Origin of the sequence: Streptomyces sp. Ac-502, assembly GCF_045222935.1 — a bacterium.
GTDB lineage: Bacteria > Actinomycetota > Actinomycetes > Streptomycetales > Streptomycetaceae > Streptomyces > Streptomyces monomycini.
In genome coordinates this window covers 3617440-3730551 of the sequence record NZ_JBHFFO010000001.1, presented here as the reverse complement: position 1 = coordinate 3730551, position 113112 = coordinate 3617440, and the positions used below count along the sequence as shown (strand labels likewise).

General features: G+C 71.7%; 93 protein-coding genes, 1 tRNA gene, 21 pseudogenes and 1 riboswitch (2 of these 116 cut by a window edge). Of the genes and pseudogenes, 48 read left to right on the top strand and 67 right to left on the bottom strand.

Going from position 1 to position 113112, the window contains the following annotated elements; genetic code table 11:
- The 9 genes and pseudogenes from ACEXOX_RS16880 to ACEXOX_RS16840 all read right to left on the bottom strand — a co-directional run.
- Window positions 1-539 carry the 5' portion of a hypothetical protein gene (locus tag ACEXOX_RS16880; RefSeq protein ID WP_406521567.1) on the bottom strand. Its footprint begins 79 nt before the window's first position, so the window shows 539 of its 618 coding nt (coding positions 1-539); it begins with the start codon at window positions 537-539; its stop codon lies off the left edge, out of view.
- Window positions 523-813 (bottom strand): Trm112 family protein, encoded by a 291-nt coding sequence (locus ACEXOX_RS16875; protein ID WP_406521565.1) that lies wholly within the window; start codon window positions 811-813, stop codon window positions 523-525. Before ACEXOX_RS16875 ends, ACEXOX_RS16880 begins: the two co-directional genes overlap by 17 nt.
- Window positions 810-1796 (bottom strand): hypothetical protein, encoded by a 987-nt coding sequence (locus ACEXOX_RS16870; protein WP_406521563.1) that lies wholly within the window; start codon window positions 1794-1796, stop codon window positions 810-812. The genes ACEXOX_RS16875 and ACEXOX_RS16870 overlap by 4 nt, the downstream gene beginning before the upstream one ends.
- Before the next feature lie 4 nt (window positions 1797-1800).
- Window positions 1801-2444: pseudogene (locus ACEXOX_RS16865) on the bottom strand (class I SAM-dependent methyltransferase).
- 146 nt (window positions 2445-2590) lie between these two features.
- Window positions 2591-4159, bottom strand: coding sequence for a condensation protein (locus ACEXOX_RS16860; protein WP_406521562.1), 1569 nt, complete (start codon window positions 4157-4159; stop codon window positions 2591-2593).
- A pseudogene (locus ACEXOX_RS16855) lies at window positions 4156-8665 on the bottom strand (alpha-(1->3)-arabinofuranosyltransferase family protein). The gene ACEXOX_RS16860 and the pseudogene ACEXOX_RS16855 overlap by 4 nt, the downstream one beginning before the upstream one ends.
- Window positions 8662-9386 (bottom strand): annotated as a pseudogene (locus tag ACEXOX_RS16850) (class I SAM-dependent methyltransferase). The pseudogenes ACEXOX_RS16855 and ACEXOX_RS16850 overlap by 4 nt, the downstream one beginning before the upstream one ends.
- A gap of 7 nt (window positions 9387-9393) precedes the next feature.
- A complete protein-coding gene (locus ACEXOX_RS16845) occupies window positions 9394-10692 on the bottom strand; it encodes a glycosyltransferase family 4 protein (RefSeq protein WP_406521560.1) in 1299 nt (432 codons plus the stop codon).
- A 260-nt stretch (window positions 10693-10952) separates the two neighbouring features.
- Window positions 10953-11900 carry a DUF3068 domain-containing protein gene (locus ACEXOX_RS16840; RefSeq protein ID WP_406521559.1) on the bottom strand — a complete coding sequence of 316 codons (948 nt, stop codon included), beginning with the start codon at window positions 11898-11900 and terminating at the stop codon, window positions 10953-10955.
- A gap of 99 nt (window positions 11901-11999) precedes the next feature.
- Here ACEXOX_RS16840 and ACEXOX_RS16835 point away from each other — a divergent pair, with 99 nt between their 5' ends.
- Both ACEXOX_RS16835 and ACEXOX_RS16830 read left to right on the top strand, forming a co-directional pair.
- Window positions 12000-12323 (top strand): hypothetical protein, encoded by a 324-nt coding sequence (locus ACEXOX_RS16835; RefSeq protein ID WP_406526690.1) that lies wholly within the window; start codon window positions 12000-12002, stop codon window positions 12321-12323.
- Between the two features lie 14 nt (window positions 12324-12337).
- Window positions 12338-13573, top strand: a complete 1236-nt coding sequence (locus tag ACEXOX_RS16830) for a helix-turn-helix domain-containing protein (protein ID WP_406521557.1) — start codon at window positions 12338-12340, stop codon at window positions 13571-13573.
- Here the strand turns inward: ACEXOX_RS16830 and ACEXOX_RS16825 are convergent.
- Window positions 13539-14461 (bottom strand): annotated as a pseudogene (locus ACEXOX_RS16825) (TetR/AcrR family transcriptional regulator C-terminal domain-containing protein). The gene ACEXOX_RS16830 and the pseudogene ACEXOX_RS16825 sit on opposite strands and share 35 nt — an antisense overlap.
- Between ACEXOX_RS16825 and ACEXOX_RS16820 the strand changes: the two are divergent.
- Together ACEXOX_RS16820 and ACEXOX_RS16815 are read left to right on the top strand one after the other, a co-directional pair.
- The gene (locus ACEXOX_RS16820) at window positions 14385-14585 is read left to right on the top strand and encodes a hypothetical protein (protein WP_406526689.1); all 201 of its coding nucleotides are present in this window, start codon (window positions 14385-14387) and stop codon (window positions 14583-14585) included. The pseudogene ACEXOX_RS16825 and the gene ACEXOX_RS16820 sit on opposite strands and share 77 nt — an antisense overlap.
- Before the next feature lie 140 nt (window positions 14586-14725).
- On the top strand, window positions 14726-16438 hold the full coding sequence (locus ACEXOX_RS16815) for an MFS transporter (RefSeq protein WP_406521555.1): 1713 nt from the start codon (window positions 14726-14728) through the stop codon (window positions 16436-16438).
- Here ACEXOX_RS16815 and ACEXOX_RS16810 read toward each other — a convergent pair.
- The 4 genes and pseudogenes from ACEXOX_RS16810 to ACEXOX_RS16795 form a co-directional block, all read right to left on the bottom strand.
- Window positions 16425-16844: a hypothetical protein gene (locus ACEXOX_RS16810; protein ID WP_406526372.1), complete on the bottom strand. Its 420-nt coding sequence runs from the start codon at window positions 16842-16844 to the stop codon at window positions 16425-16427. The two genes, ACEXOX_RS16815 and ACEXOX_RS16810, sit on opposite strands and share 14 nt — an antisense overlap.
- A 24-nt stretch (window positions 16845-16868) precedes the next feature.
- Window positions 16869-17227, bottom strand: a pseudogene (locus ACEXOX_RS16805) (maleylpyruvate isomerase N-terminal domain-containing protein); the annotation flags it as partial.
- Between the two features lie 40 nt (window positions 17228-17267).
- Window positions 17268-17906 (bottom strand): DsbA family protein, encoded by a 639-nt coding sequence (locus ACEXOX_RS16800; RefSeq protein WP_406521554.1) that lies wholly within the window; start codon window positions 17904-17906, stop codon window positions 17268-17270.
- A 162-nt stretch (window positions 17907-18068) separates the two neighbouring features.
- A complete protein-coding gene (locus ACEXOX_RS16795; RefSeq protein WP_406521552.1) occupies window positions 18069-18500 on the bottom strand; it encodes a MarR family winged helix-turn-helix transcriptional regulator in 432 nt (143 codons plus the stop codon).
- A gap of 89 nt (window positions 18501-18589) precedes the next feature.
- Between ACEXOX_RS16795 and ACEXOX_RS16790 the strand changes: the two genes are divergently transcribed.
- From ACEXOX_RS16790 to rbsK, 7 genes and pseudogenes are all read left to right on the top strand, one after another.
- Window positions 18590-19612, top strand: a complete 1023-nt coding sequence (locus ACEXOX_RS16790) for an NADP-dependent oxidoreductase (protein ID WP_406526371.1) — start codon at window positions 18590-18592, stop codon at window positions 19610-19612.
- Window positions 19613-19706: 94 nt separating this feature from the next.
- Window positions 19707-20135, top strand: a complete 429-nt coding sequence (locus ACEXOX_RS16785) for an organic hydroperoxide resistance protein (RefSeq protein WP_030023096.1) — start codon at window positions 19707-19709, stop codon at window positions 20133-20135.
- 228 nt (window positions 20136-20363) lie between these two features.
- Window positions 20364-20855 (top strand): annotated as a pseudogene (locus tag ACEXOX_RS16780) (hypothetical protein); the annotation flags it as partial.
- Window positions 20856-21306: 451 nt separating this feature from the next.
- Window positions 21307-22341, top strand: a complete 1035-nt coding sequence (locus tag ACEXOX_RS16775; protein ID WP_406521551.1) for a LacI family DNA-binding transcriptional regulator — start codon at window positions 21307-21309, stop codon at window positions 22339-22341.
- Window positions 22338-24080: a sugar ABC transporter ATP-binding protein gene (locus ACEXOX_RS16770; protein WP_406521550.1), complete on the top strand. Its 1743-nt coding sequence runs from the start codon at window positions 22338-22340 to the stop codon at window positions 24078-24080. Before ACEXOX_RS16775 ends, ACEXOX_RS16770 begins: the two co-directional genes overlap by 4 nt.
- Window positions 24070-26288, top strand: a pseudogene (locus tag ACEXOX_RS16765) (substrate-binding domain-containing protein). The gene ACEXOX_RS16770 and the pseudogene ACEXOX_RS16765 overlap by 11 nt, the downstream one beginning before the upstream one ends.
- A 7-nt stretch (window positions 26289-26295) precedes the next feature.
- The gene (rbsK, locus tag ACEXOX_RS16760) at window positions 26296-27195 is read left to right on the top strand and encodes a ribokinase (RefSeq protein ID WP_406526370.1); all 900 of its coding nucleotides are present in this window, start codon (window positions 26296-26298) and stop codon (window positions 27193-27195) included.
- 135 nt (window positions 27196-27330) lie between these two features.
- Here rbsK and ACEXOX_RS16755 read toward each other — a convergent pair whose 3' ends face one another.
- Together ACEXOX_RS16755 and ACEXOX_RS16750 are read right to left on the bottom strand one after the other, a co-directional pair.
- A complete protein-coding gene (locus tag ACEXOX_RS16755; RefSeq protein ID WP_406521549.1) occupies window positions 27331-28110 on the bottom strand; it encodes a carbon-nitrogen hydrolase family protein in 780 nt (259 codons plus the stop codon).
- Window positions 28107-29432: a pyroglutamyl peptidase gene (locus ACEXOX_RS16750; protein ID WP_406521547.1), complete on the bottom strand. Its 1326-nt coding sequence runs from the start codon at window positions 29430-29432 to the stop codon at window positions 28107-28109. The genes ACEXOX_RS16755 and ACEXOX_RS16750 overlap by 4 nt, the downstream gene beginning before the upstream one ends.
- Window positions 29433-29643: 211 nt before the next feature.
- Here ACEXOX_RS16750 and ACEXOX_RS16745 point away from each other — a divergent pair, with 211 nt between their 5' ends.
- Window positions 29644-30003: a hypothetical protein gene (locus tag ACEXOX_RS16745; RefSeq protein ID WP_406521545.1), complete on the top strand. Its 360-nt coding sequence runs from the start codon at window positions 29644-29646 to the stop codon at window positions 30001-30003.
- Here the strand turns inward: ACEXOX_RS16745 and ACEXOX_RS16740 are convergent.
- Entirely contained in the window at window positions 29941-30693 is a 753-nt protein-coding gene (locus tag ACEXOX_RS16740; protein WP_406521544.1) for a DUF4097 family beta strand repeat-containing protein, read from the bottom strand. The genes ACEXOX_RS16745 and ACEXOX_RS16740 overlap by 63 nt on opposite strands.
- Before the next feature lie 180 nt (window positions 30694-30873).
- Window positions 30874-31770, bottom strand: coding sequence for an SGNH/GDSL hydrolase family protein (locus ACEXOX_RS16735; RefSeq protein ID WP_406521543.1), 897 nt, complete (start codon window positions 31768-31770; stop codon window positions 30874-30876).
- Between the two features lie 326 nt (window positions 31771-32096).
- Here ACEXOX_RS16735 and ACEXOX_RS16730 point away from each other — a divergent pair, with 326 nt between their 5' ends.
- Together ACEXOX_RS16730 and ACEXOX_RS16725 are read left to right on the top strand one after the other, a co-directional pair.
- Entirely contained in the window at window positions 32097-32591 is a 495-nt protein-coding gene (locus ACEXOX_RS16730) for a DUF3145 domain-containing protein (RefSeq protein WP_030597503.1), read from the top strand.
- 52 nt (window positions 32592-32643) lie between these two features.
- On the top strand, window positions 32644-33513 hold the full coding sequence (locus ACEXOX_RS16725) for an NAD(P)-dependent oxidoreductase (protein WP_406521540.1): 870 nt from the start codon (window positions 32644-32646) through the stop codon (window positions 33511-33513).
- Between the two features lie 190 nt (window positions 33514-33703).
- Here ACEXOX_RS16725 and ACEXOX_RS16720 read toward each other — a convergent pair whose 3' ends face one another.
- From ACEXOX_RS16720 to ACEXOX_RS16700, 5 genes are all read right to left on the bottom strand, one after another.
- Window positions 33704-34972 (bottom strand): beta-ketoacyl-[acyl-carrier-protein] synthase family protein, encoded by a 1269-nt coding sequence (locus ACEXOX_RS16720; RefSeq protein WP_406521538.1) that lies wholly within the window; start codon window positions 34970-34972, stop codon window positions 33704-33706.
- 78 nt (window positions 34973-35050) lie between these two features.
- Window positions 35051-35299, bottom strand: a complete 249-nt coding sequence (locus ACEXOX_RS16715) for an acyl carrier protein (RefSeq protein ID WP_406521537.1) — start codon at window positions 35297-35299, stop codon at window positions 35051-35053.
- Between the two features lie 120 nt (window positions 35300-35419).
- Window positions 35420-36466 carry a ketoacyl-ACP synthase III gene (locus tag ACEXOX_RS16710; protein WP_030023115.1) on the bottom strand — a complete coding sequence of 349 codons (1047 nt, stop codon included), beginning with the start codon at window positions 36464-36466 and terminating at the stop codon, window positions 35420-35422.
- Between the two features lie 13 nt (window positions 36467-36479).
- A complete protein-coding gene (locus tag ACEXOX_RS16705; RefSeq protein ID WP_406521536.1) occupies window positions 36480-37421 on the bottom strand; it encodes an ACP S-malonyltransferase in 942 nt (313 codons plus the stop codon).
- 89 nt (window positions 37422-37510) lie between these two features.
- On the bottom strand, window positions 37511-38701 hold the full coding sequence (locus tag ACEXOX_RS16700; RefSeq protein ID WP_406521534.1) for a PucR family transcriptional regulator: 1191 nt from the start codon (window positions 38699-38701) through the stop codon (window positions 37511-37513).
- Window positions 38702-38774: 73 nt separating this feature from the next.
- Here ACEXOX_RS16700 and ACEXOX_RS16695 point away from each other — a divergent pair, with 73 nt between their 5' ends.
- On the top strand, window positions 38775-39449 hold the full coding sequence (locus ACEXOX_RS16695; protein ID WP_406521532.1) for a pirin family protein: 675 nt from the start codon (window positions 38775-38777) through the stop codon (window positions 39447-39449).
- Between the two features lie 79 nt (window positions 39450-39528).
- On the opposite strand, the gene ACEXOX_RS16690 is transcribed toward ACEXOX_RS16695, so the two are convergent.
- Window positions 39529-40347: a serine hydrolase domain-containing protein gene (locus ACEXOX_RS16690; protein ID WP_406521530.1), complete on the bottom strand. Its 819-nt coding sequence runs from the start codon at window positions 40345-40347 to the stop codon at window positions 39529-39531.
- A gap of 232 nt (window positions 40348-40579) precedes the next feature.
- Between ACEXOX_RS16690 and ACEXOX_RS16685 the strand changes: the two genes are divergently transcribed.
- Together ACEXOX_RS16685 and ACEXOX_RS16680 are read left to right on the top strand one after the other, a co-directional pair.
- Complete coding sequence (locus ACEXOX_RS16685) at window positions 40580-41047, top strand: MerR family transcriptional regulator (protein ID WP_406521528.1); 468 nt, start codon at window positions 40580-40582, stop codon at window positions 41045-41047.
- 7 nt (window positions 41048-41054) lie between these two features.
- On the top strand, window positions 41055-42083 hold the full coding sequence (locus ACEXOX_RS16680; RefSeq protein ID WP_406521527.1) for an aldo/keto reductase: 1029 nt from the start codon (window positions 41055-41057) through the stop codon (window positions 42081-42083).
- 73 nt (window positions 42084-42156) lie between these two features.
- Here ACEXOX_RS16680 and ACEXOX_RS16675 read toward each other — a convergent pair.
- The 7 genes and pseudogenes from ACEXOX_RS16675 to ACEXOX_RS16645 all read right to left on the bottom strand — a co-directional run bounded on the left by ACEXOX_RS16675 (window position 42157) and on the right by ACEXOX_RS16645 (window position 50346).
- Window positions 42157-43382: pseudogene (locus ACEXOX_RS16675) on the bottom strand (acyltransferase).
- Between the two features lie 61 nt (window positions 43383-43443).
- Window positions 43444-44610 (bottom strand): alpha/beta hydrolase, encoded by a 1167-nt coding sequence (locus tag ACEXOX_RS16670; protein ID WP_406521525.1) that lies wholly within the window; start codon window positions 44608-44610, stop codon window positions 43444-43446.
- A 236-nt stretch (window positions 44611-44846) separates the two neighbouring features.
- Window positions 44847-45526 (bottom strand): annotated as a pseudogene (locus ACEXOX_RS16665) (response regulator).
- Window positions 45523-46808, bottom strand: a pseudogene (locus ACEXOX_RS16660) (sensor histidine kinase). Before ACEXOX_RS16660 ends, ACEXOX_RS16665 begins: the two co-directional pseudogenes overlap by 4 nt.
- A 207-nt stretch (window positions 46809-47015) precedes the next feature.
- On the bottom strand, window positions 47016-47912 hold the full coding sequence (locus ACEXOX_RS16655) for a DUF4429 domain-containing protein (RefSeq protein WP_406521524.1): 897 nt from the start codon (window positions 47910-47912) through the stop codon (window positions 47016-47018).
- 192 nt (window positions 47913-48104) lie between these two features.
- Window positions 48105-49328 (bottom strand): alpha/beta hydrolase, encoded by a 1224-nt coding sequence (locus ACEXOX_RS16650; RefSeq protein ID WP_406521522.1) that lies wholly within the window; start codon window positions 49326-49328, stop codon window positions 48105-48107.
- 302 nt (window positions 49329-49630) lie between these two features.
- Window positions 49631-50346 (bottom strand): annotated as a pseudogene (locus ACEXOX_RS16645) (TetR family transcriptional regulator).
- Window positions 50347-50460: 114 nt separating this feature from the next.
- Here ACEXOX_RS16645 and ACEXOX_RS16640 point away from each other — a divergent pair.
- From ACEXOX_RS16640 to ACEXOX_RS16630, 3 genes are all read left to right on the top strand, one after another.
- Window positions 50461-52065 (top strand): MFS transporter, encoded by a 1605-nt coding sequence (locus ACEXOX_RS16640; RefSeq protein WP_406521521.1) that lies wholly within the window; start codon window positions 50461-50463, stop codon window positions 52063-52065.
- A 418-nt stretch (window positions 52066-52483) separates the two neighbouring features.
- Entirely contained in the window at window positions 52484-52888 is a 405-nt protein-coding gene (locus tag ACEXOX_RS16635) for a peptidase inhibitor family I36 protein (RefSeq protein WP_406521520.1), read from the top strand.
- 68 nt (window positions 52889-52956) lie between these two features.
- On the top strand, window positions 52957-53286 hold the full coding sequence (locus ACEXOX_RS16630; RefSeq protein ID WP_406521518.1) for a small hydrophobic protein: 330 nt from the start codon (window positions 52957-52959) through the stop codon (window positions 53284-53286).
- Window positions 53287-53446: 160 nt separating this feature from the next.
- Here the strand turns inward: ACEXOX_RS16630 and aceE are convergent, their stop codons facing one another.
- The gene (gene aceE / locus ACEXOX_RS16625) at window positions 53447-56179 is read right to left on the bottom strand and encodes a pyruvate dehydrogenase (acetyl-transferring), homodimeric type (protein WP_406521516.1); all 2733 of its coding nucleotides are present in this window, start codon (window positions 56177-56179) and stop codon (window positions 53447-53449) included.
- Window positions 56180-56648: 469 nt separating this feature from the next.
- Between aceE and ACEXOX_RS16620 the strand changes: the two genes are divergently transcribed.
- From ACEXOX_RS16620 to ACEXOX_RS16595, 6 genes are all read left to right on the top strand, one after another.
- On the top strand, window positions 56649-57089 hold the full coding sequence (locus ACEXOX_RS16620) for a DUF3052 domain-containing protein (RefSeq protein WP_030023137.1): 441 nt from the start codon (window positions 56649-56651) through the stop codon (window positions 57087-57089).
- Between the two features lie 206 nt (window positions 57090-57295).
- Window positions 57296-57754 (top strand): peroxiredoxin, encoded by a 459-nt coding sequence (locus tag ACEXOX_RS16615; RefSeq protein ID WP_031003511.1) that lies wholly within the window; start codon window positions 57296-57298, stop codon window positions 57752-57754.
- 157 nt (window positions 57755-57911) lie between these two features.
- Window positions 57912-58487 carry a TerD family protein gene (locus tag ACEXOX_RS16610; RefSeq protein ID WP_406521513.1) on the top strand — a complete coding sequence of 192 codons (576 nt, stop codon included), beginning with the start codon at window positions 57912-57914 and terminating at the stop codon, window positions 58485-58487.
- Window positions 58488-58747: 260 nt separating this feature from the next.
- A complete protein-coding gene (locus ACEXOX_RS16605) occupies window positions 58748-59323 on the top strand; it encodes a TerD family protein (RefSeq protein ID WP_030023140.1) in 576 nt (191 codons plus the stop codon).
- A 54-nt stretch (window positions 59324-59377) separates the two neighbouring features.
- Window positions 59378-60580, top strand: a complete 1203-nt coding sequence (locus ACEXOX_RS16600) for a DUF475 domain-containing protein (RefSeq protein ID WP_406521512.1) — start codon at window positions 59378-59380, stop codon at window positions 60578-60580.
- Window positions 60581-60813: 233 nt separating this feature from the next.
- A complete protein-coding gene (locus ACEXOX_RS16595) occupies window positions 60814-61551 on the top strand; it encodes a Tellurium resistance (protein WP_406521511.1) in 738 nt (245 codons plus the stop codon).
- 335 nt (window positions 61552-61886) lie between these two features.
- Here ACEXOX_RS16595 and ACEXOX_RS16590 read toward each other — a convergent pair whose 3' ends face one another.
- Entirely contained in the window at window positions 61887-63401 is a 1515-nt protein-coding gene (locus ACEXOX_RS16590) for a TerD family protein (protein ID WP_406526369.1), read from the bottom strand.
- Between the two features lie 231 nt (window positions 63402-63632).
- On the opposite strand from ACEXOX_RS16590, the gene ACEXOX_RS16585 reads away from it, so the two are divergent.
- The 3 genes and pseudogenes from ACEXOX_RS16585 to ACEXOX_RS16575 all read left to right on the top strand — a co-directional run bounded on the left by ACEXOX_RS16585 (window position 63633) and on the right by ACEXOX_RS16575 (window position 68327).
- Window positions 63633-64805, top strand: coding sequence for an HpcH/HpaI aldolase/citrate lyase family protein (locus tag ACEXOX_RS16585; protein ID WP_406521509.1), 1173 nt, complete (start codon window positions 63633-63635; stop codon window positions 64803-64805).
- Window positions 64806-64874: 69 nt separating this feature from the next.
- Window positions 64875-67508: pseudogene (locus ACEXOX_RS16580) on the top strand (phosphoribosyltransferase).
- Window positions 67505-68327 (top strand): annotated as a pseudogene (locus ACEXOX_RS16575) (HAD family hydrolase). Before ACEXOX_RS16580 ends, ACEXOX_RS16575 begins: the two co-directional pseudogenes overlap by 4 nt.
- On the opposite strand, the gene ACEXOX_RS16570 reads toward ACEXOX_RS16575, so the two are convergent.
- On the bottom strand, window positions 68290-68919 hold the full coding sequence (locus tag ACEXOX_RS16570) for a DedA family protein (RefSeq protein WP_406521507.1): 630 nt from the start codon (window positions 68917-68919) through the stop codon (window positions 68290-68292). The pseudogene ACEXOX_RS16575 and the gene ACEXOX_RS16570 overlap by 38 nt on opposite strands.
- 132 nt (window positions 68920-69051) lie before the next feature.
- On the opposite strand from ACEXOX_RS16570, the gene ACEXOX_RS16565 reads away from it, so the two are divergent.
- Genes ACEXOX_RS16565 through ACEXOX_RS16555 form a run of 3 tightly spaced genes read left to right on the top strand, consistent with a single transcriptional unit; the run spans window position 69052 to window position 71480 of the window.
- The gene (locus ACEXOX_RS16565; RefSeq protein ID WP_406521505.1) at window positions 69052-70164 is read left to right on the top strand and encodes a sensor histidine kinase; all 1113 of its coding nucleotides are present in this window, start codon (window positions 69052-69054) and stop codon (window positions 70162-70164) included.
- Complete coding sequence (locus ACEXOX_RS16560; RefSeq protein ID WP_030023151.1) at window positions 70155-70811, top strand: response regulator transcription factor; 657 nt, start codon at window positions 70155-70157, stop codon at window positions 70809-70811. Before ACEXOX_RS16565 ends, ACEXOX_RS16560 begins: the two co-directional genes overlap by 10 nt.
- 9 nt (window positions 70812-70820) lie before the next feature.
- Window positions 70821-71480 (top strand): O-methyltransferase, encoded by a 660-nt coding sequence (locus ACEXOX_RS16555; RefSeq protein WP_406521503.1) that lies wholly within the window; start codon window positions 70821-70823, stop codon window positions 71478-71480.
- Window positions 71481-71672: 192 nt separating this feature from the next.
- Here ACEXOX_RS16555 and ACEXOX_RS16550 read toward each other — a convergent pair whose 3' ends face one another.
- From ACEXOX_RS16550 to ACEXOX_RS16520, 7 genes and pseudogenes are all read right to left on the bottom strand, one after another.
- Window positions 71673-71879, bottom strand: a complete 207-nt coding sequence (locus ACEXOX_RS16550; RefSeq protein ID WP_406521501.1) for a zinc ribbon domain-containing protein — start codon at window positions 71877-71879, stop codon at window positions 71673-71675.
- 62 nt (window positions 71880-71941) lie between these two features.
- Complete coding sequence (locus tag ACEXOX_RS16545) at window positions 71942-72913, bottom strand: sugar kinase (protein WP_406521500.1); 972 nt, start codon at window positions 72911-72913, stop codon at window positions 71942-71944.
- Window positions 72914-73174, bottom strand: coding sequence for a hypothetical protein (locus ACEXOX_RS16540; protein WP_406521498.1), 261 nt, complete (start codon window positions 73172-73174; stop codon window positions 72914-72916).
- Window positions 73171-73362, bottom strand: a pseudogene (locus ACEXOX_RS16535) (aldolase); the annotation flags it as partial. The gene ACEXOX_RS16540 and the pseudogene ACEXOX_RS16535, both read right to left, overlap by 4 nt.
- Window positions 73363-73396: 34 nt before the next feature.
- Window positions 73397-74542, bottom strand: coding sequence for a galactonate dehydratase (gene dgoD, locus ACEXOX_RS16530; RefSeq protein WP_406521496.1), 1146 nt, complete (start codon window positions 74540-74542; stop codon window positions 73397-73399).
- 243 nt (window positions 74543-74785) lie between these two features.
- The gene (locus ACEXOX_RS16525; protein WP_406521494.1) at window positions 74786-75427 is read right to left on the bottom strand and encodes a DUF4383 domain-containing protein; all 642 of its coding nucleotides are present in this window, start codon (window positions 75425-75427) and stop codon (window positions 74786-74788) included.
- A gap of 130 nt (window positions 75428-75557) precedes the next feature.
- On the bottom strand, window positions 75558-76952 hold the full coding sequence (locus ACEXOX_RS16520; protein WP_406521493.1) for a hypothetical protein: 1395 nt from the start codon (window positions 76950-76952) through the stop codon (window positions 75558-75560).
- A 177-nt stretch (window positions 76953-77129) separates the two neighbouring features.
- On the opposite strand from ACEXOX_RS16520, the gene ACEXOX_RS16515 reads away from it, so the two are divergent.
- Window positions 77130-77204 (top strand) — tRNA-Val (locus tag ACEXOX_RS16515).
- A gap of 82 nt (window positions 77205-77286) precedes the next feature.
- On the opposite strand, the gene xerC is transcribed toward ACEXOX_RS16515, so the two are convergent.
- From xerC to ACEXOX_RS16465, 10 genes and pseudogenes are all read right to left on the bottom strand, one after another.
- Window positions 77287-78441, bottom strand: coding sequence for a tyrosine recombinase XerC (gene xerC / locus ACEXOX_RS16510; protein WP_406521491.1), 1155 nt, complete (start codon window positions 78439-78441; stop codon window positions 77287-77289).
- The gene (locus ACEXOX_RS16505; RefSeq protein ID WP_030023160.1) at window positions 78441-78629 is read right to left on the bottom strand and encodes a helix-turn-helix domain-containing protein; all 189 of its coding nucleotides are present in this window, start codon (window positions 78627-78629) and stop codon (window positions 78441-78443) included. The genes xerC and ACEXOX_RS16505 overlap by 1 nt, the downstream gene beginning before the upstream one ends.
- Complete coding sequence (locus tag ACEXOX_RS16500; protein ID WP_406521489.1) at window positions 78626-79942, bottom strand: replication initiator; 1317 nt, start codon at window positions 79940-79942, stop codon at window positions 78626-78628. Before ACEXOX_RS16500 ends, ACEXOX_RS16505 begins: the two co-directional genes overlap by 4 nt.
- A gap of 167 nt (window positions 79943-80109) precedes the next feature.
- Window positions 80110-80358, bottom strand: a complete 249-nt coding sequence (locus tag ACEXOX_RS16495; protein WP_398744446.1) for a SpdD protein — start codon at window positions 80356-80358, stop codon at window positions 80110-80112.
- A 25-nt stretch (window positions 80359-80383) separates the two neighbouring features.
- A complete protein-coding gene (locus ACEXOX_RS16490) occupies window positions 80384-80578 on the bottom strand; it encodes a hypothetical protein (protein ID WP_398743753.1) in 195 nt (64 codons plus the stop codon).
- A gap of 26 nt (window positions 80579-80604) precedes the next feature.
- The gene (locus tag ACEXOX_RS16485) at window positions 80605-80796 is read right to left on the bottom strand and encodes a mobile element transfer protein (protein ID WP_004986816.1); all 192 of its coding nucleotides are present in this window, start codon (window positions 80794-80796) and stop codon (window positions 80605-80607) included.
- 12 nt (window positions 80797-80808) lie between these two features.
- Window positions 80809-81456, bottom strand: coding sequence for a DUF2637 domain-containing protein (locus ACEXOX_RS16480; protein ID WP_406521486.1), 648 nt, complete (start codon window positions 81454-81456; stop codon window positions 80809-80811).
- An 80-nt stretch (window positions 81457-81536) separates the two neighbouring features.
- Entirely contained in the window at window positions 81537-82913 is a 1377-nt protein-coding gene (locus ACEXOX_RS16475) for an FtsK/SpoIIIE domain-containing protein (RefSeq protein ID WP_406521484.1), read from the bottom strand.
- Window positions 82913-83196, bottom strand: a pseudogene (locus ACEXOX_RS16470) (hypothetical protein). The gene ACEXOX_RS16475 and the pseudogene ACEXOX_RS16470 overlap by 1 nt, the downstream one beginning before the upstream one ends.
- 156 nt (window positions 83197-83352) lie before the next feature.
- Window positions 83353-84137: pseudogene (locus ACEXOX_RS16465) on the bottom strand (GntR family transcriptional regulator).
- A 110-nt stretch (window positions 84138-84247) separates the two neighbouring features.
- Between ACEXOX_RS16465 and ACEXOX_RS16460 the strand changes: the two are divergent.
- The 8 genes from ACEXOX_RS16460 to ACEXOX_RS16425 all read left to right on the top strand — a co-directional run bounded on the left by ACEXOX_RS16460 (window position 84248) and on the right by ACEXOX_RS16425 (window position 90725).
- Window positions 84248-84655: an NUDIX hydrolase gene (locus ACEXOX_RS16460; protein ID WP_033034148.1), complete on the top strand. Its 408-nt coding sequence runs from the start codon at window positions 84248-84250 to the stop codon at window positions 84653-84655.
- A 46-nt stretch (window positions 84656-84701) separates the two neighbouring features.
- Window positions 84702-85130, top strand: coding sequence for an ATP-binding protein (locus tag ACEXOX_RS16455; RefSeq protein ID WP_406521483.1), 429 nt, complete (start codon window positions 84702-84704; stop codon window positions 85128-85130).
- Window positions 85124-85513 (top strand): hypothetical protein, encoded by a 390-nt coding sequence (locus ACEXOX_RS16450; RefSeq protein ID WP_125519952.1) that lies wholly within the window; start codon window positions 85124-85126, stop codon window positions 85511-85513. Before ACEXOX_RS16455 ends, ACEXOX_RS16450 begins: the two co-directional genes overlap by 7 nt.
- A 460-nt stretch (window positions 85514-85973) precedes the next feature.
- The gene (locus tag ACEXOX_RS16445; protein ID WP_406521481.1) at window positions 85974-87323 is read left to right on the top strand and encodes a hypothetical protein; all 1350 of its coding nucleotides are present in this window, start codon (window positions 85974-85976) and stop codon (window positions 87321-87323) included.
- A gap of 130 nt (window positions 87324-87453) precedes the next feature.
- Window positions 87454-88218 carry a DNA adenine methylase gene (locus tag ACEXOX_RS16440; RefSeq protein ID WP_406521479.1) on the top strand — a complete coding sequence of 255 codons (765 nt, stop codon included), beginning with the start codon at window positions 87454-87456 and terminating at the stop codon, window positions 88216-88218.
- Window positions 88219-89082: 864 nt separating this feature from the next.
- Window positions 89083-89316 (top strand): hypothetical protein, encoded by a 234-nt coding sequence (locus ACEXOX_RS16435; RefSeq protein ID WP_406521477.1) that lies wholly within the window; start codon window positions 89083-89085, stop codon window positions 89314-89316.
- Between the two features lie 325 nt (window positions 89317-89641).
- Complete coding sequence (locus ACEXOX_RS16430) at window positions 89642-90151, top strand: DoxX family protein (RefSeq protein ID WP_406526368.1); 510 nt, start codon at window positions 89642-89644, stop codon at window positions 90149-90151.
- Between the two features lie 73 nt (window positions 90152-90224).
- Window positions 90225-90725, top strand: coding sequence for a VOC family protein (locus ACEXOX_RS16425; RefSeq protein ID WP_406521476.1), 501 nt, complete (start codon window positions 90225-90227; stop codon window positions 90723-90725).
- Window positions 90726-90884: 159 nt separating this feature from the next.
- Here the strand turns inward: ACEXOX_RS16425 and ACEXOX_RS16420 are convergent, their stop codons facing one another.
- Window positions 90885-91919: a HoxN/HupN/NixA family nickel/cobalt transporter gene (locus ACEXOX_RS16420; RefSeq protein ID WP_406521474.1), complete on the bottom strand. Its 1035-nt coding sequence runs from the start codon at window positions 91917-91919 to the stop codon at window positions 90885-90887.
- Between the two features lie 179 nt (window positions 91920-92098).
- Window positions 92099-92312, bottom strand: a riboswitch (cobalamin riboswitch).
- A gap of 234 nt (window positions 92313-92546) precedes the next feature.
- Between ACEXOX_RS16420 and ACEXOX_RS16415 the strand changes: the two are divergent.
- Window positions 92547-93338: pseudogene (locus ACEXOX_RS16415) on the top strand (ABC transporter substrate-binding protein); the annotation flags it as partial.
- Complete coding sequence (locus ACEXOX_RS16410; RefSeq protein ID WP_406526367.1) at window positions 93324-94127, top strand: ABC transporter ATP-binding protein; 804 nt, start codon at window positions 93324-93326, stop codon at window positions 94125-94127. The pseudogene ACEXOX_RS16415 and the gene ACEXOX_RS16410, both read left to right, overlap by 15 nt.
- Here ACEXOX_RS16410 and ACEXOX_RS16405 read toward each other — a convergent pair.
- The 6 genes and pseudogenes from ACEXOX_RS16405 to ACEXOX_RS16380 all read right to left on the bottom strand — a co-directional run bounded on the left by ACEXOX_RS16405 (window position 94055) and on the right by ACEXOX_RS16380 (window position 99194).
- Window positions 94055-94579: an L-tyrosine/L-tryptophan isonitrile synthase family protein gene (locus ACEXOX_RS16405; protein ID WP_406526366.1), complete on the bottom strand. Its 525-nt coding sequence runs from the start codon at window positions 94577-94579 to the stop codon at window positions 94055-94057. The genes ACEXOX_RS16410 and ACEXOX_RS16405 overlap by 73 nt on opposite strands.
- 104 nt (window positions 94580-94683) lie before the next feature.
- A pseudogene (locus ACEXOX_RS16400) lies at window positions 94684-95088 on the bottom strand (L-tyrosine/L-tryptophan isonitrile synthase family protein); the annotation flags it as partial.
- A pseudogene (locus ACEXOX_RS16395) lies at window positions 95085-96152 on the bottom strand (cytochrome P450); the annotation flags it as partial. The pseudogenes ACEXOX_RS16400 and ACEXOX_RS16395, both read right to left, overlap by 4 nt.
- 21 nt (window positions 96153-96173) lie before the next feature.
- The gene (locus tag ACEXOX_RS16390) at window positions 96174-97079 is read right to left on the bottom strand and encodes an alpha/beta fold hydrolase (protein WP_406521472.1); all 906 of its coding nucleotides are present in this window, start codon (window positions 97077-97079) and stop codon (window positions 96174-96176) included.
- Window positions 97076-97744, bottom strand: a complete 669-nt coding sequence (locus tag ACEXOX_RS16385; protein WP_406521470.1) for a MarR family winged helix-turn-helix transcriptional regulator — start codon at window positions 97742-97744, stop codon at window positions 97076-97078. The genes ACEXOX_RS16390 and ACEXOX_RS16385 overlap by 4 nt, the downstream gene beginning before the upstream one ends.
- 175 nt (window positions 97745-97919) lie before the next feature.
- A complete protein-coding gene (locus tag ACEXOX_RS16380) occupies window positions 97920-99194 on the bottom strand; it encodes a glycosyltransferase family 87 protein (RefSeq protein WP_406521469.1) in 1275 nt (424 codons plus the stop codon).
- A gap of 157 nt (window positions 99195-99351) precedes the next feature.
- Here ACEXOX_RS16380 and ACEXOX_RS16375 point away from each other — a divergent pair, with 157 nt between their 5' ends.
- Window positions 99352-100947, top strand: a complete 1596-nt coding sequence (locus ACEXOX_RS16375; RefSeq protein ID WP_406521467.1) for a glycosyltransferase family 39 protein — start codon at window positions 99352-99354, stop codon at window positions 100945-100947.
- 31 nt (window positions 100948-100978) lie between these two features.
- Here the strand turns inward: ACEXOX_RS16375 and ACEXOX_RS16370 are convergent.
- Together ACEXOX_RS16370 and ACEXOX_RS16365 are read right to left on the bottom strand one after the other, a co-directional pair.
- Window positions 100979-101641 (bottom strand): annotated as a pseudogene (locus ACEXOX_RS16370) (nucleoside/nucleotide kinase family protein); the annotation flags it as partial.
- Window positions 101638-102909, bottom strand: a complete 1272-nt coding sequence (locus tag ACEXOX_RS16365) for a methyltransferase (protein ID WP_406521466.1) — start codon at window positions 102907-102909, stop codon at window positions 101638-101640. The pseudogene ACEXOX_RS16370 and the gene ACEXOX_RS16365, both read right to left, overlap by 4 nt.
- Window positions 102910-103056: 147 nt before the next feature.
- Between ACEXOX_RS16365 and ACEXOX_RS16360 the strand changes: the two genes are divergently transcribed.
- Window positions 103057-103980, top strand: coding sequence for a universal stress protein (locus ACEXOX_RS16360; RefSeq protein ID WP_406521464.1), 924 nt, complete (start codon window positions 103057-103059; stop codon window positions 103978-103980).
- A gap of 29 nt (window positions 103981-104009) precedes the next feature.
- On the opposite strand, the gene ACEXOX_RS16355 is transcribed toward ACEXOX_RS16360, so the two are convergent.
- Together ACEXOX_RS16355 and ACEXOX_RS16350 are read right to left on the bottom strand one after the other, a co-directional pair.
- On the bottom strand, window positions 104010-104546 hold the full coding sequence (locus ACEXOX_RS16355; protein ID WP_406521462.1) for a GNAT family N-acetyltransferase: 537 nt from the start codon (window positions 104544-104546) through the stop codon (window positions 104010-104012).
- Window positions 104547-104729: 183 nt separating this feature from the next.
- Window positions 104730-105395, bottom strand: a complete 666-nt coding sequence (locus ACEXOX_RS16350) for a VTT domain-containing protein (RefSeq protein WP_361143626.1) — start codon at window positions 105393-105395, stop codon at window positions 104730-104732.
- Window positions 105396-105807: 412 nt separating this feature from the next.
- Here ACEXOX_RS16350 and ACEXOX_RS16345 point away from each other — a divergent pair, with 412 nt between their 5' ends.
- Window positions 105808-106503 carry a superoxide dismutase family protein gene (locus ACEXOX_RS16345; protein ID WP_406526365.1) on the top strand — a complete coding sequence of 232 codons (696 nt, stop codon included), beginning with the start codon at window positions 105808-105810 and terminating at the stop codon, window positions 106501-106503.
- A 120-nt stretch (window positions 106504-106623) separates the two neighbouring features.
- On the opposite strand, the gene ACEXOX_RS16340 is transcribed toward ACEXOX_RS16345, so the two are convergent.
- The 3 genes from ACEXOX_RS16340 to ACEXOX_RS16330 form a co-directional block, all read right to left on the bottom strand.
- Window positions 106624-107097 carry a DoxX family protein gene (locus tag ACEXOX_RS16340; RefSeq protein WP_406521460.1) on the bottom strand — a complete coding sequence of 158 codons (474 nt, stop codon included), beginning with the start codon at window positions 107095-107097 and terminating at the stop codon, window positions 106624-106626.
- Between the two features lie 422 nt (window positions 107098-107519).
- On the bottom strand, window positions 107520-109199 hold the full coding sequence (locus ACEXOX_RS16335; RefSeq protein ID WP_406521458.1) for an alkaline phosphatase D family protein: 1680 nt from the start codon (window positions 109197-109199) through the stop codon (window positions 107520-107522).
- A 235-nt stretch (window positions 109200-109434) separates the two neighbouring features.
- Complete coding sequence (locus ACEXOX_RS16330; RefSeq protein WP_406521457.1) at window positions 109435-110079, bottom strand: HNH endonuclease family protein; 645 nt, start codon at window positions 110077-110079, stop codon at window positions 109435-109437.
- A 252-nt stretch (window positions 110080-110331) separates the two neighbouring features.
- Between ACEXOX_RS16330 and ACEXOX_RS16325 the strand changes: the two are divergent.
- Together ACEXOX_RS16325 and ACEXOX_RS16320 are read left to right on the top strand one after the other, a co-directional pair.
- Window positions 110332-111089 (top strand): annotated as a pseudogene (locus ACEXOX_RS16325) (ABC transporter permease).
- Window positions 111090-111330: 241 nt separating this feature from the next.
- The gene (locus ACEXOX_RS16320; RefSeq protein WP_030024383.1) at window positions 111331-111912 is read left to right on the top strand and encodes a TMEM165/GDT1 family protein; all 582 of its coding nucleotides are present in this window, start codon (window positions 111331-111333) and stop codon (window positions 111910-111912) included.
- Between the two features lie 52 nt (window positions 111913-111964).
- Here the strand turns inward: ACEXOX_RS16320 and ACEXOX_RS16315 are convergent, their stop codons facing one another.
- Together ACEXOX_RS16315 and ACEXOX_RS16310 are read right to left on the bottom strand one after the other, a co-directional pair.
- Window positions 111965-112627: an HAD-IA family hydrolase gene (locus ACEXOX_RS16315; RefSeq protein ID WP_406521455.1), complete on the bottom strand. Its 663-nt coding sequence runs from the start codon at window positions 112625-112627 to the stop codon at window positions 111965-111967.
- A gap of 172 nt (window positions 112628-112799) precedes the next feature.
- Window positions 112800-113112 carry the end of a peptidoglycan-binding protein gene (locus ACEXOX_RS16310; protein ID WP_406521454.1) on the bottom strand. It continues 761 nt past the right edge of the window, so only the last 313 of its 1074 coding nucleotides appear in the window; its start codon lies off the right edge, out of view; the stop codon is at window positions 112800-112802.

Genomic DNA, 113112 nt, shown 5'->3' with positions numbered 1-113112 from the left:
GTGAACGCGAGCCGCCAGCGGGTGGGGGCCGTGCCCTCCATCGGGCGGGCCGGGGCGAACGCGCGGGCCACCTCGTCGACCGTGCAGGACCAGGGGACCAGATCGGCGGTCGTCCGCAGGGCGGGGGCGGCGGCGCCCGGCGCCCGGACGAGCCACGCGTTCCACGCGGTGCCCTGCGGACCGGTCAGCACCTCGAACCGCAGATCGGGCCAGAGCGGTACGGGCCAGGTCAGCGCCTCGCAGGTCAGGTCGCCGATGCGGCGGGCGGTGACGGACTCGGGACGGCCGAGCAGCGAGCGGTAGCGCCGCACCGCGCCGCGCGACCGGGGCGAATGGGCCCACGCCTGCCAGCGGCGGTTGGCCTCCCGCAGCTCGGCACGCGAGGCACCGAGGGTACGCAGCGCGTCCTCGACCAGGCCTGGCTGGTGGTCGGCCATGCGGCGCAGCAGGACGAGCTGGAAGGCGCGGGGGCCGTCGGCGGGCCCGCCGGGGCCGCCGCCGGATCCGTCGCCCGGGCCGTTGTCAGTGGTGGGGTTCATGATGGACATGTTCGCGGACGGCGGGTCCGGGCGGGCCCTGGCGAGGCTCGTCGGGTGGGCGTTCGTCCGGGGGCAGGCGGCGCAGGATGGCTTCGTGTTCGGTCTCGGTGACCTGTTCACCGGAGGAGGGGAGGAGCTGGGGGATGTTGTCGACAATGGGGTAACGGCGGCGCAGCCGCGGGTTGTAGAGGATCTCGTCCGGGAGGAGGAGGGTGAGCGGGCCCTTGTCGATCGGGCAGGCGAGGATCTTCAGCAGGGGGTCGTCGGGGGTCACGGCTCAGCTCCTTGGGAGGGGGTGGAGGGGGAAGGGGAGGACGCATCTGGTGCCGGTGCCGGTGCCGGTGCCGGTGCCGTTTCCGGTTCTGGTTCCGGTGGTGGGGTGTCCTGGCGGGGCAGGGCGAGCAGGACGAGGACGGCGACCGCGGTGCCGCCTAGGCGCAGGCCCAGACGCAGGGGATCGGAGGGCAGTGGCTCGCCGAAGGCGACCGTGCCGCAGGCGACAGTGAAGACGCAGGTCACGGTGGTACAGACGGGGACGATGAGGGAGGCACGGCAGCGCTGGAGCGCGGTCTGCGACAGCACCAGGCCCACCGCGCCGGTGAAGAGCAGCAGATACGGATACGGGGAGGTGAACACGTCACGGAGGGCGCCCGCCGGGTCGTGGGCGCTCAGCAGTCCGGAGACGCCCTTGATGGCGAGCGAGCTGACGCCGTAGAGCAGGCCGACGGCCACACCGTAGGGGACGCCCGAGGTGGGCTGGCGGTGGCGGCGCTTGGCGCGCCGTTCGGCGGACCCGTACAGCCACAGTCCCGCGGCCAGCGAGGGCAGGGCGATGGCGAGCAGGGTGCCGGTGGGCGCGGTGCGGGTGACGGTACCGGCGCCGCTGCCCTGGAGCGACCCGACGACCATGCCGAGCGCGAGCAGGATCGCCAGGATGCTCTGGCGTTCGCGGCCGGTGGTGCGCTCACCGAGGAAGACCGACGACAGGAGGAGCAACAGGACGAGACCGGAGACGAAGATGCCCTGGGCCGCGGCGATGGGGAGGGTGCGGTAGACCGCGAGCTGGGCGGCGAAACCGGCGGCGAGGGCCAGTGAGCCACCGATCCACAGCGGGCTGCTCAGCAGGTGGCGCACGAGCCGGGCGGGCCGGCGGGTGTTCAGCGCGGGCAGCGCGGACAGGGCGCGCTTCTCCAGCACGAACCCGGTGCTGTACAGGACGTTGGCGAGCAGTGCGGCCGCCACGCCCCACCACAGCACTGCCCTACTCCCTTCTCCGGCGGGCATGGACGAGCAGGACGGAGGCCAGCGAAGGCAGACGGCAGGCGGCGCGGTCCAGGGGCCGCAGCGGACGCGGCACGTCGTGGTACGGCGCCCCCGCGATCCGTACGACCTCGAAGCCGCAGGCCGGCAGGAAGCCGCGCAGCGCGCGGGCGGTGTAGAGACGCAGATGGCCGACGACCTGGGTGCCGGGCCGTCCGTGGATGCCTCGCATGCTCACCTCCGAGAAGACGGGCTGGACCCCCGCCAGGAGGAGTCCGCGGTTGTACCAGGCAGCGAGATTGGGGGTGGAGAGCATCAAGTGACCGCCGGGACGCAGCACCCGGCGCAGTTCGTCGAGGGCCGCGTCGGGATCGACGAGGTGCTCGATGACCTCGCTGAAGAGGACGGCGTCGGCGCTGCCGTCCGCGAACGGCAGCCCCCGTCGCCGAGTTCACCCCGTACGGCGTACGGAACCCGGGCCGTGGCGCGGCGCAACGCGTCCTGCGACCAGTCGACGCCGATGATGCGGTGCCCGGCCAGGACCCGGACCGCGACGGCGGCCGCGCTCCCGTCGCCGCACCCGACGTCCAGGACGGTGGCCGGTGGCGCGTCCGGACGTACCGGGCCCAGCGCCCGGGCCAGCATCAGCGCCTGGCGGTGGCTGCGGGCGTCACCGGAGGCGACGGGTACGGCGGGGTTCTCGTAGAAATCCCGGAGGGCGTGCCGGTGTTCGCGGTCCGCCGCGGGCCGTGGGGTGTCGGTGTCCCGCGCGGTGGCGGCCGCCTGCCGGGTCACGGGGCAGTGCCTTCCGGGCGGTTCGTGCCACCCGTGCGACCCGTGCCATCCGTGCGGTCTGTGCGACCCGTGTGGTCCGTGCGACCCGTGTGGTCTTCTCCGGCCCCCGGCGTCCAGGACGTGGCCGCGAGCGACTGGGCGAAGAGGGCGCCCAGGCGGGCGCCCGCCTCGTCGTCCAGGAGCGCGTGCGACCAGCGCAGCGCCAGTTGGACGCGCCCGCCGACGGAGACGGTGGTGACGGTCAGGCCGCGGGGCATACGGGCCGGAGCCGAGAACCACACGGCGGTGGGGCGCCCCGCGTCCCCGAAGTCGAGCGGGTACGGGATGCGGCCGATGTTGGACAGCAGCGTGGTGGACGCCAGGGGCGCGGCGGCCGTGCGCAGCGCCCGCGTGAGGACGCCGCGCGCGCCGACCGGGAGCACCGGCGCGGTCAGCAGCGCGGCGCCGAGTCCGAGTTGGGAGCCCGGCGCGGCCTTCAGGGAACGGGTGCGGGCGGCGGTGCGCCGCAGCAGCCGGGCGACCGCCGCCGGGTCGGGCGGGTCGGCCGTGAGCAGCGCCGCGTCCTGTTCCTCCTCCGGGCCGAAACCGACGGAGACCAGCCGGGTGCCGTTGCCGATGGGCATGTCCGTACCGCGCGGGCGGTCATCCACCGGCATGGTCACCACGACGGGGGCGCTCGGGCGCCCGTGGACGTGGTTCCAGCGGGCCACCATCAGGCAGGTGGCGACGAGAAGCTGATCGTTGACGGTGAAGGCGGCGACGCCGTCGACGCGGGGCGGCCGGGCCGGGACGGGCAGCTCGGTGATGAGCATCCCGTTGCCCCGGGCGCTCGAACCGCCCTGGCTGCCCGCGCTCCGGGGCCCGCGTTCGGCGGCGATCCGTACCGGCCTGGCCAGGCGGTGGCCGCCGAGCGGCGGTGTGTCCTGGGGAGCGCCGCCCGTGGGAACCCCGGGCGCGCGGACGGGCGGTGGCGCGGGGGAGTTGTCGGCGCCTCCGTAGAGCTGGGCGGCGGTGGCCAGCACCCGCAGGCAGGCCGGGCCGTCCAGTGCGGTGTGGTTGATGGTGACGAGCAGTACCGTGCCGCCGTTCCCGTTCCCGTCTGCGGAGGCCCCGTCCTCGCTTCCCTCTCCGACCTGCCCCCGCTCGACCACCTCCAGACGCACCGGCGGCGAGGCGTCCAGCGGCGGGCAGTCGGCCAGGGCCCGCTCCCGGGCCCGTTCGAGGGCGTCCGGGCCCGGTGGTGGGAAGACGACCGGGTCCACGTCCGGTACGCCGGTCAGCTCCCACTCGTACCGGCGCCGCCACCAGCGGTGCGGTGCCTGCCGCATCAGGATGCGGGGGTGTCGGCACAGTGCCTCACGGAACGCAGCCCGCAGCCGGTCGGGGTCCGGCCGTCCGGGCAGGTGCACCTCGATGTGCACGGTCTCCGGTTCGTCGTCCGTGAGGCAGTGCCGGGTGATCTCGTCGACCACCGGGAACGGGATGCGCCGTACGGGCCGGTCCGCCGCGCGGGGCGGCCCGTCCTCGGCCGGTGGTTCCCGCCGTGCCGGTTGCAGTGCGGTCATCGAGTGGGTCCCTCCCCGCTCCGGTCCGGTGAAGTGCCGTGAGGTGGTGGTGCGTCGTTCGGTGATGTGTCGCTCGGTGGCATGTCGTTCAAGAGCGTGTCGCTCGGAGGCGTGTCGTTCGGGGGCGCGGCGCCCGGGGGCGCGGCACCTGGGGATGGCTCGCCGTGCGGAGACTCGCTACCCGTGGGCGGCTCGCCGCCCGAAGGCGCCGCGCTCTCCGACGCCACGCCACGCCGCCGCCGTCGCCTGGGCAGCGGCGGTGCCGGCGGCCCCGACGCCATCGGCCCGGAGACCGGCGGCATGGCTACCGTTTCCGCTTCCTCCGCCAACTCCGCCTCCCCCGAGGCCCCGCCCCACCCCCGCCCGCGCCCCACGCCGCGCCCACGAACCCGGCACCGTCACCACCGCGGCCGCCAGCGCCAGCAGCGCCAGTGCCTGCGCCGTGGCGCTGAAGGCCCCGGCGTCGGCGGCGGCCGGTTCGCCCGCGCCGAGCGCCGCCGTGACGCCGGCGCCCACCATGGCCAGCAGCGAGACCGGCACCAGGAGCCCCGGCCGGAACCGGGCCGCCAGTGCCAGCAGCGGCACGATCACGGCGTACGGCCCGGAGGCGAGGGCCACGACCACGGTGAGGGCGACGACGCCCAGCACCCAGGAGGGCGAGGGGGCGCCTGCGGTTCCGGCGGCGGCGTGCGCGGTGTGCGGCGCACCAGGGCGGAACCGATGAGTACGACGATGCCGAGCGCGCCGCCGAGCAGTCCGAGGTCGTACGTCGTGGCGGGCGCGTACGAGAGTTTCACGAGCCCGCCTCGGCCCGCCGGGATCAGGAACCCCTGCTGCCAGCCGTCGAGCCGGACCGGCGACAGCTCACGCCCGTCGAGCGTCGCGTGCCAGCCGTCGTTGGCGTTCTCGTACATCTGGAGGTACGCGGCGGCACCGGTGCCGACCTGCACCGACCGCTGGTCGCCTGCCCAGTCCTCGGCCGTCACGGTCCGCCGTTCGCTCGCGGGCGCGGGGGCGCTGCCCCGGCTGAGGGTGACGTCCGTCAGCGCCAGCGGGCCCTGGTCGCCGGCCTCCACCCGGTGTTCGCCGGAGGGGAGTTCGAGGTTTCCGTCGCGTGCTTCGCCCGCGCACAGTCCGACGTCGACGGGTCGGCGTTCGGTCAGGTCGCGGACGTACCCGGAGGCCTTGGTGGCGTGCAGGGTGCCGTCCACGGCCAGCGGCGGGCCCTGGCCGCACGCCAGCGAGAACCGGTCGGTGGCCGAGGGGGCGGGGTGCGCAGCGCCTCCAGCTGGGGGATGTAGACCTCGCTGAGGCCGACGGGCAGTTGCAGGGCCTGGTCGGCGACCGGGTTGTGGACGGTGAGTTCCTTGACCTTGCTGATGGTGATGTCGAGGCGGTCGGTGGTGATGGGGTCGAAGCGGGCCTGGCCGTTCTCGTCGACACCGGCGGTCGCGGCGCCGTCGGGGGAGTTGACCAGGATCTGTTCGGGGCGGGTGGAGATGCCGCCGGCCGCGGCCAGCACGATCTGGCTGATGGGCCGCTTGCCCGGCCAGCGCAGGTGCAGGGTGGGCCGGTCGCCCGCGATCCAGGCGGTGGTCAGGTCGCCGTCGACGAGGTTGCGGGGGCTGAGCGAGCGGCCGGAGCCGAAGCTGGTGGAGTCGGCGGTGACGGTGACGCGTTCCTTCTGGCGGGGGGCGCGCGGTCCAGGAGATGGTCGAGTTCCGGCCCCGGTACGGCCACGGCCTTGGCCGACACCTCGTACGACGCGCTCGTGCCCGTACGGAACTGGCGGTGCAGTCCTGCCTCGGCGGAGGCCGGCGAGAGGCCGCCGGGGTCGCTGCCGCGGTGCAGGGAGTACGTGGCGGAGGGCGCCGTGGACTTCTCGGCGTCCGTCGGGAGTCGCAGCAGCCGGGTGACCCGCACGTCCGGTATCTCCACCTCGGAGAAGCCCGCGCCGGACAGCCCGGCGCGCGGCGTCTGCGACCCGGTGATGGTGATCTCCAGCCACTTCGCGACCCCGGCCGGTGCTCTGACCTGCTGCTTCGTGCCGTCGGTGAGCAGTTGGCTCTCGACGCTGCCCCGGTCGGTCCGGACGCGTACGGAAGTCGGCGCCGCCCGCATGCCGTCACCCGGGAGCGGCGTCAGCGCGATCCGGGACGGTACGGACGTGGGCCGGGTGAAGCCGATCCGCAGCCACTGGCCGACCGGTTCGCCCGCGCTGCCCTCGGCCCAGCCGGTGTCCGGGTCGCCGTCGAAGGCGTGCACCGGGTCGTACTGCGGCAGGTGGAACAGCCAGTTGCCGCTGCTGGAGGCGGTGACGGAGGAGGCGCCGCGCAGCACCCCGGTGGTCTGGTGGCCGATGCCCTCGGCCGGCAGGATCTGCCGCGGCGGGCGACCGGGGTCCTGGACGCTGTCCGGGGGATTCCGCTCCCCGGGCGCGTACGTGTACGACGTGTTGGAGTTGACCAGTCCGAACCGGGTGTCGGCACGGCGCAGCCCGTCGCCGGTCAGCTGGAGCGGCGGGGTGCCGACGCCCGGGTGATTGTCGCCGGTCAGCACGGCCGGCCGGTGGCGCAGCGTGGGGTCGGCGGACAGCGGGAGCAGTGCCTCAGGGCCTCCGCTGACCTGCGCGGTGTCCGCCACGGGCCGGGCGGTGACCGGGCCGGGGCGCGGGGTGTCCACCGGTTCGTAGACCTCCACCGAGCGCTGGCGCGGGTACAGGCCCTGGATCTGTACGGGGGTGCCGGGGGCGATCTTCCCGTCCGTGGTCAGCGGCCCGAACGCGGCGACCCGGCGGTAGCCGGACGCCTCCAGGGTGCGCTTGACGGTCTGCGTCGGCACGTACCCGATCTGGTCCGGGTCGAGGTCGTTGCGTACGACGACGTCGTACAGGCCCGCCCGGCCCAGGAAATCGCGCAGCCCCGGGACTTCGGAGCCGGACAGCAGCGCCTGTTCCACGGCGTCCATGGCGCGCCGTACGCCGGGCGTCCCGAAGGGCACGTAGTCGCGCTGCGCCCACCGGGAGCGGGCGAGCACGTCCAGGGGCTGGTCGATCGGGGAGCCCCAGGTGTAGACGCCGTGCGCGGTGGCGGGGACGACGAGGGCGCGGTTGTCGGGGGTGTTCTTCTTCAGCCAGTCGGCGGTCCGCTCCCAGGCGTCCGGCAGCTTCTTGAAGGCGCCGGGCTGGAGGACGGTCCCGTTGAGGAACGGCAGGGCGAGCGCGGGCACGGTCAGCAGCGCGACGACCAGCGGGAGGTGGCGGCGCCCGGGAACGCGCCGGGTGCCGCGCCGCTCACCGGCCACCCCGACGAGGTGCGCCAGGCCGAACGCGAGCGCCAGCGCCAGGCCGGGACCGAACTTGTAGATGTTGCGGAACGGCCGCAGCCAGCCGTCGAGCCAGTCCTGCCACACCCCGTGGAACGGGCCGCCCAGCGCACCGGCGTACCCGGTGAGGCAGATGCCGGCCACCACCAGCACGGTCAGCAGCAGCCAGCGCCGCTCCGGCGCGTCCCGGCGGGCCAGCCCGGCCAGGCCCAGCGCGGCGGCCAGCGCGGAGCCGAGGATCGCGGCGGCGCCCGCCGCCATGGTCCAGCCGGCCGGCAGCCAGGGCTCGCCGAAGTTGAGGTAGCCGGTCCAGTTGCCGGCGCCGCGCAGCAGTTCGGTCGCCGACATGGTGCCGGTCGTGGTGTTGGCCTGCTCGACGTACGGCATGAAGTTCTCGCCGTACACCCCGAGCAGCAGCAGCGGTACGGCCCACCACGCGGTCGCCAGGACGACGCCCGGAATCCACCACGCAAGCAGCGCTCTGCGCCGGGCGCCCGTACGCGACAGCACGTACAGCAGGACGGGTAGCAGCGATGCCAGCGTCGATGCTGCGTTGACGCCGCCCATGAAGGGGATGAGCAGCGCCGAGCGGGTGGCGGCCAAGCGCGCCGACGCGCGGTGGTCGGTCAGCGGCAGCAGCACCCAGGGGAGCAGCGCGCCCGGCAGCGCGGCGGCGGAGGTGGAGCCGATGACCATGGTGAACGTCGGCCACAGCGCGTACGCGGCGGCGGCGAGCAGCCGGGCCGGCGGCGTGCCGACGCACAGCCGTTCCGCCAGCCGCAGCGCGCCCCAGAAGGCGGTGGTGACGATCAGCGACATCCACAGCCGCTCGGCGAGCCACACCGGCAGATGCACGAGGTCCGTCAGCGCGTAGTACGGCAGGGACGGGAACGCGTAACCGACGTACTGGTCCGTGATGCCGCCGAAGCCCGCCCGGTCGTGCCAGAGCTGTCCGAGGTCGCCCAGGAACCGCCAGGGGTCGGTGGTCACCCCCAGCTTCGTCTCGAAGGTCATCTTCCCGGCGGTCGGCGCGAGGAAGAGCACGAAGGTGACGGCCCAGAACGCCAGCAGCCAGCGCCGGGACCGCGGCGGCCCGGGCGGCGGCGCGCCCGGCGCGGACGCCGGGGTGCCTCCGGCGTCCGGCGATCCGGGCTCCGAGCTGGACACGAGCGTCTGGGTCATGGCAACCGCCGCAGGATGAGGAGAAGGTTCCAGGTGGCTACTTCACGTACGCCCGGCAGGCGCGGGATCGTTTCGGCGAGGAACGGCGCGTACCGGGAGCGGGCCGTCACGATCCACACGTCGTCCCGCGCCCTGATCTGCCGCAGCGTCCGGCCGACGTGCAGTACGAACAGGTTCTCGCCCAGGGTGTGCTTGGCGGCCCGGCCGGTACGCCGCCGGTAGCGCTCGCGGGCCCGCCGGGCGCCCAGGTAGTGCCACGGCGCCATCTCGTGCCCGCCCCAGGGGGACAGCCAGTTGGTGAACGACAGATAGATCAGACCGCCGGGCCGGGTGACCCGCACCAGCTCGCTGAGGAAGGTCTGCGGGTCCGCCACGTGCTCCAGGACGTTGGAGGAGAAGCACACGTCGGCGGTGCCGTCGGCCAGCGGGAGGAGGTAGCCGTCGGCGAGCACCGCGCCGCTCGGGGGCGCCCGCGCGCGGCCAGTTCGCGCGGGTCGGGCTCGAAGAGATAGCCGTGCGCGCCGCGGCGCCGGAACTCCTCGGTGAAGTGCCCGCTGCCGCCGCCGATGTCCGCCACGACCCGGCCCTTCAGCGGCTCGTACCGCTCGATCTGGTCGGCGGCGTCCCGGGCGAGCAGGCCGTAGCAGTGCTCGGGGTCGTGCTGCTCGCGCAGGAAGGCGCGGAAAAGGGTGAGAGATCTGCGCAGGGAAGGGTCCCGCACCTCAGCATCACCGCCTGGCGGGAAGGTCGAGGTGAGCCTCGGCGTACGACTCGGCCGCCACGGCGCGGAAGCTGCGGACCGTGCCGCTCCACCGGAAGCGCGCGGCGCGCTGCGCGGCGGCGGCACCCAGGGCCTGCCGGCGCGGGTGGCTGAGCGCCAGCGTGCACCAGTGCGCGGCGAACGAACTCTCGCCGCGCGCCAGCAGCCCGGTCACCCCGTCGTCGACCGAGTCGCGCAGTCCGGGGATGTCGAACCCGACGGCCGGGGTGTGCCGGGCGGCCGCCTCCATGACGACCAGGCCCCAGCCCTCGACGAGCGACGGGTGCAGCAGAAGCCAGGCGCGGCAGAGGAGTTCGTGCTTGTCCTGCTCGCTGATCCGGCCGGTGAAGTGCACGTCGGGACCGGCCATGGCCGTCAGCCGGTCGCGCTCGGGACCGTCACCGACGATCACCAGCCGGCCGCCGGTGACCGGCCGCACCCGCTCCCACAGGCGCAGCAGCAGATCGACACGCTTGTACTCGACCAGCCGGCCCATGGCCAGGAACAGCGGCTCCGGCGCCTCGGGGAGCGGCGGCCCCGGCTCCTCCACCCCGTTGTGCACCAGCCGGATACGCTCCCGCTCCACGCCGAGCCCGCGCAGCGCGGCGGCGGTCGAGCCCGACACGGCGACCATGAGGTTGCCGCGGTGGGTACCGGCCAGCGCCCAGTGCTCCAGCCGGCGGCCGAGCCGGGCGGCGGGCGCGGGGTAGCGCATGCCCCACAGGTCCGTGTGGACGTGGTTGACCAGGCACAGCGTCGGTCCGGTGTGCCACAGGGGAGCCAGGTACGGCATGCCGTTGCAGACCTCGACCAGCAGGTCGCACGCGCCGACCCGGCGGCTGAACTGCCGCCGTACCCGCAGGAAGTGACCGGCGTCGCCGCCCGCGGAGACCACCCGGTAGCCGCGGTCGGCCGCGGGGCCGCCGCACAGCAGGGTGACCTCGTGGCCGTGCGCGGTCAGGCCTTCGGCGATGCGGTCGACGAGCAGTTCGGAGCCGCCGGCGGCGGGGTTGCCGAGGTCGCGGCGGGCGAGGAAGACGATGCGGCGGGGGAGTGGGGGTGCGGGGTGGTCGGGAGTGGGGGATGGGGTGGAGTGGGTGGGAGGTGCGAGGTGTGCGGGAGGTTCGTGGCGGGCGGGCTTTGCTGAACGTGCGGATGATTCCTGGCGTGCGGGCGGTGCGGGCGGTGCGGGCGGTGCGGGGTGTGCGGGCGGTTCGTGGCGTGCGGGTGGTGCGGCGGACAAGGACGGTCGTACGTGCTGGGGCATGTGCGCTCCAACTCGTCTCAGGGTGCGGTACCAGTGGTGTGGGGGGACGTACTGCGTACTGAGTCGTGCGGACCTGCCGGCCTGAGGCTGCGGACGGGGGGACGGGGGACGGGACAGGTACGGGGGACGAGGACCGGTGCGGGGACGGGGACGCGGGTGGGTGAGCTGGATAGTTTTCGCCGCCCTGTTCGATGCGGCTACTCACCGGCGTGACAATTTCCGCCCCGGCTCCGCCTGACGCCTCATCACTTCGCGCAGGATCAGCTGAACCGCCGCCTCCCGCGCACCACCAGCACCACTCCGAAAAGCGTCGCCCCGCCGCCCGCCACCGCCGCCGCGAGCGGCGCCGTCTCGCCGACCGTCTTGAGCCGGGTGCTGTCCGAGTCCGCCAGCTCCACCTGCTTGCGCTGGGTCGCGGGCGTGAACTCCAGCCCCGAGCCGCGCAGCAGCGTCATCGCGTCGGTGCGCGCGCCGGGCGCCCGCAGCGTCTTGTGCGGCGAGATCGTCGCGTTGATGATCCGGCCGGTGCGCGGCTCGACGATCAGCTCGATCCCACTGTTCGCGTACCACTCCTCGGCCTGCACCTGGCCCTGCGCCGGCCGCCCGACCAGCCGCCCCGGCACCTGCCGGCTGCCCGTCCTGGCGGGCGCGACGGTCCCGGTGAAGCGGTAGCCCTGGTACCCCTGTACATGCTTGGTGCCGGCGAAGCGGAGCGGGACCGCGGCGCCGAGCGTGCTGTCCCACCAGCGGTAGGTCCGGCGCTGCACGTCGAAGGGGAATTTCAGGTACGCGTCCCCTTCGAAGCGGGTCGGTGCTTCTTCGCAGCAGTGCACCGGAGCGTTGGTGCGCCGGTCGGTGACCCACCGTTCCCGCGTCCACTGGAACGCCTTGCGCGGATCCTTCAGCTCCAGGGTCTCCGGGGTGTCGACCGTCGTGGACACGTCCCACACGGCCCGCCCGCTGCGCTCGCTCGCTGCCACGTCCCCCAGCACGTGCCGGGTGATGGTGATCTTCTGCCGGTTCTTCGGGCGCAGCGTCTCGGTGTCGAAGTAGCTGCCGGTGCCGGTGAAGACGGTGGTCACGTCGACGTCCACCGGGGTGCGCTGGGCGCGCGGCGCGACGTACCAGGCGAGCATCGGGGCGAGCACCAGAAGGAAGACGCCGAGGCCCAGCAGGACCAGGGAAAAGGGTGAGGCGGTCTTACGCATACGGGCACTCCTGAGGGCGGCGGGGGCAGTGCGCGTGCGGCGTGGCGGTGGTCCGGGTGAACGGGCGGGAACCGTAGGCGCATCCTTGACATGCCGTCAATGCCCCCACACACTCGGCAGGCACCGCGGCCGCCGCGGCCCGGCGTCCCGTCGGCGCGGTACGGCACCGCGGCCGCCGCCGTGCGGCCCCGCGTGCGCCCGAGGCCGTTCGTGGACCGGGCCGGACCGGTGCGCCGCGCAACCCTCGACGTACCCGCCACCGAAGGGGCCCGCCGCGCCATGCACAGACTGCTCGCCGCCGTACTGACCTCGCTGGGCGCCGCCGCCCTGGCCGTGGGCGCCTCCCTCGGCATCGTCGCCGCCCTGGACGCCACGCCGGAACAGCCGAACGTGCCTCTGGTGACCTTCGACCGGACGCCTTAGGGGAGGCCGCAGGCGTGGTGGAGACCGTCCGCTCGGCCTGGCGTGACGTACCTCCGGGGCAGGTGCGGGAGTTCGCCGCGCGCGCTCTGGACGAGGTCCCGGCGCTCGCCCAGCGCATCCTGGCGGAGATCCGCCGCGAATACCCACAACTGCCGTTGGCCTTGGACGAGTACGGCGAGCCGCGCGCGCTGGTCGGCATCCGGCAGTCGCTGGAGCACTTCGTGGAGCACATGTCCGCCGGCTTGGACAGTCCGCACGTCCACCCGCGCATCTTCCAGGAGTTCGGCCGCGGCGCGGGCATCCAGGGCCGGAGTCTGGACGCCCTGCAAGCCATCTACCGGCTGGGCGTACGGCTGGCCTGGCGACGGCTGGCCGAGATCGGACAGCAGGTGGCGATTCCGGCCCCCGCCATGTACGAACTGGCCGAATCGGGTTTCGAGTACCTGGACGGGCTGGTCGCCGAATCGGTAAGGGGCTTCGCCGAGGCCGCGGCCCGCCAGGCGGGGGAACGGCTGCGGCACCAACGACGCCTCATGGAGCAGCTGTTCGCGGCCGGAGCGCGCGCACACACCGCGCCCGCGCTCACCGACCGCGCCGCTCGGATCGGCTGGGCGCTGCCCGCACAGGTCGCCGTGGCCGTACTGCTGCGTCCCGCCCGTGAGTCCGTGGCGCCCGCCGTCGGTACGGACGTCCTCTTGGACATGGAGTGCGAGCGGCCCCGCATGGTGGTGCCGGAGCCGGACGCCGCCGGGCGCAGGGAACTGATCCAGCGCGCCACGGCGGGGTGGTCGGGCGCGCTCGGCCCGGCCGTACCACTGGCGCACGCGGCCAAGTCGCTGCGCTGGGCCAACACCGCGGTCGATCTGATCGAGCGGGGCCTGCTGCCGGCCGGGCAGCTGCTGCACTGCACCGATCACACCGAGGCGCTGGTCCTCCTGCCGCCCGAGGAACTGATCGAGGACCTGACCCGGCGGCGGCTGGAGCCCCTGGCGCACTGCGGCCCCACCCATGGCCGCCGGCTGGCCGAGACCCTCCTCGCCTGGCTGGAGACGCGCGGCGGCGCGCCCGAGGTGGCCGCCCGGCTCGGTGTCCACCCGCAGACCGTGCGCTACCGATTGCGTCAGATACGCGAGTTGTGGGGCGACGAGGTGGACGATCCGGACCGCCGCTTCGAACTGGAACTGGTGCTGCGGGCCCGGCGGCTGCGCGGTGAACTCAGTGTTCCGGGCGGCCCTCCCGGCCGTCGCTGAACACCTCGAAGCCGTCCAGCAGCCGGGCCAGACCGAACTCGAACAGCGCGTCCAGTTGGAGCATCCCCGCGTCGTCCATGTCATCGACCCCCGCGTACATCGGGAATGAACCGGACTCCACGATCCGCTCGTACTCCGGCTCCAGCGAGGCCATCCACTGGTCCTGGTCCATACCGGTCTGCTGCTCGGCCTCCAGGTCCTCCTCCATGGCCACCGCCGTGCCGCGTACGTGGTTGAGCAGCGTCAGAGCCAGCCGCAGCTTGGTCAACGGATCGAACCGGGTCGCCCCCATGGTCCACTCGATGAGGGTCATCGCGTGCGGCAACGGCTGCGGGCGGGTGATCGACAGCCACTGGGCGACCCACGGATGCCGCTGGTAGAGCTGCCACTGGAGGCGGGCTCCGGCCTCCATCCGCGCGCGCCAGTGCCGCGGCGCCGGGGCGGGCAGTTCGATCTCGGCGAAGGTGGCGTCCGCCATCAGCATGACCAGCTCGTCCTTGTTCGCCACGTGACGGTAGAGCGCCATGGAGGAAGCGCCGAACTCGGCGGCCACACGGCGCATCGACAGCGAGCGCAGCCCTTCGGCGTCGGCGATCCGGACGCCGGCCCGCACGATGCGGTCGCGGCTGAGGGCGGGGGCTGGGGCTGGGGGGCGGCGGGGAGAGGGTGACGGCTGCTGCCGCGTGGCCGGGGCGCGGGCCCATGGTGCGTACGCGCCTCCGCCCCGGCCCCCGCCCCCGTCTCCGCCACCACCGTGCCCACCCCCGGCACCGCCCTGACCAGGCCCTCCTGACGCAGTGTCGTCAGGACCTTGGTCGCGGTCGCCATCGCCACACCCCACTCCTGGGTGATCCGCCGGGTCGAGGGCACGCGGTCGCCCGCGGCCAGTTCGCCCGTATCGATACGCCGCCGGATCTCCGCGACGATGCGGCGGTACGGCGGGGTGGCGGAACGGTTCGTGGCGGGGGTGGCTGAACGGTCCATGGTGGCGGCCTCCGGCTCTCCGTACTAGTGCACCAGGGGCCTGTGAGCGTAGCAAGGCGGCGACAGCGCCGGTGGGGGCAGGGCAGGCGCACTAGTGTGATGCACCTCCAATCCTCCTGATGGGCCTAAGGTTTGCGCTGTAAGCGTGCCCTGTCTACCTTCCTGGCTATGACGTTTACTCCGTATACACCTCCGCCGCGTGCCGGGCGCCGCGAGTGGACCGCGCTGGTGGTGCTCCTGCTGCCCTGCCTGCTGGTCTCGATGGACGTCTCGGTGCTCTACTTCGCCGTACCGTTCCTCTCCGCCGAACTCGCGCCCAGCGGCGTCGAACAGCTGTGGATCCTCGACGTCTACGGCTTCGTCCTGGCCGGCCTCCTGATCACCATGGGCGCCCTCGGCGACCGCATCGGCCGCCGCAAGCTGCTGCTCACCGGCGCCGTCCTGTTCGGCGTAGCCTCGGCGCTGGCGGCCTACGCGCAGACCCCCGGCATGCTCATCGCCGCCCGCGCGGTGCTCGGCGTCGGCGGCGCCACCCTCATGCCGTCCACCCTGGCCCTGATCCGCAACCTCTTCCACGACGCCGGGCAGCGCGGCAAGGCCGTCGCGATCTGGTCCGGCGGCATGATGGGCGGCATCGCGCTCGGTCCGGTGCTCAGCGGGGTGCTGCTGGAGCACTTCTGGTGGGGCTCGGTCTTCCTGATCAACGCCCCGGCGATGGTGCTGCTGCTCGTGGCCGGGCCCCTGCTGCTGCCCGAGTTCAAGAACCCGGCGGCGGGCCGCTTCGACCTGCCGGGCGCGCTGCTCTCCCTGGCGGCGATGCTCCCGGTCGTCTACGGCATCAAGGAACTGGCCCGCAACGGCTTCGAGACGCTGCCCGCACTGGCCGTCGCGGCCGGACTGCTGGCCGCCGCCGCGTTCGTACGCCGCCAGCGCACCGCCCGGCACCCGATGCTGGACCTGGAACTCTTCCGCCACCGCGGCTACTCGGGCTCCGTCCTGATGAACCTGCTGGCGATGTTCGCGCTGGTCGGCAGCGCGGTCTTCTTCACCCAGTACCTCCAGTCCGTACGGGGCATGAGCCCACTGGAAGCCGCCCTGTGGAACGTGGTGCCGACCCTCGCGGTCGGCGGCATGGCCCCGGCCGCGACCGCCCTCGCCCGCCGTACGGGCCGGGCGTTCGTCATCGCCGGCGGCTTCCTGGCCGCCGCCGGAGGGTTCCTGTGGGTGTCCCGGGTGGCGGCGGACACACCGCTGTGGATCGTGCTGCTCGGCGCCAGCGTCTACGCGGCGGGGCTGGTCATGGTGATGTCGCTCGGCACCGAACTGGCCCTCGGTGTCGCCCCGCCGCAGCGCGCGGGCTCGGCCTCCGCCGTCCTGGAATCCGGCTCCGAACTGGGCGGCGCCCTGGGTCTGGCCTTCCTGGGCACCCTCGGCAACGCCGTCTACCGCGGCGAGATCGGCAGCGCCGTCCCCGGCGGGCTGCCCGCGGGCGCGGCGGACACCGTACGGGAAACCCTGGCCGGAGCCGCGGCAGTCGCGGGGGAACTGCCGGGGCGGGCCGGAGAGGCGCTGCTCACGGCGGCCCGTACGGCGTTCCTCTGCGGCCTGCACGTGGTGCTGCTCGGTGCGGCAGCCGTGATGGTCCTGGGCGCGCTGCTGGCCGTGGCGCTGCTCAGGGGCGTACGGACGCAGTCCCCGGAGCCGGGGGAGGAGGCGACCGGGTGCGGACCGGACACGGACAGGCACGAGTCCGCCGACCCCGACACCGTCGACACCGCTTCCGCTTCTGCCTCCGCTTCTGCCTCCGCTTCCGCTTCCGCCTCTGCCGACGCCGCGTCCGTCGGCCCCGCTTCCCCCGCCACCTCCATCACCCGAAGCTGACCCGCTCCAGCCAGGAATCCAGCAGTTCCACATCACCACCGATCACGATGCCGGGGCTGCGGGCGGGCAGCCGTCGGTAGAGGACCAGGAGCAGGTCGGTCAGCGGACCGCTGACGGTGACGGCGGCCTCCGCACGCGGCGCGTGGCGCCAGGTGATCGCCGCGCCGGTGAGGTCGACCAGCCACTCGGCGGCCGTCCCCGGTGCCGTACCGGTGGCCCGGAAGCGCAGCGTGCGGCCGGGGCCGAGGAGTTCCCGCAACTCCGGGCGGTGATCGAGGGTCTGTGGCTGCGCGGCCAGCTCCAGCCACTCGCCGAAGCAGTCGGCGGCGGTCTCCTCGCCGAGCGTGAACGGCGCGCCCTCGGCCAGGAAGGCGTCGGCGCGGTGGATCACCGTCTCGTTGGCCATCCGACGGGCGAAGAACGCGGCCGCCGGGCCCAGCCGGGGCACGGGAACCCAGGCTTCCGCACTCGGCCCGGCGGTCCGCAGGGTTTCGGCCAGCAGGGCGGCCCCTCGCCCAGCCAGCCGTCCAGCACGGCCGGGTCCTCGTCGGCGTACGGCGACAGATCGCGGAAGTGCCCGTCGGGCGGGGGCCGTTCCGTCCCGGTGCGTATGACCTCCTCCACCCAGCGGTGGGCGCCGCCCAGATGCCGCAGCAACTGGCCGACGTTCCAGCCGGGGCAGGTGGGCACCGGGGTTCTCAGCTGGACCGCGCCCCGCACGCGCGACCTCAACAGGTCGGCCTGCTCGACGATTTCGGAGCAGTGGCGGTCGTACGTCGAAGCGTTCATGACGCCACGGTAAGTCCCGCCACTGACAACCGGCTTCGGGTCAGCTGAAGTCCAGGTCCCCCGTCCGGGTCCGCTTCAGCTCGAAGAACTTGTCGTAACCGGCGAGCAGCCGGGCGCCGTCGAAGACCCGTACGGCGTCCTCGCCACGCGGGATCGCGGTCAGCACCGGACCGAAGAAGGCCACGCCGTCGATGTGGATGGTGGGCGTGCCGACCTCCTCGCCGACCGGGTCCATGCCCTCGTGGTGGCTCTTGCGCAGCGCGTCGTCGTACTCCGTGCTGTCGGCGGCACCGGCCAGCTCGGCGGGCAGCCCGGCCTCGGCGAGCGCCTCCTCGATGACGGTGCCGTAGTCGTCCCGGCTGTCGTTGTGCAGGCGCGTGCCGAGCGCGGTGTACAGGTCGCGCAGTACGTCCTCGCCGTGCTTCTGGGCGGCGGCGATGCACACCCGCACCGGGCCCCAGGCCTTGGCCAGCAGCTCCCGGTACTGCTCCGGCAGCCCCTCGCGGCCGTCGTTGAGGACGGCCAGGCTCATCACGCGGAAGCGCAGGTCGATGTCGCGGTGGGCCTCCACCTCCAGGATCCAGCGCGAGGTGATCCAGGCGAAGGGGCAGATGGGGTCGAAGTAGAAGTCGACTGTGTGACGAGTGGCGTTCGGGGAAGACGCATTCTGATCAGTCATGACGCCACGATAGTTCGCTTCACAACTTCCGGCCGGGAGTTCGGTCGGCGGTGTCCGGCGGTGCGGCGTCCGGACGGGCGGCTTCCGGGGCGCGCCGGCCGACCGGTGTCCGCCGGCTCGCGTTCGCCCGGTCGGCGGCGCTGCTTCGGCGCTGCTCCGGGGCTATTCCGGTGTGACGCCGAGCATCCGCTGGAGCAGCTCCTTGAGCAGCGCGCGCTCCGCGACGGACAGCTCGCCGAGCGGCTCGCGCGCGAAGTCCAGGGAGTCGCGCAGCTGCGCCGCCGTCGCCCGGCCCGTCTCGGTGGGGGCGGCCAGCTTGACCCGGCGGTCGGCCGGGTCCGGGCGGCGCTCGACCAGGCCGCGGGACTCCAGCCGGTCCACGATCCCGGTCACGTTCGACGGCTCGCACTTCAGGCTCCGGGCTATCCGGCGCATCGGCATCGGCTCACGGGCGAGCAGGCCGAGAACGCGCGCCTGGGCGCCCGTGAGGGAATGCTCGGCCGCCGCGTGCTCGTACTCCTCGTGATAGCGGGCCACGACGGTGCCGATCAGCTCGACGACCTCGGCGGTCAGGTGGTCTGCGCGAGGAGTCATGACACCAGGATACCGAATTGCTTGACAACATGAAATATCGAGGAGCATTGTTGTTTCAGCACCTGAAGTATTTCGAGGAGGAGCAGCCCATGTCCGCACTGCCCACGTCCGGCCGCGAATGGCACCTGGTCGCCCGCCCGCACGGCTGGCCGAAGCCGGAGGACTTCGCGCTCCGCGAGGCCGAGATCTCCGAGCCCGGCGAGGGGCAGCTCCTCGTCCGCAACCTGTACTTCTCCGTCGACCCGTACATGCGCGGCCGGATGAACGACGTGAAGTCCTACACCCCGCCCTTCCAGCTGGACGAGCCGATGGAGGGCGGCGCGGTCGGCGAGGTCATCGCCTCCAACGCCGACGGCTTCGCGGTCGGTGACCACGTCCTGCACTTCAAGGGCTGGCGCGAGTACGCCGTGGTGGACGCCGCCAAGATCGCCAAGGTGGACGGTTCCCTGGCGCCCCTCTCCGCCTACCTGGGCGTGCTCGGCATGCCGGGCCTGACGGCCTACGCGGGCCTGCTGGAGGTCGCCTCCTTCAAGGAGGGCGACGCCGTCTTCGTGTCCGGCGCGGCCGGCGCGGTCGGCAGCGAGGTCGGCCAGATCGCCAAGCTCAAGGGCGCCTCGCGCGTCATCGGCAGCGCGGGCTCCGACGAGAAGGTCAAGCTGCTGACGGAGGAATACGGCTTCGACGCCGCCTTCAACTACAAGTCCGACCGGTCCGTCAAGGACCAGCTCCGGGACGCCGCCCCCGACGGCATCGACGTCTACTTCGACAACGTCGGCGGCGACCACCTGGAAGCCGCCCTCGACTCGCTGAACGTGCACGGCCGGGTCGCCGTCTGCGGCATGATCTCGCAGTACAACGCCACCGAACCGACCCCGGCGCCGCGCAACCTCGCGCAGGTCATCGGCAAGCGGCTGCGCATCCAGGGCCTGCTCGTCGCCGACCACACCCACCTCCAGGAGCAGTTCGTCTCCGAGGTCTCGGCCTGGGTGCGCTCGGGCGAGCTGAAGTTCAGCGAGACCAAGGTCGCCGGCATCGAGAACGGCTTCGAGGCGTTTCTCGGCCTGCTGCGCGGTGACAACACCGGCAAGATGATCGTCGATCTCACGGACTGACCCCTCACGGAGCCGGTCCCGCCGGGCCACTAGGCTCGGCCCCAAGCCGTCGCGATCGTGGGCGCGAGTCGCGGCGAACCACAGGAGGATCCCTATGTCCATCCAGCCCGTAGACGTCGTCTACACCGCCGTCGCCACCGCGGAGAACGGTCGGGACGGCCGCGTCGCCAGCGACGACGGCAAGCTGGACGTCGTCGTCAACCCGCCCAAGGAGCAGGGTGGCAGCGGCGCCGGCACCAACCCCGAGCAGCTCTTCGCGGCCGGCTACAGCGCCTGCTTCCAGGGCGCGCTCAGCGTCGTCGCCCGCCAGGAGAAGGCGGATGTCTCCGGCTCCCGGGTGACCGCCAAGGTCGGCATCGGCAAGACCCCGTCCGGCGGCTTCGGCCTCACGGTCGAGATCAACGCCTCCATTCCGAACGTGGACGAGGCCACCGCCAAGGACCTGGTCGAAAAGGCCCACCAGGTGTGCCCGTACTCGAACGCCACGCGGGGCAACATCGACGTCAAGCTCAGCGTCGGCTGACTGCTGGACGCTGACCGGCAGTCAGGCGCTGACTGACCGGCGGGCGTCGGTCGGCGGCTGGGCGTCGGGTGACGTCTGGACGGTGACTGACGCGAGGCTTCGACTGAGGGCCGCACTCCTGTACGGGGTGTGGCCCTTGGCCGTTCCGGCAGGCGCGGGGGTGCCTACACGCCGCTGGCCAGGGAAAACGGGGGTGCCTCGGGTCGGCGGGCAGGGCAGCATGGCGGGGTGGCCGATCTGTTGTGGGATGACGTGAGTTCCTTCTTCGACCCGGACCTGGTGGGGTCGCTGCCGGACGTGCGGGTCGCGCATGCCTCGGTGGAGGACTGGCAGGCGGTCCTCGATCTCGTCGCGGAGAGGGGCTGGCGGTGCCGGTACTCCGAGGGGGAGACGGTGCTTCCCGTGCCCCGGGCGGAGTCCGTGCTGTCCCGCCCGGCGGACACCGAATACGCCGCGTACCCGGAACTGCGGGTGTGGCCGACCGCCGACGTGTCGGCGATCTTCCGATTCGGTACCGGCGATGAGGTCGACTTCGACGTCGACCTGCGGGAGTTGCAGGGCCAGGACCGACTCGATGTGTTCTGCGGCTTCCTTCGGGAGGTCGGGCGGCGGCTGCGCAAGCCCGTGCTGAAGGACCCGGAGGGCGACTGCGGCCGTCCGGTGCTCGGCTTCGACGTCGAGGCCGATCGAGTCGTTCTGCTCGCAGATCCGCAGATCCGCAGATCCGCAGATCCGCAGATCCGCAGATCCGCAGATCCGCAGATCCGCAGATCCGCAGGTCAAGTGAGTGATGGCGACGGCTGTGGGGCGCTGGAGTCCAGGCGGTAGCCCTCCAGGGCGCTCCGGTGCCCGCCCCCTACGTCGGCGTCAGGTTCGCGCCAATGATGTCGACGCTCTGGGGTGTTGTGCGGGCGGTGGTCAACGTGGTGGCGCCAAACGTCCGAAGGGGTTGAGTGACGGATGAGCCGAGAGATGTACCGCCGCCGACCGCCTCCGCTCGCAGCTTCCCCTGTGATGCAGGCCACTCTCCCGCCGTCTTGACGCCGGTGTCGTGTAATCGATTACGTAAGCCCACACAAAATCGATTACACGCCGTTGTGCGATCGAGACGCCCTGCGCCGTGGTGTCCTCGACCTGCCTGCGCGGACCTGCACGGAAGGGCTGGGGCGGGATGGCGAAGATCAAGGATGTGGCCGAGCGGGCCGGGGTGTCCGTGGCGACCGTCTCCCGAGTGCTCAACGGACGGAGCCCGGTGGCCGAGACGCGCGAACGGGTGCTCGCCGCCGTCGCGGAGCTGGGATACCGGCCCAACAACGTCGCCCGGGCCCTGCGGACCGCCCGTACCGGCACGCTCGGCCTGGTCATCAGCGACCTGACCAACCCGTTCTTCACCGAGCTGGCCGACGCCGTCGAGGACGCCGCCCGCAGCCTCGGCTACAGCCTGATCATCGGCAACGCCGCCGAACGCCCCGGCCAGCAGGACGACTACATCCGTACGCTGCTGGACCGCCGCATCGACGGCCTGCTGGTCAGCTCGGCCGGTACCGGCTCCGCGATGCTGCACGAGGTCGTCGCCTCCGGCACTCCGCTGGTGCTGCTGGACCGGATCGTGCCGGGCATCGACGCGCCGTGCGTACGGGCCGACGGTGCCGCGGCCCTCACCGACCTGGCCGCCCACCTCGCCGCCCTCGGCCGGCGGCGTCCCGCGATCATCGTCGCCCCGGCCGGCACCCCGACCGGCGACGAGCGGCTGGACCTCTTCCGTACGGCGCTGGCCGCGCACGGCATAGCGCTGCCGGACGAGCGGGTCGGCTCCACGCCCGACCTCCAGCCCACCGGCGGCCGCCAGGTGATGCGCCGTCTCCTGGACCTGCCTGAGCCGCCCGACGCCGTACTGGCCACCGACAATCTGATGGCGCTCGGCGCGATGGACGAGATCCGCGCGCGCGGGCTGCGGGTGCCCGACGACATGGCGCTGGTCGTGTACGACGACGTGCCGTGGTTCGCGCACATCGACCCGCCGCTCACCGCCATCGCGCAGCCCACCCGCGAGCTGGGCCGGGCCGCCCTGCACACCCTGCTGGAACGCATCGAGGGGCGCGCGCCCGGCTCCGTACTGCTGCCGGCCCGCCTCGTCACCCGCCGCTCCTGCGGCGAACCGGGCACCACCCGTGAGGACACCCAAGAGGAGGAGGGCAGCGCATGACCGACGTCAACGACGACGTTCGGGACGACGCACCGGCCGGCCGTGAACTGCTGCGCGTGGAGGGGGTGACGAAGTCGTTCCCCGGCGTGCGCGCGCTGGACGGCGTGGATCTGAGCCTGCGCGCGGGCGAGGTGCACGTCCTGCTCGGTGAGAACGGCGCGGGCAAGAGCACCTTGATCAAGATGCTCTCCGGCGCCCATCGCCCCGACGCGGGGCGCATCCTCGTGGCCGACGGCCCCGACGGCCCCGACGGCCCCGACGGCCCTGACGGCCCTGACGGCCCCGACAGCCACAGTGCCCCCGGCCCCCCTCCCGCCACTCTCCACGAGGTGCGCATCCGCACCGCCCAGGACGCCGAACACCTCGGAATCGCCACCATCCACCAGGAGTTCAACCTCGTCCCCCGGCTGACCGTCGCGGAGAACATCTTCCTCGGCCGGCCGCCGCGCACCGCGCTCCGCCTGATCGACAAGAAGACCATGCGGGCACGCGCCGCCGAACTGCTGCGCCGGGTACGCCTGGACGTCTCCCCGGACACCCCGGTCGCCGAACTGGGCATCGCCCGGCTCCAGATGGTGGAGATAGCCAAGGCGCTGAGCCTGCGCGCCCGCGTCCTGATCATGGACGAGCCGACCGCCGTACTGACCTCCGAGGAGGCCGAGACCCTCTTCGGCATCGTGCGCGAACTGCGCGCCGACGGCGTGGGCATCATCTTCATCACCCACCACCTGGAGGAGATCGGCGCCCTCGGCGACCGCGTCACCGTACTGCGCGACGGCCGCTCGGTCGCCGAGGTCCCGGCCGGTACGGACGAGGACGAGCTGATCCGCCTGATGGTGGGCCGGGACATCGCCGAGCAGTACCCGCGGCAGCGCCCGGACGAGCCCGGCACGCCGCTGCTGCGCGTCCGCGGCCTGACCCGGCGCGGCCCGAACGGCACGCCCGTCTTCGAGGACGTCGGCTTCGAGGTGCGGGCCGGTGAGGTCGTCGGCCTCGCGGGCCTGGTCGGCGCGGGCCGTACCGAGGTCGCGCGGGCGGTCTTCGGCGTGGACCGGTACGACGCCGGGACCGTCGAGGTCCACGGGCAGGTCCTGGCCCCCGGCGACGTACGGGCCGCGATGCGCGCCGGGCTCGGCCTGGTACCCGAGGACCGCAAGGGCCAGGGGCTGGTCCTGGACGCCTCCCTCCAGGACAACCTGACGCTGGCCCGGCTGGACCGCGACACCCGCGGCGGCCTGGTCGACCGGCGCGGCCAGCGGCGCGCGGCCGCCGAGGTGGCCGCCCGGCTGAAGGTACGGATGAGCGGCCTGGGGCAGCACGCGCGCACCCTCTCCGGCGGCAACCAGCAGAAGGTCGTCATCGGCAAATGGCTGCTGGCCGACACCCGGCTGCTGATCCTGGACGAGCCGACGCGCGGCATCGACGTGGGCGCGAAGGTCGAGATCTACCGGCTGGTCAACGAGTTGACGGCAGCCGGCCGCGCGGTGCTGATGATCTCCAGCGACCTGCCCGAGGTGCTCGGCATGAGCGACCGGGTGCTCGTCATGGCCCAGGGGCGGCTCGCCGGTGAACTCTCCGGCGACGAGGCGACGCAGGACGCGGTGATGGAACTGGCGGTACGGCCCGCCGGCGGCGCGCCCGGACCAGATGGAACGGCACCCCACGGGACGGCACCCCACGGGACGGCGCCGCACACGACGACGAACGAGAGCGCGAAGGAGGGCTCCGATGTCCGCTGATGTGAAGACGGGAGCGGCCGCCGAGGCGGTCGGCACCGCCCCGCCCGGTGACGGCTTCGGCCCCTGGTTCACCCGGGCCGTCCTGAGGAACGGCCCGCTGGGCGGCCTGATCGCCCTGGTCGTGGTGATGGCGATCCTGTCCGGGGACTTCCTGAACGGGCAGAACCTCCTCAACGTCGGCGTCCAGGCGTCCGTCACCGCCATCCTCGCCTTCGGCGTCACCTTCGTGATCGTCTCGGCCGGCATCGACCTGTCGGTCGGCTCGGTGGCCGCCCTCGGCGCCACCGTGGTCGCCTGGGCCGCGACCGACGCGGGCCTGCCGGTGTGGGCCGCCGTCCTGCTGGGCCTCGCGCTCGGCGCGGCGGCCGGCCTGGTCTCCGGCGCGCTGGTCGCGTACGGGAAGCTGCCCGCCTTCATCGCCACCCTCGCGATGCTCTCCGTCGGCCGCGGCCTCGCCCTGGTGATCACCGGCGGCACGCCGATCCCGTTCCCGGCCTCGGTCAGCAAGCTGGGGGACACGCTGGGCGGCTGGCTGCCCGTACCGGTCCTCGTCATGATCGCGATGGGGCTGGCGGCGGCGCTGGTCCTCAACCGGACGTACGCGGGCCGCGCGATGTTCGCCATCGGCGGCAACGAGGAGGCGGCCCGGCTCTCCGGCATCGACGTCAAGCGCCGCAAGCTGGTGATCTACGCGATGTCCGGACTGTTCGCGGCGGTCGCGGGCATCGTCCTCGCGGCCCGGCTGACCTCGGCCCAGCCGCAGGCCGCCGTCGGCTACGAACTCGACGCGATCGCCGCCGTCGTGATCGGCGGCGCCAGCCTCTCCGGCGGCTCCGGCAAGGCGTCCGGCACGCTCATCGGCGCACTGATCCTCGCCGTGCTGCGCAACGGCCTGAACCTGCTGAGCGTCTCGGCGTTCTGGCAGCAGGTGGCCACCGGCCTGGTCATCGCGCTGGCGGTGCTCCTGGACACGCTGCGGCGCCGGAGCGCGCGATGAGGCGGCGCACGGGGCTGCCCGACGGCGGTACGCCCGATGGAGGTACGGCTGCGTTCCGCGAGGGGCGTACGGGGCTGCTGGGCCGCGGTACGTCCGGTGGGGGTACGGCTGCGTTCCGCGAGGGGCGTACGGGGCTGCTGGGCCGCGGTACGTCCGGTGGGGGTACGGCTGCGTTCCGCGAGGGGCGTACGGGGCTGCTGGGCCGCGGTACGTCCGGTGGGGGTACGGACTCGTTCCGCGAGCGGGGCACCGGGCTGCTCGGCCCGGGTACGTCCGACAAGGGCACCGCCTCCCTTCGCAGGCGTACGAGCCTGCTCGGCGCGGCCGTCCTGGCCGGCGCCCTCGCCCTGTCCGGCTGCGACCGCGGCGGCGACACCGACCTGGGCCTGGCCCTGTCCACCCTGAACAACCCCTTCTTCGTCGCCGTCCGGGAGGGCGCGCAGGCCGAGGCGGACCGGCGCGGCCTGAACATCAACATCACCGACGCGCAGAACGACCCCATGCAGCAGATCAACCAGATGGAGACGTTCACCAGCCAGGACGTCAAGGCGGCGATCATCAACCCGGTGGACTCCGACGCCGCGGTGCCGGCCGTGGGGGTCGCCAACCGGGCGGACGTGCCGGTGATCTCCCTCGACCGCGGCGTCAACGGCGGCCGGGTCGGCTCGGCCATCGCCTCGGACAATGTCGCGGGCGGCCGGCTCGCCGCGAAGACGCTGGCCGAGTCCCTCGGCGGCAAGGGCAAGGTGGCCTTCCTGGAGGGCCAGGCCGGCACCTCGGCCGCCCGCGAGCGGGGGCAGGGCTTCGAGGAGGGCATCAAGGCATACCCGGGCATCGAGGTGGTGGCGCGGCAGCCCGCCGACTTCGACCGGGCCAAGGGGATGGACGTGATGTCCAATATGCTCCAAGTACACCGGGACATCGGCGGCGTCTTCGCGGCCAACGACGAGATGGCGCTCGGCGCCGCCAAGTCGCTGGGCGTCCGGGCGGGCAAGGACGTGCGGATCGTGGCGTTCGACGGGACGCCGGAGGGTGTCGCGGCGGTACGCGGCGGGACGCTGACCGCCACGGTTGCCCAGCAGCCCAAGCTGCTGGGGAGGCAGGCCGTGGAACAGGCGCTCAAGGCGGCGCGCGGCGAGCGGCTGCCGAAGCAGGTGAAGGTGCCGGTGGTCCTGGTGACCGGCAAGAACGCGGCGGAATTCGATGGGTGAGAAGCAGATGTACGACGTACTGGTAGTGGGCTCGGCCAACGCGGACCTGACGGTCCGGGTGGCGCGGCGGCCCGGCGCGGGCGAGACCGTGCACGGCTCCGACCTGGTCGAGTCGGCGGGCGGCAAGGGCGCCAACCAGGCGGCCGCCGCCGCCCGGCTCGGCGCCCGGGTCGGGCTGCTGGCCCGGGTCGGCGACGACGCGTACGGCGAGCTGCTGCTGGACGCGCAGCGCGCCGCGGGCACGGACGTCGCGCACGTGATCGTCGAGTCCGGCGCCCGTACCGGCACCGCGATGATCATCGTGGGGCCGGACGGCGACAACAGCATCGTCGTCTCCCCGGGCGCCAACGCGGCGCTCACCCCCGAGGACGTGGCGGCCGCCCGCGACGTCATCGCCGCGTCCGCCGCCGTCTCCCTCCAGCTGGAGGTGCCCATGGAGACGGTACGGGCCACCGCCGCCACGGCCACGGAGACCGGCACCCGGGTCGTCCTCAACCCGTCCCCGACCCCCGACAGCCTCGACCCGGAGCTGCTCGCCGCCGCCGACCCCCTGGTGGTCAACGAGCACGAGGCGCAGCAGCTCACGGGCCGCGGCGAAGGCACCCCGGAGGACTGGGCCCGGGCGCTGTGCGAGCAGGGCGCCCGCTCGGTCGTGGTCACCCTCGGCGGCGACGGCGCGCTGGTCGTCGACGGCGAGGGCGGCACCGGCCGGGTCCCCGGCGTCAAGGTCGAGGCCGTCGACACCACGGGCGCGGGCGACGCCTTCACCGGCGCCCTCGCGACCCGCCTGGCCCGCGGCGACTCCCTCACGGACGCGGCCCGCTTCGCCGTACGGGTGGGCGCCGCGGCCGTCACCAAGCCGGGCGCCCAGCCGTCCTACCCGACGCTGGACGAACTGCCCTCCTGAGCGGAGGCACACGCGGGGCGTGGCGGGACGGCCGTACGCAGGCCGTCCCGCCCGGGCCCGCTCACCTCTGGTGCACCGTCAGCAATGGGGAACCACCTTCCGCAGGCTGCTACCGGACGTCGTGCAGGTCTCGGATCACCGGTTGCTCACCGGCTCCCGTATGCCTTCCGCAACCCCCGCCGCACGCTCGGCGGCCCGCCCCACCTCGGCCACGGCCGCCCCGTCCCCGTCGGCCAGCCGCGCGAGGCAGGTCCCGTCCGCCGCCCATGTGCCGCTGTACCCGCAGGCCACGCTCTCGCTCCCCGGGCCGACACCGTTGGCGAGCAGCACGTCGAGGCCGTTGTCCCGCGCCGTGGCGGCGTACTGCTCCGTGCGCTCCACCGAGTCGTGGAACGAGCTGGCCAGATACACCTGGCAGCCGTCGGCAGCGGCCTGCTCGGCCACCTCGGGGAAGGCGTTGTCGTAGCAGGTGGCGAGGGCGAACTTCAGGCCGCGGTAGGTGAACCGGCCGCCCGCGGCCGGCCCCGCCGTGAACAGCCCGGTCTCCCGGCCGTACAGATGGTGCTTGTCGTAGCGGGTCAGCAGCGCGCCGTCCGGCCCGTACACGAACGACGCGATCGTCATGCCGTCCGCCGTGCCCGCCGGGCCACGGCCCGGGCCGTTGACCACCGCGGCGACGCCCGCCGCCCGGCACGCGTCCCGGACGGGGGCCAGCCGCGCGTCGTCCGGCGCGAGGGCGTACTGCTCCGGGGCGGCGGCTATCGCGTCGAGTTCGTAGTTGGTCAGGGCCAGCTCGGCGAAGACGGCCAGCTCGGCGCCGCGGCCGGCGGCCTCGGTGAGCAGAGTGGCCATCCGCGCCGCGTTGGCCGCGATGTCCAGTGGCGCGGACGGGAATTGTGCTGCTGCGACGATCATTTCTCCATGATGCCCGGTGCCACTGACAACGCGGCCGTCAGGATGCTCCGCACCTGCCCGGTGATGGCATTCCGGTTCCGTACGAAGTCGGGATCGGTGACCGCGCCGGTCGCCGGATCGGTGTTCCCGGCGCCGAACTGGAGGACCGGCGTGTGCAGATGGCCGCCCGGCACCTTCAGCTTCAGCGCGTCCCGCAGCAGCGTCGCCCGGTAGCCGATCTCGTTGGACAGGTAGTCACCGCCGCCGCCCGCGCGCGCCGTGGAGCCCGGTGTCGGCCCGTCCGGCCGCTCGACGGGCGCCCCGCCGCCCGCCGGGATCTCGGTCACCTCCGTGTTGTCCCGCACCGGGAACGGCCCGGTGGGAGCGGTGGTGAGCTGCGCGTACGGCAGGCTCGTGGTGGTCCACTGCGGCTGCGGCCGTACGGTCGGCACGCCCTTCGGTACGGGCACCGTCTCGGTCCGGGACGCGCGCGCGTTGTCCGGATAGCCGCCCCGCCAGGCGCCGTTCGTCCGCTCCAGGTCGAACCGTCCCGGCCGTCCCTGGCTGATGGTGGTGAACAGGTCCACCTGGTGCGGCCCGCGCCGGAAGTGCGGCAGCAGCGTCCGCTCCACCGTGCCCGCCGCGAAGTCCGCCCACCGTACGGGGAAGACGGCGGTCTCGATACGGGCGAGCCGCCCGGAGGACGTACGGACCGTCGTACCGTCCAGCGCGAGCGCCGCGGCGCCCGACGGGTTGCTGCGGCGGGCGTCCGCGTCCAGCTGGAAGGGGTCGAAGCCGGTCACGACGACGCGCAGGGGCCGCTTCCCTCCGTGCCCGCCGGGCAGGTCGATCGAGTCCTGCCCGCGCGACCCGCGCTCCAGCGCCCCCGTCAGCGCCTCCCGTTGGCCCGCGGTCAGCCGGAACTGCGGCTTCCACTCGCGCAGCGCCTTGGTCATGCCCAGCCGCGCCCAGTACAGCGGCCGGTCGTCGTCCCGGCTCAGGTCGCCGCCCTGCGGGCCGCGCCCCTGGACGCGGTCCACCGCGCGCCGCCACAGGCCGCGTCCGGCGTCCGTGACGTACCGTTTCGCCGCCCCGTACGAGTGCACCCGCGCGAGCCCCTCACCGAACGTCCCGGCCACATCCGCGAACCCGCTGCGCCGCAGGATCTCCTGCGGCGCGCGCTGCGACAGCCGCTGCTCCTCGACGCTCGGCGCGGCCGTCGCCTGCCGGGCGGTGGCGGTGGCGGGGGAGGCCGCCGTGGCGGAAGGGGTGGTGAGGGCGAGCGGGGCCGCGGTCAGCAGCACGGCGCCGAACACGCCCACCGAGGTACGTATGCGTCTCATGGGGCGAGTAAACCGGCGACCCGCCGTGGGCGGAAGAGGTTGATCCATTTCCTTCCCGCGCGGACCGGCCGCCCTCAGCCTTCGCCCGCACCTCGCCGCCCGCCGGCGCGGTCCGGTTCGCCTTCACCGAGCTGCTCACCTGCCGCCGAGGCTGCGCCGAGGCTCAAGAACAAACGACCTGGGCCGCGCCCTGTACGCGGACCTCTTCGGCATGGCGCGTGCGCCGCCACTCGCGCGGACGCAAGACCGTCCCCCGGCCGCCGGAACGATGGACCTCGCGTACGACGACTTCGCACTGCCCGGCGACCCGCACGTCACCATCACCACCTGCGCCGCGGATCCCGGTACGCCCGGCGCCGACGCTCTCACCCTGCCGGCGACCTGGGCCGATACGCAGAAGCAGCCACGGACCGTCAGCGACGACGTACGCCGCATGCGCCCCCGTCACCCTCAGGTGCGCGACCTGCGCGACCTGCCCGGCCGGTCACCCACTGGCGGCCGCGGCACCTCAGCCCCCGGCCAGCACCTCCACGTCGCCCCCGTCGCTGTGCACCTTGACCCGGTGCGGTGAGCCGCTGTCCGCGCGGGCGGTGACCGTGCGGTCCCCGCCGTCCGTGGTGGCGTCCACCGCGTAACGGTCCTGCGGCAGCCGGACGGTGATCCGGCCGCCGCTGGTGTGGCCGTCCACCCGGTCCGGTACGGCGGTGAAGCGCGCCTCGATGTCCCCGCCGTCGGTCTTCACGGCCGCCTGCTTGGCCGCGCAGTCCCTGAGCTCGATGCTGCCGCCACTGGTGCGGGCGTCGACGGCCCCCACGGCTCCCTTGACGTCGATGTCCCCGCCGTCGGTCGCCAGCTTCACGGTGGCCGACCTCGGCATCCGCACCTGGTAGGCGACGCTGCACTTGCTGTCGACGCCACCGCAGTCGTCCGCGGTGAGCTTCAGCGTGCCGTTGTCGAGGGAGTGCCGGGTGCCGGGCTTTCTCTTGCCGTAGATGACGCGTTCCGTCACCTGGACACCGTCACCGACCGTGTCGTCGGCGACCACGTGGATGTTGCCGCCCGGAGTCGTCACGTCCAGCGTCGTCGCCCGGCCCTCGACGGTGTAGCTGCGCTCGGTCTCGGTGACCTTTTCGGTCAGCTCGCAGCCGGTGACCGCGACGGCCACCGTGACGAGGGCGGCCGTGGCGAGGGCGGTACGGGTGGCGCGGTGCCCCGGTCTGGTGGTGCGGTGCTCCGGCCCGGTCGTACGGCGTGCGGTCATGGTGGGTCCCCCCGGGGTGCGGAAAGCGGTGCGCGAGCGCTGAGCGGTGTACGGGCCCCGACCGCACGGCGGTTCGGGCCGGCTGCCATCCTCCCGCGCCGCGCGTTCCGCCCGGATCCCCAGCAGGAACGATCTGCCCGCCCTCCCCCTAGGGGTGCCCGCGCCGTCACGTCAGGGCTGCTACGTCCCCTTACGGGTGATCTCCTGGAACGCCATCCGGGCCAGCTCCCGCTGCCCCTCCCGGCCGGGGTGGAACCAGTCCCAGGCGCTCAACTCCGCGCCGGTGAAGCGGAAGTCGAAGACGGACCGGTCGAAGCGGCACAGCTTGTCGCGCGCGCAGACCGATTCCAGGGCCTTGTTGTAGGCCACCACCCGGTCCCGCACGCTCTGCCGGCGGGTGTCCGCGGCCTTCGACAGGTCGTCGGGGTCGCGCAGCATCGAGCCGCATATCCCGAGCTTCCACACTTCCTTGCCCAGCGGGTTCTGCCGCCCCTGCGACCACAGCCGCATCAGGTCGGGCACGGCCGCGACGTACACCTGCGTCTTGGGCAGGGCGCGCCGCAGCGCGCGCAGCGACGCCTCGAAGTCGGCGCGGAAGGCGGTCGCCGTGGTCATCGCGCCGACGTCGGTGCGGCAGGCGTCGTTGGCGCCCACCAGGACGGTGACCAGCTCGGGGCGCTTCCTCACGGCCTGCTCGACCTGGGCCGGCAGATCGCGTATCAGCGCGCCGGTCTTCGCGAAGTTCCAGCTGTGCGTGGCGGGGTCCTTCACCAGCCGCCGGGCGACGCTGTTCACCGCCGGGTCCGTGCCGGTGGCCCAGGAGACGGCGGGGCAGTCGGACAGCACCGAGCAGGCGTCGAACCCGACGGTGATGGAGTCGCCGAGCGCGGCCACCGAGGCGGGGTCGGCGCGCCAGGCGGGAGAGGGCTTGGGGGAGGGGCCGGGGGCCGCCCGGCCCCCGCCGTCGGGGTCGCCGCCGCAGGCCGTCAGGGAGACGGTGAGCGCGGCCGCCGTGAGGACGGCGGCCGCGGAGGTACGGGCCCGGATTGGCCGAAAGGGCCGATTGACCACGGTCATCCCCTGTCCCCCTCCGGCGTGCGAGTGATATCTGTTCCCGTACCGACGGTACGTCACCCCCCGACGTCTGCCGCGCGGTAGCTTGTGCCGTGACCCGTAGGGTCCTCGCCCGATGGCACCGGCACAGTCGGCACGCGTGTATTACATCACGTCATTTACTGTCCCTTTTGCGGCAAATTGGGGCTCATGGTGTTTACTGTAGGTAACCTCGGATGCTGGTGCCGACGAGATCACTGGGGCAGAATGCTTGCAGCTGTCCCGGCCGCGACCGGAACGGGCACGAGGCCGCTGGGGAAGGCGAACCTCGAACCGTACTGGAGGTCCCGGTGACGACACGTGGAGTTCTGTACGTCCACTCCGCACCGCGCGCGCTGTGCCCGCACGTCGAATGGGCCGTCGCGGGCGTCCTCGGCGTGCGCGTCAATCTCGACTGGATCCGCCAGCCGGCGTCCCCCGGCACCTGGAGAGCGGAGTTCTCCTGGCAGGGCGAGGCCGGCACGGCCTCCAAGCTGGCCTCCGCGCTGCGCGGCTGGCACCTGCTGCGCTTCGAGGTGACCGCCGAACCCTGTGCCACCGCCGAGGGCGAGCGCTACAGCGCCACGCCCGAGCTGGGCATCTTCCACGCCGTCACCGGCATCCACGGCGACATCCTGATCCCCGAGGACCGGCTGCGCGCCGCGCTCGCCCGCTCGGCGGGCGGCGAGACCGAGCTGGCGGCCGAGGTCGCCAAGCTGCTCGGCAAGCCCTGGGACGACGAACTGGAGCCCTTCCGGTACGCCGGCGAGGGCGCCCCGGTCCGCTGGCTGCACCAGGTGGTCTGAGGCGCCGCGTCGCGCTTGCCCTCCAGCGCGCTCCAAGCCGTAGCGTGCGGGCATGCCTGACAAGACCTCAGTGGCGGTGCTCGGCACCGGAATCATGGGCTCGGCGATGGCCCGCAACCTCGCCGGCGCCGGCCTGGACGTCCGCGCCTGGAACCGCACCCGCGCCAAGGCCGAACCCCTGGCCGCCGACGGTGTACGGGTCGTGGACACCCCGGCCGAGGCGGTGGACGGCGCGGACGCCGTCCTGACCGTCCTGCTGGACGGACCGGCCGTCCTGGACGCCGTACGGGCGAGCGCCCCCGCCCTGCGCGCGCGGACCCTCTGGCTCCAGATGAGCACCGTGGGCGCCGACGGAACCGCCCCGCTCGCCGCCCTCGCCCGCGAACACGGCCTGGACCTCGTGGACGCGCCCGTGGTCGGTACGAAGGAACCCGCGGAGAAGGGCCTGCTGACCGTTCTCGCGGCCGGACCGCAGGAGGTACGGGACCGGGCCGCACGGATCCTCGACATCGTCGGACAGCGCACCCTGTGGATCGACGAGGACGCGTCCTCGGGCGCGGCCAGCCGCCTCAAGCTCGTCGTCAACAGCTGGGTGCTCACCGTCATCAACGGCACCGGCGAGGCACTGGCCCTCGCCCAGGGGCTCGGCGCGGACCCCCGCTCCTTCCTCGAAGCGGTCGAGGGCGGACCGCTCGACCTGCCGTACCTCCGGATGAAGTCGGAGCTGATCCTGTCCGGCGCCTATCCGGCGAGCTTCACGGTGTCCGCCGCGCGCAAGGACGCCCGGCTGATCGAGGAGGCCGCCGCGGCGGGCGGGGTGCACATGGACCTGACGGCGGCCGCTGCGGAGCGTTTCCGGCGGGCGGAGGCGCAGGGGCACGGCGACGAGGACGGCGCGGCGGCGTACTACGCCAGCTTCTGAGTCCGAGGCGTACGCGGCCACGGGTGCGCGGACGGGGCGGTACGCACGCCCCCGTACACGCGGGAAAGCCGCGCCGCACGCCCCGTACACGCAGGGAGCCCCCGCCGCACGCCCCCGGGCACGCGGAAGGGGCCGCGCCACACGGCACGGCCCCTTCGCACACCTCACGGACCAGCGGTCCCGGCTCCGGTCACACGGTCCGGAAGGCCAGCACCACGTTGTGACCGCCGAAGCCGAACGAGTCGTTCAGCACCGCGATCGTGCCCTCGGCGGGCAGCGCGCGCTTCTCGTCCCGGACGATGTCCGCGTCCGCCGCCTCGGGGTCGAGGTTCTCGATGTTGATGGTCGGCGGCGCCACCCGGTGGTGGATCGCCAGCACCGAGGCGACGGTCTCCACGCCGCCCGCGCCGCCCAGCAGGTGGCCGGTCATCGACTTGGTGGCGGAGATCGCCATGTGGTCGGCGTCGGTGCCGAAGACCTTGCGCAGCGCCTTGATCTCGGCCAGGTCGCCCAGCGGCGTCGAGGTCGCGTGCGCGTTGACGTGCGCGATCTCGGCGGGCTTGAGGTCGGTGTTGGCGAGCAGGTTCTGCAGGGCGTGCGCGATGCCGTTGCCGGACGGCTCGGGCTGCACGATGTCGTGGCTGTCGGCGGAGATGCCCTGGCCGACGGCCTCGGCGTAGACCTTCGCGCCGCGCTTGGCGGCGTGGTCGGCCGACTCCAGGACGATCACGCCGGAGCCCTCGCCGAGCACGAAGCCGTTGCGGTCCGCGTCGTAGGGGCGGGAGGCGCCCTGCGGGTCGTCGTTGTTCTTGGACATTGCCATCATGTTGCCGAACGCGGCGATCGGCAGCGGGTGGATGGCCGCCTCCGTACCGCCCGCGACGACGACGTCGGCACGGCCCGTACGGATCATCTCGATGCCGTAGCCGATGGCCTCGGCGCCGGAGGCGCAGGCGCTGACCGGGGTGTGCACACCGGCCCGCGCGTTGACCTCCAGGCCGACGTTGGCCGACGGGCTGTTGGGCATCAGCATCGGCACGGTGTGCGGGGAGACGCGGCGGGAGCCCTTCTCCCGCAGGACGTCGTACTGGTTCAGCAGGGTGGTCACGCCGCCGATGCCGGAGGCGATGACGGTGCCGAGCCGGTCCGGGTCCACCGAGGAGTCCTCGCCGGCCCGGGCCTCGAAACCGGCGTCCGCCCACGCCTCACGGGCCGCGATCAGCGCGAGCTGCGCCGAGCGGTCCAGCTTGCGGGCCTGCGCCCGGGGGATGATCTCACCCGGGTCGACGGCCGCCGCGGCGGCGATGCGGACCGGGAGGTCGGCCGCCCAGTCCTGGTCGAGGGCGGACACGCCGGAGCGTCCGGCGAGCATCCCTTCCCAGGTCGAGGCACTGTCGCCACCCAGCGGTGTGGTTGCGCCGATACCGGTGACGACCACGGTGCGATTGGTCGCGTTCACGGAAATTCCTACTCCACAGGTTGAGGGGTTGAGAATCGACGGCGCCACCGCGGGGTGGCGACATGCGCCGGGACTGGATCAGTCCTGGTGCTTGAGGATGTAATCGGTCGCGTCGCCGACCGTCTTGAGGTTCTTGACGTCGTCGTCGGGGATCTTCACGTCGAAGCGCTCCTCGGCGGCGACGACGACCTCGACCATGGACAGCGAGTCGACGTCCAGGTCGTCGGTGAAGGACTTGTCCAGCTGGACGTCCTCGACGGGGATCCCGGCGATCTCGTTCACGATCTCGGCGAGACCCTTGACGATCTCATCCTTGGTGGCGGCCATGATGGCGCTCCTTCGGTAATGGGTCGGGGAACGGTAGAAAGTCTGCAGTTCCGGGGATGTGGACGAGTTCCGCGCAGGCACCGGGACGCGAGGTCACCGGACGCGTTGCGCGAATCTCGCCTAGGGGAGGGTAACGACCGTCGCGGCGTAGACGAGACCCGCCCCGAAGCCGATGACGAGCGCGGTGTCCCCGCTCTTGGCCTGCCCGGTCGCCAGCAGCCGCTCCATGGCGAGCGGAATCGAGGCGGCCGAGGTGTTGCCGGTGGTCTCCACGTCACGGGCGACCGTGACGCTCTCCGGCAGCTTCAGAGTCTTCACCATCGAGTCGATGATCCGCATGTTGGCCTGGTGCGGGATGAAGACATCCAGGTCGTCCGGGCTGACTCCGGCCGCGTCCAGCGCCTGCTGGGCGACCTTCGCCATCTCGAACACCGCCCACCGGAAGACCGCCTGGCCCTCCTGGGTGATGGCGGGGTAGCGGATCTCGTCCAGCGCCGGCTGGGCGTCCGGGCCGTTGCCGCCGGGCACCGGGGTGCGGCGGTAGACGTCCCAGCCGAGGGTCTGCTTGATCGTCTCGGCCTTGTCGCCCTCCGAGCCCCAGACGGTCGGGCCGATCGCGGGCTCCTTGCCGGGGCCGACGACCACGGCGCCGGCGCCGTCACCGAAGAGGAACGCGGTGGCCCGGTCCTCCAGGTCGGTCAGGTCCGAGAGCCGCTCGACGCCGATGACGAGCACGTACTCGGCGCTGCCGTCGGTGATCATGCCCTTGGCGAGCGTCAGACCGTAGCCGAATCCGGCGCAACCCGCGGAGATGTCGAACGCGGCGGGCTTGCCCGCGCCGACCTTGTGGGCGATCTCGGTCGCGATGGCCGGGGTCTGCTTGAAGTGCGAGACGGTCGAGACGACCACCGCGCCGATCTGCTCGGGCGTGATCCCGGCGTCCGCGATGGCCTTGCCGGCCGCCTCCACCGACATGGCGGCCACGGTCTCGTCCGGGCCGGCCCAGTGGCGGGTGGCGATGCCGGAGCGCGAGCGGATCCACTCGTCGGAGGAGTCGATGTGCTTGAGGATCTCCTCGTTCGGCACCACCCGGGTCGGGCGGTAGCCGCCGACACCCATGATGCGCGCGTACGCGGCGCCCTTGGCGGGCTTGATCTTCGAGGTCATGCTCTCGGGGCTCCTATTCGGCCTGGGCAGAGTGCTCGGCGATCAGCGTGCGGGCCGCGTCGAGGTCGTCCGGGGTCTTGAGCGCGAGGGTCTGCACACCGGGCAGCGCGCGCTTGGCGATGCCGACGAGGGTGCCGCCGGGGCTCACCTCGATGATGCCGGTGACGCCCAGCTCCTTGAACGTCTCCATGCACAGGTCCCAGCGCACCGGGTTGGCCACCTGGCCCACCAGGCGGCGCACGACGTCCTGCCCCTCGGTGACGACACGGCCGTCCTTGTTCGAGACGTACCGGGTGTGCGGGTCGGCGGCCGTGACCTGCCCGACCGCTGCTTCCAGGGCCGTCACGGCCGGAGCCATGTGCTCGGTGTGGAAGGCGCCGGCCACCTTCAGCGGTACGACGCGGCGGGTGCCCTCGGGCTTGTCCTCGGCCAGCGCGGCGAGCTGCGCGGCGGTGCCGGCGGCGACGATCTGGCCCGCGCCGTTGACGTTCGCGGGGGTCAGGCCCAGCTTCTCCAGGTGCGGCAGGACGACGTCCTGCTCGCCGCCGAGGAGGGCGGCCATGCCCGTCTCCGTGACGGCGGCGGCCTCGGCCATGGCCAGGCCGCGCTTGCGCACCAGCGTCAGCGCGTCGTCCTCGGAGAGCGCGCCGGTCAGGGCGGCGGCGGCCAGCTCGCCGACGCTGTGCCCGGCGGCGGCGCCGACCTGCCGGGAGAAGTCCTCGGCGGTCGCGAAGAGCTGTCGGGCGGACACCAGGGAGGCCGCCACCAGCAGCGGCTGTGCCACCGCGGTGTCGCGGATCTCGTCCGCGTCCGCGTTCGTGCCGTAGTGGACCAGGTCCAGGTCGATGGCGGCCGACCACGCGCGGAGCCGGTCTTCGACACCGGGGAGGTCGAGCCAGGGGGTCAGGAAGCCGGGCGTCTGAGCGCCTTGGCCGGGAGCGACGAGTACGAGCACCCTCACACTCTCTCTTGTGGGAGGTCCCGCCCGCCCGTGGGGACAGGGACGAAGAACCATCAGGGGAATTGTCGGTGTTCTACAAAAGTCTAGAGTTGGCTGTCGCTGTCGGCCAGACGCCCCAGGATCAGCGCGATGCGCAGCGTGAAGGCGGAGCGTACGTCCGAGGGTGACCATCCGGTGACGTCGGTCACACGTCGCAGCCGGTAGCGCACGGTGTTGGGGTGCACGAAGAGCATCCGCGCCGCGCCCTCCAGGCTGCTGGCTTGTTCCAGATACACGCTCAGCGTCTCCAGGAGCGCCGAGCCTGCTTCCTCCAGTGGTCTGTAGATCTCCTCCACCAGCTGCTCACGCGCCGCCGGGTCGGACGCCATCGCCCGCTCCGGCAGCAGGTCGTCGGACAGTACGGGACGGGGTGCGTCCGGCCAGGCGGCACATGCCTTCAGTCCCGCGGCGGCGGCCTGCGCGGAGCGGGTCGCGGCCAGCAGGTCGGCCACCACCGGTCCGGCCACCACCGGGCCCGCCGCGAACGGTCCGATCAGGGCTTTCGCCGCCTTGAGCGGGTCGTCCGAGCCGCCCGCGATGACGACCAGGCGGCTGCCCAGGACGCCGGTGAGCACCTGGAGCTTGGCGTGCCGGGACGCGCGGCGGATGGCTTCCACCGTCAGTTCGCTGTCCCCGTCGGGGGCCGTACCCAGTACAACGCACACATGTTCGGGAGAATTCCAGCCGAGCGCGGCGGCCCGCGAGATCGCCCCCTCGTCCGCCTCCCCGGACAGCACCGCGTTGACCACCAGCGACTCCAGCCGCGCGTCCCACGCGCCCCGCGCCTCGGCGGCCTGCGCGTACACCTGGGCGGTGGCGAAGGCGATCTCCCGCGCGTAGACGAGCAGCGCCTCGCGCAGCACGCCCTCGTCCCCGGGGGCCGCCACGTCGTCGATCGCCGCCTCCATGACCTCGATGGTCGTACGGACCATCTCGACGGTCTGGCGCAAAGTGATCGCCCGGGTCAGCTCGCGCGGCGCCGTACCGAACACGTCGGTGCTGATGGCCTGCGGCGTCTCCGGATGCCGGAACCACTCGGTGAAGGCCGCGATGCCCGCCTGGGCGACCAACCCGATCCAGGAGCGGTTCTCCGGCGGCATGGCGCGGTACCACGGCAGCTGCGCGTCCATGCGGGCGATGGCGTTGGCAGCCAGCTTTCCCGACGACTTCTCCAGACGGCGGAGGGTCGCGGTGTGCGGATGCGGGTGCGGGTCGCGCGATGCGGGTTCAGACACGGGGACAAGCCTGCCTTATCGGGGCGGTGTGACGGCGCGGTGGGCTCTCGGGGGCGGGGGCTACGGTGGTCGGGTGATCCAGGTACACAGAGGCGACGAACGCTATCCGGGCGGCGACGCGGCAGCCGGCATCGAGACCCGGCACGCCTTCTCCTTCGGCCCGCACTACGACCCGGACAACCTGCGTTTCGGCGCGCTGGTCGCCTGCAACGAGGAACGGCTGGTGTCCGGCGCCGGTTTCGGCGAGCACCCGCACCGCGACACCGAGATCGTCACCTGGGTCGTCGAGGGGGAGCTGACCCACCGCGACTCCACCACCGGCCACGAGACGGTGGTGCGGCCCGGCGACGTGCAGCGGCTCAGCTCGGCGGACGGCGTGCGGCACGAGGAACGCAACGGCGGCGACGGGCCGCTGCGGTTCGTGCAGATGTGGCTCGCGCCCACCGGGTCCGGCGGCGAACCGGAGTACGAGGTGGTGCGCGGCATCGCCGACGGCACGCCGTACGCGCTGCCCGGAGCCGCGTCGATGCTGCACGTTCGACGGCTGGCCGACGGCGAACGGTCCGCCGTGCCGGACGCGCCGCGGATGTACGTGCACGTCGTGCGCGGTGCGATCCGGCTGGCCGGCGAGCGCCTGGCGGCCGGGGACGCGGCGCGCGTCACGGACGCGGCCGACCTGGAGCTGGCCGCCGAGGGCGCCGCCGAGTGCCTGCTCTGGGAGATGCCGGGCGAACCGTCGTACGGCTGAGGAGGAGACGGCCCGTCGTACGGCGGAGGGGGCGGCGGACCGTCGTACGGCCCGGCCCCCGCGGCACCGCTGCGCGTGTTCAGCGCAGCTCGGCGAGGATCGCGTCCGTGAGCGGCGGCCACGCCTCGACCGCCCAGGGGCCGAAGGCCCGGTCGGCCAGCGCGACGCAGGCCGCGCCCGCGTCCGGGTCGACCCACAGGAACGTGCCCGACTGGCCGAAGTGCCCGAAGGTGCGGGGCGAGGACGAGGCGCCCGTCCAGTGCGGCGACTTGCCGTCCCGGATCTCGAAGCCCAGGCCCCAGTCGTTCGGGTTCTGCATCCCGTAGCCGGGCAGCACGCCGCGGACGCCGGGGAAGACCACCGACGTCGCCTCGGCGAGCGTCTGCGGCGCCAGCAGGCGCGGCGCGAGGAGTTCGGCGCCGAAGCTGGCCATGTCGGCGGCGGTCGAGACACCGTCCTTGGCGGGGGAGCCCGGCAGGTCGGTGGCGGTCATGCCGAGCGGTTCGAGGACCGCCTCGCGCAGGTACTGCGGGAAGGGGATGTCGGTGGCCTTGGCGATGTGGTCGCCGAGCGCCTCGAAGCCCGCGTTCGAGTACAGCCGGCGCTCGCCCGGCGCGGCCTGCACCCGGTCCTCGTCGAAGGCCAGCCCGCCGGTGTGCGCGAGCAGGTGGCGCACGGTCGAGCCCGGCGGTCCGGCCGGTTCGTCCAGCTCCACCGCCCCTTCCTCGACGGCGAGCAGCGCGGCGTACGCGGCGAGCGGCTTGGTGACCGAGGCCAGCGGGAAGCGGTGCTCCTGGGGACCGTACGATCCGGCCACCGTCCCGTCGGTCCGTACGACAGCGACGGCCGCGGTCGGCACCGGCCAGTTCTCGATCATCCGAAGGCTCTGCAAGGGCATGGCCACGAGCCTAACGCTCCGGGTGGCGGGGCCGGGACGGGCCGGGGGAGAAGGCGGGTCCGGGCCGGGACGGGCGGGTGAGGGAGGCCGGCCGGCCGCGGGTCTCCTCAAGACCGGGTCAAGACTTCGCTTGCTTGGAGTGCACTCCAAGTCTCTAGCGTTGAAGCCGTCGTGAGAGATCCGGAGAAAACGTTCCGGCGACGGGACATCCGGCGACTACGGGAGGCACGGCATGACGGTGACGGCGACGGACCGGACGGCGCGGGAACCCGCACGGCTGACGGCCTGCAAAGGACCGGTCCTGCACCCGCGGCCCACCGGCCGCGACCAGTACACGATCAGCGAGGTCGCCGAGCACACCGGCCTGAGCGCCCACACCCTGCGCTGGTACGAACGGATCGGGCTGATGCCGCACGTGGACCGTACGCACACGGGCCAGCGCCGCTTCAGCAACCGCGACCTGGACTGGCTGGACCTGGTGACCAAGCTCCGCCTGACCGGCATGCCGGTCGCGGACATGGTCCGCTACGCCGGACTGGTACGCGAGGGCGCGCACACCTTCCCCGAGCGGGAACGGCTGCTGACCGCGCACCGCGAGGACGTACGGCAGCGGATCGCCGAGCTGCAGAGCACCCTCCAGGTCCTCGACTACAAGATCGACATTTACGCCGACGCCCGCCGGGCGTCGGAGAGAGTCTGAGGACGGCATGACCACAGAGCACATCGGCACCGTTGAGCTGGGCGCCTCCGGACCGCTGGTCGGTGTCCAGGGCCTCGGCTGCATGGGCATGAGCTTCGCGTACGGCCCGACGGACGACGAGGGCGAGGCGCGGGCCACGCTGGAGCGGGCGCTCGAACTGGGCGTCACGCTCTTCGACACCGCCGACATGTACGGCATGGGCCACAACGAGGAGTTCATAGCCCCCTTCATCCAGGCGCACCGCGACGAGGTCGTGGTGGCGACGAAGTTCGCGATCGCCGCGGACCCGGCCGACCCGCTGAACCCGGCCAAGCGGGTCATCCGCAACGACCGCCCCTACATCCGCGAGGCCGTCGAGGCGAGCCTGCGCCGCCTGGGCGTCGACGCGATCGACCTGTACTACATGCACCGCCGCGACCCGGCCGTCCCCATCGAGGACTCGGTCGGCGCGATGGCCGAGCTGGTGGCCGAGGGCAAGGTCAAGCACCTGGGCCTGAGCGAGGTCACCGGCAGCGAACTGCGCGCGGCCCAGAGCGTGCACCCGATCACCGCCGTGCAGTCGGAGTGGTCGCTGTTCAGCCGGGACGTGGAGAACGGCGTGGTGCCGGCCGCACGCGAACTGGGCGTCGGCTTCGTGCCGTACTCGCCGCTCGGCCGCGGCTTCCTGACCGGCTCGTTCGTCAGCGCCGAGAAGGAGCTGGGCGAGGACGACTTCCGCCGTCAGCAGCCCCGCTTCACCGGCGACAACGCGCGGGCCAACGCGGCGCTGCTGGAACCGGTCCGTGAGGTCGCCGCGGCCCACGGGGCCTCGCTCGGGCAGGTCGCGCTGGCCTGGGTGCAGCAGCAGGCGCAGGTGCACGGCCTGGCCGTGGTGCCGATCCCGGGGACCCGCAAGCGCAGCCGGATCGAGGAGAACGCCGCCGCCACGCGGATCGTGCTCAGCGAGGAGGAGCTGGCGCTGCTGGCGCCGGTCGCGGGCAAGGTCGCGGGTGACCGGTACGCGGACATGACGTCCACCTCGGCGGGCCGGGAGTAACACCCGGATGTGCGGCGGGCGGAGCCGTCCCCCGATCGGCTCCGCCCGCCGCGTTCCCGCGTCCGCGCCGGGCTCAGGCGAGCCCCAGCGCGAACACCGCGAAGGCCGCCGCCAGGGTTCCCGCGACGGCCCGCCGGGCCGCCGTGACGCCGGTCCACGGCGCCTCGAAACGGCGGGCCAGACGGCCGATCAGCAGTAGTGCCACGGCGAAGACGGGCAGCCAGGCGATGCGCACGAGGACCCAGCCGACGGTGTCCGGCGCGGTGGTGAGACCGGGCACCGCACCGAGGAAGGACGCGGGGACGGCCGCCGAGAACATCGCCGTCTGGTGCCAGCACAGCACCGTCATCGCACAGAGGTTGACGACGACCACGGGCGCCCAGAGGGCAGGGCGGCGCAGCAGCCGGGCGATACGGTCGCGCAGCAGGACCGCGGCGCCGGACTGGGCCGCGGCCAGCGCGAGGACCAGCAGCGACGGCGGGTGCGAGTTCGTACGGTCCTGGCCCGGGACGCCGACCATGCTCGCCGGGTAGTGGAAGAACAGCAGCAGCGCGGCGAACAGGGCGGTACCGCCCAGCAGCAGCACCCAGGCGGCACGCCGGCCGAGCCGCTTCTCCCCCAGGACACGCCCAGTTGGTACGCGAACATCCAGCCCGGCAGCAGGTTGAGCAGGCTCAGCCACGACGGCATCGCGTCGGCGAACGGCCCGTACCGCAGGAAGTCGACGACGGCGACGGCGCCCAGTAGCGGGGCCGCGGCCCAGGCGCCCAGGCGCCGCGCCGCGCGGACGCAGTACGGCGTGAGCGCGGTGATCCCCGCGTAGACGCCGACGAACCACAGGGGCTGGATGACCAGCGTCGCACCCGTACGCAGCGTGGCCTCGGGCACGCCGAGCGTGGACAGTACGGGGATCAGCACCGCCCAGACAGCGGTCACCCCGAGGACGGGCCGGCCCAGCCTGGCCAGCCGGGCCCGCAGCCAGTGGCCCGTCGACTCCCCGCGCGCGGCGGCCCGGTGGAAGGAGAGCACGGAGGCGTACCCGCCGACCAGGAAGAAGATGCCGAGCATCTGGAGGACCCAGCTCGCGGGCGCCAGGGCGGCGAAGGAGGACAGCGGGCTCGCGTTGTGCAGCGCGCCGCCGGAGTCGAGGGTGAATCCGCCGAGCAGCCAGTGTCCGGTCGGCACGGCGAGCAGCGCCAGCGCGCGCAGACCGTCGACGGCACGGTCACGGTGGGCGGGGGTACGGCCCTCGATGCTGTGGACGGCCTTGCGAACGGGAGCCAGGAGCGGGGCGGCCATGGGGCCTCCTTCGGAGGAGGTGCGGTCGGGGAGGAGGAGTAGCGGGCTGCGGCCGCCGGCGTCAGCGCACCCGGTCGTAGCGGCCGAGCGCGATGTCGGCGAAGTTGCGCAACGAGTCCGTGCCGGGCGCGAGATAGCCGGTGTGCCCCTCGGCCGTCCTGGCGGGCACCCGGCGCGCGCCGAACTCCGGGTCCGTCGGGTCCGTACCGTGCCCCAGGCCCAGGAACTCGACGTTCGGCACGTTGCCGATCCAGTCGGAGGCGTCCCGGGCGGCCCACACCCGGGCGGTGGTGTGCAGCGCCGCCGCACTGTCCGTGCGCATCCCGGGCGAGCCGAAGACGATGAGGTCCGCGATCCGCCCCGGCTCCACCAGCGGTACGGCCCGGGCGCACACGACCGTGCCGTAGCTGTGGCACAGCAGGGCGGGGGCCCGTACGCCGACGGCGGCCAGCCCGTCCAGGAAGCGGGCCAGGCGCGGGGCGCCGGCCTCCGCCAGGCGGCCGGTCGCGGCGTCCGGGCCGAGGCCGACCGGCGTGGTGTAGCCGGTCCAGGCGATCGCGGCCGTAGGGACACCGGGCGCTTCGGCGGCCATCCGGGCCCGCAGCGACTTCGCCATGCCGGACGGCGTGCCGTACGGGTCGCGTGCGCGGTCGGACGAGGACAGGTCGATGTCCGAGCCCGGTACGAACACCGACGTACGCCGCGCCGCCACCAGATCCCCGAACACCTCGGCCACCTGGCCGCGGCCGCGCGGGTCGAAGGCGAGTATCTGGCGGCCGGGGAGCAGGAGTTCGGTGTACCGGCCGGCCAGCCGGCGGGCCTCCTGGTGGTCCTGGAGGGTGCCGGCCGGGTCGGTGGCACGGGCCGTCTGCCGGTCGCGTTCCGCCGTCAGCGCGAGGGCGTTGGCGCGGTAGCGCAGGGCCACCGGCGCGCCGTCCAGATTGCCCACGGTCGACGGGTGACGGGCCGCCAGCTCCTGCCGCTGGGCCTCGCTCAGCGCCGCGAAGAAGCGGGTGACCTGCGCCGGGGTGGCGGTCGCCGGGTCCGGCAGCCGCTTGCCCAGCGAGTGGTCGGCGCGCCAGGCGGCGGCGCCGGGCGCGGGCCCGGTGACGGCCTCCTGGGTGGACCCCGCCGCCCAGCCGCCGGTGCCGCCGACGACCATCGCCGCCAGCGTGAGCGCGACGAGCGTGCGCCTACCGCGTGGGGTGAACCGGCGCAGCAAGGACATGGTGGGGTCTCCCTCTTCCGTTGGTGTGACGGAGGGAAACGTAGAAAGCGGGTGGGTGACCCGGCGTCACACCGCGGGGCCAACTGTCCGCTGATACCGGGGTAGGGGGTGCCTGACCTGCTCGTCCTTCAGCACGACCGGCCACCCCCAGGACCTTGTAGGGAGTTACCCCCACCCTGCCCCCATCGGCCGGTGTTCCGGTGGGGGCGTGGGGGCGTGGTCGCGGGGGTGCCCGCTCAGTTCACGCCCGGTGACACCAGTCCCGACTCGTACGCGAAGATCACGGCCTGCGCGCGGTCGCGCAGCTCCAGCTTGGCCAGCACCCGGCCGATGTGGGTCTTCACCGTCTGTTCGGCGAGCACCAGCGCCTCCGCGATCTCCTGGTTCGACAGGCCGCGGGCGATCAGCTCCAGTACCTCGGTCTCCCGCGGCGTCAGCCCGTTCAGGCGCAGCGCGGTCCGGTCCTTGCGCGGTGCGGGCCGCTGCCGGGCGAAGTCGGCGATCAGCCGCCGCGTCACGGACGGCGCGAGCAGCGCCTCGCCCCCGCGACCACCCGTACCGCCGAGATCAGGTCGGCCGGCGGCGCGTCCTTCAGCAGGAACCCCGACGCCCCCGCCCGCAGCGCCTCGTACACGTAGTCGTCCACGTCGAACGTGGTGAGCATCAGCACCTTCGGCCGGTGCACGACGCCGGGCGGCGGGTCCAGCAGCTGCCGGGCCGCCTCCAGCCCGTCCATCTCCGGCATCCGGACGTCCATCAGCACCACGTCCGGGTGCGTACGGCGGCTCAGTTCGACGCCTTGCACACCGTCCGGCGCGTCACCGACGACGTCGATGTCGCTCTGCGCCGCGAGCAGCGCGGCGAAGCCGGCTCGCACCATGGCCTGGTCGTCGACGATGATCACCCGAGTGGTCATGCGGGGTGGCGGTCCTTTGCTGTTATGGGAAGTTGGGCGGCGACGCGGAAGCCGCCGTCGGGCAGGGGCCCGGTGTCCAGAGTGCCGTCCAGCAGCCGTACGCGCTCGCGCATGCCGACCAGACCGTGGCCCGTACCGGAGGTCTCCAGCGGCGCGGCGACGCGCGGCGGGGCGCTGTTGACGACCAGCACGGTCAGCCGCCCGCCGGCCTCGTCGGCCGTGACCGAGACGCGGGTGTGCGCGCCCGGCGCGTGCCGTACGACGTTGGCCAGCGCCTCCTGCACGATGCGGTACGCCGACAGGCCCACCGCGGGCGCCAGGGCCACCGGCTCCTCAGGCAGCGCCAGCTCGACCGGCACCCCCGCCCGCACCGTCCCCTCGACCAGCTTCGGCAGCTGCGCCAGGCCGGGCTGCGGCGCCTTCTCCGGGCCACCGTGCCGCTCCGTCTCCTCGCTGCGCAGTACGCCCAGCAGCCGCCGCATCTCGGCCAGCGACTCCCGCGCCGTGGCGGCGATCGTGCTGAACTCCTCCTGGGCGGCCTCCGGGATGCCGCTGATGCGGTACGGCGCGCTGTCGGCCTGGACCGTGATCACCGACATGTGGTGGGCCACGACGTCGTGCAGCTCACGGGCGATCCGGGTGCGCTCCTCCAGCAGGGTGCGCATGGCACGCTCCGCCTCGCTGATGTTCTCCTGCTCGATCAGCTTGCGCTGGGCCGCCCCGCGCTCCCGGAGCGCGCCGCCGACCAGCAGGACGAGACCGGACAGGACGAACATCAGCACCCAGGTGCCGTCGCTGCGGTCCGGTCGGACCAGCTCGAACAGGACGCTCAGGGCGCCGGTCGCCCCCAGACGGCGATCAGCGTGCGGCGCCTCTCGCGCAGCGACAACGCCAGCATCAGGACGAGGTAGCCGACGATGACCGTGGCCGGCCAGGGCCAGGCGCGGCCCTCTCCCGCCGGCACGAAGGCCAGCGCGACGCCGCCGAGGACGTCCGCCGCGAAGATCACCCACCACGCCTGGAGCGGTCGGGTCACCGCCAGCAGCAGCGGCACGGTCTGGGCGGTGGCCAGCGCGCCGGCCGGGCCGCCGCTGAGCCCGTAGTCGTGCGTGAGCACATGCACCGTCGAGGGCAGCAGAGAGACCGCGAAGGCGAAGGCGACCACGTACGGCAGCAGGCGCAGCCAGCGGTTCTGCACCTCGCCGAAGAGCGCGGCGCCGGGGTCGGCCGGCCTCCCGAGGTCCTCCGCGAGGGTGTGCAACGCCTGCCGCCCGGCCCGCAGGGCGCGGGCGCGGGGGAACGGCGGTCGCCGGCGGGGCGTGGTGTGGTCTGCATGGCCTGGTCAGCGTAAGGGGCGGCGGGCGGGCGGGGCGTCATACCGGGGGTGGCCTCTGCCGTCATACCCCGGTACGGGGAGGCCGGAGGCACACTCCGGCGGCCCGGGTCGTGCCCCGGCAGGGCGAGCGCCCTGGCACCGGCCCCCGCGCCGCTACAGCTCCGCCAGCAGCTCGGCCTTCTTCGTCGTGAACTCGGCGTCCGTCAGCAGGCCCGCCGTGTGCAGCTCGCCCAGCTGCCGGATGCGGTCGGCGATGTCCGCCGGGTCGCGGCGGTCGTCGGTGCGGGTGCGCACCGGCCGGCCCGGCCCCGCGTCGGCGCCGGGCGTGGCCGCCCGTACCGCCTGGAGCACCGAGGCGGCGAACGGCAGCGACTCGTGCACCGGGCCGTACCCCAGCCCGAAGACCACCGAAGCCGGGTCCTGGTCCGCCTCGCCGGGCCGCCGGTCCTGCGCACCGCGCTCCACCAGCCGCAGATACCCGTTGCCCGACAGCGCCCCGGCGCCGCCTTCCGGCGAGCGCCACTCCACCCCGGTCAGCCCGCCGACCGGGAAGTGCTGGTCACCGCACTTCCACTTGGCCGACGACGCTCCCGTCCAGAACCAGCGGAACGCCACCGAATCGCCGTCGAAGGACGCCTTGCCGTCGTACGCCTTGAAGGTCAGCGGCGGTTCCGGCGCGGCCACCAGGTGCTCGTCGGCGGGGAGCGCGGCGGCGGGCCCGAGCACGGCGCGCAGCTCGTCGCGGTAGTACTCGGCGAGGGTCTCCCGGTCGGCCGGCAGCGCCAGGCGGTACGGGTCGAGATCATCCTTGAGCTGGCCGTCGGCGGCCTCCATCAGCGGGTCGGCGCCCGGCCGGGGCACCGCGCGCAGCACCATCGTGCCGCGTCTGCCCGGCGACAGCTCGACGGACCTCAACGCCTCGTAGGGGACGCGCCGCTCGCCGAGCGCCTGGAACAGCTTCGGCCTGCGTATCCCCCGTTCGAAGCGGATGAGCACGGAGTCCGTGTCGAACTCCCAGACGGCGTGAAAACCGGCCAGCACATCACCCATGCGGCTCATCGTAAGCGGCGGTCGCCCGCCCGTCCCCCTTCCGGACATCATGCGCTACGCGCGTCAAGCCGCTTTTGCCCCATGTCGCCCCCGCGCCCGGCCCGTCCGGTTCGCGCCTTGTGGCACGGGCCCGGGCCCGGGTACGGACACGGGTGCGGCACCGTGCGCCGCCACTCCATCGGGCGCCGCCACTCAGGCGAGGCCGGCCGAGCACTCCCGGTCCTGCGCGGCGCAGTGCACCGAGGAGACCGCGCCCACCCCGATCTTCGCGAAGTTGCGCAGGCTCTCCGTGCCGGGCACGAAGTACCCGGCGTGGCCCTCGGCGCCGGCGGCCGACAGCACCCGGGAACCGAAGGCCGCGGTGACCGGGTCGGCACCGTGGCCGAGCCCGCCGACCTCCATGTACGGCACGTCCTGGATCCAGTCGTCGGGATTGCGCATCGCCCACACCCGGGCACCGGTACCGAGCCCGGCGGCGGTCTCCGCCCGCATCCCGGGGCTGCCCGCCACCGCGATGTCGGTGACGCTGGACGGCAGCCGGTGGGCCGCGACGCCGCACACCACGGAGCCGTAGCTGTGGCACATCAGCGAGACGGCAGCCGCCTCCGGCAGCGCCCGCACCAGCGCGTTCAGCCGTACCGCGCCCGCCTCTGCGAGCTGCCCGGTGGCCGCGCCGACACCGAGCCCGGCGGGCGCGGTGTAGTCGGCCCAGGCGATCACGGCCGTACGGGAGTCGCCGTCGCGTACGGACCGCTCGGCGTCGTAGAGCGACCTGGCCATCCCCGCGGGCGCGCTGGTCGCCCGCGCGGTGCGCTCGAAGGTCGCGAGGTTGGTGTCCACGCCGGGCACCACCACCGAGACGTGCCGGGCCTGCCGCAGATCGCCGAAGACCTCCGCGGCCCGCCCGCCGCCCGCCGGGTCGAACGCGAGGATCTGCCGGCCGGAGCCGCGCATCGACTCGAAGCGGTGCATCAGCCGGCTCGCCTCCTGGCGGCCCACCGGCGTCAGCCGCCGGTCGTGCATCCGCTTTCGCTCCAGCTCGCCGGCCTGCCGCAACGCCTGCTTGTTGGCCTGGTAGCGCAGCTCGACGGGGGCGCCGCCCATGTTGCCGACCACCAGCGGGTAGCGGTCGGCGAGCGTGGCCCGGTCGGCCCGGCTCAGCTTCCGGAAGAAGGCGGCGAGCGCGCCGGGCGCGGAGTCGGTGTCCGGCAGCCGGTGACCGCCGAGGGAGGCGTGCTCCCAGGCGGACCGCGCGGTGGCCAGCGGGTTGGCGTCGTCCTTGCTGCCTCTGACGGCCGTCCAGCCGGTCATCGCGAGCATCACGAACACCACCAGCAGGGCGAGCGCGGCACGCCACGCGGTGGACTGCAGGAAACCGAAGGAGGGGGCACCGAGGCCCGGAAAGGAAGAAGTCACCGCGGGCCACCCTAGGAGAAGTGACGGGGCGCCCGCTGAGGGGGTGAGGGATATCACGTTTCAGGCTGGTCATATGGGACCAGTTCGGACACGGTACGGTAACGGTCGCCGCTCAGACGTGCAGAAACGGACTCACCGCAGCACTCGGCGGCCGAGGGGCGCGCTGCCTCCGGAGGGCGCCGTCACCGGCCCTCCGCCCGCCCGTGCCGTTCCCGGGGGCGCCGTCACCGGCCCTCGGTCCGTGCCGTTCCCGGAGGGCGTCGTCACCGGCTTTCGGTCCGTGCCGTTCCCGGAGGGTGCCGTCACCGACTCTCCGCCCGCCCGCGCCAGTCGCCGCACACGGCCGGGCAGATCTGCGCCAGGTACTCCTCGGTGATCTCGCGGATCGACTCCACGCTGACGTCCTCGCCCTCGCCCCACACCTTCCCGGCGACCCGCATCACCCCGCTGAACGCCGCGACCACCACCCGTGGCCGCGGATCGGCCGTCACGTCCACGCCCTCGCGCCGCGCGACGAGCCGGGCGATCTGCTCTTCCAGCTCCGAGTAGCGGCGCCAGTGGGCGGCCATGAGGGCGGGCGTCGACTCGATCATCTGGTACGTCCGCATGTGCAGTTCGAGCGGAATCACCGACTGGATCACACCGCCGATGTCGTCCCACGAGGTCATCACGGCGCTGCGCAGCGCCTCCAGGGTGCCTCGGCCGCCGGCCGCCGCTCCAGCTCCTCGGCGAAGCGCGCCTCCACCATCTCGTGGACGGCGAAGACGACCTCCTCCTTGCTCGCGAAATAGCGGAAGAACGTGCGCTGCGAGACGTCGACGGCCTCGGCGATCTCGTCGATCGTCGTCTCGTCGTAGCCGTGCGCCGTGAACAGTTCGAGGGCGGAGCGGATCAGCGCGTCACGGGTGCGCTGCTTCTTGCGCTCGCGCAGGCCGCCGGTCCCGGTGCCGCCAGAGGGTTCGCCTCCGCCGGTCCAGGCGGTTTCAGGTCGGGTCACCTGCGGCGTGGAGCTGGTCATCCTGCGCCGCCTTTCTCGTTGTTGCCGCAGCTCACGATACCTGTGAGCTAAATGACAGTTACCGACTGTTGAATTACTTTGTCAACTGTCAGTGGCTGACATTAGCCTCGGGGAATGAGCTCTAAGACCCCGGTTGCCCATGCCGCGCCGGACCTTTCCGTACCGGAGCCTCGCAAGGGGCTCCGGGGTCATCCGTGGCTGACCCTGTTCTCCGTCGCGATCGGCGTGATGATGGTGGCCCTGGACGGCACCATCGTCGCCATCGCCAACCCGGCCATCCAGGCGGACCTCAAGGCGTCCCTCGCCGACGTCCAGTGGATCACCAACGGGTATCTGCTGGCGCTCGCCGTCTCGCTGATCACGGCCGGCAAGCTCGGTGACCGCTTCGGCCACCGGCAGACGTTCCTCATAGGCGTGGTGGGCTTCGCCATCGCCTCCGGAGCCATCGGGCTGTCCAGCGAGGTCTCGCTGGTCATCACCTTCCGCGTGCTGCAGGGCATCTTCGGCGCGCTCCTGATGCCCGCCGCCCTCGGACTGCTGCGCGCGTCCTTCCCGGCCGAGAAGCTCAACATGGCCATCGGCATCTGGGGCATGGTCATCGGCGCCTCCACCGCCGGCGGCCCGATCGTCGGCGGTCTGCTCGTCGAGCACGTGAACTGGCAGTCGGTGTTCTTCATCAACGTGCCGGTCGGCATCCTCGCCCTCGTACTGGGCCTGGTGATCCTCAAGGACCACCGCGCCGTGAACGCCCCGCGCTCCTTCGACATCCCCGGCATCGTGCTGCTCTCCAGTGCCATGTTCTGCCTCATCTGGGCCCTGATCAAGGCCGGTGAGTGGGGCTGGGGCGACGCCAGGACGCTGGGCTTCCTGGCCGCGGCGGTCGTCGTCTTCGCCGCCTTCGCGATCCTGGAGACCAAGGTCCGCGAGCCGCTGATCCCGCTGCGGATGTTCCGTTCCGTCCCGCTGACGGCCGGCACGATCCTGATGGTGCTGATGGCCTTCGCCTTCATGGGCGGCCTCTTCTTCGTCACCTTCTACCTGCAGAACGTGCACGGCCTGAGCCCCGTCGACAGCGGCCTGCACCTGCTGCCGCTGACCGCGATGATGATCGTCGGCTCGCCGGCCGCGGGCGCGCTGATCACCAAGTTCGGCCCCCGGGTCCCGCTCGTCGGCGGCATGGTCTTCACCGCCGTCGCCATGTTCGGCATGACCACCCTGTCCACCGGCACGGGCACCCTGACGATGTCCCTGTGGTTCGCGCTGCTGGGCCTGGGCCTCGCGCCGGTCATGGTCGGCGCCACCGAGGTCATCGTCGGCAACGCGCCGCTGGAACTGTCCGGTGTGGCGGGCGGTCTCCAGCAGGCCGCCATGCAGGTCGGCGGCAGCCTCGGTACGGCGGTGCTCGGCGCCGTGATGTCCAGCAAGGTCAGCTCGGACTTCGCGGGCAACTGGAGCAAGGCGGGACTGCCGGGCGCCCCGGACCCGGCGCTCAAGGCCGCCGCCGAGGTCGGCGCGGTGCCGCCGCAGGTGGCCCAGGCCCCCGGCATGACGCCGCAGATCGTCGACCGTATCGGCACCGCGGTGCACGACACGTTCGTGTCGGGCATGGGCCTGGCCTTCACCGTCGCCTGCGCCGTGGCGGTCGTCGCGGCCGTCGTCGCGCTGTTCACCAAGCGCGGCGCCAACGCGGAGGCGGGCGCGGGCGTCGGGCACATCTGACGCCTGACGCCTGACATCTGAATGCCTGCATGCCGGACGTCTGCCGTCTGATGCCTGATGCCTGAAGTCCGGCCGTCCGCCGGGCGGTCGGGGTGTCTCGACGCGCGGCCGGCCGGAGCTTCCCGCTCCGGCCGGCCGCGCGTTTTCGTTTCTCCACAGGCCCGCCGTCCCCCGTACGGGCCTGAGGCTTTCCGCACCCCGGCGCCCGCCGCCCTTCCGTACACCGGGCGGTGGCGTCAACAGCTCGCCCCCGGCCGCCCGTTGAAGGTCCGGCAGCGGCACATCGCCTATCAGGGTGGGACGTCCGCCGCGGGCTTGGCTCCGGCGTCCGTGCACGGCCAAGCTCGGATCACCGGCCCGCGGCGGGCAAGTGCCCGCCGCGGCAGACCACTTCGTACTCCACGGGGGAGTGATGCACATGCGTCCGATCCACACCGTCGCCCTGCTGACCGGAGCCGCCGCACTGGCCGTCGCCCACCTCGGCGTCCCGTCCGCGCACGGAGCGCCGCAGCAGCGGCCGCGGGCGCACCCGGGGCCGGCCGCGGGCGACTGCGCCACCGGCCAGTTCTGCGTCTGGCCGGGCCGCGGCTTCGGCGGCAAGCGGCAGACCTACGAACTGTCCGGCACCGACATCGAAAGCTGCGTCACGCTGCCCGCCGGAGTCCGCGCCGCCTCGTTCGCCAACCGCACCGGCCGGCCCGTCACCACGTACCAGAGCGCCGAGTGCGAGGAGACCGGGGAGTTCGACACCTACCCGGGCGGTGGCAGTTGGGTGCCCGAATCCCCTTACCAGGTCAGGGCGTTCAAAATCTGGGAGAGCTGACGGGGGAGTGGGTACGGCGACGCGGGGTACTCGGAGCCCGAGCCCGAACCACGCGACCCTCGGGAGGGATGATGGCGGGCCTCGGACAGCACAGCCGCACCCGATGGCGGACCCACCTGCGGAGCAACCCCCGCTCACGAGGCCGGACGGGGTCTCGGACCGGGCCGGACCGCGCGACGCTGGGCGTGATCGGACTGATCTGCGCGGTCGCCGGATTCTTCATCCTGAGCATCGTGCTCGGGCCGGTGTCCGTGCTCCTCGGCTGGCTCGCGATGGACCGCCGGTGGAACAGCGGGAGCCACGCGCTGCCGGCACTGGTGGCCGTCGTCCTCGGTGTGATCGACACGGTGTTCGCGATCATCCGGATCACCACCACGGCCGTCGGGGCACCGTTCTGAGCGGACGCTCTGCACGGACGTCTTGAGCGGACGTGCGGAGCGGATGCCGAACCGGCGTTCCGAGCGGATGCCGGGCTGATGTTCCGAAGCGACACGAGGCGCCCCCGGCCGGAGCGATCCGGCCGGGGGCGCCTCGTGGTGTCGACTGTCCCGCGGACGACTACGCGTCGCCGCCCGCCTCGCCGGCCTCCGCGGCCGCGACGTCCAGCAGCTGGTAACGGTCGATCGCCTGCTTCAGCAGCGAACGGTCGACCTTGCCCTCCTTGGCCAGCTCGGTGAGCACGCCGAGGACGATCGACTGCGCGTCGATGTGGAAGAAGCGACGGGCCGCGCCACGCGTGTCCGCGAAGCCGAAGCCGTCGGCGCCCAGCGACTGGTATGTGCCGGGCACCCAGCGCGCGATCTGGTCGGGAACGGCACGCATCCAGTCGGACACGGCCACCTTCGGACCCTGCGCGTCGGCGAGCTTCCGCGTCACGAACGGAACGCGCTGCTCCTCCTCCGGGTGGAGCAGGTTGTGCTCCTCGATCTCCACCGCGTCGCGGCGCAGCTCGTTCCAGGAGGTCGCCGACCAGACGTCCGCCTTGACGTTCCACTCGTCGGCCAGGATCTGCTGGGCCTCGATCGCCCACGGCACGGCCACACCGGACGCGAGGATCTGGGCCGCGTGCTCGCCCTTGTCGCCCGGCTTGACGCGGTACAGGCCCTTGAGGATGCCCTCGACGTCCACGTCGGCCGGCTCGGCCGGGTGCTGGATCGGCTCGTTGTAGACGGTGAGGTAGTAGAAGATGTCCTCACTGTTCTCGCCGTACATCCGGCGCAGACCGTCCTTGACGATGTGCGCGATCTCGTACCCGTACGCCGGGTCGTAGGCGACACACGCCGGGTTGGTCGAGGCGAGCAGCTGGGAGTGGCCGTCCGCGTGCTGGAGGCCCTCACCGGTCAGGGTCGTACGGCCGGCGGTCGCGCCCAGCACGAAGCCGCGTGCGAGCTGGTCGGCCATCTGCCAGAACTGGTCACCGGTGCGCTGGAACCCGAACATCGAGTAGAAGACGTAGATCGGGATCAGCGGCTCGCCGTGCGTGGCGTAGGCGGAGCCCGCCGCGATCAGCGACGCGGTGCAGCCGGCCTCGGAGATGCCGTCGTGCAGCATCTGGCCGGTCGGCGACTCCTTGTAGGCGAGCAGCAGTTCGCGGTCTACCGACTCGTAGATCTGGCCCAGCGGGTTGTAGATCTTCGCGGACGGGAAGAACGCGTCCATACCGAAGGTGCGGTACTCGTCCGGTGCGATCGGCACGAAACGCTTGCCGATCTCCTTGTCCCGCATGAGGTCCTTCAGGACCCGCACGAACGCCATGGTCGTGGCGATCTTCTGCTGGCCGGAGCCCTTCTTCGCCCCCGCGTACGCCTTGTCGTCCGGCAGCGGCAGCGGCTTGGCACGCACGATACGGGTCGGCACGTAGCCGCCGTTCGCCTTGCGGCGGTCGTGCATGTACTGGATCTCTTCGGAGTCGCGGCCCGGGTGGTAGTACGGCGGGTTGCCGTCCTCCAGCTCCTTGTCCGAGATCGGCAGGTGCAGCCGGTCGCGGAAGCGCTTGAGGTCCTCGGCCGTCAGCTTCTTCATCTGGTGGGTCGCGTTGCGGCCCTCGAAGTTCGGACCGAGGGTCCAGCCCTTGACGGTCTGCGCGAGGATCACCGTCGGCTGGCCCTTGTGGGCCTTGGCCGCCGCGTACGCCGCGTAGATCTTCTTGTGGTCGTGACCGCCGCGGCCCAGGTGCTGGATCTGCTGGTCGGTCATGTTCTCGACCATCGCCCGCAGCCGGTGGTCGTCACCGAAGAAGTGCTCGCGGATGTACGAACCGGTCTCGGTCGCGTACGTCTGGAACTGGCCGTCCGGCGTCGTGTTCAGCTTGTTGACCAGGATGCCGTCGCGGTCCTGGGCCAGCAGCGGGTCCCAGCTGCGGTCCCACACCAGCTTGATCACGTTCCAGCCGGCGCCGCGGAACTGCGACTCCAGCTCCTGCATGATCTTGCCGTTGCCGCGGACCGGGCCGTCCAGGCGCTGCAGGTTGCAGTTGACCACGAAGGTCAGGTTGTCCAGGCCCTCACGCGCCGCGAGGGACAGCTGGCCGAGCGACTCGGGCTCGTCCATCTCGCCGTCGCCGAGGTAGGCCCACACGTGCGAGTCGGAGGTGTCGGCGATGCCGCGCGCCTCCATGTAGCGGTTCATCCGGGCCTGGTAGATCGCGCCGAGCGGGCCGAGGCCCATCGAGACGGTCGGGAACTCCCAGAAGTCCGGCATCAGCCGCGGGTGCGGGTAGCTGGACAGACCGTTCGGGAACTTGGACTTCTCCTGCCGGAAGGCGTCGAGCTGGGTTTCGCTCAGCCGGTCCAGGAGGTAGGCACGGGCGTACACGCCGGGGGAGGCGTGGCCCTGGAAGAAGATCTGGTCGCCGCCCTTGCCGTCGTCCTTGCCCCGGAAGAAGTGGTTGAAGCCCACGTCGTACAGAGAGGCGGAGGACGCGAAGGTGGCGATGTGGCCGCCGACGCCGATACCGGGGCGCTGCGCCCGCGACACCATGACCGCGGCGTTCCACCGGGTCGCGTTCAGGATCTTGCGCTCGATCTCCTCGTTGCCGGGGAAGAACGGCTCGTCCTTGGTCGCGATGGTGTTGACGTAATCCGTGCTGCGCATCTCGGGCACGGCCACGCGCTTCTCGCGGGCCCGCTCGATCAGGCGGAGCATGAGGTAGCGGGCACGTTCCCGGCCTCGCTCATCGACGGCTGCGTCGAGCGAGTCGAGCCATTCCTGGGTCTCTTCGGGATCGAAGTCCGGGACCTGGCTGGGAAGGCCGCCAATGATGATCGGGTTGCGATCGGATCCGGAAGCCACGCTGTTCCTTCGCTGTTCGGTCTTGCTCTGCTTTGGTGTCGCGCCGTCTTCCATCGTGTACCGGCTCACCGGGATACGTCATCTCTACCGGTGGGTAACCACCCCCTAAGAGACGGGCGCTCGCAGGCCGGTTTTTGAGGTCGGCCAAATCGCAACCATACGCCCACGCCGGAACCGGTCGCCGTACGGTCGTGCGAACCCCGCGAAGAGGTCCGGGTGCCGGGCGTCACCCCCAAAGAGCCCAGTCACCGAACAAAACGCAATAAAGGCGTTAAAGAGATGTGGGGTGAATCACTTCCCGCCGTGCGGGTGGGGTCGCAGTTGCGGCGAGACGGCGGTAAACGTCACCGTTTCGACGGTCTCGGCGGCCGGGTACTTGCGCGATCCGCCCGGCCCGTGTGGACTACGCCCAATGCCCCGCGCACGCGTGGGTGCAACCCATTTACCGAAACATGACAGGAGGCAATCCGTGAGCGCGACCGCGGACCACGCGGAGGAGCGGACCAACCCGGCCATCAAGCTGGGGTTCGAGCCCGGACAGGTGGTCCAGGAGATCGGCTACGACGACGACGTCGAGCAGGAGCTCCGCGAAGCCATTGAGGCCGTGATCGGCCAGGAGATCGTTGACGAGGAATACGACGACGTCGCCGACGTCGTCGTGCTGTGGTTCCGCGATGACGACGGCGACCTCACGGACGCGCTGGTGGATGCCATCGGTCTGATCGACGAGGGCGGCGAGATCTGGCTGATGACGCCCAAGACCGGACGCGACGGATACGTCGAGCCGAGCGACATCAACGAAGCCGCGCAGACCGCGGGCCTGTCCCAGACCAGGAGCATCAACGCGGGCAAGGACTGGAGCGGCAGCCGCCTGGTCACCCCCAAGGGCGCCAAGTCGGGCAAGCGCTGAGCTGCGCCCCCACGTTCCGTGCCGAGCCCTCCGCCGGGTGAACCGGTGGGGGCTCGGCGTGCGCGCCCCGGCGCGTAGGGTTGGCCGCAACCTGTTGGAATCCGCCGGAGCGGCCGCTGCCGGCGGTGCCCCGCGCCGCACGCCGGTGACGGCGCCGGGCACGGCAAAGGCGTCCGCGCACGGTGTCTGCGAAGGGAACGGTCCCCATGGCGATCGAGGTCGGCTCGAAGGCTCCGGAGTTCGAGCTGAAGAACCAGCACGGTGAGCTGATCAAGCTCTCCGACTTCCGCGGCGAGAAGGCCGTCGTCCTCCTCTTCTACCCCTTCGCCTTCACCGGCGTGTGCACCGGCGAGCTGTGCGCCCTGCGCGACGAGCTGCCGAAGTTCGTCAACGACGACGTGCAGCTGCTGGCCGTCTCCAACGACTCGCCCTTCGCGCTGCGCGTCTTCGCCGAGCAGGAGGGCCTGGAGTACCCGCTGCTGTCGGACTTCTGGCCGCACGGCGAGGCCTCGCGGGCCTACGGCGTCTTCGACGAGGAGAAGGGCTGCGCGGTGCGCGGGACCTTCATCATCGACAAGGAGGGCGTGGTGCGCTGGACGGTCGTCAACGGCCTGCCCGACGCCCGTGACCTCAACGACTACCTCAAGGCGCTCGGCACCCTCTGATTCCCGCCGTGACCGGCTCCCGCCGCGACATCGGCGCGGTGTCCGCACCGCTACCTGTAATCGGTGGGAACCGGTCACTAGGATCAAAACGTTGATCTGATGCCATGCACGATGGGGGCGCAAAGCATTTCGTACCCCTCGAACCCAGGGAGGACTCGTGGGAGTCAGCCTCAGCAAGGGCGGAAACGTCTCGCTGACGAAGGAAGCCCCCAATCTGACCGCGGTGCTCGTCGGTCTGGGCTGGGACGCCCGTACCACCACCGGTACGGACTTCGACCTGGACGCCAGCGCGCTGCTGACCAACGACCAGGGCAAGGTCGCCAACGACCAGAACTTCGTGTTCTTCAACAACCTGAAGAGCCCGGACGGCTCGGTCGAGCACACCGGCGACAACACCACCGGTGAGGGCGAGGGCGACGACGAGGCCATCAAGGTGAACCTCGCCGACGTGCCCGCCGACGTCGCCAAGATCGTGTTCCCGGTGTCCATCTACGACGCCGAGAACCGCCAGCAGAGCTTCGGCCAGGTCCGCAACGCCTACATCCGCGTCGTGAACCAGGCCGACGGCAACGAGCTCGCGCGCTACGACCTCAGCGAGGACGCCTCGACCGAGACCGCCATGGTCTTCGGCGAGCTGTACCGCAACGGCGCGGAGTGGAAGTTCCGGGCCATCGGCCAGGGGTACGCCTCGGGCCTGCGCGGCATCGCGCAGGACTTCGGCGTCAACGTCTGACCCGAGCCGTCACCCTTCCGTACCCGGCGTCGTACCCCCTGTCCGGGGAGTACGGCGCCGGGCGCGCTTGAAGCCCGTACGCAGGCCGTGCGGGACACGGATCCCGGCGCGGCGGCGGACGCGCACCCCGCGGAGTCCACCTGTGCGCCGTAAAAGTGGCGTATCCGGGACCGTGTCCGTCCCGTACGGGCCATGTACGAACCCGTATGAAAGCCGTGGACAACCGCGGCACCACCGTCACCGGGGAGGATGCGAACACCATGGGCGTCACGCTCGCAAAGGGAGGCAACGTCTCCCTCTCCAAGGCCGCTCCGAATCTCACGCAGGTCATGGTCGGCCTCGGCTGGGACGCGCGCTCGACCACAGGAGCGCCGTTCGACCTGGATGCCAGCGCGCTGCTGTGCAGGTCGGGGCGGGTGCTCGGCGACGAGTACTTCGTCTTCTACAACAATCTCAAGAGCCCGGACGGCTCGGTCGAGCACACGGGTGACAATCTCACCGGTGAGGGTGAAGGGGACGACGAGTCGATTCTCGTGGACCTCAGCACGGTCCCCGAAGAGGTCGACAAGATCGTTTTTCCCGTCTCGATCCACGAGGCGGATGTCCGCGGCCAGAGCTTCGGCCAGGTCAGCAACGCTTTCATCCGCGTGGTCAACCAGGCGGACGGCAGTGAACTGGCGCGCTACGACCTCAGTGAGGACGCCTCCAGCGAAACCGCGATGATCTTCGGTGAGGTCTACCGGTACAGCGGTGAATGGAAGTTCCGCGCGGTGGGCCAGGGGTACGCGTCGGGGTTGCGAGGCATCGCTCTAGACTTCGGGGTCAACGTTTCGTAAAGCGCCGCGCACTGCGCGCGGGGGACCCCATACAGCGAGGGATTGGGTTAGGCAGTGCTCCTGAGAACCTTTGGCTGGTCGTTCGCCGTCACGGCGGCCGGCCTGGCCTTGGCCGGCGTCCTCTGGGGGTGGCAGGGGCTAGCGATCGTTGGCATCCTGTCGATCCTGGAGATTTCGGTCTCGTTCGACAATGCGGTCATCAACGCCGGAATCCTGCGCAAGATGAACGCCTTCTGGCAGAAAATCTTTCTGACCGTCGGCATTCTCATCGCCGTCTTCGGCATGCGCCTGGTCTTCCCGGTCGTCATCGTCGCGGTCACCGCGAAGATCGGACCGATCGAGGCCGTCAATCTGGCGATCAACGACAAGGCGCAGTACGAGCACCTCGTCACGGCGGCCCACCCGGCCATCGCGGCCTTCGGTGGCATGTTCCTGCTCATGATCTTCCTCGACTTCATCTTCGAGGAGCGCGAGCACAAGTGGCTGGGCTGGCTGGAACGGCCGCTGGCCAAAATGGGCAAGCTGGACATGCTGTCCGTCATCGTCGCGCTGGTCGTCCTGCTCGTCGGCGCCATGACGGTGGCCACCGACGTCGCGCACGGTGGTGGTGACAAGAGCGCGACGGTCCTGCTGTCCGGCGTCGCCGGCCTGCTCACGTACCTGGTCGTGGGCGGTGTCTCCGGCTACTTCGAGGACAAGCTGGAGGAGGCCGAAGAGGCCCAGGAGGCCGAGAACGAGGACGCCGGCAACGGCTCCGCCGCGAAGCCGGCGGTGGCGGCCCAGGAAGCCGGTGCCGGTGCCGGTGCGAACGGCGAGACGTCCAAGCGCGGCTCCGTCTCGGGCGTGGGGCTCGCGGGCAAGGCCGCGTTCTTCCTGTTCCTCTACCTGGAGGTCATCGACGCGTCGTTCTCCTTCGACGGCGTCATCGGGGCCTTCGCCATCACCAACGACATCTTCGAGATGGCGCTGGGTCTGGGCATCGGCGCGATGTACATCCGTTCGCTGACGGTCTTCCTGGTCCGCAAGGGGACCCTCGACGACTACGTCTACCTGGAGCACGGCGCGCACTACGCCATCGGCGCGCTGGCCGTCATCCTGCTCGCCACGATCAAGTACGAGATCAACGAGGTCATCACCGGCCTGGTCGGAATCGTGCTGATCGCCGCGTCCTTCTGGTCATCCATGCGCAAGAACCGCAAGGAAGGCAAAGCGAGCGAAGACTCCGGGGCAAAGTCGGAAGTTGCCTCCGGAGTGTGACGAGGGCCTGATTGAGGAACGCTCTCAGCGGGGCGGCCATGGAGTGCTCACTCCATGGCCGCCCCGCGGCCGTACCGGGCCACGGGGCGGCCGGTACAGCCGGGGAGGACCGGAACGGCCGGGGAGAGCCGGCACGGCCGGGACGAACCGGTGCGGCCGGGACGCACGTAGCAGTCGGGTCGCCGAGCCGTCTGGCGGGCGGCCTCCGGGTCGGATCGATGGGGTGGGGCAAGGTGTCGTTCTTGGACAATTGGCGTCGGGGCGGGGCGCCGAAATTCGAAACCGGTGGCGCGTCGCACGTGGTCGAGCTGACCAAGCGCAACCCGGTCGTCTCGCTGACGAAGCAGGGCGCGGCCTCCGGACACCTGCGGGTCAACCTGTCCTGGCAGATGCGCACGCCCGACATCGGGATGCGCAGCTCGCAGCGCGGCGGCAGCCTGCTGCGCAATCCGGGCAAGATGTTCAAACCGGAGGTGGTGCAGGCGCAGGGGCCGGCGGTCGTCAAGATCGACCTGGACCTGGCCTGCCTGTACGAGCTCAAGGACGGCACCAAGGGCGTGGTGCAGCCGCTCGGCAACTTCCTGGGCGACATCAACGCCGCGCCGTACGTGAAACTCAGCGGCGACGACCGCTTCGGCTCGCCCTCCGGCGAGACGCTCTACATCAACCTCGACCACCGCGACGAGATCAAGCGCCTGCTGATCTTCGTCTACATCTACGACGGCACACCGGCCTTCGACCGCACCCACGCCGTCGTGACGCTCTACCCGAGCAGCGGCCCCCGCGTGGAGATCGGCCTCGACGAACGCGCGCCACAGGCCCGCTCCTGCGCCATCTTCATGCTGGAGAACAACAAGGGCGAACTCACCGTCCGCCGCGAGGTGAAGTACGTCTACGGCTTCCAGTCCGAACTGGACCGCCTGTACGGCTGGGGCCTGCAGTGGGGGCGGGGGTACAAGTCGAAGGTGTGAGTCGAGGGCGCAAGCTGGGGGCGTGGGCTGGGCTCGGAGCTTGGGGCTTGCGTCAAGGGCATGAGCTGGGGGCTTGAGCCGAGGGCGTGGGCTGCGGCGTGAGCTGGGGCTGGGTGGAGAGCCCGAGTCGGCGGTGCGGGGGCTTGGGAGTACGGGGACGGGTGGGGCTGGGCTGGAGAAACGTTACGGCTGGTGTGGCGGCCGGGGCGGGAACGCCCGGGCTCGCGACCGTGGTCGTGCCCGGCCGCCCTGAGCTGCTCGGCGCTCACGCTGCTCAGCGGCTGGTCAGTGGCTGCTCAGTCGCTCAACGGGCGGCTGCGCACCTCAACGGCTGCTCAGTGCGCGGTCAGCGGCTCAGCCCCTGGACGCCCGGCCGTGGGCCGTCTGCGAGCAGACGCTTGCTTGCGGGCAGGCGCCCGAGGGAAGCACCCCACTCTCCCGCCAAGCAAGCCCGGCATGGCGCGATGACGGCCGACCCGAACACATGCCGGTCGCTGGCCGCCACAGCCCCTTGAACAGTGCGGGTGAGTGCTGACGGCTGAGCGCTGCCGGGCCGCCACCCGCCCGTCAGCGGTGCTGGAACTGCGGCCCCTGCGGCGGAAGGACGAAGTTCGGGTCCAGCCCGGGACCGGGAACCGGACCGGGAGCCGGGGGCTGCTGCGGATAACCGTAAGCCGGAGGCGCCGGGACAGCGGGAGCCACCGGGCCCGTCGGGTACGCCTGGTGCTGATGCTGGTGTTGCTGCGGAGGCTGCGGATAGCCGTACGAGGGCTGCGGCTGCTGCGGCATCGGGCCGGGGTATCCGTACGCGGGCTGGGCCGGGGGCTGCGTCGGAGGCGGCGGGATGTTCGGACCGTTCTGCGGATAGCCGTAGCCTCCACCGGTGGGCTGCGGCTGAGGCGGGTACGCCGCAGCCGGTGCGGCCGTGTGCGGTGCGGCCGAGGGCGGAGCGGCGGGCGGCGACAGCGGAAAGGAGTCCGGCTCTGACTGGGCTGCGGAACCTGGCGCCGGGGCTGGCGCCTGCGCTGGGGCTGGTGCCGGCGGCGTCGCCGGGGACGACACGGCCGGCGCAGGGCTCGGCGCCTGATTCGGGCCCGATCCCGCGCCCGAATCGGGCAGATGCTGTGTCGCGGCCTCAGGGTCCGCAGCGGAAGCCAACCCCCTGCCTCGCCGGAGCCGGACCCGGAACTGGGCCCAGCATCGCTGCCAGTGCTGCCCGCCGGTGCGGTGGCGTCCGACGACGCGGCCGCTGCCGCACCGGCTGCCGCACCCGCTGTCGTACCGGCTGTGGCACTGGCTTCCTGCGCCGCGGACTCGTCCTCTTCCTCCACCGAGATCCCGAATTCGGCGGCCAGGCCGATCAGCCCGTTCTCGTACCCCTGCCCGAGCGCACGGAACTTCCACCGGTCGCCGCGCCGGTACAACTCGCCGCAGATCAGGGCCGTCTCCTTGCCCGTCTCCGGCACTACGTCGAAGACCGCGACCGGCTCGTCGTCCGACGAGGAGGCGTCGTGCAGCAGGACGCGCAGATCCCGTACGTGCGCGAAGGTCCCGCCGTCCGCCGACGCGGCGAGCACGACACGGTCCACCGACGCCTCAAGTCCGGACAGGTCCGCCTCGATCGTGTCCGCCACCCCGTCGGCCAGCTGCGTCTTCGGCAGGTGCCGCACCAGGCCGCTGGGGTGCCGTGGCTGGTTGTAGAAGACGAAGTCCGCATCGGACCGCACGCGTCCGTCGGCACCGAGGAGCAGGGCCGAGGCATCGACATCGGGCACCCCCGCGCCGGGGGCCCAGCGCAGTACGGCCCGGACCGCCGTGGTGTCGAGGGGTACGTTGGACCCTTTCAGCATCGCGTGCGTCATGTCCGTAATCCTGCCTTCCCGGAGGTCGGAGGGACAACGCGGGGGCCGCTCCGGCGTGGCCCGCCCGGTGCCCGCGTCACCTGGCCGTCGTGTGCGGGTCACGTGCTTTTCACATGGGCGGGAACTTTCTCGTCGCGGCCGCACGTACGATTACCGGCCGGATCCAGACAGCGAGTCGCCGCGGGGTGGCCCCGGCCCCGCCTGCTCACGGGGAGTTCTATGCGTCACTTTGGGCATCTTGCGCCCGATATCCGGAATGCTTTGTTCCACCAGGAGCCGGTCGAGTTCACCGCCGACTCCCCGCCCAGCACGCTCTCGGTAGCCCTCGGCGCAACGCTCTACAGCCCGGCCACCCGTCCACGCCTCGCCGAGGACGTCGTCAAACAGGCCGGCCGTGGAGTGGTCTCCATGGTGCTGTGCCTGGAGGACTCCATCAGCGACGCGGACGTGGTCGCCGGTGAGGAAAATCTGGTACGGCAGTTCGCGGCCCTCGGCCAGGAGGCCGAAAACGGTACGGTCCTCCCGCTGCTGTTCATCCGGGTGCGCGCGGCCGCGCAGATACCCGACCTGGTGCGCCGACTGGGCCGTGACGTTCGTCTGTTGTCCGGATTCGTGCTGCCCAAGTTCACCGAGGAGCGAGGCGTCCCGTTCCTGGAGGCGCTGACCGGCGCGGAGGCGGAATGCGGGCGGCGGCTGTTCGCCATGCCGGTGCTCGAATCGCCCGATCTGCTCCACCTGGAGAGCCGCGGCGAGACACTGCGGGGCATCGCGCGCACGGTGGACAAGTACCGCGACCGCATACTGGCACTGCGTCTCGGGGTCACCGACTTCTGCTCGGCCTACGGCCTGCGCCGGGCCCCCGACATGACGGCGTACGACGTGCAGATCGTCGCGTCGGTGATCGCCGACGTGGTGAACGTCCTCGGCCGGGCGGACGGCACCGGCTTCACGGTCACCGGTCCGGTATGGGAGTACTTCCGGCTGCACGAGCGGATGTTCAAGCCGCAGCTGCGGCAGAGCCCCTTCCTCGGCCGGGCGGAGGAGCTCCGGACGGCCCTGATCGAACACGACATGGACGGCCTCCTGCGCGAGATCGAACTCGACCGCGCGAACGGCCTCCAGGGCAAGACCTGCATCCACCCCTCGCACGTGGCACCGGTACACGCACTCTCGGTCGTCAGCCATGAGGAGTTCAGCGACGCCGTGGACATCCTGCGGCCCGAGCGGGGCGCCGGCGGCGTGCTGCGCTCCGCGTACACGAACAAGATGAACGAGATCAAGCCGCATCGCGCCTGGGCCGAACGGACCCTGCTGCGCGCCGAAGCGTTCGGCGTCGCCCGCGAGGGCGTCGGCTTCGTGGAACTGCTGACGGCCAGCCTTCCGCACACCTGAGACGGCGAACGGTTCAGGCCTGGCGGTCACCGCCCCACCGGGCCGAGGACGTCCAGGAAGCAACGGATGATGACGACGGCGGAAGAGACGAAGGAGACGGGCACAGTGGTGTGGACGGGAGAGTGGGTCGCCCAGCGGCTCGGTGTCTCGCTGAGCGGTGGGGCGGAGCTGCCCAGGCTGCTCGGCCTGGCGCTGCGGCGCAATCCGAAGCGGGCGCACCTGCTCGTGTCGAACGTGCTCGGCAAGCACGTACCGCAGCGGCCGGACACGGTCTACGGCGCGGGCCTCGGGCTCGGACGCCAGGTCCGTGAACTGCTCGGTGACACCGAGGCGGCACGCGCCGTCGTCCTGGGATACGCCGAGACCGCCACGGGCCTTGGGCACAGCGTGGCCGACGGGCTGGCCCTCGCGCCCTATCTGCACTCCACGCGGCGACCGGTCGCGGGAGTCGAGCAGGCCGGCGGCTTCGAGGAGGAGCACAGTCACGCCACCTCGCACCTGCTTCTCCCGGAAGATCCGGCGCTGCTGGCCGGAGACGGCCCCCTGGTCCTCGTCGACGACGAGTTCTCCACCGGCCGCACGGTCCTGAACACCATCAAGGCGCTGCACGCCCGCTTCCCCCGCGAGCGGTACGTCGTCGTCGCGTTGGTCGACATGCGCTCGGACTCGGACCGCGGCCAGCTGCGGAAGTTCGCCGCGGACTTGGGCGCACGGGTCGACCTCATCGCCCTGGCCGCCGGTGGCGTACAACTTCCGGCCGACGTCCTCGAACGTGGCCAAGCCCTCGTAGCCACTCATCAGGACAAGACATCCACGTCTGCGCCGATGTCCGCGAGCCGGGCTCCGGGAACCTCGGCGGCCGACGCCGGGGAGAGCGGTAGCGGCAGTGGCGGCAGCGGGAGCGGCCGTGGGAGCGGGGTCGTAGCCTCGGACGAGCCCATGGCCCCGAGCGGCCAGGTACAATCCGTTCGAGTCGACCTCGGTTGGCCGGAAGGCGTGCCGGACGGCGGGCGCCACGGCTTCACCACCACCCACCGGGCCCGTCTGGAGGCGGCGCTGCCCGGCATGGCGGACCGGATCGCGGATGAGCTCACCGGCGCCCGCCGGGTGCTGGTCCTCGGCAACGAAGAGCTGATGTACGCACCGCTGCGCCTCGCCGGAGCCCTGGACGACCGCACACCGGCCGAGGTGTATTTCTCGACCACCACCCGCTCCCCGGTCCTCGCCGTGGACGACCCGGGCTACGCCATACGCACCCAGCTGGCCTTCCCCGCCCACGACCGGCCGGCTGGCGGACCGGGGGAGCGGTACGCGTACAACGTCGCGGCCGGCGCGGACCCGCAGCGGCGCTTCGACGCGGTCGTCGCCGTCATCGACTCGTACGGCGACACTCCGGAACTCCACGGTGCCGACGGCCTCCTGGGCCGGCTGGCCGCCCACACCGACCGGCTGCTGCTCGCCGTCATTCCTTCCTACACACCGGCGGACCCGCTGCCGCAGACGCCGGAGCCCGCCCCGAAGCCCATGCCCCACGCCACGCGACGACAGGTCTGACCGATGCCCCTCCCCGAGCCGCTGCGCGGCCCCGCCTTTTCCTCCTACGACCCCGACGAGGTCGGCTGGCTGCTCCAGGACCTGTCCTCGATCACCCTCGAAGCGCCGACGGAGGAGCGTGAGGAGGCGATACAGGCTGGTGGTGCCCACTACGCCGAGTCGCTGCCCGTCGAGTACCAGCCGAGTGAGCAGTACCAGGCGCTGTTCCACAGTGCCTTGGAGACCTCTGCCGGCCGCATCGCGCGGGCGGTCGGCACCGTCACCGAAACGGTGCTCGCCGAGCGCTCCGCCCGCCCGGTACTGGTCTCGCTGGCCCGCGCCGGCACCCCGGTGGGCGTTCTGATGCGCCGCTGGGCCCTGCACGTCCACGGGCTCGACCTGCCGCACTACGCGGTCTCGATCGTGCGCGGCCGTGGCATCGACACCACCGCCCTGCGCTGGCTCGCCGCCCACCACGACCCGGCGGACGTCGTCTTCGTCGACGGCTGGACGGGCAAGGGAGCCATCACCCGGGAACTGGCCCAGGCGGTGCGCGGCTTCCACGGCTTCGACCCGCGGATCGCCGTCCTCGCCGACCCCGGAGGCTGTGTGGACACCTACGGCACCCGTGACGACTTCCTCATCCCCTCCGCGTGCCTCAACTCGACCGTCTCCGGCCTGATATCGCGCACCGTACTCCGCGACGATCTCGTCGGGCCCGACGACTTCCACGGCGCCAAGTTCTACCGCGACCTCGCGGAGGCCGACCTGTCGCGCGTGCTCATCGACACCGTCGCGGCGCGGTTCGACGAGGTCGCCGAGCAGGTCGCCCTCGACGTGAAGGAACTGGCCGCGGCCGACCGGACACCCACCTGGGCGGGCTGGGCCGCGGTCGAGCGGATCAGCGAGACGTACGGCATCCACGACGTGAACCTCGTCAAGCCGGGTGTCGGTGAGACCACGCGGGTACTGCTCCGGCGCGTCCCCTGGAAGATCCTTGCCCGGCGCGGCGCCGGAACGGACCTCGATCATGTGCGTCTCCTTGCTGAACAGCGGGGCGTCCCCGTCGAAGAGGTCGACGAACTCCCCTACACCTGTGTCGGACTGATCCACCCCCGCTTCACGCGGGGCGCGACGGGTGCGGACGGCAAGGCGGTGACCGCGCCGTGAGCACGATCGTCGCCAGCGACCTGGACCGCACCCTCATCTATTCGGCCGCCGCACTGGACCTGGCCGTGCCCGACGCCGAGGCGCCCCGCCTGCTCTGCGTCGAGGTCTACGAACACCGACCGCTCTCCTACATGACGGAGACGGCGGCGGAGCTGCTCGCCGGTCTCGCCGACGCCACCACGTTCGTCCCCACGACCACGCGCACCCGCGAGCAGTACGGCCGGATCCACCTCCCGGGCCCCGCACCGCGGTTCGCCATCTGTGCGAACGGCGGGCACCTGCTCGTCGACGGAGAGTCCGACCAGGGCTGGCAGCGCACCGTCGCCGCCCGGCTGAGTGCGGAGTGCGCATCGCTCGACGAGGTCCGTGCGCACCTGCTGCGGACCGCCGACCCGGCATGGCTGCTCAAGGAACGCGTGGCCGAAGACCTCTTCGCCTACCTTGTCGTCGAGCGCCTCGCTGCTGCCGCAGACCTGGGTCAAGGAACTCGCCGAGTGGGCGGCTGCCCGCGGCTGGACCGTCTCGCTCCAGGGACGGAAGATCTACGCCGTGCCGAAGCCGCTGACCAAGAGCGCCGCTGTCGCCGAAGTCGTCCGCCGGACCGGTGCCTCGCAGGTGCTCGCCGCAGGCGACTCGCTGCTGGACGCCGACCTGCTGCTGGCCGCGGACCGCGGGTGGCGTCCCGGCCATGGTGAGCTGGCGGACTCCGGGTGGAGTGCTCCGCACGTCACCGCGCTGGACGCGCGCGGAGCCGCGGCGGGCGAGGAGATCCTGCGGGCGTTCACCCACGGCGTCGCTGCCCCCGACCACTCCTGCTGAGCCGTACGACGAGGAAGGCCAGGACCGCCAGCGCGGCGGCCACCAGCACCACCTTCGAGTACGCGTCCACATAGCCGGTCACCTCCTCCCAGTTCTCGCCGAGCGCGTAGCCGGCGAGGACGAAGATCGAATTCCAGATCAGACTGCCGAGTGTGGTCAGGACGAGGAAGGCCGGTATCGGCATCCGCTCGATACCGGCCGGAATCGATATCAGGCTGCGGAAGATCGGCACCATCCGGCCGAAGAACACCGCCTTGTTGCCGTGCCGCTGGAACCAGCGCTCCGTCCTCTCGACGTCGGAGACCTTGACCAGCGGCAGCTTGGCCGCGATCGCGAGCATCCGGTCCCGGCCGAGCAGCGCGCCCACGCCGTAGAGAGCGAGTGCGCCGAGAACCGACCCGAGCGTGGTCCACAACAGGGCGGAGAACAGAGTCATTTGTCCTTGCCCCGCCGAGAAGCCCGCCAGGGGAAGGATCAGTTCGCTGGGCAGGGGCGGGAAGAGGTTCTCGGCGGCGATCGCCAGGCCGGCGCCTGGCGCGCCGAGTGTGTCCATGAGTCCGGTGATCCAGCTGGTTTCCGCGTGTTCGTTCATGCTTCGACGCTAGAAATCCGCGCCCGTCGGCACATTGCGGAAAACCGCACGGAACACTGCGGTTTTCCGCAGTGCGGCGGTGCCGGCGCAGCCACTAGCGTTCCGATCATGCGGGGGATGGCACGGCGCGGGATGCGCCTCACGGTCGGATTGTTGGTCGGCGCGGGCACGGTGGCGGTCGAGCTGCCGTTCATCGTGCTCTCGGGGCTCGCGCTGCTCTGCGTTTTCGTCTGGCCGCGCGGGAGACGCAAGGTGCTGGAGCCGGTGACGGCCGTGGCCCGGTGGCTCATCGAGTCGGCGCGCCGCCGCCTGCGGTTCGGCGGTGCCGACTTCGCCTACGGGTACGACGACGAGCGCGCGCTCAAATACCTGGCGGTCCGCTGGCTGCTGGGCCTTCTGGGGGCAGGTGTGGTCTTAGCCGCGCTCACAGGGGCGACCATAGTCCTCTGGGCGTCGACGGTATGGACGTTCACCCACGTCGAGCACCCGGTCGATGTCGCGGAGACCGGCGTGGGCGCCGTGCTCCTGCTCTTCCTCAGCTTGCAGGGGGTGTTCGGGGTGGCGACGCTGGAAGCCCGGCTCGCGCGGCACTTCCTCGGCCCTACACACGAGAAAGAGCTGCAACGCCGGGTCGCGGAACTGGCCTCCAGCCGAGCCGGGGTCGTCGCCGCGGTCAACGACGAACGCCGCCGCATCGAGCGCGACCTACACGACGGTGTCCAACAGCGATTGGTGGGCCTCGGGATGCTGCTCGGCCGCGCGCTGCGCAGCAAGGACGAGGCTCATGCGGTCGAGCTGCTCCGGCAGGCGCACGCGGAAAGCCGCCTGGCGCTGACCGAGTTGCGCGAGGTCGCCTGGCGCATCTATCCGACGGTGTTGGACGAAGCAGGTTTGCAGGCCGCTCTGGAAACCGTCGCGGAGCGTTCCTCGGTTCCTGTCCGGCTGACCTGTCGCCTCACCCAGGAGCCCGGGGCCGCAGTGGCGGCCGTCGCCTACTTCGTCGTGTCCGAGGCGGTGACGAACGCGGTGAAACACTCCTGTGCGGAAGGGATAACCGTCACCGTCGACCGTGACGAGAACATGCTGACCGTCCGGATCCAGGACGACGGCTGGGGCGGTGCGAATCCCTCGGGAAGCGGGCTGTTCGGGCTGGCGCGCCGGGTCGCCGCCCTGGACGGCCGGTTACGGGTGGACAGCCCGGTCGGCGGACCGACCACGATCACCGCGGAGTTGCCGTGCGCGTAGTACTTGCCGACGATTCGACCCTGCTGAGGGAGGGCCTGGTGCGGCTGCTGACGGAAGAGGACCACGAGGTGACAGCCGCGGTCGCAGACGCCGCCGAACTGATGACGGTGCTGGAGCGCGCGCCGGCGGAGCAGCGGCCCGACGTGGTGGTCGTGGACGTACGGATGCCTCCCACGCACACGGACGAGGGGCTGCGAGCGGCCGTGCAGATCCGTGAGCGCTGGCCGGACGTCGGTGTACTCGTCCTCTCGCAGTACGTCGAGCGGCGGTACGCCACCGAGCTGCTGACCGAGGACAGTGAAGGGGTCGGCTACCTGCTCAAGGACAGAGTCGTGCAGGTGGACGAGTTCTTGGACGCGCTGGAGCGGGTCGGCTCGGGCAAGGCGGCCTTCGACTCGGAGGTCGTGCGCGTCCTGTTCTCCCGCAGCAGCCGCACCGACCCGCTGAACTCGCTCACGGCACGTGAGCGTGAGGTGCTCGCGCAGATGGCCGAAGGCCACACCAACGCCGCCATCGCCGGGAGGCTGCACATTTCACAGAGCGCGGTGGAGAAGCACACCAACGCGATCTTCGACAAGCTCGGTCTGGCGGGCACTTCGGGCTACTCTCGCCGCGTTCTGGCCGTTCTGCGCTATCTGGGGACCTGAGGAGTACCGGTGACCAAGAGCAAATCCACCGCGATCACGGAGGAGCTGTACGACTACGTCCTCGCGCACAATCCGCCGCTGGACGCCGTGCAGCGGAAGCTGGTGGAGACCACCTACCAGCGTTTCCCCGACGAGGCGCAGATGCAGTCGGCCCAGGAGCAGGGCCCGCTGCTGGCCTTCCTGGTCCGCCTGTGCGGTGCGCGCCGCATCGTGGAGGTCGGCACGTTCACCGGCTTCTCCACCCTGGCGATGGCGCAGGCCCTGCCGCCGGACGGTGAGCTGATCGCCTGTGACGTGTCCGAGGAGTGGACGGCATACGGCCGTGAAGCGTGGGAGAAGGCCGGTGTGGCGGACCGGATCGACCTGCGCATCGCACCGGCGCTGGACACCCTGCGGGCGATGCCCGCCGAGCCGACCATCGATTTCGCCTACCTGGACGCGGACAAGCCCAACTACATCGCCTACTGGGACGAGTTGGCGCCGCGCCTGCGGCCAGGTGGGTTGATCGTCGCGGACAACGTCCTCTTCGGCGGTACCGTCACCGACCCGCAGGTGGAAGGCGCGGCGGCGGCGATCAGGAAGTTCAACGACCACGTCATGGCGGACCAGCGGGTAGAGGCGGTGATACTCACCGTGGCAGACGGCCTGACGGTGGCACGCAGGCTGTAGTGGCCGGGTGCGGGTGCGGGTGCGGGGCGGGCTTCGGGCGGAGATGCGGCAAACCGGGTGCCGGGTGCAGGAAGCTGAGCTGGGGGCGAGGCCGGCGCCCGTGCCCGGAGCGACCACCGGGCACGCCGAAGCCACCGGCGCCACTGGTGCTGATGGCGCCGCCGATGCCACTGGAACTCTCGGCGACCGGTTTCAACCGCAGCATCCGCCTCCGCAGCAGCCACCGCCGGAGGCCGGAGCGGAAGCGGCGGCCGAGCCGCCGACGGCCACCGTGGACAGCAGCTTGACCGTGTCCTCGTGTCCGTCCGGGCAGGTGGCCGGGGCGGAGGACTCGGCCATCGGACGGTTCAGCTCGAAGGTCGAGCCGCAGGAACGGCAGCGGTATTCGTAACGAGGCATGGCGACAGATTAGCCCGCGAGTGGGGGAGAGGGGGCGGGGCGTGGAGAGGAAGCGGTCCGGGTCAACGTACGACTGTGCCGGGAGGGGCACCGAGGAGATTCAGTTCGGTCCGGGTGGGGGCGCCCTCCCAGCCACCGGGCGAGGCCACCGCGAAGGCGCCGGTCGTCACGGCCCGTATGAGGCGCCCGGCGCCCCCTTCGCCGTCCGGCAGAGCGGAGAGGTACCCCGCCACGAAGGCATCACCGGGACCGACCGCGTCCACGGCCCGCACAGCTACGGCCGACTGGTGCAGCGAGTCGCCACCGGATTCCGGCGCCTCGCTCGGGGCCTTCGCAGAGTAGGTGCGGCTTGTGCTCCTTGCCGGGTCGGCAGGGAGGTTCGGACGTGGGTAAGAGGTGGCGCCGGCCGAGCCGAGTTTGACGGTGACCTCCTGCACGCCCGCAGCCAGCAGCGCTCGGGCTTGCGCACCGGTGTCGGTCGGGGAGCCAGGCGGGAGGCACAGCGGAAGCTCGTCGGCCGAGGCGATCAGGAGGTCCACGTACGGCATCCAGTCCCGCAACACCGCCGACGCCTGATCGGCTGTCCACAACCGGGCGCGGTGGTCGACGTCGAGGCACACCAAGGTCCCGTGGTCGCGGGCCAGCCGAAGGGCGTGGGTCGAGGCCGCGCGGGCGGCGGAGCTCAGTGCCGGGGTGATGCCGGTGAGGTGGAGAATCCGGGGTACGGCGGCGGCGAAGGCCAGGTCGAGCACGTCCGGAGTCAGGCGAGAGCCGGCCGAGCCCGCGAGGTAGTAGTGCACCCGTGTCAGCTCCGGCAGCCGAGGCTCGAAAAGGATCAGGCCGGTCGGAATGCCGGCATCCTTCCAGACTCCGGAGACGTCCACCGCTTCCGCCCGCAGGGTACGAGGTACGAGCTCACCGGCCTCGTCGTCCCCGACCGCGCCCACCCAGCGGACGGTGTGGCCGAGCCGGGCGAGACCGATGGCGACGTTGCTCTCGGCGCCTGCGATGGAGACGTTCATCGTGCCGCCCATCTACAGCGGTCCACTGCCGCGCAGCGCGACCATGGTCTCGCCGAAGGTGAGGACGCTGCCGCCGTCGCGTGCACCGACGACGCCGCTCGGCTCAGCTTCGGCACCCGAATCGGCATCGGCACCAGGATTGGCGCTGACCCGCGAATCGACACCGCCCCGCGGATCGGCGTCGGCGCCCGCGGCTGGGGGCAGCGCTACGGACGAACCGGACCTGGCGCCGATGGATGTACCGGGCGCTGTGCGTTCCGCGTCCGCGCTCATCCCGCGCACACGGAGAGGAAGCCGGTGGCGCGGGTGCGGAGAGCGGCCAGGTCGCCGCCGTCCATGGCGTCCCCGACCAGGGATGAGCCGACTCCGACAGCCACCGCTCCGGCGGCCAGGTAGACGCGGGCCGCTGCCGCGTCCACCCCGCCGACCGGTACGAACGGCACATCAGGAAACGGTGCGCGCGTTCTTGTGCGGCGTGCGGCTTGCGATCGTCGGTCACCACTCGGCGAACGAACCGTCCGCGTGACGCCAGACCGGGTTGCGCCAGGCGTGCCCCCGCCTGTCGGCGGCTCGTACGGCCGGTTCGTCAACCGTCACACCCAGCCCTGGGCGGTCGGTGCGCAGCAGAAAACCGTCGTGGAAGCGGAAGGGTTCCGGGTCGGCCACGTAGTCGAGCAGTTCGGCGTCCTGGTTGTAGTGGATGCCGATGGACTGCTCCTGGATGAGGAAGTTGGGGGTGGTGAAGGCGACCTGAAGACTGGCGGCGAGGGCGACCGGACCGAGGGGGCAGTGCGGCGCGAGCTGGGCTCCGTACGTCTCCGCGAGGGCGGCGATCCGGCGCAGTTCGGAGATGCCGCCCGCGTGCGAGATGTCCGGCTGGAGGATGGCGACACCCGCTTGGAGAGGCGCGAGGAACTCCTGACGGGTGAAGAGCCGCTCGCCCAGAGCGAGCGGGATGTTGGAGGCGTTGACCAGGTCGGGAAGCGCGTGCGGGTAGTCGCAGAGCACGGGTTCCTCGACGAACATCGGGGCGTGCTCGGCCAGCAGAGGAAGGAGGCGGCGCGCGTTGGCGGGGGAGACCCGGCCGTGGAAGTCCAGGCCGAAGTCCCGTTCATCGCCCAGTACGGCACGGGCGGTCTCGGCCCGGCGCAGGCAGTCGCGTACCTCCGCGCGGGTGGCGACCGGTGACATCCGCCCGCAGCCGTTCATCTTGACGGCGGTGAAGCCCGCCTCGACCTGGGCGGTCAGTACGTCCCGGATCTCGTCCGGTTCGTCGCCCCCGACCCAGGCGTATGCGCGGACACGTTCGCGTACGGGGCCGCCGAGAAGCTGGTGCACGGGCACGCCGTACCGCTTGCCCTTGATGTCCCACAAGGCCTGGTCCAGTCCGGCGACCGCGGAGGAGAGTACCGGGCCGCCGCGGTAGAAGCCGCCCTTCGTCATGACCTGCCAGTGGTCCTCGATACGCGAAGAATCCTGGCCGAGGAGGTACTCGGACAGGACTTCGACGGCGGCGCGTACCGGCTCGGCACGGCCCTCGACCACCGGCTCGCCCCAGCCGACGAGGCCGTCGTCGGTCTCCACGCGGACGAACATCCAGCGCGGCGGGGCCAGGAACGTCTCGACACGGCTGATCTTCACAGGCCGCCGCCCTTCCTCTGGTCGTGGCTGGTCAGAGGCTGGCATGGGGGGCCGGGGGCTAACAATCGGTGGGCGGGAGGAAGGACGGCGGAGGAAGGGCGGAAAAGGAGGGAGAGGAGGGAGCGGTGGGGTTGCAGGGAGCCGCGAGGGTGGGGACTGCGGGCTGGGTGGCCGAGATGGGCGGGGCGGGCGCGGCAGAGGTTGCGGCAGAGACAATTTTTGCCACCGGCGCCGACTCTGATGTCACAAAGCGTGTCTGCGATGCTTCGGGCGGCGGTGGCGGCCGACCGAAGCGGTCTCGTGCCGTGGTGACACATGAGCGCCGGTACGGGGTGGGGCCGGGCGCAGGGTCTGGCGCTGCGCCACCTCCGGGTGCCGGGCGCGCCAGTACGGGTTGTCGTGGGGCAGGCCGCCGGAGACCCGTCCGTACATGCCGAAGACCAGCAGCATCAGGCCGACGACGAAGCTGAACAGGACGTTCTGGATGCGGAAGGCCAGATAGTTGAAGCCGGTCTCCAGGATGGCGAGGTTGATGAAGCCGCTCAGCAGGAACGCCATGCCGAGCACGATGTTGAGCGTGGAGGCGAGGTTCCCGCCGATCACCATGCCACCGAAGAGGACCACGCCCACGATGATCGACAGCACGCTCAGCGCGCCGTTGGTGTTCAGTCCGGCGACGGTGTCGCCGCCCGTGTCGAAGAAACCGATCTTGTCGATCAGCCCGAGAATGCCGAAGGCGACAAGGACCAACCCCATCAGACCGGCGCCGAATCGGTACACCGTGCTGAGCCGGTGATCGACGGGCAGATGTTCGTCGAGTCGCGTGTGCCGCACCTTGCCGCGCAGCGTCCGGATGGGCCCGTGCAGAGCCTGGCCAGCGTCCATGTTCCGGCCTCCTTAGCGCGATGAACCGCCTGGGCCGTGCTTGACACCAGCATCCGCCCGTACCGGGCGTAACGCCATAGCGCCAGGTCACAGGGCTGCGGGAGCCCTGACGACCGTCCGGAGCCGACTCTCAGCCCGCGGCTCCGCCGCCCCGCTCGTCGCGGATCTCCTGGACGACGCGGGCCGCGGTCTGCCGTACCGCCTCCGTCTCGGTCAAGAAGTGCCACCAGTCCGGGTGCCGCCCTTCCAGACCGGCGATCGCACGCTCCAGGCGCGCCACCGCGTCGTCCAGCGGCCGGGCGTGTCGCGGGTCGGGCGTGCTGCGTCCCGCCATCGCCAGACGCTGCGCGTCCCGCACCGCGAAGCGCGTACGCTCGACCTCCTTCTCACGGTCGAAGGACACCTCGTCCAGCCGGCGCAGCCGGTCGCCGGCCGCCGAGACCGCCTCGTCGGTGGTGTTCAGCAGGGCCCGCACGGTCGCCAGCAGGCTCGTGGCGTCGGCCCAGCGCTGCTCGTCCCGTGCCCGCTGGGCCTCCCGCACCTTGTTCTCGGCCTGCGCGACGGCGTCCGCGGCCTGCTCCGGTACGTGCTGGAGGTCCTGCCAGCAGGCAGCGCTGTACCGCCGCCGCAGCTCGCTCAGTACGGGATCGACCTTGCTCGCCCGCGTCGTGATGGCCTGGGCACGGGTACGCAGCGACACCAGCCGCTTGTCGATCTCCGCGGCCTTCTCGGGCAGCCGCTCCGCCTCGGTCCGTACGGACTCGGCCTGGCGCAGTACGTCGTCGGCGCGCCGGATCGTCTCCTGCACGCCGTGCTGACCGGCGCCCTGGTTCAGCTTGGTCAGCTCGGGCGCCAGGGCGGCCAGCCGGGCCGCCAGATCGTCGGCCTGGAAGTCCTGCGCCCGGACGGCGTCCAGCGCGTTGCTCGCCGCGAGCAGGGCCTGCCGTGCCCGTTCCACCGCAGGTGCGAGCCGCGCCAGCTGGGTCTCCGCGGTCTGCAGGAGCGGGCCGAGCCCCTGCGCGAACCGGTCGAGGTCGGCCTTGACCCGCTCCAGCTCCTCCTTGGCCCGGGCCAGGTCGGCGCGGGCCCGCGAGGCGGCACCGGCGTCGAGGTCGTCCCGGTCGAGATCATGGGCGTCGACAGCGCTGATGTAACCCTGGCTGACCTCGTCGATCCGCCGCCCGAAGTTCTCGTAGTCCTTCGCGGCCCGGCCGGCCGCCGGCGATCTGTCGACCGCCGTGATCGTCTCTATGGAGATCCGCAGATCGCGCTGTGCCGTGTCCAGCTCGTAGAACGCCGCGGCCGCGGCATCCTTCGCGGCCTGCGCGTCCGCCCGCTGGCTCTCCCCGCGCCCGAACCAGCGCCGCGTACCACCACCCGCGAAAGCGGCCGGAGCCGCGGCCACCAGCAAGGGCAGCGGCAGCAGAAGCAGGGCCATCGTGTCCCGGAACGCGCCCCCTCGGGGGCGACGGCGTACTGCACGGCGTGCTCGCTGCTCGTGCGGCTGCGTGTGTGTCGCCGTCACATCCCTCTCCCGATCGCATCGCCCCAGGCCCGACTGCCATTCTCCCACCCAGTGGGAACGAACACAGTGGCCGGTTGGTTCGCGATCCGGGGGCTGATTCACCGGCCCCGCCGCCGGGGCCCACGTTCCTGGTTTGCGAAGCAGCCCAGGAAGCAAGGTAGTCTGTCGGCTCAGCCAGGGCGCATAGCTCAGCGGTAGAGCGCTGCTCTTACAAAGCAGATGTCACAGGTTCAAATCCTGTTGTGCCCACCAGTGCGAAGACCCCTCGTCGATCTTGACGGGGGTCTTTGACATCCGGGATTGACATCAACGGCGCTGGTCAGCCGGGCACTGCTTAGCTGGTTTCGGGGCGCCTCCTGAGCAGCCGGTCCATGTGGCTCACGGCCTCACGCTGCGTGTCCTGCACGACGTGCGTGTACGTGTTCATCGTGATCGCGATCTGGCTGTGCCCAAGGATCTCCATCACGACCCGGGGAGCGACCCCGGCGGCGGTCAGCAGGGTCGCGCAGCCGTGCCGGGCGTCGTGCAGACGGATCACGCGGAGGTCGGCGTTCTTGGCGACGCGGGTGAAGGAGCGGTACAGGTTGCGCGGCTCGATCGGCCGGCCAGTGCGAGTGGTGAAGACGTAGCCGGTCTCCTCCCACTTCTTCCCAGCGCGCTCACGCATGGCGGCCTGCCTCATCCGCTGCCACCGGAGGGGTGCAACGCACATGGCCGGCAGGGGCAGCGTCTGCCGACGACGGCGCCCCTTCGGATCGTCGTCGTACACCTCACCACGGACCCGCTGCCGCTGCTTCCGTACGCGGATCTCCCGCTTGTCCAGGTCGACGTCCGCCCAGCGAAGCCCGACGATCTCACCCCGCCGGAAGCCAAGCGCGATGGCGAGCACGAAGGCCGCGTACAGCGGATCGCGCCGCGAGGCGGACAGGAACGTCAAGGTCTCGTCCAGCGACCAGGGGGTGAGGTCTCGGGACTCCGGCGAGGGCGGCTCGACCAGCGTGGCGACGTTCCGGGTGATCAGCTCCTCCCGGCAAGCCGCCATCAGCGCGGTACGGAGGACCCGGTGGGACTCCTTGGCAGTCGCCGCCGACTTCTTCCGCTCGACCTGGCCAAGGAAGCGCCGCACGTCCCCGACGCTCAGCGATTCGAGCCGCTTCGTACCGAGCATGGGCACCAGGTACAGCCGGACGTGTACCTCGTACTTCGCGTACGTGGTCCGCTTGCGGCGCGGCTTGATGATGTTCTCCAGCCAGTACGGGAGCCATTCAGTGAGCTTGGCCGACCGCGTGGGCACGGGAACACCGTTGTCCACCTTGTCCAGCAGCTCGCGCCGCTTGGTGTCGCACTCGGCCCAGGACTTGCCATAGGCGAACTTCCGGGCACGGGTGCCGTCCGGCTGAAGGACGTACACGGCAGCCTGATAGCGGCCGTCCTTGCGCTTGGTGATCGTGCCAGCGCCGTTGGGGTTGCGCTTCCGCTGCTGTGCCATCACGCAGCCTCCGCAATCTGGTCAGCGATGAAGTCGCGGAGGGACGACAGGGGGATGCGGCGAGCGCGGCCGACCGTGATGGAGACGAGGCGGTGCGAGCGGATGAGGTCGTAGACGGTGGAGCGGCCGAGACGAAGGCGGGCCATGACTTCCGGGACCGTCAGCAGCTCATCAGTGGCGGTGGTCATGACCAGTCGCCTCCTTCGGTGTCGAGGGTGGCGCGGTGTTCAAGGGCGGTGTCGCGCGCGAGGCTTTCGGCGAGCCAGGTTTCTGCGTTGGTGAGGCCGGTTCCGGCGTAGACCCAGTGGGCGAGGACGAGGGTGGTGTCCGGGGCGGTCCCGGTCTCTGCTGCGGCCTGAGCACGGCGCCATTCGGCGCGGGCGTCGCGGAGGGCGCCGAGGGTGGTGGAGTAGCGGCGGGACTTGGTGGAGAAGTGGCCGCGGAAGCCGAGCATGTGGGCCCAGGCGCGGAGCCGAAGGTCTTCCAGTTCCTTGCGGGCACCGAGGGTCCAGGCGGCTCGGATCAGGCGGCGGGCGTGGTCGTTGATGTCGAGCTGGGCGAGTTCGGCGAGGAACTTCAGCGGGCGGTCGAGGGCTCCGGTCGCGGTCTCGGCGCCCTTGGTGGCGTACTTGGCGATGTACGCGGCCACGGCACGTTCGGTCAGTTCCTGGCCGCCGTCGAAGTCGGCCGAGCGGATGGTGCGTACGTCGAGCTGGCGGCCGAAGGTGAAGACGTGTTCCCGGCCGTCGATGACGGGGCCGTCCACGCGGGCGGCGGTCGCGGCGGCCTGGATGGCGTCGGTGAGTAATTCGGCGGTGGCCCAGGCGGGCGGCGGGGTGTCGCTGCCGGTCGGGCCGTCGAGGCGGATGACCGCGTGGAAGTGGACGGCGCCGCGCTTTTGGTACTCGGCGACCTTGGCGAAGGACACCCGGGCGTACTGCCGGAACGCGCGCTGAGTGAGGCCGGCGCGCTTGGCGACCTCCCGTCGCAGGTAGATGGAGAAGCGCCGCCAGAGGGCACCGGCGTGCGCGTTCCAGAGCACGGCCGCTTCGTAGTCGTAGGTGTCGGGGTCGAGTGCGGTGCCGAGGGCGGAGTCCTCCTGGTCGTGGAGGGCGCCGCAGCGGCAGCGGCGGACCGAACCGGTCGGTCCGGTAGGGCGGTTGTGGACCGGGCCGAAGCCAGGTGCGGTGAAGGTGGCGAAGACGCGGGGGTGAGCGGCGACGCGTTCCGGGACGCCCTTGCCGCCGCGCAGGCCGGAGGTGATCAGTTGGAAGGTGTCGCGGCGGTAGACCTCGGAGCAGGCCGCGCAGCGGGTGGTGCGGCGGTTGTTGCAGCGGACCAGGAGGTGTCCGGCCGGGAGGGTGGAGGAGTCGAGGTGGTGGAGGACGTTGCCGATCTCGCCGGTGTGGGTGTTCAGTGCGTGTTCGGTGCGGTGGCCGTCGAGGCGGATCGGGTGGGTGCAGCCGCCGAGGCCGGAGAGCTGGCGCAGGAGTGCGGGCATGGTGCCGAGGGCGGCCAGTTCTCCGAGTTCGGTGAGCGGGGGCGGGGTGGCGGGGGTGATGATGGCCTTTCTCCTTCTGGCTTCGGCTGGAAGGGGGAGGGCCCCCGGGGCGGCGGATGCTTGGCGGTATCGAGGCCGGCCCGGGGGTTCGGTGTGCCGCTGGTCGGTCAGCGGCGGTGGCGTTCGCGGAGCAGCGAGCGCAGGACCACGGCGGCGACCGCCACGGACACGGCCGAGACGGCGACGGCGGCCAGGAGCGCGGTCAGCACGACGCCGCCGAGGAGGACGGCCGCGACGGCGCCGGTGCTGACGGAGATCTGAGGGACGGGCCGCCGGGCGGGGGCCGAGTCGGCCGCGGTGGGGGTGATGTGTGCGGGCGGCGGTGTCGGGCTGTCGGGGTACTTGGGCAGGAACACGGCAGAGGTCTCCTTGCCTACTCGTCTAGTCATGCGTGCCGTTGATGATGTTCACGCCGGAGCGCGTGCCGTTCTCGATGGCCGGCGCCATGAAGGTGTGCGAGAGCCAGAAGCCGAAGAGCGCGATCACCACGACGATCCAGATGCGGACGCCGAGGTACTTGACCGCACCCCAGGCGAAGAGGCCAAGGACGACGACGAGCGGCAGGCTGACGGTCACGGGGCGGAATCCTTTCGGCGCATGGATCAGCGGACGGGGCAGCGGTGGGTGCGGGCGGCCAGTTCGGCGGCGGCGCGGCTGTCGTAGTCGGCGGAGAAGCCGCAGCGCGGAGCCGTGCAGGCGGCGGTGTGCTTCTCCCGGCCACGGCCGTCGTAGGAGGTGCCGACCTGGACGGGACCGATGCGGGTGACCGAGCGGAAGCGGCGGTTGGCGCTCATGTGGAACTCCTCTCAGAGCTGGGCAGCGATGGCGTCGGCGATCGGCAGGGATACGCCGAGGCGGGCGCGCAGGGTCGGGGTGTCGATGGCGGTGCCGGTACGGGTGTGGTGCTCGGTGGCGACCTTGCGGGCGTGTTCGACCAGGGCGGCCGGGACGGAGACCGCAGGGGGCGCGGGGGTCGGTTCGGGGATCGGTGGCGGCGGGAGTGCTGGTGCCGGATCGGGCGCGTCCTCCTGGTCCTCGATGGCCGTGGGCACCTCCTGGTCCTCCACAGCGTCGGGCGCCTCCGCTGGAACCGCTACGGAGTGAGCGAGCAGCGTGCCGCCGAGGAAGGCGACCGCAGGCCAGCCCGCGACGAGGATGCGCAGCCAGGCCGGTACGTGGTTCAGGTCGAGCAGTCCGGCAGTGGCGACGTTGGCGCCCAGGGACGCGCCCAGTGCGATCACGAACCAGCACCACCCGGCCGCTTTCTCGTCGCTGGTTCGCAGCCGACGCCAGGCGGCCACCAGCAGCAGGTCGACGGAGACGGGGTACGCCCATGCCTTCCACCCGTCCTGACCGGCCGCCGAGGCGATGTCGTGCAGGTGGGCGAAGGACAGTGCGGCGGCGATGACCGCCTGGACGAGCACCGCGTCTACGCGGGCCAGCAGGGCGCGCATACTGCGGCTCCTTCCGGATTCAGGCATGGCGGGGGTAGGGACACGGCGCGAGGCGGTCACGCCAGCCGGGAGGCAGAGGCTCAGCCGGTTGTCGGTTGCGGCTGTACGACCGGGGCCGGGGACTTGACCGGCCGTACCGGCACAGCAGGCCGGAACGGCTGGAGCGCGGGCAGGTCGGGGGCCAGGTGGGCCGATGCGTGGCAGGTCTCGGCCGCCTCAGCGAGAGACAGGTACGGCGTACGGACGCGGGACCAGCCGCCGGATGCGTCGCCGATCACGGCGAGGCCAGGCTGTTCGGGGGCGATGGCACAGGCGGCAGCGACCGCTTCGGGGGCGATGTCGCCGAGAGCCATCTTGGCGGAGGCTTCATCGTTCACGCGGTGGCAGACGCGGCCGGTCAACTGGGCCCGCAGCATGGTCGCGCCCTTGCCCAGTTCAGCTCCGAAGCGCTGACCACAGACCTCCAGATAGATGCCGGCCGCCCGGCCGAGCTGGGCAAGGCGGATGAGCTGGGTGACCATCTCGTCCCGACGCTGTTCGTCCTTCTTGGTGGCGACGAGGAAGAGTTCCGCCACCTCGTCCACGAACAAGACCACAGGCACCGGGCGTTCATGCTCAGGCAGGCCCCAGATGTCAGAGGTGATCTCCTCGTCCGGCGTGTCCGGAGCGATGTCCTGCCGGGCCTTGATCAGGTCGTACCGGTCCTCCATCTCCTCGATGAGTACCGGCAGCAGGGCCGCAGCCTGCTCAGGATCGGTGGCCAGCGCCGAAAGCCGGGCCGCGAACGGCGCCAACTCCACGCCCCGCTTGCAGTCGATGCCGACCAGGGCGACGGGCTGCCGGGCCAGCCCGGCGATGAGGTGGCGCAGGTACATGGACTTGCCCGAAAGCGTCGCGCCGAGGGTGAGCCCGTGCGGAACGGTGCGGTAGTCCCGTACGAAGGCCGTGGCGTCCTCCCGCAGCGCCACCGGGACTTTCAGCAGTCCAGCCGGGAGCTTGCGCGGCATACGGACCTTCCGCAGCACGTCGAAGCCGACCAGCCGCAGGTCGATCACGCCGGGCTTGACGGGTGTCACGTACACGGCGTGCACGCCCCACGCATGGCGCAGGCGTTCGGCCGAGGCCGCCACGTCGGCGGGTTCCTGCCCAGGGGCGAGCCGGAGCCGAAGCCGTAACCCCGTGGTGGTCGGCCGGATGATGCCACGACGCGGCGGTACGGGCCGGACCTCGCGGCGGGTGGTGGCCTTGACTGCCAGGACCCGCAGCCGGGAGGGGGTCACGGTCAGACCGCACGCTTCCATGACCGAGCTGTACGAGCCGAGCAGCCGGGCGGTTGAGACCGGCAGGCCGACCGTGGACCAGTAGATGCCCGGGTGTCGTGCCCGGGTGTAGGCGGCCCCACCGCCGAGTGCGGCGACAGGACCACCCACCTCCAGGATCGTTGCCAGGTCGGTCATCAGGCCGCGTCCCCCATGGCGGCCGGGAAGGCGGCGGGAGTGACGGCGGCGGCCCGGTAGGCGATGCCGTGCCGCTGCTGGCCGTTGAACACCGACTCCCACGGCCGGGCAACCAGGCCGGGCAGGGAGACCGGGGCGCCGAGCGTCAGGCCCTCGGAGGCACCGCTTCGCCGCTGTTGGTGTCCTTGGCGATCTCGCCCGTCTTGCGGTCGCGGACCTTGGGCTCGGGCGCTTCGGTCAGCAGGATCGTCGCGGCCGAGGTCTCCACACGGATGGTGCGCAAGGCTTCTTCCCAACTACTCGTCTAGACAAGTTGCAGTCTTCGCGCCCGGTTGTTCCGGGAACGTGGACCACCTTGCCACACAACTTGCCCACTCGTCTATACGAGTATGCGTGTCGGGGTGTACGAGTCCGAAGAAGTGGCCTCGCGCACCGCCGGTCAGGTGGCCGGGAGTTGATAGGAGAGGACGTACGCGTCCGCCGCCATCACCGTGTCGCAGACTTCCACGGCCCGCTTCTCCGTGTCGTATGCCGTGCGGATCAGGTGGATCACCGGGACGCCGGACGCCAGTTGCAGCGTCTTGACCTCGGCAGGTGAGGGCATCCGGGCGCGGATCTCTTCCTCGAAGTGGTCGAGGTGGTGACCCAGCTCCTCAAGCCGGGCGTAGATGCCGCCGGGGCCGGGGTTGGGCTCGGCGATCTGGGTGCCGCGGGCGATGTCGAGCGGCAGGTAGGAGGTGGCGAACTCAACCGGCCGGCCGTCGAGCAGATAGCGGCGCCGCCGGGCGAGCACCCGCCGCACGGAGCCGAGCCGGGCGGAGATGTCCTGACTGGCCTTCTCCTCCTTGACCTCCAGGCCATCCACCTTCGGATGGCTGCCGACGGCATCGGCTTCCACGATGAACGCGGACTTCCCCTGCTCGCGGTGGCGCCGGGCGAAGCGGTCGGAGGCGAGGCGCCGGACGGGCGGGCGCGGTCGGACGAAAACACCCTTGCCATGCTCGGCGTGGACCAGGCCCTCGCCCTGGAGGACCGAGAAGGAGTTCCGCACCGTCATGCGGGAAACCCCGTAGTGCTCCACCAGTTCAGCTTCCGAGGGCAGCTTCTCCCCTCCCTGAATCGGCCACGGTCGATGGCCTCGCGAAGCTGATCGGCGATCTGCCGGAAGACCGCACGATCACTCGTGGGGTCGAGAGCGCCAAGAACGCTCGGAAGAGACGTCACGTGGACTACTCCTTTAGGTATCTAGACGAGTGGGCGAGTGCTATTGCTACGGTGGAGAGCCTAGCCATCCGAAGGGGCCGAGGAACGTGAGCACCGACCGTCCGCACTCCGTGAGCGTCGCCGGAGTCATCGTTGACGACCAGGGCCGGGCTCTCCTGATCAAGCGGCGCGACAACGGTCACTGGGAACCGCCGGGCGGAGTCCTCGAACGCGAGGAAACCATCCCGGAAGCTCTTCAGCGCGAGGTGCTCGAAGAAACCGGCATCAAGATCGAGCTTCCGGCGACCTTGACCGGTGTCTACAAGAACATGACGGGCCTGATCGTTTCTCTGGTCTTCCGCTGCCGGGCCGCCGACGGCACCCCCACCACCGGGGACGAGACCCGCGCGCTGCGATGGGCCACCCGCGAAGAAGTCACCGAACTCGCCGACGAGGCGTACGCGATCCGCGTCCTGGACGCGCTCGACGCCATGACCCCGCCGGCCGTCCGCGCCCACGACGGCGTGAAACTCGTCTAGCCCGAACCCGCTGCACATGGCGGCCTACCAGCACGAAGGAACTTGTATGCACGAGTATACGAGTAGAGTCCAGGTCTGGGGGCTCAGTTGCCCAGGTTCCCCGGAAGAGGTGAGCCGGGCCCGCCGATGGACCCGCGACATACTGCGCGATTCCCCGCTGGCCGAGGACGCCGAGTTGATCGTGAGCGAGCTGAGCTCGAACGCGATCCTCCACACCGCCAGCGGGCGGGACTCCGGCAGCTTCCGCCTGTCCCTCTCAGTCACCCCGCAGGTCATCGCCCTGTCGGTCACCGACGACGGCGGCGCAGGCACGACCCCGAAGGTCGAGGACCAGGACGAGGAGGCCGAGCACGGCCGCGGACTCGGCATGGTCAACGCGATCGCCCACCGAGTGGTGGTCCACAGCAGCCAGGGCGCCCACACCGTCACCGCAGAACTCTTCACCAGCAACCGACCAGGAGCCCACCCATGCTGAAGACCGACAAGCCCCGCCGCGGCTACTGGTGCGAATGCTGGACCCAAGACCTCGCGAACCCGACCGAGAGGCCGGCCCTCCACGCATCCTTCGACGCCTACTCGGCCCACCAGGCCGACAGGTGGGTAGCAGTCGCACTCCGCACCATCACACCGGCCCTCTCCCCGGACGCCTCCCACGAAGCCTGGACCTGGCTCTGCGAGGGACGCATGAAGGCCAGGGCAGCCCTACTCCGCCGACAGCCCTACACGGTGACCATCACCCACACCAATACTCGCATCACCTGGACGATCCGCCCAGTGATCTTTCTCCCCCTCGCCCACCGACAGGGCACCGTACTCCCCGCCTGCACAGAGGACTTCAAGCCCCTCCCGCCAGCCTGAGTTACAACTTTCTCTACTGGTTCAAGGCGGCTCGCTCCGCTCCCCGCGCGCGGCCCGGCCCCCGGCCGGGCCGCGCTCATGTCTCCGCCCCGCTCAGCCCGGCCGGCGCCCGCCCCGCGCTCACAGCGATCAGCCACCAGACCTCAAAGAAGGGGTACGTCGTGGCTGGGGCGGTCGGCTCCACGGCTTTAGGCAGCCACTTTGGGGCGAGCCTCTAAGATCATGGCCCCAACGTCGTGCTTTACCGGGCAGGTCCACAGACTGCCCGACGCGCCATCAGCTTACGGGGCCATGATCACTCGCCCCAAAGCAGCTCCCGCCCAAAGCCGCTCCACCGACCTCTGTTTTCGGCCACTGGCTTATATTCGCCTGTCTAGTACTGGGGGCAGCATGCGACGTATGATCCACTCGTCGAAAAATATGATGCGGCTTGAGGGGGCGGCCTAGGATTATGAGCAGCATGAAGCACGTGAGCATGCATGTCGCATCCTTGACGCTTGACGACAACAACCCGCGGCATGCGAAGCAGACAGCGAATGACGCGGAATCTATCGCGGCCCTCTTCGAGAAAGGGCCCGAAAAACTGATCCGCCTTGCCCGGGACATCATTCAGCACGGCATAAACCCGACCGAGCTAGTGGTATGCATGGTCGATGGTGATCGCAATGTAGTTCTGGAGGGTAACCGGAGAGTTGCAGCACTCAAGTTGCTGCATAACCCCAAGCTTGCGCCCACGGAGAATTTGCGAAGGCGGATCGCCGCGATCGCTAAGAGCGGAGAGGTTCCGCGGAGACTTACCTGCGTGATGGCCGACAACCGGCTTCAGGCCGAGCACTGGATCAAGATTCGGCACACTGGTGAAAATGGTGGCATCGGAGTCGTCAGGTGGAGCACCAGTGAGGCGAGCCGGTTCGGGGGAAGGTCTACACCAACAGAAAAGGCTCGGCTGTTCACTGACGCCGTATGCGACTGGTTTCCCGATGACGAGGAATTCCTGTCAAACGTCCACGCCGTCAGGGACGCGAGAATCACCAACCTTGGCCGGATGATTGCCGACCCAACTGTAAGGAACCGGTTGGGAATCGCCTTTGATGGAGACGTGGTACTCAGAAATTTCCCGAGGGGAAAGGTTCGGCCCATCCTCACTCAGCTCTTCGCTGATTTTGCTGGCCCTGTTTCGGTGGACCAGATCAAGACCAAGAGGCAGCGCGAAAAGTATCTTGAAGGAGTAGAAAGCATACTGCCGAAGCTGTCCGACCGGTTGGATGAGCCCGAGAAGTTCTCGAAATACTCCACTGGGGATGAATCGTCGCTAGATAAGACACAAGGGGATGATGCGGAAAAAGACAACAAAAAGCCGCGGCGGAAGCGCCCTGACTTCGAGAAGAAGCTCTTCCAGAACGTGACTCTTAGTCATGTGAGCCTGCGCACGTCTGAGGTACTCGAAGAAGCAAAAACGATCAACATCGAGGATAAGCCGAACACCGCCGCCATCATGGTTCGGGCCGTCGTAGACATTGTGACTACTGACGTAGCAGCACAGCTTGGTTGGAAGCGTAACCAGGACACGCTGAAGGGTAGGATCGGTGCCGTCTTGCACCAGGTGGACCCGGACAAGACCGATGCAACCTTGAGCGATGCGCGGAGGTTTTCGCAGCAGGATGATGGCGCTCTTGTGCTGAAAACGCTGCATACGTTCGTTCACTCGTGGCAGAGCCACCCCTTGACCGTTGAGGTACGGAAATTGAGTATGGCGTACTCGCCTCTGCTGCAGAAGGCGGACCAGTTGCTTGAGAAGAAGAAGCGATGAGGTACCTCAGCCCGCTCCGCTATCCCGGCGGGAAAGCCCGACTCGCGCCATACATCTCGCATATCCTGGCACGACAGCGCCCGCGCCCCCTTTCATACGCAGAAGCCTTTGCGGGGGTGCGGGTGCCGCATTGCGCCTTCTCGTCGACCGAGAAGTCGACCATATCTACATCAACGATCTCGACCCAGGTATCGCCGCACTATGGCGTTGCATATTTCATGACACCGAAAAACTAGCCAGAAAGGTGGAGAGTGAAGAAGTTAGCGTAGACGCATGGCGCCACCATTCGGAAATCTACAAGAATCCTGCCAATAGAAACGACAGCGAACTTGGCTTCGCGACGTTCTTTCTTAATAGATGCAATCGATCGGGGATTTTGCGAGCCCGCCCCATTGGGGGATTGGAGCAAGACGGGAAATGGAAGATTGACGCCCGGTTCAACAGGGAGGCATTGGCTGGCAGAATACGAAATCTAGGCCGTTACTCCGATCAGGTGACCCTATCGGAGATGGATGCGCGAACGTTCATTGAACACCTAGAGCCAAAAAGTAGCGACGTTTTGCTTTACGTAGATCCGCCTTACTTGGTGCAAGGGGACAGGCTCTACCTGGACTCTCTGAGCCAGGAGGATCACCAGGAGCTAGCTAACACGCTGAAAGAAACTTCGTTGCGCTGGCTACTTACATATGATGCGGATGGTCGAGTCACCAGCGATTTGTACAAGGGGCTCCGGTGCGTTGAGTTTGATATACTCCACACGGCGCAGATACAAAGAGTGGGCTCGGAGTACGCCATTTTCGGCAATAAGCTGATATTGCCTGAAGTGACGGGGATTATCGGTGAGGGTGATTTTCGTTGGATGACTTCGAAACGTAAGCAGCGCGCCGCAACGTGATTTGCCGTAAAGACCCATTGCAAACGGTACGCAGAAATTCGCGGTTGCCTGACATCCACGAGTGACATCAACGGCGGCGGACGTCGGCACTCCTGGGCGGCCCGTCGTGGTCAGTTTGACCGGGCAGCCTCCCAGCAATGCCGAGGTTTGATCGAACTTACAAAGCAGATGTCACAGGTTCAAATCCTGTTGTGCCCACCAGCGCGAAGACCCCTCGTCGATCTTGACGGGGGTCTTCGGCGTTCAGGAATGACGTCGACGGCGCGGGCGGCGGTCCCGGTGGTGGGCAGCAGGGGCGTGCGGCCTTGCCGGGCGTCGTGCAGTGGAGCATGCGGAGGTCGGCGTTTTTGGTGACGTGGGTGAAGGAGCGGTAGGGGTTTTGCGGCTCGATTGGTCGGTCGGTGTGAGTGGTGAAGACGTAGTCCGACTGCCGACGACGCGAGGCGGATGGGCTGAGTGGCCTTCTCGTTCCGATGTTGTTCGTCCTTCTTCGCGGTGGTGAGGAAGGGTTCCGCCACCTCGGCCTCGAACAGCGCTACAGGCGCCGGGCGTTCGTGGTCAGGCAGGCCCCAGGTGCCGGAGTCTCGTGCTCAGTCGCCTCTCCGAGGTTCCGCGGCGCAAGCTGCGAACGGTGCGGCTGGGTCGCGAGATCGGGCGGGTGGGCCTCTTGGGGTGGTGAGGTGTCGTGAGGAGATCGTTGGTGTGTGGTATCTGCGGCTGACGTCGGTGATGGCGCGCAGCGGCGGGCCCGGACGGACTTCGGTGGTGATGGTGAAGTACAGGTCCAGGGCGCAGGTGTCGGGTGGCGCTGTGTCGGGGTGTGGTCGACATGCGTGGTGGTCGGTCTCGGTGCACGCTGAGAGCATGGTTGAGCATCCGCCGGTGATCGTCCATCCGCCTTCCTCGTCCGGTGGGCGGCGGGTCACCGTCCATGGGCAGATCGTCGGGCTGGCGCACGGGCGTGGTGATGTCGCCGAATTCCTGCGGCACGCGGGGCTGGCGCCGGATGCCGAGGACATCGATCTGGATGCTCCGGGGCTCGTCGAGTGGCGTGGTGGGGACAAGGACACGTGGAGGGGCGGGGAGGGGGAGATATAGGGAGGAGGTGGAGTGGGGTGGGAACGGTGGGAGTGGGTGCAGGGGAGTTTTGGGGTGTGGGTGGGGGGCTTTGGGGGGGGGAGGTAAGGGTTACGCCTTGTGTGGGGTGGTGTCCGAAGAGTGAGGGTGTGGGCGCGGCGCTGTTGTTCGGCTTTCAAGTGATGTGTATCGTCGGAGTGTGACTTGAAGTTTCAAGTACTTCCGTTGGGGGCGACCCGGCCCTCACGCAGTGCCCGTCGGCCCGGACAGACCAGACAGAAATGAGCGCTCGCATGACCTCCCCCTCAGCCCCCTCCGTAGCCCCCTCCGTGACTACGGCAGCAGCATCGACGACCGTCACGCCGCGACCCCGCACGCGTACGACGTCGGTCTGCTGCTGTTGCGGCTCGCGGTCGGTCTGATCATGGCCGCGCACGGCGCGCAGAAGCTGTTCGGCTGGTTCGGCGGGCCGGGGCTGGACGGGACCGGGCAGTTCTTCACGGCCAGTGGCTACCCGGCCGGCAAGGCCATGGCCGTGGTGGCCGGCCTCAGCGAGACGCTGGGCGGCCTCGGGCTCGTCCTCGGGCTGCTGACGCCGCTGGCGGGCGCGGCGGTCGTCGGGACGATGGTGAACGCGCTGGCCGTGAAGTGGGGCGGCGGCTTCTTCGCGCCCGAGGGCGTCGAGTACGAGCTGCTGCTCACGGCGGGCGCGGGAGCCCTGGCGCTGACCGGGTCCGGCCGGTACGCGGTCGACCGGCTGCTCCCGGTCCTGCGTAACCACCGGCTTGCGTACGGGGTGGCGGCTCTGGTGTTCGGCGTGGTCGTGGCGTTCGTGATGCTGCTGGTGCGCGACTGACGCCTGTGGGAAGCGCGCGGGGCCTGGTGAAGTGATGTGTGTCCGGAGAGAAGCGGAAAGGTGAGGGATTGACGTGGCAGTGCGGCGGCTGAATCACGCGGTGCTCTACGTACGGGACGTGGCGCGCGCCGTGGCCTTCTACACGGAGGCGCTGGGGTTCCGGGTGGACACCGAGATACCGGGGAGGGCCGCGTTCCTCAGTGCCGAGGGGACCGCCAACGATCACGATCTCGGGCTGTTCGCGGTCGGCGCCGGGGCACCCGGTCCCGAGCACGGCCGGGTGGGGCTGTACCACCTGGCCTGGGAGGTCGGCACCCTCGGGGAGCTGGCGGACGTGGCGGCGCACTTGGCGGGGCGGGGCGCGCTGGTCGGCGCCACCGATCACCTGGTGTCCAAGTCGCTGTACGCCAAGGATCCGGACGGCAACGAGTTCGAGGTCATGTGGCGGGTGCCCCGTACGGAATGGCCGGGCCCGGACGAGCCGGACCGGCTGCGCCCGCTCGACCTCGAAGCCGAGCTGGCGCGCTGGGGCCGCGATCTGAAGACGGGCGCGGCGGCCGGTCTGGCGACCTGAGGCGGGCGCGGTGGTCAGGTCGGTGACCTGAGGGCTGGGGCGGTAGCCGACACCGGTTCGGCGCCCGGGGGGCGGGCGCGGCGCCCGGCCCCCGCCCACGGCGCCCGTCCCCCGCCCACGCTGCCCGGGGCAGGCACCCGCAGCGCCCGGCCCGGTGGGTCAGGCGGGCTCCCGGGCCGCCTCCGTGGCCCGCGCCGACCAGCGCTTCTCCACCCCGGCCAGCCGCCAGTACGCCAGCGCCGCCGCCCAGACCACCACGAACAGCCCGACGATGATGAAGCCCACGTTGTCCAGGTCGATCGACGAGATCCAGCCGGTCACGCCGTCCGTCAGGTGCAGTTTCTCGTGCAGGACGGTGACCAGTTCGATGGTCCCGATGAAGAAGGCCACGGCGATCGACAGACCGGTGATCGTGAGGTTGTAGTAGACCTTGCGCACCGGGTTCGAGAACGCCCACTGGTACGCGAAGTTCATGAACGTACCGTCCAGCGTGTCGAACAGGCTCATCCCCGCCGCGAACAGCAGCGGCAGTACCAGGATCGCGTACCAGGGCAGACCGGCCGCCGCGCCGCTGCCCGCCATCACCATCAGTGTCACCTCGGTCGCGGTGTCGAAGCCGAGGCCGAAGAGCAGGCCGAGCGGGTACATCTGGCCGGGTCGGGTGATGGAGCGGGTGAAGCGGCCCAGTACGCGGTTCATGAAGCCGCGGGAGTCGAGGTGCTGCTCCAGCTCCGACTCGTCGTACCGGCCCTGCCGCATCGCCCGGAACACCCGCCAGATGCCCGCCAGCGCGACGAGGTTGAGCGCGGCGATGAGGTAGAGGAAGCTGCCGGAGACCGTGGTGCCCATGGTGCCGAGCACCTGGTGGGTGCTCGATCCGTCGTCGAGCAGGGTGCCGGCCAGCTGCGCGCCGCCCGCGACCAGCGCCGCCATGGCGACGACCACGCTGGAGTGCCCGAGCGCGAACCAGAAGCCCACCGAGACCGGGCGCTTGCCGTCGGCCATGAGTTTGCGGGTGGTGTTGTCGATGGCGGCGATGTGGTCGGCGTCGAAGGCGTGCCGCATGCCGAGGGTGTACGCGGTGACACCGAGACCGACCCCGAAGACCTGCGAGCCCACGGTGTAGTGCTGCGGCACGACCAGCAGGAAGAGCACACCGAACGCGACGACGTGCAGGGCGGCGATGACCGCCATCAGCCCCGCGGTCCGGACAGTGTCCTGCCGCCGCCAGCGGAACCCGGGCAACGGCGCGGAAGAGATCGGGGAGGGCGAAGAAGGGGAAGGAGAAGAGGGGAAGAGGGAGAAGGCGGGTACGGGGTAGGGGAATCGGCGGACAGGGACATCCGGTGGTCACGCTCCAGCACCTCGTGGATCAGTTCGTGAGATGCCGTGGCCGGTCTCCTGGCTGACGGGTGTGCGCGCCCGCCCCTGCCTTCCCGGTCGCGGGCTGCGGCCAGTGGCTCCGTACGGGCGCGGGGCGGGTACGGAAAGGGGCGGGAACTTCCCGATCACAGTGGCGAGGGCCGCTCCGGTCTGGACCTGACGGTCTTCACCGGTCTTCCCGACACCACGGCCCGGACACTGTAACGCCCGGCGGCGGTGTGGTCATCGGATCAATGCGGCGGGAACCCGGGGCACCGTCCGCTCGACTACCTGGTCCCGGGCCCGTGTGCGCGGGCCGTCGGGTGGTCGAGAGGCAGGGAGAGCGGACGTATGCGCCCTCGGATGAATCTGGTGGAGCCGGTGGCCGGAAGCCGGTCGCCGAGAGGCCGGTCGGTGCGGCAAGGCCGGTCGGTCGCGGCGGTGGCGGCCACGGCGGCGGTGGTGCTGGCGGTGGCCGCGCTGGCCACCGGCTGCGGCAGCGACGGCGGGCGTACGGCAGCGGGGGCCGCGGACGGCCAGGGCGACGGAGCGGGTGGCTTTCCCGTCACGGTCACCGATTGCGACGGGCGGCGGACGACGTTCTCCGAGGCGCCGCGGAAAATCGTCACCAGCAATGCGGCGAGCCTGGAAATGCTGCTCAGGCTGGGAGCGGGCGACCGCGTCGTCGGTACCGGATTCCCGCCGGGAAAGGGGAAGTTGCCGCCTGAACTGGACGCCCGGGCACAGCGCGTCCCGGTGCTGGGCAAGACGGTGATTCCGAAGGAGAAGCTGCTCGGTTTCGGAGCCGACGTCTATGTCGACACGTTCGCGTCCATGGGCAACATGGGCGGCGCGGCGACCGGTCCGAGCGAGGAGGAATTCGCCGCGGCGGGCATCAAGCACATCTACCTGGCTTCCACGGCGTGTGCGCCGCGCAAGAAGGTGCCGCAGCGGGACCTGTCCGCGGTGGAAGGTGACATTCGGCGGCTCGGGCTGGTCACGGGCGCCTCACAGCGTGCGGTGCAGCTGGTGGAGGAGATGGAGAAGAAGGTTTCCTCGGTACGTGAGGCCATCGCGGACGTGCCTGCGGCGAGGCGGCCGTCGTACTTCTTCTTCGATTTCGACGCGGGGACGAAACAGCCCATCGCGGTCTGCAACCGGCAGGTGGCCCATGCCGTGCTGACCGAAGCCGGGGCGCGGAACGTCTTCGCGGACTGTGCGAGCGATTTCAAGCCGGTGTCGTGGGAGGACGGCCGGTGCGTGGTGGCCGGAGTGCGTCTGATGGCCGCGCCCGGCGAGATCGCGGGCGTGGTCGGCCCGAACGGCAGCGGCAAGTCCACGGTGCTGCGTACGGTCTACCGGCACCTGACCCCCGAAGCGGGCCGGGTGCTGCTCGCCGGGGAGGACATCCGGGCCATGCCGCCGTCGCGCACCGCCCGGCACATCGGCGCCCTGCCCCAGGAACGCGGCGGAGACTTCGAATTCACCGTCCACGAGGTGGTGGCGATGGGCCGTCCCCCGTACAAGCGGGCGTTCGCGGGCGACGACCGGGCCGACCGGGAGACGGTGGCCCGCGCTCTGGCCGACGTGGGGCTGGCGGAGCACGGCGGGCGGCGGTTCTCGGCGCTCTCCGGCGGGGAGCGGCAGCGGGCCCTGCTCGCCCGCGCCTTCGCCCAGGCGCCGGACGTCCTCGTCCTGGACGAACCGACGAACCACCTGGACGTACGGCACCAGGTCGAGCTGCTGAACCTGCTGCGCGGCCGGGCCTGTACGACGCTCGTCTCCCTGCACGACCTGAACGCGGCGGCCTCGGTCTGCGACCGGCTCCACGTGCTCTCCGCGGGGACGGTGGTGGCGTCCGGCACGCCGCGCGAGGTGCTGACGCCGGAGCTGCTGGCCGAGGTGTTCGGGGTGCGGGCGGCGGTGGTCGACCACCCGCTGACGGGGGATCCGCTGATCGCCGTCGATCAGCGTGCGGGCGCGGGTGCGGGGGCGGACGCAGGTACAGGTACAGGTGCAATTGCGGGGCCGGGGAGCTGAGCCGGTGCCGGCCGCCCGGTCTCGTACACGTCCTGTACGTAATGGCTCGGGCGGCCGTCCCGGTGGACGAGCTGCCCGCGCCGCGCCGCGTCCGCCGCGCGCATCAGCCGTACGCCGCCGTCCGCGTCGCGCAGCACGCACGCGTGCCACGGCGTCATCCACACGTCGGGAGCGTCGAGCAGCCGGATGCCGAACTTCGCCGTGCCGGACGGCTGCGGATGGATGGACAGTCGTAGGGCGTCCGGATGGTGCTCGGCGATCAGCTCGCCCCAGGCGCGGCTGCGCTGGACGACTCCGTAGGCGCGGGTGCGGCAGGCGCGTTGCAGGGCGGAGCGGGTGCCCTCGAAGCCGGTGGTGCCCTCGAACAGGAAGCGAGTGATGCCCCGGTAGAGGCGAAGCGTTTCACCACCGTGGGCGGCCGGGTCCCGGGTCTCGGCGTGCGGGGAGTCCAGGGAGGGCGCAGCCGGCGGCGCATCTCCGCGCGTTTGGCGTCGCAGGTCCGGTCCCCGTAAACGTCCCGCAGATCGAAGGTGGTGAGGTGGGACAGTCCGACCGTACGGATCATGGCGCGCAGCGCGTCGTTGTACGCGTCGACGTGCGGGTCCGGGACGCCGATCAGGTCGCTGAAGAGGTGCCCGTCGGAGCAGATGACGAGCCGCGCGCCGGGCGCGTACAGCTCCCCGATCCGGGCGCACAGCCGGTCGAGGGAGCGCAGGGCGAGGCGTTCACCCTCGTCGGGGAGCCGGCCGACGTCCTTGGCGGGGTTGGGGGGCTTGCAGGGGAAGCCGGGGAGGGGAAGCGGATCGGGCGGCGGGCTGCCGCCAGGGCTTCCAGCCGGAGCAGTTGGTACGGGAAGTGGGCGGGGGGTGAGGGCGGTCGCTCCGCCTCCGGCTGTCGTCTCCTCCGGGGTGCGGCAGTGGGGGAGGAGGGCGGTGAGGATGGCGGCCGTTGTGCTGTTCATCGGGCCTCTTCGGAGGTGAAGGCCGGGGCGCCGAAGGGGCAGCTGCGACGAGCACCCGAGCTTGGCGCCGGGGAACTCTCCGCCGCGGGCCGTCCGGTGGAGGACGCGCCGTACGCCACCGGTAGCTCGCCGACTCCCCGTGCGAGCACCGCCGGTATCCACTTCAGCTCACTGTCCGGTACGGCCAGACGGAGTCCCGGCAGGCGGCGGAGCAGCGTCTCCAGGGCGATGTGCAGTTCGGTACGGGCCAGGGTGGCGCCCGGGCAGAAATGGATGCCGTGGCCGAAGGCGAGGTGGGGGTTGGGGGACCGGTCGAGGTCCAGGGTGTCGGGGGCGGGGAAGCGGGCGGGGTCGCGGTTGGCGGCGCACAGCGAGACGATCACGGAGTCGCCGGCCGGAATCCGGGTGCCGGACACGTCCGCGTCCGCGGCGAGGAAACGCCAGGTCGTCAGCTCGAAGGCACTGTCGTACCGGAGCAGTTCCTCGACGGCGCGGGGGAGGAGCGCGGGGTCGTCGCGGAGCGCCGTGAGGTGGTGCGGGTGGCGCAGGAGGGCGATCAGGGCGGTCGTGATCTGGTGGGTGACGGGTCCCTGTCCGGCGACGAGGAGTTGGAAGATCATGGAGTCCAGTTCGGCGTCGTCCAGCGCGCCTTCGTCGCGGGCGGTGACGAGACGGGAGAGCAGGTCGGTCCCGTGTTCCCGCCGCTTGTGGCGTACCAGGACCGCGATGAACTCCTGTAGGCCGCGCAGTCTCGCCTCGTAGGCCGGGCGGCCGGGATCCGCCGGGCCGACGGGCTGGACGACCTTGCCCCAGTCCCGGTCGAAGCGCCGGGTGAACTCTTCCGGCAGGCCGATGACCTCGGAGAGTACGAGCAAGGGGAAACGGGCGGCGAACGACGCGACGAGACCGACGGTGCCGCCGCGTCCCGGACGCCCGGACGGCGGCAGCTCGTCCAGCAACGCGTCGGCCAGGGCCTCGAAGCGCGGGCGGAGTTCCGCGACGCGCCGGGGCGCGAAGGCGTCGGTGATCAGCCGTCGCAGGGCGGTGTGCCGGGGCGGATCCCTCCGGGTTGGGGCAGAACGGACTCAGTACGGAAGACCCGAGAGGAACGAGTGCAGGGCGTGGTCAAAGTGACCGGTGTTCTCCAGGTTCACCATGTGGGCCGCGCCCGGGATCCGTATCCGCTGGGCGCCCGGCACGGCGAGGGTGATGGCGTGGGCGTTGGCGGAGATGTCGGAGCTGTCCAGGTCGCCGTCCAGGACCAGGGTCGGTACACGGATCTCCGCCAGCCGCTCGTACGCGCCGACTTCGATCGGCACCCCGGCGCCCATGCCGCCCGCGTGCACGACCACGTTGGCGTCCGCCGAGGCCCGCATCCGCTCGCGCAGGACGGGGTCCACGGCGTCGGGGGCGCGGTGCGGGCCGTCCACCCACATGCGCAGGAAGTGTTCGATGTAGCGCTCCGTGCCGTCCTCCTCGTCGGTGACGGCGGCCACCTGCTCCTTGATGTGCTCCAGGATGAACGGGTCGGTGAAGGCCCGGCCGCTCACCCCGGGGGAGGCCAGGGCCAGCGCGAAGACGCGGTCCGGGTGGGTGAGCGCCATGTCCAGGGCGATGCGGGCGCCGTGCGAGAGGCCGACGAGGATGGCGCGCGCTATGCCGAGGTGGTCGAGGAGGGCGCGCAGGTCCTCGTGGTTGGCGTAGTCGCCGTCGACGGTGGAGGACAGGCCGTGGCCGCGTGCGTCGTAGCGGACCGTGCGGAGGCCGGACTGGGCGAGCCAGGAGAACTGCTCGTCCCACATGCGCTGGTCGAGCATCCCGCCGTGCAGCAGCACCACCGAGGGGTCGCCCTCCGTACCGACGCCGGCCGCCTCGTAGAACAGCTCCCCGTTTTCGACCGGGACCGTGTCGTTCTCGACCTCCGTACCCCAGGCCCCGGCCTCCTGGAGTCCTTGGATTCCCTGGGTTCCTTGGATGTCGTCGGTCGTCATGCTCCGTGCCGTCCTGTGTGGGGTGGTGCTGCTGTCGGGTGGGGCGCTCGGTCTGCTGGGGACGTGCGGGCCGTTCGGGTCCCCCGGGAGGTTTGAGGCGCTGGGAGCGTCCGAGGTTCCCGGGGTGCCCGGAGTGTTTGGGGTGCCCGGGGCTCCCGGGGCGGGTCCGCCGTACGGGAGAGGCCGGGATGCCCCGGCTCGTCCCGGGCCAGTGCCCGGAAGTCCTCGCCGAGGCGGTCGAGCACGCGCAGCGCGGTGGCCACGTCGGCGGCCGGCACCCCGGCCAGCACCCGCCGCAGCCAGGCCGCCTCGGACCGCTGGAGCGCGCTCATGATCTCGGTGCCTTCCGGGGTGAGCCGGATCAGAGGGGAGCGCCGGTGCGCGGGGTTGGGGACGGCCTCCAGGAAGCCCAGTTCCGTCGCGTGGTTCACCCAGCGCTGTACGGGCTGGCGGTCCAGGTCCAGGGCGCGGGCCAGCTCCGGTACGGTGCGCGGGCCGTGCGTACGCAGGGTGTCCAGCAGGGCGCGCTGGCCGGCCGTCAGGCCCGTGCCCGCGAGTTCCCGTTCCACGGCGCGTACGACCGTCCGGTGCAGCGGCCACAGGCGGCGGATCACCTCGTACGCGAGGTGCTCGGCGGAGTCCGCGCCGCCCTCTGTGACACTCATGGTGTCATGATGACATCGACGGTGTCGTTACGGAAGTCGCGCCTCACGCCCGGCAGTTACCGCTCTCCGCGGTACGCGCCCGGATTCGCGAAATCCGATGATTCCGTTCTTTGTACGGATGGGAGGGCGCCGAAGTTCCCGAGCCGGTCGGAGTCGTCGGAGTCGCCGTGCCCGCTCACTGGGAAGGGCGACGGACGGGCACGGTCCCGCGCCACAGGCGACGGGCGGACAGCCAGGCCGCGGCGAGCAGCAGCAGATTGCGCGCGTACAGGTTGGCGATGGACAGCCAGGACGAGTCGTCCCGCAGCCCGCGGTACAGCAGCGGGAAGTCCAGCGTGGTGAAGAGGCAGGCCGCCAGGATCAGCAGGGCGACCGGACGCTGGGTGGTGTCGCCGCGCAGCAGGCAGACCGCGGCCAGGCCGAGCAGCCAGACCAGGTACTGCGGGCTGATCACCCGGCTGGTGACCACGAACAGCAGCGTGGCGGTCAGTGCGGCGTCCGGCAGTACCCGGGCGGCGGCGCGGTCCGAACGGCGCCGCCACCACAGCAGCCAGCCGAAGGCCAGCACGGTCGACACCTGCATGGCGACGCTGACCCCGTGCACCCACGGGCCGACGAACTCGTGCGATCCGTCCTTCGCCGCCCAGGTGCCGCTCCAGCCGAGGTGCCGGGCCAGATGGAACGGCAGGGAACCCACCGACTCGATCTGGATGCCGCGCGCCTCCTGGGCGGCGAGGAAGGAGAGCGCGTTCGGCATGGCGAGGGTGAAGCCGGCGGTCACGGTGGCACCGGTGACGGCGGCGGCCGTCCAGGCGGTACGGGTGCGGCGGCCCCGCGCCGTACCGGCGAGCAGCAGCGCCGGCCAGACCTTGATGACGGCGGCGAGTGCCGTCACGGCGCCGAAGGCCCGGTCGGCCCAGGCGCGCTGCGCGGACGCGGCCACCAGGGCGAGCATCGCCAGGGCGGTCACGTGCAGGTCGAACCGGTTCCACGGCATGGTGCTGAGGACGGCCAGGCCCACCGTCCACAGCCAGGGCGCGGCGAGGGAACGGCCGCGCCGCCGCGCCACCCGCACCAGCAGGACGAAGATCGCGGCATCGCACAGCGCGGCCAGCACGATGAAGGCGTGCCCGAAGCCGAGGCCGGGGAGGAGGCCGGGGGCCAGGATCGGCAGGGCCGCGCCGGGCGGGTACTGCCAGCTCACGTCGTGCAGCGGGAAGCCGCCGTCGCTCAGGACCGCGTACCAGCCGGTGTAGACCTTGCTCACGGACGGATCGAGCCCGCCGCCTCCCGCGAACGGGCTGATCTTCAGGGCCGCCGGCACCAGCCACGACCGGGTGAGGAGCCAGGCGGCGAGCAGGGGCGGGAGCGCCGTACGGGGGCGGGGGACCGCGGGGGCGGAGACGGGGGTGGCCGCGGTGACGGCACGGACGGTGGTCTGGTCGGGCACAGCGCCGAGGGCTCCGTTCGTACGGGGTGGGGAGGTGGGGCCGTTCGTGGGGCGGTTCGTCCGGTGGGGCGGCTCTGACCTGCGATTTCGACAGACCGTGCGAGCTACACCCGATGTGTATACATGCGATGTATACGTGCAGTGTAGAGTCTCCGTCATGCCCGCTGAAGCCGCCCCCGTCGCACCGGTCGCCGCTCTTTCCGCCCCACGCGGCATCTCCACCACGCCCCCCACCGCATCCCCCGCCCCGGCCTCGGCACCCTCTGTCTCCGCCCCCGCTCCCTCCTCCACCCGCGCCTCCGCTCTCGCGCGGCTAGCCGTCACGGTGCTGCCCGCCCTGCTGGCGCTGGCACTCGGCCTGTGGGGCATCCGGCGGGAAGACAGCCTGTGGCGGGACGAGGCCGTGACCTGGCAGGTCGGGCAGCGTTCGGTGGCGGAGATCTGGGACATGCTCGGCCAGGTGGACGTCGTCCACGGCCTCTACTACGTGCTGATGCACGGCGTCTTCGAGGTATTCGGCACCGGCCCGGCGGTGCTCCGGATGCCGTCCGTCCTGGCCGTCGTCGCGGCCGCGGCCGCCACCGCCGCGGCCGGCCGCCGCCTCGCCGGGCCGTGGGCCGGCCTCGCCGCCGGGCTGGTCCTCGCGCTGATACCCAACGTCCAGCACTACGCCCAGGAGGGCCGGGCGTACGCGCTGGTGACGGCCGGCGTGGCGGTCGCCACCTGGCTTCTGGTGAGCGCGGCGGACGCGTCGGAGAACGGAGCGGCGGTCGTACCGCGGCACCGCCGTACGCGCTGGGCAGGCTACGTCCTGGTCATGCTCACCACGGCCCTGCTGAACTGGTTCTCGCTGTTCGTCCTGCCCGCGCACGCCGTCACCGTGCTCGTCGCCCGCCGCCGCGGTGCGCGCCCGCTGCTCGCCCCGTGGTCGGTGTCGGCCGCCGTGGTGCTGGCGGGCGCGCTGCCGCTCATCCAGGCCAGCCGGGCCCAGTCGGACCAGGTGTCGTGGATCAAGCCCGTCGCCGTGTCCACGCTGCTGGGCATCGGCGTCCTGCTGCTCGTGGCGCTGGCGTGCGCCCGCGTCCCGTACCCGGGCCGGGGCCGCGCGCCCCTGTCGCCGGCCTCCGTCGGGCTGCCGCTGCTCGCGGTGCCGCAGGCCGGTCTGCTGCTGGCCTCCGTCCTCGTGGAGCCCGTCTATCTGGACCGCTACGTCCTCTACACGAACCTCGGCTTCGCCCTGCTCCTCGGCGTCGGCGTCGCCGCTGCCGTCCAGGCGCTCCCGGTCCGTACGGGGGTGCTGCTCGCGGGCGTGACGGCGACGGCATTCGTGACGCTGCTGCCCGTGGAGACCGGCCTGCGCGAGCCGAAGAGCCGGGCGGACGACGTGCTGCGGGCGGCCGACCGGGTCGCGGCGGCCGCGCGCACGGGCGACGGCGTGCTGTTCATACCGGCCGCCCGGCGCGACACGGCGCTGGTGACGCCGTCGGCCTTCACCGGCCTGGACGATCTCGCGCTGGCCGAGAGCCCGGCGGCCTCCGGCACCATCAAGGGGGTCGAGGGCAGCGCCGAGCACATACGTACCGCCATGCTGACCAAGTCCCGCATCGTGGTCGTCACCGACACCCGCCGGGCCGCGCCGCCCGCACCCGTACGCGAGACCGAGAAACTCCGCGTCCTCGGCCGGCACTTCGAACGGACCGGCCGCACGGACACCGTCGGACGCCGCATAGAGGTCTACGAGAAGGTGCGGTGACCGGCCGCGGAAGCCCTCGGCGTTCACCCCCGCCGTACGGCTCCGGTGCCGCGCCCGGGCCGAACCTGACGACCAGATCGGCGCGCTCCCGCCCGGCTGTCACCAGGCGGGCGTTGGCCTCGTCCGAAGTGCGCACGAAACGCTCGGCGTGCGCGCGGGATTTGCCGAACCGCTCGTGCCGGTCGACCAGGCGCCGCACCCGTTCCGCGTCGTCCAGGTCCACGTACCAGACCTCGTCCAGGCACTCCCTGGCGGCCGTCCACGACGGGTCGTCGAGCAGCAGGTAGTTGCCCTCGGTCACGACGAGCGGCACGTCGGGCGCCACGGCGACGCTGCCCGCCACCGGCTCCTCGATGCGGCGGTCGAAGGCCGGGGCGTAGACGGTGGTGCCGGGGGCGGGGGAGCGCAGGCGGGCCAGCAGGGCCGCGTAACCGGCGGCGTCGAAGGTGTCCGGCGCGCCCTTGCGGTCCGTGCGCTCCAGGCGGCGCAACTCCGCCTCGGCGAGGTGGAAACCGTCCATGGGCACGAGCACCGCCGACCCGGCCAGCTCGGCCACCAGACGGGCGGCCAGGGTGGACTTGCCCGAGCCGGGCGGCCCCGCGACCCCGAGGAGCCGGCGGCGGGCCGGGGTGGCGGAGTCGGCGAGCGAGCGGGCACGGGCGACGAGTTGTCGCAGGTGGGTGGGCTCGGTCATGGCCGTGCTTCCTGTTCGGCCGCTGCGGAACCCGCTGCTCCCGCCACTCCCAGCCGCCACAGCGAGGTCACCTCGGCGGCGCGAGCGGTGTGCAGGGGGTCGTCGGCGTCGCGGGCGCGGGGGTGTCGTGGCTGGATGTCCAGCCGGTCCAGGACCGTCAGGCCCGCCGCGTCGAACGCGGCGGTCAGCTCGGCGCGGGAGCGCAGCCCCAGGTGCTCGGCGATGTCGGACAGGATCAGCCAGCCCTCGCCGCCCGGTTCGAGGTGGGCGGCCAGGCCGTTCAGGAAGCCGTGGAGCATCCGGCTGCCCGGGTCGTAGACCGCGTACTCGACGGGGCAGGTGGGCTTGGCCGGTACCCACGGCGGGTTGCAGACGACGAGCGCCGCGCGGCCGGCCGGGAACAGGTCGGCCTCCAGGATCTCCACGCGGTCGGCCACGCCCAGCCGCTCGGTGTTCTCCCGCGCACAGGCCAGGGCCCTCGGGTCCTGGTCGGTGGCCACCACTCGGGAGACGCCGCGCCGGGCCAGCACCGAGGCCAGGACTCCGGTGCCGGTGCCGATGTCGAACGCCGGGCCGGGGACGGAGGGGAGCGGTGCCCGGGCCACCAGGTCGACGTACTCGCCGCGCACGGGCGAGAAGACGCCGTAGTACGGATGGACGCGGTCACCGCCGAGCGCCGGTATGCGGACACCGTTTCTGCGCCATTCATACGCGCCGATCACCCCGAGCAGTTCGCGCAGCGAGACGATCAGGGGCGGGGCGGGGGATACCTCGGGGCGGGGCTCGGTGTCGGGAGTGTCTGAGGTCTCCGGGGCGTCCGTGCCGTCCGTGCCGTGCGGACCATCCGCGCCGTCCGGGCCGAACGCCTGGAAGCACGCCTCCCGTACGTCGGGCGCGCGGCGCAGTGCGAGCCCGTAGCCGGGCTCCAGGGACACCAGCAGCATCCCCAGGATGCGGGCGCGCTGACTCTGCGCGGCCCGGTGCAGGTGGAAGGCCTGGGCGGGGTCGGCCGGCGGCCGTTTGCGCGGGCGGCGGTCGATACGGCGGGCCAGCGCCGTCAGCAGCTGGCGGGCGTTGTGGAAGTCGCCGCGCCACAGCAGCGCCGTGCCCTCGCAGGCGAGCTTGTAGGCGTCGTCGGCCTTCGTACGGTCGTCCGCGACGACCACCCGGCGGGGCGCCGGCGCGCCGCTCTCGGAAAGCCAGCGTGCGGTGCGGGCCGCGCCGGCCTCGGTCCACTCGACGGACTGCGGGGCCTGAAGTGTGTTCATTGCGTCCCAGGTAAGGGGCTGAGAAGTGACGTTCGACTCTACTCCGTGCCGGGGAGGGACCTTCGTCCCCTGTCTTCCGGGCGGCTCGGGGTAGGAGTATGGAAATAGTTGGGCATAGCACACGCTGTCGGTCGTATGGAGGCGTACATGGACACCCTGCCGGTCATTGTCGCGGTGGACGGATCTCCCGACAGCGAACGGGCGCTGCGCTGGGCGATCGAGGCCGCCCGGCTGCGGTCCGCGCCGCTCCAGATCGTGCACGTCTGGCCGTACGTGACCTCGGAGGGCCGCGCGGCGGCCGAATCCGGCATCGGCGACCCGGTCCTGGACGAGCTGCGCAAGACGCTGGACGGGCAGGCTGACACGGCCGGTCTGCCGGGCCTGGAATTCCGCAGTCTCAGCGGGCTCACCGACACCCTGCTGCCCGCCCTCGGCGCCGAGGCGCAGCTGCTGGTGCTCGGCTCGCGCGGGCGCGGCGGCTTCGCCAGCCTGCTGCTCGGCTCGAACGGCATGGCGTGCGCGGCGCACTCGGAAGGGCCCGTGGTGGTCGTGCCGCGCCCGGACCGGGCCGGCGCCGGGCTCGGTGCCGACGGTGAGGTGCTCCGCCCCGACCCGCCGCAGGTCACCCTGGGCGTCGACGCCTCCTCCGACGAGCCGGGGGCGATCGGCTTCGCGTTCGCCGAGGCGAGCCGCCGCGGTGCCCGCCTCAAGGTGGTCTCCGGCTATGCCTGGCCGATGCTGACACCGCCGTCCTTCGAATACATCGCGGCCTACGAAGGCACCCAGCAGGAGTACGAGAGCGCGCTGGTCGAGCAGGTGACGCGGATGCTCGCGCCGTACCGGGAGCGCTGTCCCGAGGTGGCGGTGACGGCCGAGCTGCGGAACGCGGACGCGGCCGGGCAGCTCGTCGAGGCGTCCAGGGCCAGCGATCTGGTCGTGGTCGCCCGGCACCGCAGGCGGCTGCCGGTCGGCCGCCGGCTCGGCTCGGTCGCCCACGCCGTACTGCTGCACGCGGTGTGCCCGATCGCGGTCGTGCCGGAGGAGACGGAGCACAGCGGGGAAGCGGAGTAGCGCGAGCGCCCCTTCCCCTGCCCCTCTCCTCAGGCGATGCCGAACGCCTCCGCGTAGCGCACCGTGCCGCGCGGAGGTGTGCTGCCGTCCAGGGACAGGGCCAGGAACGCTTCGTCCGGCCACTCCTGGGGCGGCAGGACGCCGAAGCGGGAGGCGGGCTCGAAGCCGAACCTGGGGTAGTACGGCGGGTGGCCCAGCACGACGGCCGTCCGCTCGCCGGCCGCCCGGGCCGCGTCCAGCAGCGCCCGGATGGCGGCGCTGCCCGCGCCCTGCCGGTGGTACTCGGGCAGCACCGCGCACGGCGCGAGCGCGACGGCCGGTTCGCCGGATATGTGACAGCGGGTGAGCAGTGCGTGCGCGACGACGGGGGCTGGCGCGGCCGCGGTGCCGGACGGCTCGGCGACGGGCCCGGCCACGTACGAAAGGCCCGGCAGCCAGGCCGCCGGGTCCTGCCGCAGCGCGTCGACGAGGTCGGCCTCACCCGCGGTCTCGAAGGCGGCCAGGTTGATCCGGCGGACGGCCGGAATGTCCTCGGGAGTCTCGGGGCGGCACTGCCAGTTGTTCATGCCCACATGGTCGCACCGGGGTCTGACAATCCGCCCGGGCTTTTCCGCCCGCTTCGGCCTTCGGGCGGGCGACAGGCCGGGACGGCCTCCGGTACCCGGCTTCCGGCCCCCGGCGCCCAGCCCCCGGCCCCAGGCGCCCAGCCCCCGGCCCCCGACATCCGGCCCCCGGCTTCCGGCAGGCGGTCAGTCCGAGCCGGCCGCCGGGAACGCCGCGGCCCGGCGCTCGGGCCTGCGCATCAGGAAGACTGCCGCGGACCCGGCCGCGAACAGCGCGAACACCGACATGGCGGTGCTGATCCACGACACGCCCAGCCACTGGCCGCCCACATAACCCAGGCTCACCCCGTAAGCGGCCCAGGCCAGCCCGGCCAGCGCGGACCACGGCAGGAACTCCCGGACCGTACGGTGCGCGACCCCCGCGCCGAGGCTGACCACCGACCGTCCGGCGGGCGCGAAGCGGGCCAGGACGACGATGCCGCCGCCGCCCCGTGTCAGCGCCGCGCCGAGCCGTTCCTGTGCCGCGGTCAGCCGCCGGGAGCGGGCGATGGCGCGGTCGAACCGGTCGCCGCCGCGCCAGGCGAGCCGGTAGGCGACCATGTCGCCGAGGACCGAGGCGGTCGCGGCGCACAGCACCAGGGCCAGCATCTCGGCGATGTCGGCGTCACCGCGTACGGAGGTGGAGACGCCCACCGCGCCGGCCGCGGTACGGGTGCCCGCGGCCGTGGTGGCCGCGGTGATCACCAGGACACCGCTGGGCAGAATCGGTACGAAGACGTCGAGAAGTACGGAGAGTCCGACGATCGCGTAGACCCAAGGGGTGTCGCTCAACGACCCCAGGCTTTCCAACAACGTCCTTCTCCTGATCCGATCCCCTGCCGCGACGTCGCATCGGCGGCTGGGGCGGCTGTACCGCCATACAGCGTACGCCTGGGCTGCCCGCCGTGACGTTCCAGGGCGCACGGTGTTGTCGGCTTCACACCCCTGGGGAACCGCCTCGGGCGGCACTGTCACCCGTCTGCTCCGGCCGTGGCGCAAAAGAGCGCAGCTTTGGGCATGTTATGTGCCGAAATAGGCGCCTTGTGAAGCGCGCAAACAGGGTGCTCCGGAGCGGAACGGCACACGAATGGAGACAGAGATGCAGACGTTGAGGGAGTCGTCAGCGGCGTCGGAAGAGGCAGAAACGTCGGAGAGCGCGGCGGGACCGGCCGCCGGCAGCGGGCGAGCGGTGCACGGCGGACGGGCCGGGAGCGGCGTGACACCGATGCCGGCACCGGTGCCGACGCGGGCGCGCCGGCGGGCGGCCGCCAGGACGGCGGGCGCCTCCGCGGCGGCCCTCGCCACGGCGGGCACGCTCCTGCTCGCCCCGGCGGCCGTCGCGGCGGACGGCGACAAGGTCACGAAGAACACCGTCCAGCAGGACTACTCCGTCACCATCGCGGCACAGTTCACCCGCCCGAACGGCGCGATGCTGAGCAGCGCGCTGACGTACGACCCCAAGCTGGTACCCGTGAACTCCCGCGTCACGGTCAGTGAGCGCGCCGACGGCAAGAGCACCCGGGTCGGCCTGCGGGTGGCCGGTCTGGTGGCGAACCGCACCTACGGGGCGCACGTCCACACGGGGACGTGCGGCGTCCGCCCGGACAGCTCGGGGCCGCACTACCAGCACCGCAAGGACCCGCGCACACCGTCCGTCGACCCGGCGTACGCCAACCCGAAGAACGAGGTCTGGCTGGATTTCACGACCGACGGGCGGGGTGAGGCGGGCTCCGCGTCACGGAACGCCTGGCGCTTCCGGTCCGGCGAGGCGCGGTCCGTGGTGATCCATGAGCGCCGTACCGCGACGAAGGCCGGGGTGGCGGGGACCGCCGGCCGGGTGGTCGCGTGCTACTCCGTGCCGTTCAACCAGTCGAAGGAAGCCGCGAAGGCCGTCTCCGGTCTGCTGACGAGGCTCTTCTGACGGTGGCGCCGGTGCTGCCCGGCAGCGGGTGAAAGAGCGGTGGCCCCCGGTACGATCCGCCACGTACCGGGGGCCACCGCTCGTCGCCGGGTGGCAGCCGCGGGGGCCGCCGGTCTGCCGTCAGACCGCGCTCGGCTCGTGTCGGGCGCCCGCCGTGGCGTCGGCCGGCTGCCGGGAGCGGAAGAACAGGCGGTCCAGCGACCAGGAGCCGGGGCCGGTGAAGGCCAGCAGCAGGAACGCCCAGCAGAACAGCACGGACAGCTCGCCGCCGTTCTGCAGCGGCCACAGGGACTCGCCGGCGTGCACCGAGAAGTACGCGTACGCCATCGAGCCGGAGCTGATCAGGGCCGCGGCGCGGGTGCCCAGGCCCAGCATCACCAGGACGCCCCCGACGAACTGGATGACGGCCGCGTACCAGCCGGGCCAGCTGCCCGCGGGCACGGTGAGCCCCTTGCCCATCGCGCCGCCGAGGATGCCGAACAGCGAGGACGCGCCATGGCAGGCGAAGAGCAGGCCGGTGACGATGCGGAAGAGCGAGAGGGTGTGCGGCTTGATTCGTTCGGTGAACTCGGTCACCGGGGATTGAGCGGACATGAAGGAACTCCTGCGGTTTCGGGGACGGGAACCGACAAGGAGAAAGGTTAGGGAGACCTAATAGGTACTTGCAAGTTCAACATCTGGCCATATCCGGCCGTTGGCCGAAAACGGTCATGGCGTGAAGTGGTGCCCGTGCGCCCGCGCGTGACGGCGGAAATGTTTGTACTGGCCACCGAACTCACCCCGGGATGCCCCGCAATACGCCCGTACGCCGGGCGGAATGCCGCGGCGGCAGCAGAGGTCCGGCCGGGCGGAAAGCGCGGCGACAGGTCAGGTGAAAGCGCGGGTAAAGGAGTCGGTGACAGGGCGGGCGGGGGAGGGGAAAGATGTGGAAGGGACAACCGCTCGCCCCCACCGGACGGGAACGCCCCTGGCCTCTGCCCGACCCAGCTCCCGCCCGCCCCACATCTTCCCCGCCCCTACCCCTCCTCGGTCTCCCGCCGGCCCGTCAGCTGCTCCTCCCAAGCGCGGACCAGCCGCGCGCCGCCGCCCTGCTCGCGCTGCGCCTGGTCCAGCCGCAGCCGTGCCGAGCGCCCGTTCAGCGCCAGGGTCATCAGCTGGTTGCCGAACCACGGGCCGCCCGTGCGGCGCCAGCCGATCGACGGCCGGTCCAGCCGGGCGTGCCGGGCCAGCGCGTGGCCGAGGCGGCGGCCGAGCCGGCTCCAGCCGAAGCGGAAGCCGGCCCGCACGGTGGCGGGAATGCTGTTGTGCACGGGGGAACAGGTCAGCTGGAGCACGCGGGCGGCGGGCGCGGAGCCGTCCCGCCAGTGCGGCTCGGCCACGTACGCGTGGTGCACGTCGCCGGACAGCACGCACACCGTCGCCGGTGCCGCGTCGCCCGAACCGGCCTCGGCGAGCAGGCCGGTGAGCGCGGCGAAGGACTCCGGGAAGGCCGCCCAATGTTCCAGGTCGGCGCGCTGCCGCAGCGACTCGCTCCGGCGCGCCCAGCGCGCGCCGCGCGCCCCGGCGCACAGGGCGGCGTTCCAGCCCTCCGCGTCGTGGATCAGGTTCGGCAGGAGCCAGGGCAGCGAGCTGCCGATGAGCAGGTGGTCGTACGCGCCGTGGTCGGCCAGCACCTGCCGGCGCAGCCACTCCGCCTCGGCCGGGTCGAGCATGGCCCGCCGCCCTTCGTCCAGGACGCGGGTGGCGCGGGTGTCGACCATGACCAGCCGTACGCGGCCGAAGTCGCGGCGGTAGCTCCAGCGCGCGCAGCCCGGGTCGGCGTCGGCCGCCGCGGCGAACTCGCGCACCAGGTCGGTGCCGTCCGGCAGGGCCCGGACCCGTGCGTACAGCTCGTCCTTCTCCAGCTCGGCGGGGGAGAGGTTGCCCAGGTGCTGGTAGACCCAGTAGGACATCAGGCCGCCCAGCACCCGCTCCCGCCACCAGGGGGTCGCGCGCATCCGGGTCTGCCAGGCGGCCGAGGTGTTCCAATCGTCCATGACGTCATGGTCGTCGAAGATCATGCAGCTGGGGACGGTGGACAGCAGCCAGCGCACCTCCGGGTCGCGCCAGGACTCGGCGTACAGGTGGGTGTACTCCTCGTAGTCCGCGACCTGCTGCCAGGGCGGCTCCGAGGTGTCGCGGCGGGTGGCGAGCAGGCGGGCGGTCGCGTCCGAGGTCTGGTCGGCGTACACCTGGTCGCCCAGCAGGAGCAGGACGTCCGGGCGCCGGCGCGCGGGGTCGGCGGCGAGCGCGGCCGCGAGGGTGTCCAGGGCGTCCGGGCCCACCGGGTCGTGCGTGTCGGCGGGCGGCGCGGCCCAGCGGCAGGAACCGAACGCGACCCGTAAGTGCTGGTCGGCCGGGTCGCTGCCCAGGGCCGCCGGTGTGTGGATCGTGCTCTGCGGGAAGCGGCTGCCGGCCTGCGGCCAGACCTGCTCGCCGTCCAGCAGGACCCGGTACGGGGTCTCGCTGTGCGGTGTCAGCCCGGCGACGGGCACCAGCGCGTAGTGGTGCCCGGCCACCTGCCACGTGCGCTCGGCGCCGCCCGCGCCGTTCTCGCAGCGGACGTGCACCTCGCAGGGCCGGTCGGTCTCGACCCACACCGTCGCGCTGATCTCGTCCACGTATCGCAGCAGCGGCCCCAGGAGCAGCCCGGCCATCGGTGATCCTCCCTCGTACGGGCCGGCGCCCGTACGTGTGTGCTCAGAGGATAGAAGCCGGTCGCGGGGCGACGGGACAGCTCCGGCCTCCTCACGGAGAAGGACGGAGCCATCCGGTCGTACGGTTGCGTCGTCCGGTTACCCGGTTGTCCGGTCACCTGACCGTATGGTCATGCGCCGATCGGGCGGGACCACCGGAAGTAACCATTCAGCAGCGGCCACGCGGAAGCGGTGCTCAGCAGCGGTCCAGGATCTTCTTCAGCGCCGCCTTCTCGGCGGCGTCGGCCGTCAGTCCGTACACGTGTTTCACCGACACCCACATCCGGGCGTACGTGCAGTGGTACGAGGTCTTCGGCGGCAGCCACTTGGCCGGGTCCTTGTCGCCCTTCTCCTGGTTCACGTTGTCGGTGACGGCGATCAGCTGCGAGTGGGTGAGGTCGTTGGCCAGTTCCTTGCGGCGCTCGGTCGTCCACTTCGAGGCGCCGGACTTCCACGCCTCGGACAGCGGGACGACGTGGTCGATGTCCACGTCGGACGCCTTGTTCCACACGCCGTCGTCGTAGGCCGACTTCCAGGTGCCGCTGACCGAGGCGCACTTGCCGTCGGTCTGCACGTTCTCGCCGTCCCGCTTGAGCACGACCTCGCGGGTGTTGCAGTTCTTGCCCTGGTCGGACCAGTGCGGGAACTTGTCGCGGCTGTAGCCGTCCTGCGAGCCCTGGGGCGCTTCCTTGATCTGGGCGAGGTACGTACGGGCCGTGGCGGCGTCCGGCGGGGTGGGCGGCGCGGCCTGGGCGCTCTGGGTGCCGAGCACCAGCGTGCAGGCGAGGGCGGCGGCGGATCCGGCGGCGAGCGATACGCGACGCGCGTAGACCTTGGGCATGCGAACTCCCTGTCAGTGGGGGAAGTCGAGGTGCGGGACGGAGCCCATGGTGGCGCCGTGGGGTTACCACCGGACGGGTTCCAGGTAACAGAGTGACGACATGCCCACGTCAGTTCAAGGGGTTGACGTGACGTCACCCGCCCCCGGCGGTCCGGGATGTGGCTCGCGCGGGCGCGTGCGCCCCTCCCGGAGCGCCGGCCTCCGCCGTGGCGTACCGGGCACGCGCTCGCGCCGCCGCCCTACAGTGAGCGCGTGCTGCTGCCGGTCAACGCCACCCTCGGGGTCGTTCTCGCCGTCCTGCTGGCCGCCGCCGTGGCCGCCGCCGCGCTCGCCCGCCTCGGCCACGCGCGGGCCGTCGCCCTCGCCGGCCTGCGCGCCGCCCTCCAGCTCGCCGCCGTCTCGTACCTCATCGGCTGGGTCGTCCGGGCCGTGCCCTGGCTGCTCTGCTTCCTCGTGCTGATGTTCACGGTCGCCGTACGGACCGCGGGCCGCCGCCTCACCCCGAACCGCACCTGGTGGTGGGCGGCGGTCCCCTCGCCGCCGGGGTCGTGCCGGTCGTCGGCGCCCTGCTGCTCACCGGCCTGGTCCCGCCGCGCGGCATCAGCCTCATCCCCGTCACGGGCATCCTCATCGGCGGCGCCCTCACCGCCACCGTCCTGGGCGGACGGCGGGCCCTGGACGAGCTGGACGCGCGGCACGGGGAGGTGGAGGCGGGGCTGGCGCTCGGCCTGCCCGACCGGGAGGCCCGTATGGAGGTCGCCCGTCCGGCCGCGTCCGACGCGCTGCTGCCGGGCCTGGACCAGACCCGCACCGTGGGACTCGTCACGCTTCCCGGGGCTTTCGTCGGCATGCTGCTGGGCGGCGCGTCACCCGTCCAGGCGGGCGCCGTGCAGATGTTCGTCCTGGTGGCGCTGCTCGCCGTCCAGGCGGTGGCCGTGGCGGTGGTGCTGGAGCTGGTGGCCCGCGGGCGGCTGCACCGCGTACCCTTGGCCGCAGCAGAAGGGGAGTAGCTCTTCGCCGGACCGTCGACATACTGCCCGCCCGTCGGCCGTCACCGCCCAGGTGACAGGCCGCCCGCGGTGGGCCGGCGCCCGGAGCGTGGCAGGGGACCGGTGTCCCTGCCGCGCCAGCGAGACCTTCGGCCGCAGTGTTTGCGCACACGAAACGTGTGCGCAAGAGACGCTGCCGTGCCGAAGCGACCCCTTTTCCGGGCCCCTCGGTGCGGCCCGACCGATCGAGGTAAGACACCCCGTGTTCAGTTTCACCGTCGCCGCCGTCGTCTTCGGCGTCGTTTTCCTGGCCGAGCTGCCGGACAAGACCGCCCTCGCCGGGCTGATGCTCGGCACCCGCTACCGCGCTTCGTACGTGTTCGCCGGCGTCGCCGCGGCCTTCGCCGTGCACGTCGCGCTCGCCATCGCCGCAGGCAGCGTGCTGTCCCTGCTGCCGCACCGCCTCGTGCAGGCGGTCGTCGGCGTGCTCTTCCTCGCGGGCGCGGCCGTGCTGCTCTTCAAGAAGGACGAGGACGAGGAAGAGGTCAAGAAGCCCGCCGACCAGAGCTTCTGGAAGGTCTCCGGGGCGGGCTTCATGATGATCCTGGTCGCCGAGTTCGGCGATCTGACCCAGATCATGACCGCGAACCTCGCCGCCCGCTACGACGACCCGGTCTCGGTGGGCGTCGGCGCGGTGCTGGCCCTGTGGGCGGTGGCCGGCCTGGGCATCCTCGGCGGCCGTACGCTCATGAAGTACGTACCGCTCAAGCTGATCACGAAGGTGGCGGCGGCGGTGATGGTGCTGCTCGCGGCGTTCAGCCTCTACGAGGCGATCGTGGGCTGAGTACGGGCACGGGCGGGTGGCGCCACCGGCGGCGGCGCCCGCCCCGGCCGGTTCAGCTCTCGATGTGCAGCGCGATCGAGCCGTCGGCCAGCGCCTCGACCCGGACCTGCTCCAGGTCGCGTACGTGGGCGTCGGGGCCGAAGGCCGCGGCCCGCTCGCCGACGCCGACCACGCGCATCCCCGCCGCGCGCCCGGCCGCGATGCCGGCCTCGGAGTCCTCGAAGACCACGCAGTCCTCGGGCGCGTACCCCAGCTCGGCCGCGCCCTTGAGGAAGCCCTCGGGGTCCGGCTTGCTGGCGCTGACCGACTCGGCGGTGATCCGTACGGCCGGCATCGGCAGCCCGGCCGCGCCCATGCGGGCGTCGGAGAGGGCGATGTCGGCGGAGGTCACGAGCGCGTGCGGGAGCCGGGCGAGGGCGGCCATGAAGGCGGGCGCGCCGGGCACCGGGACGACGCCGTCCACGTCGGCGGTCTCCTGCTCCAGCATCCGCCGGTTGTCCGCGTGGTTGAGCTCCATCGGGCGGTCGGGGAGCAGGGCGGCCATCGTGGCCCAGCCCTGCCGGCCGTGCACCACCTTGAGCGCCTCGTCCGCGTCGAGCCCCTGCTCGGCGGCCCAGCGGCGCCAGCAGCGCTCGACCACGGCCTCGGAGTTCACGATCGTGCTGTCCATGTCCAGCAGCAGGGCGCGGGCTATGAGCGGGGTGGTTGCCGGCATCGGCGGGCTCCTGGGCGCTGAGGAAAGAGTCAAGCGGCTCCGCCCGCCGGTCAGGGAGTGCGGGCGGAACCACTTTGTTCCTACACGATACAAAGAGCCTCCGCGAGAGGCCAACCGCCCCCTGGTGAGGCCGGTGCGTCCCGGCTCACGGTTCGACCGTACGGGCCTCCGCTCACGGTTCGACCGTACGGGCCTCCAGTGACCGCCGGGTCTGCACCCCGTAGACACCGGCCGGGTCCTGCCGCAGCCCGTGGAAGCGCTGGAACGCGGCGACGGCGTCGCGTACGGCGACGTCGAAACGGCCGTCCTCCGGGCCCGGGTACACCGCCACCTGCTCCAGCCGCCGTTGCAGTTCCAGGACCTCCGGTCCGCTGGCCCCCTCCCGCAGCACCATCGGCCCTTCCGGCGGGCTGCTCGGCGCCCGGCTCTCCGGAGCGCTGGTGATGCTGCCGGACGCGGTGGCCGTACGCGGGGCCGACGATGGG

Excerpts from the sequence above, each read along its gene's own strand:
- ACEXOX_RS16735 (WP_406521543.1), bottom strand. The coding sequence starts at position 31,770 with ATGACCGTGGTCAATCGGCCCTTTCGGCCAATCCGGGCCCGTACCTCC.
- ACEXOX_RS16725 (WP_406521540.1), top strand. The coding sequence starts at position 32,644 with ATGCCTGACAAGACCTCAGTGGCGGTGCTCGGCACCGGAATCATGGGC.
- ACEXOX_RS16810 (WP_406526372.1), bottom strand. The coding sequence starts at position 16,844 with ATGGCCAACGAGACGGTGATCCACCGCGCCGACGCCTTCCTGGCCGAG.
- ACEXOX_RS16450 (WP_125519952.1), top strand. The coding sequence starts at position 85,124 with ATGCTGAAGACCGACAAGCCCCGCCGCGGCTACTGGTGCGAATGCTGG.
- ACEXOX_RS16710 (WP_030023115.1), bottom strand. The coding sequence starts at position 36,466 with ATGACCTCGAAGATCAAGCCCGCCAAGGGCGCCGCGTACGCGCGCATC.
- ACEXOX_RS16540 (WP_406521498.1), bottom strand. The coding sequence starts at position 73,174 with ATGAGCGCGGACGCGGAACGCACAGCGCCCGGTACATCCATCGGCGCC.
- ACEXOX_RS16740 (WP_406521544.1), bottom strand. The coding sequence starts at position 30,693 with ATGACCGCACGCCGTACGACCGGGCCGGAGCACCGCACCACCAGACCG.
- ACEXOX_RS16835 (WP_406526690.1), top strand. The coding sequence starts at position 12,000 with ATGCCCCCACACACTCGGCAGGCACCGCGGCCGCCGCGGCCCGGCGTC.
- ACEXOX_RS16345 (WP_406526365.1), top strand. The coding sequence starts at position 105,808 with ATGCCGGCACCGGTGCCGACGCGGGCGCGCCGGCGGGCGGCCGCCAGG.
- ACEXOX_RS16475 (WP_406521484.1), bottom strand. The coding sequence starts at position 82,913 with ATGACCGACCTGGCAACGATCCTGGAGGTGGGTGGTCCTGTCGCCGCA.
- ACEXOX_RS16640 (WP_406521521.1), top strand. The coding sequence starts at position 50,461 with ATGAGCTCTAAGACCCCGGTTGCCCATGCCGCGCCGGACCTTTCCGTA.
- ACEXOX_RS16455 (WP_406521483.1), top strand. The coding sequence starts at position 84,702 with ATGCACGAGTATACGAGTAGAGTCCAGGTCTGGGGGCTCAGTTGCCCA.
- ACEXOX_RS16330 (WP_406521457.1), bottom strand. The coding sequence starts at position 110,079 with ATGCCCAAGGTCTACGCGCGTCGCGTATCGCTCGCCGCCGGATCCGCC.
- ACEXOX_RS16340 (WP_406521460.1), bottom strand. The coding sequence starts at position 107,097 with ATGTCCGCTCAATCCCCGGTGACCGAGTTCACCGAACGAATCAAGCCG.
- ACEXOX_RS16605 (WP_030023140.1), top strand. The coding sequence starts at position 58,748 with ATGGGCGTCACGCTCGCAAAGGGAGGCAACGTCTCCCTCTCCAAGGCC.
- ACEXOX_RS16615 (WP_031003511.1), top strand. The coding sequence starts at position 57,296 with ATGGCGATCGAGGTCGGCTCGAAGGCTCCGGAGTTCGAGCTGAAGAAC.
- ACEXOX_RS16680 (WP_406521527.1), top strand. The coding sequence starts at position 41,055 with ATGACCACAGAGCACATCGGCACCGTTGAGCTGGGCGCCTCCGGACCG.
- ACEXOX_RS16630 (WP_406521518.1), top strand. The coding sequence starts at position 52,957 with ATGATGGCGGGCCTCGGACAGCACAGCCGCACCCGATGGCGGACCCAC.
- ACEXOX_RS16690 (WP_406521530.1), bottom strand. The coding sequence starts at position 40,347 with ATGCCCTTGCAGAGCCTTCGGATGATCGAGAACTGGCCGGTGCCGACC.
- ACEXOX_RS16375 (WP_406521467.1), top strand. The coding sequence starts at position 99,352 with ATGCCCGCTGAAGCCGCCCCCGTCGCACCGGTCGCCGCTCTTTCCGCC.
- ACEXOX_RS16790 (WP_406526371.1), top strand. The coding sequence starts at position 18,590 with ATGTCCGCACTGCCCACGTCCGGCCGCGAATGGCACCTGGTCGCCCGC.
- ACEXOX_RS16745 (WP_406521545.1), top strand. The coding sequence starts at position 29,644 with ATGGCGCGTGCGCCGCCACTCGCGCGGACGCAAGACCGTCCCCCGGCC.
- ACEXOX_RS16685 (WP_406521528.1), top strand. The coding sequence starts at position 40,580 with ATGACGGTGACGGCGACGGACCGGACGGCGCGGGAACCCGCACGGCTG.
- rbsK (WP_406526370.1), top strand. The coding sequence starts at position 26,296 with ATGTACGACGTACTGGTAGTGGGCTCGGCCAACGCGGACCTGACGGTC.
- ACEXOX_RS16485 (WP_004986816.1), bottom strand. The coding sequence starts at position 80,796 with ATGAGCGCCAACCGCCGCTTCCGCTCGGTCACCCGCATCGGTCCCGTC.
- ACEXOX_RS16435 (WP_406521477.1), top strand. The coding sequence starts at position 89,083 with ATGGTTGAGCATCCGCCGGTGATCGTCCATCCGCCTTCCTCGTCCGGT.
- ACEXOX_RS16505 (WP_030023160.1), bottom strand. The coding sequence starts at position 78,629 with ATGACCACCGCCACTGATGAGCTGCTGACGGTCCCGGAAGTCATGGCC.
- ACEXOX_RS16750 (WP_406521547.1), bottom strand. The coding sequence starts at position 29,432 with ATGAGACGCATACGTACCTCGGTGGGCGTGTTCGGCGCCGTGCTGCTG.
- ACEXOX_RS16860 (WP_406521562.1), bottom strand. The coding sequence starts at position 4,159 with ATGACCGCACTGCAACCGGCACGGCGGGAACCACCGGCCGAGGACGGG.
- ACEXOX_RS16545 (WP_406521500.1), bottom strand. The coding sequence starts at position 72,913 with ATGGGCGGCACGATGAACGTCTCCATCGCAGGCGCCGAGAGCAACGTC.
- ACEXOX_RS16385 (WP_406521470.1), bottom strand. The coding sequence starts at position 97,744 with ATGAGTGTCACAGAGGGCGGCGCGGACTCCGCCGAGCACCTCGCGTAC.
- ACEXOX_RS16525 (WP_406521494.1), bottom strand. The coding sequence starts at position 75,427 with ATGGACGCTGGCCAGGCTCTGCACGGGCCCATCCGGACGCTGCGCGGC.
- ACEXOX_RS16550 (WP_406521501.1), bottom strand. The coding sequence starts at position 71,879 with ATGCCTCGTTACGAATACCGCTGCCGTTCCTGCGGCTCGACCTTCGAG.
- xerC (WP_406521491.1), bottom strand. The coding sequence starts at position 78,441 with ATGGCACAGCAGCGGAAGCGCAACCCCAACGGCGCTGGCACGATCACC.
- ACEXOX_RS16800 (WP_406521554.1), bottom strand. The coding sequence starts at position 17,906 with ATGACTGATCAGAATGCGTCTTCCCCGAACGCCACTCGTCACACAGTC.
- ACEXOX_RS16480 (WP_406521486.1), bottom strand. The coding sequence starts at position 81,456 with ATGCGCGCCCTGCTGGCCCGCGTAGACGCGGTGCTCGTCCAGGCGGTC.
- ACEXOX_RS16670 (WP_406521525.1), bottom strand. The coding sequence starts at position 44,610 with ATGTCCTTGCTGCGCCGGTTCACCCCACGCGGTAGGCGCACGCTCGTC.
- ACEXOX_RS16755 (WP_406521549.1), bottom strand. The coding sequence starts at position 28,110 with ATGATCGTCGCAGCAGCACAATTCCCGTCCGCGCCACTGGACATCGCG.
- ACEXOX_RS16845 (WP_406521560.1), bottom strand. The coding sequence starts at position 10,692 with ATGCCCCAGCACGTACGACCGTCCTTGTCCGCCGCACCACCCGCACGC.
- ACEXOX_RS16715 (WP_406521537.1), bottom strand. The coding sequence starts at position 35,299 with ATGGCCGCCACCAAGGATGAGATCGTCAAGGGTCTCGCCGAGATCGTG.
- ACEXOX_RS16355 (WP_406521462.1), bottom strand. The coding sequence starts at position 104,546 with ATGAACAACTGGCAGTGCCGCCCCGAGACTCCCGAGGACATTCCGGCC.
- ACEXOX_RS16445 (WP_406521481.1), top strand. The coding sequence starts at position 85,974 with ATGAAGCACGTGAGCATGCATGTCGCATCCTTGACGCTTGACGACAAC.
- ACEXOX_RS16360 (WP_406521464.1), top strand. The coding sequence starts at position 103,057 with ATGGACACCCTGCCGGTCATTGTCGCGGTGGACGGATCTCCCGACAGC.
- ACEXOX_RS16840 (WP_406521559.1), bottom strand. The coding sequence starts at position 11,900 with ATGCGTAAGACCGCCTCACCCTTTTCCCTGGTCCTGCTGGGCCTCGGC.
- ACEXOX_RS16570 (WP_406521507.1), bottom strand. The coding sequence starts at position 68,919 with ATGAACGAACACGCGGAAACCAGCTGGATCACCGGACTCATGGACACA.
- ACEXOX_RS16365 (WP_406521466.1), bottom strand. The coding sequence starts at position 102,909 with ATGAACACACTTCAGGCCCCGCAGTCCGTCGAGTGGACCGAGGCCGGC.
- ACEXOX_RS16585 (WP_406521509.1), top strand. The coding sequence starts at position 63,633 with ATGCGTCACTTTGGGCATCTTGCGCCCGATATCCGGAATGCTTTGTTC.
- ACEXOX_RS16335 (WP_406521458.1), bottom strand. The coding sequence starts at position 109,199 with ATGGCCGGGCTGCTCCTGGGGCCGCTGCTGCGATACGTGGACGAGATC.
- ACEXOX_RS16785 (WP_030023096.1), top strand. The coding sequence starts at position 19,707 with ATGTCCATCCAGCCCGTAGACGTCGTCTACACCGCCGTCGCCACCGCG.
- ACEXOX_RS16795 (WP_406521552.1), bottom strand. The coding sequence starts at position 18,500 with ATGACTCCTCGCGCAGACCACCTGACCGCCGAGGTCGTCGAGCTGATC.
- ACEXOX_RS16420 (WP_406521474.1), bottom strand. The coding sequence starts at position 91,919 with ATGGCGGTCATCGCCGCCCTGCACGTCGTCGCGTTCGGTGTGCTCTTC.
- ACEXOX_RS16565 (WP_406521505.1), top strand. The coding sequence starts at position 69,052 with ATGCGCCTCACGGTCGGATTGTTGGTCGGCGCGGGCACGGTGGCGGTC.
- ACEXOX_RS16770 (WP_406521550.1), top strand. The coding sequence starts at position 22,338 with ATGACCGACGTCAACGACGACGTTCGGGACGACGCACCGGCCGGCCGT.
- ACEXOX_RS16655 (WP_406521524.1), bottom strand. The coding sequence starts at position 47,912 with ATGGGTGATGTGCTGGCCGGTTTTCACGCCGTCTGGGAGTTCGACACG.
- ACEXOX_RS16315 (WP_406521455.1), bottom strand. The coding sequence starts at position 112,627 with ATGCCGGCAACCACCCCGCTCATAGCCCGCGCCCTGCTGCTGGACATG.
- ACEXOX_RS16635 (WP_406521520.1), top strand. The coding sequence starts at position 52,484 with ATGCGTCCGATCCACACCGTCGCCCTGCTGACCGGAGCCGCCGCACTG.
- ACEXOX_RS16390 (WP_406521472.1), bottom strand. The coding sequence starts at position 97,079 with ATGACGACCGACGACATCCAAGGAACCCAGGGAATCCAAGGACTCCAG.
- ACEXOX_RS16590 (WP_406526369.1), bottom strand. The coding sequence starts at position 63,401 with ATGCTGAAAGGGTCCAACGTACCCCTCGACACCACGGCGGTCCGGGCC.
- ACEXOX_RS16775 (WP_406521551.1), top strand. The coding sequence starts at position 21,307 with ATGGCGAAGATCAAGGATGTGGCCGAGCGGGCCGGGGTGTCCGTGGCG.
- ACEXOX_RS16500 (WP_406521489.1), bottom strand. The coding sequence starts at position 79,942 with ATGCCCGCACTCCTGCGCCAGCTCTCCGGCCTCGGCGGCTGCACCCAC.
- ACEXOX_RS16815 (WP_406521555.1), top strand. The coding sequence starts at position 14,726 with ATGACGTTTACTCCGTATACACCTCCGCCGCGTGCCGGGCGCCGCGAG.